Genomic DNA, 113760 nt, shown 5'->3' with positions numbered 1-113760 from the left:
GCCAGAAAGATCGACTCGGTGATCTCGAGCTCGAGCCGCATCGGCGACAGGCCGGATTGCGCCAGGGCCGAGATCACGACCTGGACCAGGTTGCGGCTGCGGAATTGCGCCGGCGACAGGTTGACCGCGACCTTGACGTCGACAGGCCATTTCACCGCCTCGGCGCAGGCCTCGCGCAGCACCCATTCGCCGAGCTGGGTGATCAGGCCGATGTCTTCGGCGACCGGAATGAATTCCGCCGGCGAGATCATGCCCTTGTCGGGATGACGCCAGCGCAACAGCGACTCGAAGCCGGAGATGCGGTCGGAGGCGATCGACACCAGCGGCTGATAATGCAGCTCGAACTCGCCATTGGCGAACGCCCGGCGCAGATCGAGCTCCATGTCGCGGCGCTTCTGCGCCTGCAGGTCCATCTCGCGCTCGAAGAAATGATGCACGCCGCCGCCGTCGGACTTCGCCCGGTACAGCGCCATGTCGGCGTTGCGCATCAACTGCTCCGACGTGACGCCGTCACCGGGCGACAGCGCGATGCCGATGCTGGCGCCGATCACCATCTCCTGCCCGTCGATCTCATAGGGCGACTTCAGCATGTCGATCAGCAGGCTCGCGCAGGCACTGGCTTCGTTCGGCGACACGTCCGCGGCCAGGATGACGGCGAACTCGTCGCCGCCGAGCCGGGCCGCGAGATTGGCGCCGCGGACCGCGGTGGTCAGGCGCTCGGCGACCTCTTTCAACAGGCGATCACCCGAGGGATGCCCGAAGGAATCGTTGATGTTCTTGAACAGGTCGAGGTCGATGTAGAGCACGCCGACCCGTTTTCCGCCGGCCTGCTCGAGCGCCTGCCTCAAGCGCTCCTGGAAATATTCGCGGTTCGGCAGATCGGTGAGCCCGTCATGGTGCGCCATGTGGGCGATGCGTGCCTCGGCCTTGCGCCGCTCGGTGATGTCGACCACCGCGACCAGATAGCCGTCGCGATCATTGAATGCGACGCGGCGGCCGAAGGTGAGCACCTCGATCTCGCTGCCGTCGGCGCGCAAATGCCGCCAGTTGCGCGAGGAGTGATAGGTGTCGCCGATGCGTTCGAGGGCTTCGGCGTGACTGTCCCACTCGTCCTGCGGCCAGATCTCGTGCAGCTTCATGCGCAGGAAAGTCGCGCGGCTGTAGCCGTAATGCTGGACCGCGGCGTCGTTGACGCTGAGAAACTCCTTGCTCCCGGCGTCGAACACCCACATCGGCATCGGGTTGTTGTCGAACAGCAGGCGGAACGAGGCGTCGCGTCGCTTCAAGGCGGTGACGTCGGAGATCGTCAGCGAGACCACATCGGCGAAGGCCGTCGCACTGAGGCGGAGATGGCGGTCATCATGCTCGATCTCGAGCTGTTCGCCGCGGCCGCCGGAAACGGTCCGGAGCAGGAATTCCATGATGTCGGGCGATGCCAGCAGCGTGCCGCCCTCGCTGATCCGGCGCCACAACAGGCTCGCGCCTGCAGCCTTCAGCAGCACGCCCGCGCTCTTGTTATGGTGCACGATCTGGAGATCGAACGGCTTGCCGCCGGCATCGCGCAGTGTCGCCAGCGAGATCACGGCATCGTCGGTCGCGGAGAAGATCGCATCGAGCAGATTGTATTGCGCGCCGCGCTCGTTGACATAGGCGCCGACCAGCGTGGCGCCCCAGCGCGAGGCGGTCGGCAGCGCCAGCACATCATAGGTCCGGACCATGCCGTCGCGCACGCAATGCGCGCTTGCCTGGTGCGGCTGTCCGTTTGCCAGCGCGTTCGCCGCCGCTTCGGACAAGGCCGTGGCGCAATCCGGCGAGAGCTCGGCGACCGGGATGTCCCAGCGCTCCTCGCCGAGCCACTTCTGCACGTAACGGCCGCTGCGCGACAGTTCGAGCGCACCGTCGTTCTTCAACAGCGCGATGTGGTCGGCGAGCCGCCCGAGGCTACCGAGCATCACGTCCTCGTAGCGCGGCAGCCGCTCACCCGGCTTCAACGCCGCACGCCATTTGCGCTGAAGCACCGGGATGTCGTCGAACATTTCGGCGGCCGGTTTTCCCGGCATCGTCTTCGCGGCAGTCATCGCAGTCCCCAACGCACTTTCCCGGCGCATCCAATGCAGATGCACTTAATGGCATGTAAAGAGCGCGCGGGCGCGGGTTCCATTCGGCGATTATGACAGTTTTAAGTCGGGTGTTGGTTAGTAGCCGTTAGAGACTATGACGGTTGTGTTTTGCGCACAGGCGGTGACCGCACTCTCACTGTCGTCCTGGCGAAAGCCAGGACCCATAGCCACCGAACTTCGTTATTGCGAACGCTGGTGGCCACGCTGAACTCTGACAACGCTGACCGGGGTAATGGGTCCTGGCTTTCGCCAGGACGACGTTGGGGAGGCGGTGTGCTCACCTCTCGCAATGACGGAGTGTGAGCGAGAGCGGACTCTTTCAATTCGCATTGTCATTCACAGACACACCTTCGCATCCTCGCGGCATTTTTCGCCCGAGCTTTGCTTCCGTCGTCTCACCCCCACATGAAAGAGGGCGCAGGGAAGGCCGGGAGCCGGCTGGCACCCGCGGTCCACTGTGCGAAGTTGCAGTAAAAAAATCTGCACAGCGGCATACAGGTGAAGCCAGGACATCCCGGCCTTCCCTGCGCAGTGGTTTTACGGCTTATGTCGTGATCTCCCCGGGGAGCGATGCACTATTGCCCCCGTCGCCGTGCGGATGATCGATGCGCGGGCCCGGTCGGGCCGCAACATCACCGCAAGACTTGACGCACAGACCCCGGGCGTCAGGACCACACGATTTTGCCGTACGCTGATGGCACCGGTCGTGTGCGCGAGGTCTTTGCTCACGGTCTCCCGCCCTGCAAACCCGTTCGCGCCAACGCCATCTGCGTCCACCGCCGCCCGGCCCGCGTTCGTGACGATCGCGATACGCCCCTCTTCCTTGGGCCGGAGTGCGCGCACTATCCGTCAATTCCGAATTTCGGTAAAGCGGAATGTTTTCGCAGTGGCGGATTGACCGATGGTTTGGGTGTTTTGCCCGACAGGCAACGCAAGGGATTGATGCGTAGGGTGGGTTAGCCGAAGGCGTAACCCACCCATTCTCTCGCCGCGGAGACCAAAGAGGTGGATTACGCTTCGCTAATCCACCCTACGAAGCTTCACCCCGCCAGCTTCTCAATCACTAGGTCCAGCAGCGCGCGCAGGCGGGCCAGGCGCTTGAGGTCGCGGTGATAGCCGACATAGGTGTCGCGGCCCGGCGGCGACGTGCCGATGTCGAGCGCGACCAGCCTTCGGTCGCGGTCGCCGAGCGGGCGCGGCAGCACGGCCAATCCGCCGCCGCTCGCGCAGAGCTCGGCCTGCGCCTGCCTGTTGTTGCTGCGCGAGGCGACCTCCGCGTTGGGCAGGGTGCGCTTCAGCCAGACCGCGTCCGGCATGTCGGCGAATTCGGCATTCATGGTAACGACGCGAACGCCGCGCCCGTCGCCGGCGCGTGGCGGCTTGCCGCCCTTCCTGCCATAGAGCGCGTAGGAAATATGGAGCAGCTTTCGCGAGATCACCTCGGGCTCGCTGAATGGCTTGATGCGGAAGACGAGATCGGCCTCGCGGCGCGGCAGGCTGTAGAGGCGCGCATCGGTCAGGAGTTCGACGGTCACTTTGGGGTGGCGTTTGCCGAAGGCGGCGATCACCGGCGACAGCATCACTGTCCCGAACCAGTCCGACGACGACAGGCGCAACAGGCCGTCCAGTTGCGTCTCCGCGCCGGAGGCGTGACGCTCCAGCGCGAGCGCCTCTTCCTCGATCCGCTCGGCGTGGCGCAGCACGGCGGTGCCCTCGTCGGTGAGGACGAAACCGTCGGCGGTGCGCTGGAACAGCGTCTGTCCCAAAGCCTGTTCGAGCGCGCGAAGCCGCCGGCCCATGGTCGGCTGGGTCTGGCCAATCTTGCGCGCGGCAGCCCCAAGCGTGCCCTCGCGCGCAATCGCCAGGAAGATGCGCAGATCGCTCCAGTCCATCGGACGCCCTCATACAAAAATGCACGATCATCGTACATTGTCGTTTCTTTCCATGCAAAAATTCATGGGCATATTGGAGGGCGACAACGGAGCAGAACTATCATGACCGAACAGTCGACCATGCGCGCAGCGATCCTCGAGACCCACAACGCGACGCTACGCATCTCGCAGATCTCCGTGCCGGATATCGGCCCCGGTGAGGTGCTGGTGCGGGTCCGCGCGAGCGGCGTCAATCCGCTCGATACCAAGATCCACGCCGGCGCAGCCGCGCACGCCCGCCATCCGCTCCCTGCGATCCTCGGCCTCGATCTCAGCGGCGTGGTCGAGGAGACCGGATGCGCGGTGACGCGATTCAAGGAGGGCGACGAGGTCTATGGCATGACAGGCGGCGTCGGCGGCGTGCCGGGATCGCTGGCCGAATTCGCCGCGGTCGATGCCGATTTGCTGGCGCTCAAGCCTGCCAATCTCAGCATGCGCGAGGCCGCTGCCCTGCCCCTGATCTTCATCACCGCCTGGGAAGGCCTGATCGACCGCGCGTCGCTGGAAGCCGGCCAGAACGTGCTAATCCATGGCGGGGCCGGCGGCGTCGGCCATGTCGCGATCCAGATCGCGCGTGCCTTCGGCGCAAACGTGTTCGCAACGGGGTCAGTGGCGCAGCGCGCGACGGTCGAGGCGCTCGGTGCCGTCTTCATCGACCGCGACACTGCAATCGAGACTTACGTGGCAGAGCATACAGGTGGCCGCGGCTTCGACATCGTCTACGACACCGTCGGCGGCAAGGTGCTCGATGCATCCTTCGCGGCGGTGCGCCGCTTCGGCCATGTCGTGAGCGCGCTCGGCTGGGGCACGCATGCGCTCGCGCCGCTGTCCTTCCGTGCCGCCAGCTATTCCGGCGTGTTCACGCTGCTGCCGTTGCTGACCGGAGCAGGCCGCGCGCATCACGGAGAGATCATGAACGAGGCGACGCGTCTGGTCGAGACCGGCAAGCTCGTGCCGATGCTCGATGCAAGGCGGTTCACGCTGGAGAATGTGGGCGATGCCTATGCGCTGATCCGCGATCACAGCGCGAAGGGCAAGCTGGTGGTGGATGTCTGAGATGGAGCCTGTAGCCCGGATGAGCGAAAGCGGCATCCGAGGTTCTATCCGTGCAGATACTGCGGTCCCGGGTATCGCTGCGCTCACCCGGGCTACGAAGCTGCGCGGGCGGCTAGTCCTCGCTCGACGCCGCAAACGGGTTGCGCAGATAGGCCTGCGACAGCAGGAAAAACAACGCGCGCTCGCCATGATATTTGGCGGCAGGCCGGGTGCGCTCGAACCCGTCGGCAAAGATCTTGCCGGACTGGTCGCACACCTGCCACCGCCAACCGAACCGTTTGCGCCTGGTAAGGATCACTTCGAACATGCCGACGGGCTTGGTCCCTGCTCCTCCGTCTCGCAGGCGCATGAGCCTGCTTCCGGCGTCCCCCATTGGACGGATGCCCGACATATAACGCAGCAGGATGGAAAGAGAATAAAATTGATTATCGGAATAACGTATCTTCCACCGGCGATGACGACGTCGCAACATCCGTGGAATAAGCCAACGCGACCGGTGTTAATCGACCTTCCAATGCAGCTTGGTAGCGCTCGCACGCGTATTCAAACCGGAACACAAGACGCAAGGTCCGGTAAGCAAACGCTCACCGGGCCCGCATGCAACATGTGTCAGCGGCCAACCCGCGCCTGGAGATGGGCGGGATAGCGATCACCTTGCACCGCCACCCTGGCCAGCACTCCTGCAATCGCGGCGAGATCGGTCTCGGACAACGTTACCACCGCCGCGCCAAGGTTCTCCTCGAGCCGGTGCAGCTTGGTGGTGCCGGGAATCGGCACGATCCACCGCTTTTGCGCCAGCAGCCAGGCGAGCGCGATCTGTGCCGGCGTCGCCTGCTTCGCCGCGGCGATCTCGCCGAGCAGTTCGACCAGCGTCTGGTTGGCCTTTCGTGCGCTGGATGAGAAGCGCGGTACGATATTGCGGAAGTCGCTCTTGTCGAAGGTCGTGCTTTCGCTGATCGCGCCGGTCAGAAAGCCTTTGCCGAGCGGACTGAAAGGAACGAAGCCGATGCCGAGCTCTTCCAGAACAGGCAGGATTTCCTGCTCCGGCTCGCGCCACCACAGCGAATATTCGCTTTGCAGTGCGGTGACGGGCTGCACCGCATGGGCGCGGCGGATGGTTTGCGCGCCCGCCTCCGACATGCCGAAGTGCAGGACCTTACCCTCGCGAATCAAATCCTTCACCGCGCCGGCGGTGTCCTCGACCGGCACGTCGGGATCGACGCGGTGCTGATAGAACAGATCGATGCGGTCGGTCCTGAGCCGCTTCAAGGCAGCCTCGGCCACCGCCTTGACGTTGGCGGGCCGGCTGTCGAGCCCGGCCTCGACCTTGCCGCCGCTGAAGCCGAACTTGGTGGCGACGACGACCTTGTCGCGGAACGGCGCCAGCGCCTCGCCGAGCAATTCCTCATTGGCGAAAGGGCCGTAGGCCTCGGCGGTGTCGAAGAAGGTGACGCCGCGCTCGAAGGCAGTCCTGATCAGTGTGACCGCCTGTGACGTCTCGGTCGCCGGACCATAGCCGTAGCTCAATCCCATGCAGCCGAGGCCGAGGGCCGAGACTTCGAGACCACTCTTGCCCAGTTTGCGCGTTTGCATCGTCAGCTCTCCTTCATCGTCTTCGGCCTCCGAATTTAGGCCGCGCGCGAGCCTGCGATTAGGTGATAAAAGCGGCATGTACTCATGATCCGGATTCATGAATGGCCCGCACCAACGTCAACGACCTCCTCGCCTTCCTCGCCGTCGCGCGCGAGCGCAGCTTCACCCGCGCTGCAGCCCAGCTCGGGTTGTCGCAATCGGCGCTCAGCCACACCGTGCGCGGCCTCGAGGAGCGGCTGGGCTTGAGGCTCCTCACCCGCACCACCCGCAGCGTCGCGCCGACAGAGGCCGGCGAACGCCTGCTGCGCAATATCGGGCCGCGCTTTGCCGAGATCGATGCGGAGCTGTCGGCGCTGACCGCGCTGCGCGAGACGCCGGCCGGCACCGTGCGCATCACCACCGGCGAGCATGCGGCGCAGACCATCCTGTGGCCGGCGCTGGCGAAGCTGCTGCCGCGCTATCCTGACATCAAGGTCGAGCTCGTCGTCGACTATGGCCTCACCGACATCGTCGCCGAGCGTTACGATGCCGGCGTGCGGCTCGGCGAGCAGGTCGCCAAGGACATGATCGCGGTGCGGATCGGCCCGGAGATGCGCATGGCGGTGGTAGGCTCGCCGGCCTATTTCGCCGCACGGGCCAAGCCGAAGCAGCCGCAGGATCTGACCGAGCATAGTTGCATCAACCTTCGCCTGCCCACCTATGGCGGGATCTACGCCTGGGAGTTCGAGAAGCGCGGCCGAGCCATGAAGGTGCGCGTCGACGGCCAGCTCGTGTTCAACACCGGCCTCTTGCGGATGAACGCCGTGCTGGCGGGGCTCGGTCTTGCCTATGTCCCGGAGGACATCGTGAAGCGCGAGATCGCCGACGGACGATTGATCCGCGTGCTCGCCGACTGGTGCGCGCCGTTCGCCGGCTACCACCTCTATTACCCGAGCCGGCGGCAGCCGACGCCGGCGTTTGCGGTGCTGGTGGAGGCGTTGAGGTATCGGAAATGAGAAGGTCTCGTGCCCCGGACGCAGCGCAGCGCCTCTTCGGCGGTGCGCTGCAGAGCCGGGGGCCATCCATCGAGATATACGCTGCGGCCTTCTGGGTCCCGGCTCAGCGGTGCATCACTCCGTGCTGCACCGCGTCCGGGACACGAGACTACCGCGCCACCACTTCCACTTCGCCGTCGACGCCGTTCACGACGTTGAAGCCGCGCTCGTAGACCTTGCCTTCGTTCTTGGCGATGGCGCGGTATTCACCTTCGGACAGCACGACGCGCGGGAAGGCGCCGATCGATTCCTTGATGACGTCGCCGCCGGGGGTCAGCACCGACCAGGCGGTGTTGGCGAGCGCCTCGCCGCCCCGGTCGCTGACGAGCTTGAGCGTGATGACGGCGGCGCGATGGGTGATGGTGACGTCGGTGAGCTTGCCGGCCTGGACGCGGATGTCCGAGCGCACCACCGAATTGGCATCGCCATAATTGGAGACGATGTAGTAGGTGCCCTCCGGGATCAGCACGACGTCGCCGGCGGCGACGTTGGGCACCAGCGAGGCGCGCTCGCCGGATTCGAACTGGCTGCCCTTGTAGATCGCGAACGAGATCTGGTTCTGCGGAATGCGGCTGGTGCCGACGCGGCCTTCGATGCGTAAGCCCCCGGCCGGCAGCACGAAGGATTCGCGGTCGGTCTCGGCCTTCAGGCTGACGGTGCGCACTGCGCTGACGAGGCCGAAGGCGACGTGGACGACGTAATTGCCGGGCGGCAGCACGATGTTCGGCGTGGCGCTGCGGTCCTCGCGGATCAGCTTGAAGGTGCCGTTCTCGTCGGGACGATCGGCAAACACGCGCCAGACCAGGCCGCTGGTGATCGCAGGAGAATCCTTGCCATATTTCGCGGTCAGCGACAGCACGCCCTGTCCGGGTACCGCCGCATTGAGCGGCGCGGCCGACGGCACCGTCGTGACCGCGGGCGGCGGCATGCTGGGCGTCACAGGCTGGGTCAGGGTCGGCGGCAGGCTCGGAGGACCGATGCCCGGGCCGGAGGGCGGCGCCAGGCTGACGGCACCGCCGGGATCGGGCACCGAGGCCGGGGGCACCGGCGGCGGGCGATCGGAGAAAAGCTGCGCCTGCGCAGCGTTTTGGCCTGCTGCCACGAGGCAGACGGCAAGGATCAGCGCCGGCAGCAGGCTGCCGCCGCGCCGCCATCCGATGATGCCGTCACCCCCGCGTGTCATGTTCCCTGCTTTTCACCGAAAACGCGGCAAATTCAAGCCTCGGATATCCCAGGAAATACGGCTTCATGCGATCTATGGAACCCGACTGACGCCTGCGTGATTAGACTTAAGGCAACCGCCCCTCGCCATACTCCTGCCCAGCGCCTTTACCAAAGCGGCATAAACCATGCTTTGCCCCTGATATGGCGGAGCGCAAGTGGGGTGCCTAGTCTGGCGGTGGGTGGCCCCAGCGTAGGAGAGTTTTAGTGCTGGAGATCTTGAAGGGCCGCAGCTCGAACGGCTCCAACGGCGAGAAGGCCGGCGAAAAAGTCGGCGAGAAAGTCGGCTTGGGCAGCATCCGCCGGCCAGTCATTGGCCTCGCACTCGGCGGCGGCGCGGCGCGCGGCTTTGCCCATATCGGGATCCTGAGGACCCTGATTGCCAACGGCATCGTACCCGACGTCGTGGTCGGCACCTCGATCGGCGCCGTGGTCGGCGGCCTCCATGCGGCCGGCCGGCTCGATACGTTCGAAGAGTGGGGGCGCAGCCTGCAGGGCATGCGCAACATCCTCGGCTATCTCGACATCCGCCTCAACGGCTCCGGCCTGATCGGCGGCGATAAGCTGGCAACCCGGCTCGAGAAGGCGGTCGGCCAGACCCTGATCGAGGACCTGCCCATCAAGTTCGCCGCTGTTGCGACCGAGGTCCGCACCGGCCACGAGATCTGGCTGACGCGCGGCCGCATGGTCGACGCGATGCGGGCGTCCTACGCCCTGCCCGGCATCTTCTCACCGGTCCTGATCGGCGACCGCTGGCTGGTCGACGGCACGCTGGTCAATCCGGTGCCGGTCTCGGCCGCCCGCGCGCTCGGCGCCGAAATCGTCATCGCCGCAAATCTTTCCAGCGACATCTTCACCCATTCCACGACGATCCATGCGCACGGCGCGGCGCCCGCCCCGGTCGCCTCCGAGGCCGAGGCGACGACGACCAAGCGGCGCTTTCCGCGCCTGTTCTCGCCCGAGAAGACCGTGAAGCGCGAGTTCTTCGGCGGCGGCGGACGGCCCGGCATCTCCTCGGTGATGGTCGATGCCTTCAACATCATGCAGGACCGCATCACCCGCGCGCGCCTTGCCGGCGATCCGCCCGACATGTTGATCACGCCGCGGGTCGGCCACTTCGGCTGGTTCGACTTCCACCGCTCCGAGGACCTGATCGCGCATGGCACGCGCGCCGCCGAGCGCGCGCTGCAATCGATCCAGGAGGCGATCGAAGTGCTCGCGCCGGCGCCCGCGGGCCACGCGCCCAAAGCAGACGAATAAGGCGGACCCGCGTGAGGTCCGTCAGGCCGTCTTGATGTAGTCGCGCAGGGCTTCCTGCTCGGTCTCGTATTCGCGGACACGCCATTTGACGATGTCGCCGATCGAGATCAGGCCGACCACCTTGCCGTTGTCGAGCACGGGCAGATGGCGGAACTTGCCGGTCGTCATCGTCTCCATGAGCTCGGCGACCGTGTCGGTCTCCTTGCAGGTGACGACCTTGCGGGTCATGACCTCCGAGACCGGCTCCTCCAGCACGCCGGCGCCGCGATCGCCGAGCACGCGCACGATGTCGCGCTCGGACAGGATGCCTTCCAGCCGGCTCTGGTTCATCACCAGCACCGCGCCGATCTTCTTCTCACCGAGCAGCTTGATCGCGGCCGACAGCTTGACGTCGGGCTCGACGCTCATGATCTGGTGGCCCTTGGTGTTGAGAATGGAACGTACCGTCATTGCCGCCTCCCTGAATCGAAGCCGTCCGCCTTTGGCGGTCCGGACTTGTTCGCGAGTCTTCAACTAACAGTTTCGGCGCGGGTTTCACGCTCGCGCGCTTGTCGAAGCGTTGCCTCTAGGGGCTTGTCGCTTCGGAACATTCTTCCAGCGAATGATGGATGAATTCGGGCCGGGCCGCAAGCACAGCTTCAAATACGGTCGGAAACGTCCTGCGATGACGCATCCGCAGCATCGCTTCGCACGCGCGGCACGGGATCGAACAGCGCGAACAGCAACAGGCCGGCGAAGAAACCGCCGATATGTGCCTGCCAGGCAACGCTGGTGGTCTCGGCATCGATGCCGATCGCGCCGACGCCGAAGATGATGTTGACGCCGAACCACACTGCGAGGAAGGCGACCACCCGCCCGTCGCGCAGCGCACGCGACAGCGGCAGCGCAGGAACTTTTGCGGCGGTATCGGCATCCGATCGGCTGAACGACAGGAAGCTGCCGCGAGCGAAAGCAAAGCGGATCGCGGCTGCCATCGCGCCCGACACCGACGCCGAGGCGCCGATCATCGGCGCCACCGCATGCTCATGGGTGACGAGATGGGCGAGCGCGCCGGCCGCCGCCGTCACCGCCATGAAGACGAAGAACCTGATCGCGCCGAAGCGCCGCGCCAGCGCGCTGCCGAACGGCAGCAGCCACAGCACATTGAAGCCGAGATGGGTCAGATTGGCGTGCAGCAGCGAATAGGTGACGAAGCTCCAGACTTTGGCGCCGGCGCCACCGGGGATCTGCAGATTGAGCAGCGAGGCATCGTAGCGCTTCGGGATGAAGCCGAAGACGTCGATGGTCCAGTTTTCGAGCTCCGGCGGCAGCAGCACCCGCAGATGGATCAGCGCCAGCAGGGCGATATAGGCGGTCAGCGCCGCCGGCAGCGTCAGGATCGGCTCGCGCGGAGCCTCCTCGTGGACGGCCGGCACGTCCGGCGACGAATCTTGCGGGGAATCCAAGGCAGCTTCGCTTTCAGGCGCGATCGGAGCGACAGGCTTGGAGATAGTCGCCTTTGCCGGCCTTGCGCAAGTGCGCAAAAGGAAAAGGCAGGGCCCTGGGAAAGCCCTGCCTGTCCGTGTCGGCCTTCCGATGCCCTGGGGAATGAAGGTGTATCCCCACCCCTCCCCGGCCCGTGGCCAAACTGTTTGACGCCCTGTGTACAGGCCCCGCCGAGAACCTGGAGAAAAGTGGCGAGGCTTGCGACCGCGGTCACCATAGCAGGGCCGCGCGAGGCGCGAAGCGCATAGTTAATTTAACGTTAACAACGCAAAGACCGCTTCAACGGGCCTGAAAAGGCCCCCGCGGCATGGACGCTGCAAATCCCCTCCTGCACAACAACAGAAGGGATCGTGGGTGCACTGAAGCGGGACAGATCTGTCCCGCGAGGTTGCGCCCCCGGGGTTAGCGTCAGTCATGAAACATCCGTCGAGCCGCGCGTTCTTCGCATATTGGGACAAGAAGCGCGGTACTGCGCGGGCCCCTGACCGGGCCGACATCGATCCGGCCGCGGTCCGCGGCCTGCTCGGCGACATCTTCGTGCTGTCCTGCGAGCCCAGTCTCGGCTTCCCCTTCCGCGTTGCCGGCACCCGCGTCTGCGCACTGGCCGGGATCGACCTCAAGGACAAGAGCTTCGCGGCGCTGTTCACGGCGGCGAGCCGCAGCGAGATCGAGGAGATCGCGACCATCGTCGCCGACGAGACGCTCGGTGCGATCGCCGGCGTCACCGCCGCGCGCGAGGACGGCAGCAAGGCGCATCTCGAGCTCCTGCTGCTGCCCTTCAACGCGCGCCCGCATACGCCGGTGAGCGTCACCGGCGTGCTCGCGCCCTTCGACGACGAATGCGGCACGCTTTCAGCCTTCACCCTCACCTCCTGGCGCTACCTGCACCAGCCGGAGAAGCTGCTGCCGCGCGCGATCCGCAAACTTCAGATCGCACGCGGGCTGATGGTCTATGAGGGGCTGCGCTAGGACCTGCTCTCGCGTCAGACGCGCAGCTTTGCATACAGCCGGTCCGATCTTCGAAGGCTTGATCGAGATCAAACGCATTCGCGCACCGGCTTGCCAATACGTCAGAGGAACCTTAGCTTTTAAGACGAGTTTATTCGTTTGCCGTGGCAAGCGGCAGCGCAGCTCGATTGGTGAAGATGCGTCTGCCGGGCGTCCGTCCAGGGACAATTCCCGTGATGGAGCACGCGACTAGAGTTGGCAATCGGTTGTTAGCTGCGTTACCGCCGGCCGATTTCGCGTTGCTTGCACCTTATTTGCGAAAAGTAGAGCTCCAGCACGACGCAGTCCTGGTTCGATCGGGCGACAAGATCGATCACCTCTCCTTTCCCTGCAGCGGCGCGGTCGCCCTCATCATGGAGTTGCCGAACGGACAGACGGCGGCAACTGCCGTGATCGGCAACGACGGCGCTGTCGGACTCATGACGGCGCTCGGCCCGATCCGATCACCCATGACCGCGGTCGTCCGCGTGGCCGGAACGGCGCTGCAGATCTCACCCGCACGATTTCACATTGCGCTCGAACGCAGTCCCGCCATTGCAAACTCGGTTCAGCTGCTCACCAGGACGCTGCTGACGCAATTCCAGCACGTCGCAGCTTGCAACGCCCTGCATTCGGTCGAGGCGCGCCTCGCCCGCTGGCTGCTGCACATCCACGACCGGACGGACGGCGGTGACCTGCTGCCCTTGACGCAGGAGACGCTGTCGGAATTGCTCGGCGTCCGGCGCACCACGGTCACGCACGTGGTGAGCGCGTTGCGCGCGTCACGGGCGATCAAGTCCAACCGGCGCGGCCAGCTCGAGATCGACAGGCACCGGCTCGAGGTCATCGCCTGTGAGTGCTACAAGGTGATGAGCCGCAGGATCGATCGGATCGTTTCGCAGGATGCGCCGAGGCTCCTTCACGCCGCGCCGGCGCCGATTGGCTGCCTGCCCCCGGATCCGCCCTTCGCCAAGACCGACTCGTAGACCCACGCCTCTTTGGCGAACCATTCATGCGTCGCGGCGCACATCCGGCAATAGGTGCGCGAAAAGAACACCGCACTGCATCGAAACCTCTCGCCATCCATCTCGATGCCCGTCGGAATAGCGTTTCCCGTTTCCGGGCACTTGATCATCACCATACCCATCGTGATTTCCTCCAGCTTGGCGTCACCTCGACAGTGAGGGCGGCCGCAATCGGCTGGACGGCTTCTCTTCTTGCGGAGACGCTCGTCCAGCCGATCCGCGCGGCCAAACGCTTCGATTCAAGCAGCGCTACGCAATACCCGGTTCAAGCTCTGCTTGATCGGCTCGGCCGTTTCGGTCGCGGCCTTCTGGGCGAGATCCCAGAGTTCGCGATTCTGAGCCGAAGTCGCTTCAAAGGTCTTGCGGCTGTGGGCGGAGGAGAGGTTGACGAGATCGGTAAATGACCTCGCATCGACAAGCTGGGAAATGAAGTCCAGCGTGGAGGTCGTGTTGGCGTGGGATAGTTCGATGAGCCTGATGCCATAGTCGGCGGCACGCTTGGCATTGGTCGAATAGGCATCGCAAAGAGCTGCGGTGACTTCCTCCGAAGTCGCCCTCACTTTCGCAAAATTCGCCTGGGCCCGCGTGGCGCCCTGCTCGGCGAAACTGCCGAACATCGTCTGCATGTTGAAGAACGGTACGTCGAACTGGAGCTTTGCGCTTCCGTTGGCCCCCACGTCTTGCGGGGCTGCATTCGTCTCGACTTTCACATTGGCATCACTCACGGGCTTTCATCCTTTCAAGCGAAACTAGATCACGGATTGAAGACTCCCCGGGCGTCGCGGTGCATGCCGCACCAGGACACCGATACTGCTACTTTCAACGCGGTGGGATTGTTGCTGCGGATAACCGGCCCCGTCCCCCTTGCAGAGCCAAATATGAACGAGGAGAGTGGCCAGTTCGGTTCGCTTTCAGACTCTCAGCCGAAATTAATTCAATTTCCTGCGACGAAGCGGCCCAGACCGAGTTCCGCATCTCTGAAGTTGCCGCAATCGCATGCGCCAACTTGAGATCAGCGCACTTGGCTAGGGCGGTTGCGCGAGGCGTCGTATTCCTGCGGGCGGCATAGACCGGAGTGAGTGAGACGGAATAGTCCGACATGAGCAAGCCGCACTGGCGTCCCGCGCGCGCCTCCGACCTGCCCGCGATCAGCGCGATCGCGGCGCGTATCCATCCCGACCTTCCGGAACGACCCGAGGTGTTCGCGGAAAAGATGCGGCTCTATCCCGATGGCTGCCGCGCGCTCATTGCGGACGACGAGATCGTTGGTTACGGCCTCGCGCATCCCTGGAAGCAGCACCGGATCCCGCCGCTTGATGTTTTCCTCGAACGTCTCCCCGACGATGCGGATTGCATCTATGTGCACGACGTCGCGGTGCTGCCCGATTTCCGCGGCGGCGCGTCGCGCGCTTATGTTGCCGATATCGAGAAGCTGGCGCATGCGTCAGGCATCGCGTCGCTCGCGCTGGTCTCGGTCTATGCCACGCGGCCGCTGTGGGAGCGGTCCGGCTTTCGACCGGTACCTGCGGATGCGCAATTGCGTGCCAAGCTCGCATCCTACGGCAATGGCGCGACCTACATGCTCCGCGACCTCGCCGCGACGTAACGTCCCAGCCGGTCAATCCCGGCTCACGCGGGCGTGAAGCCGCGCGCTCGAACCGCTTTCGGCCAGGTCCCGTCGAAGAACTGCGCGGGCCGTTCCGGTCTCGCCGAACCGAGACTGGAGAATGTCCATGAAACTCACATTGACGAAAGTTGCCTTGATTGCATTCGCTGCCACGGCTGCGTTCACCTCGACCAGCGCCAACGCGGCGCAGTATCGCACCTATGGCTGCGACACCGCCTTCTTCGAAGGCTGCGGCATCCTGATCGAGACGCCGACCCCCGGCGGCGCACGACGCACCGTTCCCCTGACCCACGATACCTCGCCGACCTATATGAAGCAGACCGATCCGCGCTACAGCTCGTCGATGCGTGATGCTGGCGGTGGTGGCGGCGGTGGTGGTGGTGGTGGCGGTGGCGGCGGCCGCTGAACTCACACAGGCTTTTCAGATGATGCCGCCGGCGCAATCCGGCGGCATCATTGCTGTCTAATTGTCTGGCGTCGCTCAGCCGCGACGCTTCTTCTTTGATTTCTTTCCTGGCGCACCCTTGACCGGCCACGGCGTGACCGACGGCTCTGCATGGCCCGGCTTGCTCTTGTGCCGCTTCTTCTTTCCGAAGGACGGCGGATCGTCGAATTTCGGCCTGCGTTCGCCGTGCCCCTTGTCCCGCGGCTTGAATCCCGTCTCGCGCGGTCGATCGTCGCGACGTTCACGATGTTCGCTGTTACCGCTCTCACGCTGAGATGCGTGGTACCGCTCCTCCGAGGGCTCGTGCCGCTGCGGCGCCTCCGCCATCGGCTCGATGCGGATGCTGTCCTCCTTGTCCGGACGCTTGATCTTCGCGGCAAAAGACTCCGCGACCCGCTCGGAAATCTCGAACTCGGTGGTGGTGTCCATGATCTTGATGGCACCGATGTCGCGCTTGTCGATGCCGCCGCGGCGGCAGATCATCGGCAGCAGCCAGCGCGCTTCCGCATTCTTGCGCCGCCCGATCGCGGCGCGGAACCAGACGCTGCCCTCCGCCATGACGTGCTTCGAGGACGTTTTTCCGGACTTCGATCGAGGCTTGGCGGGACGATCGTCGCCGCCTTCAAACCTGTCGCGGCCGCGATCGTCGCGCGGCCGGCCGGTCCGCTCGCCGGGATCGATGATGTCTTCGGGTGACGGCAGCCGCGCGCGATAGAGCCGCGCGAGCGCGGCGGCGATGTCCTCGGCCGACCGCTCGGCCAACAAGGCTTGCGCCAAGGCCAGGTCGTCGGACGTCGTCTCCTCGGTGAACAGCACGTCCTTCATGCGCTCGTGATCGAGCTTGCGGATTTCATCCGCCTGCGGCGCCGTGCCCCAGTCCGCATCGATGCCCGAGAGGTTCAGCAACAGTTCCGCACGCCGCCGCCGCGCGGGCGGCACCAAGAGGACGCTCGTTCCCTTCCGGCCCGCACGCCCGGTGCGGCCCGAGCGGTGCTGCATGACCTCGGCGTCGTTGGGCAGATCAGCATGGATGACGAGGTCGAGGCTCGGCAGATCGATGCCGCGGGCGGCAACGTCGGTCGCGACGCAGACGCGGGCGCGCCCGTCGCGCAGCGACTGCAGCGCCAGGGTCCGCTCGTTCTGCGTCAGTTCGCCCGACAGGGCGACCACGGCAAAGCCGCGCTCCAGAAGCGCTGCCTGCAAATGCCTGACGGCATCGCGCGTGCTGCAGAACACCAGCGCGCTCGGCGCTTCGTAGAAGCGGAGCACGTTGACGACGGCATGCTCGACGTCGGCGGGCGCGATGCGGATGGCGCGATACTCGATATCGGCATGACCGCCCTCGTCGCCGGCGACCTCGATCCGGAAGGCATCGCGCTGATACTGCCGCGCCAGCGCGACGATCCCGCGCGGAAACGTTGCCGAGAACAGCAACGTGCGGCGCGTCTCCGGCGTGGTCTCGAGGATGAATTCCATGTCCTCGCGAAAGCCGAGATTGAGCATCTCGTCGGCCTCGTCGAGCACGACGGCGGCGAGTTCGGAGATATCGAGACGGCCGCGCCGCAGATGATCGCACAGCCGTCCGGGCGTGCCGACGACGATGTGCGCGCCGGCGGCCAGCTCGCGCTGCTCGCGCCGCGGATCCATGCCGCCGACACAGGAGACGACGCGCCCGCCTGCATGCCCGTACAGCCAGGCCAGCTCGCGCTGAACCTGAAGTGCGAGCTCGCGGGTCGGCGCGACGATCAAGGCGAGCGGGGCGGCCGCGGGCCCGAAGTGCTCGGCGTCATCAAGCAGATTCTTGGCGATGGCCAATCCATAAGCAACGGTCTTGCCGGAACCGGTCTGGGCCGACACCAGCAGGTCGCGGCTGGTGGCTTCATGGGCGAGCACGGCGAGCTGGACGGGCGTCAGTGAATCATAGTTCCGCTCGGCCAAAGCTCGGGCGAGCGGCGGGGTCAGGGCCGGAAGAGACACGGGATGGAGAACCTTGGTTAATTCAGGCGCGGAACGATGAAACCGGCGGACCTGAGCTGGCGGGCGCGGCAACGGGCCTGGCCGCACGCTGGCGATGTGATTGGAGGCTCTTTACGCCAAGTACCGCCAAATCACCATGCCTTTGATGCATGGCTTTCCGGAGAGAGCCGCGCCTGAAGGTTGCAGCGGATTTTTGCAGCCACCTCCATTAGCCTGAGCCCCACCGGATGTGATGGGAATGACCGCGTGACGTCCTCCGTCAAACGCAGCTGTGGCGACTGCACACTCTGCTGCAAGGTGATGGCCATCGAGGCGCTGGCCAAGCCCGCGAACACCTGGTGCCGGCATTGCAAACCCGGCCGCGGCTGCGCGACCTACTCTGCGCGGCCGGGTGAATGCGAGGACTTCGCCTGCCTGTGGCTGGCGAGCGATCTCCTCGACGAACGATGGAAGCCCAACCGGTCAAAACTCGTCCTGACCACCTCGGAGGACGGCATCGAAGTCCGCTGCGACCCGGGCTCTCCCAACGCCTGGCGCGGGGAGCCCTACGCCGGCGACATCCGCGCATGGGCGGCGGAGGGCGAGCGCAACGACATGACGGTGGTCGTGATCGCTGGTCAGCGCCTGATCCTCATCACGCCGGATCGCGAGTTCGATCTCGGGATCGTGGGGCCGGACGAACGGATCGTGCGGGAGGTCGAGGGCACCAAGGTGGTTGGCGCGAGGGTGGTGAAAGATAGCCAGATTAGCGATGGCTAGTTGGTGAACGTGCCATTGGCTGATGCTAGATATGTCCAGCGACCTGGCAGCTTAAGTTCAGGCGAAATAAAAGGGAGCACAACGATGCGATTGGCAGTCATTTCCGACATCCACGGCAACCTTGTCGCGCTGGAGGCGGTGCTGGCCGACATCAAGGCACGGGGCGTCGATCGCACTCTCAACCTCGGGGATTGCGTCACCAGCCCGTTGTGGCCGAAAGAGACTTTCGAAGCCCTGCAATCGCTGTCGTTGCCGACCGTGCGCGGAAACCATGATCGCTGGATCGAGGAATTTCCGGACGACAAGCTCTCGCCGGCAGGTCTGTTTGCGCGCAACGCGTTGACTGCGGAGCAGCGGCGCACCCTCCACAGCCTGCCCTCCCAACTGCGACTGGACGATGGCATCCTGGCCTGCCATGGCACGCCCGAGAGCGATACGACGTGCTTGCTGGAGGAATCGCTCGACGACGGCCGCTTTGTGCCGGCACGCCGCGACGTGCTGGAGGCACGCCTGGCGAGCGAGCCGGCGGCGCGCGTGGTGCTGTGTGGCCATAGCCACCGCCAGGCCGTCATTCACGGGCCGCGCGAGTGCTTGGTCCTTAATCCGGGGAGCGTCGGATGCCCGGTCTTCGCGGACATTCCCTTTGCCGCAAAACTGGAACACCGCTCGCCTCACGCCCGCTACGCGATCCTCACCAAGGGAAAAAGGGGCTGGCAGGTCGAACTCCTGGCACTCGAATACGACTGGGAGGCCGCCTCGGCGCGCGCGCTCGCCAACAACCGCCCTGAATGGGCACAGGCCATGTTGTCCGGATACGTCAAATAGAAGCTGGCTGCTCTGCTGAACGAATGCGGCCTTGTCGCGCCCTGCACTCGCCCCCAAATCGTACCCCACGAGAGAGCAACGGGGAAAAACATGGCCGACAGCATATCGCTTGCCGACAAGCTCGCGACCTTTGGGGATTATTGGTCGCCGCGCACGATCACGACCTTCAACGATTGCGACGTGATGGTGGTGAAGGTGAAGGGCGAGTTCACCTGGCACAAGCACGATGACACCGACGATTTCTTTCTGGTCCTGAAGGGCAGTCTCGACATCGAACTGCGGGATCGCACGGTGACGCTCGGCCCGGGCGAAGTCTACGTCGTTCCCCGGGGTGTCGAGCATCGCCCGGTGGCGCGCGAGGAGGTCCATCTCATGCTGATCGAGCCGACTGGCACGCCGAACACGGGCGATAAGGCGACCGCCGCTGCGCGTAAGCTCGCATAGAGGGCAACGCGGTTGGCTCTGGCCTAGTCCCTCGAGGTCGCCAGCCTGCTGAACCTACCGATCAGCTTGGCTCTTGCCCGCGCAACAGTGTCCTTGGCCGCGTGGGCCAGGGCCCGAATGGCCCGCCAGGCTTCGGTTGCCTGCAGCCACGCTTTCATCTCGGCGAACTTACCATAGGTCCAGGCAAACGCCGGAATCCGCATCAGCTTGTCCCGCGTGAGATGGAAAAGGCGCTCCACCAGCACAAGCTTGAGCAGCTCGCCGATGATAAAAGTCACCGCACCGCTAACGACCTGACCGGTTGCAGCGAGGTAGGCTGCGACCGGCTTGATCGGCTCCAAAATGATGACGGGCACGGAAAACAGGGCGAGCGATGGATAAGGCGGAAGCGCCCTGATCCAGGCGCGCAACCGCCTGAACTCGAAATACCGCCCGATCCAGCGGGCGATCGGCCTTGCCACGGCCATGAAGACCGCATCCACCAGGAAGTAGATCGCAGCCAGGATGTAAGTGACGGGTTTCAGGATTCGCTTCACGATACCTCTCCCGCGAACTGAAAGCCGGAACTGGGACTTAAGTTTCACCTCGACGTGAATAACTTGCGGATTCCTGGTGGAACTTTTTGGGCCATCGCCCGCCTCTGCCGCGGTTCAGATCTCGGCATAGACCTCCAGAAGATTGCCGTCAGGGTCGCGAAAGAACAACGTGCGATGTCCGAAGGGCTGGTCCGTCGGCGGCGAGAGCAACGCCACGCCCTGCCGCACGAGCTCGTCGGCACATTGATCGACCTCGGCCGCGGAGACCTTGAAGGCCAGTTGAAGCGAGGCGCTGCCCGCCGGGGTCGGCGCATCGGAAGCGGTCCGGCTCGGTTTTGCCAGAGCCAGCGTGTTGTTGCCCAAGCCGTATTCGATCCAGTTCGGCGAGAGCTCGCGCGAGAGCGGAAAGGCGAGCACGTCCTCATAGAAGCGCCGCATCGCGGCCATGTCGCGCACGAAGATCACGGTGTAGTCGATCGCGCGGATGGCACCGAAGGGTGAGCGGGGACTGCTTGGCCTCTCGTCCATCACGGCTAGTCCACCAGCTCCGGCCACGGCACGATGGTCGACTTCACCGTCTTCATCGCCATCGCATCCTTCACCGCCTGCGCGACGCCCTCTTCCGTGAAAGGATAGATCGTCTGCATCTTCAGCCAGGGATATTTGTCACGCGTGCGGTAGAGCATGTCGACGCCGAGCGGCAGATCGTTGCCGGTAAAGCCCCAGGATCCCAGCACGTTGAGATCCTTGGTGCAGATGCGGTGCCAGGACGTATCGATCGAGCCGGCGTCGGTGAACTGGCCCATCTCGACATAGGTGCCGCCGTCGCGCAGCATCTCGATGCCTTCGGGGCCGGCCGTGGGATGACCCGAGCAATCCATCACGAGGTCGGCGCCGAAGCCGCCGACGATTTTCCGCACGCGATCGATGCGCTCCTGAGGCGACTTCAGCTCCTCGATGTTGACGGTCGCCTCCGCACCGAACTCGCGCGCGAGCTTGAGCCGCGGCTCCTCCGGCGCGCCGACACAGACGACGCGCGCGGCCCCCATCTCCTTTGCGGCCGCGACCGCGAGAATGCCGATCGGGCCCGAGCCCTGGATCACGACCGTGTCGCCCCAGGAAAAACCACCGGCACGGGTCGCACGGTTGAAGGCGCGGATGCAGGAGGTCAGCGGCTCGGACAGTGCCCCCAGCCGCAGCGACATGTCGTCGGGCAGCTTGTAGATCTTGGTGCCCGGCAGCATCTCGAGATCGACATAGACATATTCGGCCCAGCCGCCCCACATGTGCGGCGCCTTGTCGAAGCCGAGATAGCGGCCGTAATAGACCGGCGTCAGGCACTTGTTCGCCGTCTGCGGATAGTGAATGCAGTAGTAGCAGCGCCCGCACGGCATCAGCGGCGGGATCATCACCTTGGAGCCGACGGTCAGCGGCTTGCTCATAAAATCCTCGGAAAACTCCTCGCCGCATTCGACGATGACACCGCCGAGCTCGTGGCCGAGCGTGAATGGCCAGGGCAGCGGCTTCGGCCAGTGTCCTTTGAGGATGTGCAGATCGGTGCCACAGACCCCGCAGGCGCCGACCTTGATCAGCGCGGCCTTGCGGCCGACCTTCGGCCACGGCACGGTGCGGATGACGGGCTCCGAGCCCGGTCCTGCGTGGGTGCAGACGCGGATCTGTTGCATGGCTGTTTCCTCGGTGCCCGTCTGTTATGATTGATGGGTGCGGGCTGAAGACAAGCGTATGTGAGATGCGCGATCGTGCCAAGCGGGCAGTCTCGTAGCCCGCAAGAGCGATGCGATATGCGGGGGCGGCGGTCCCGGATATTGCGGAGCCTGTCATCGGGCGGCGCCTTGCGCCGACCCGTTGGCTCATCCGGGCTACAAGGAGCGCTACGCTGATGCTGCGCGACTATCGAGCTGACGATGCGGAGGCGATCGTGCGTGTCGCGTTGGCGGCGTTCGCAGAGTTCGAGCAGCATTATTCCGACTGGCCGCTGTTCATGACCCACGTCGCGAAGATGCCGGAGCTTGCCAAGACCGGCGAGATCATCGTTGCCGAAGACGGCGACCAGGTCGTTGGCGCCGTCGTGTATGTCGGCGCGCAAGCGCCGAAGCCGGCGTTCTTCGACCCGGCCTGGCCGGTCATTCGCATGCTGGTGGTCGATCCTTCCGCGCGCGGCAAGGGCATCGGCCGACAATTGACCGAAGAATGCCTGCGCCGCGCCGAGCGCGACCAATCGCCGGCCATCGCCCTCCACACGACGCCGATCATGACGGTCGCGTTGCCGATGTATCTGCGGATGGGATTTGTGAGGATTGGCGAGGCGCCGGATATTTTGGGCGTGCCGTATGCGGTCTACGTGAAGTCGCTGGCGTAAGAGCAGGTTCGTAGCCCGCATGAGCGAAGCGACATGCGGGAACACTGTCCCGGATATCGCTAGCGCTCATCCGGGCTACGTAACCTGCCTGCGACAACCACCGCCGTCATCCTGAGGTGCTCCCCTTGCGATGCTTAGCATCGCAAGGGGAGCCTCGAAGGATGGGCAACGGCGCTTGCGGCCCATCCTTCGAGGCGCGCAAGAGCGCGCACCTCAGGATGACGGTGGAGCTTGTGGCAGCACTGCATGGCTGGTGTCCAAGCACACCCAAGTGTCTTGAGCACGGGCCAGCGAACGTGTAACTCCCCAAGAGTCCTTTCCAGGTGCCCGCTTGAACCCCCTTCCCCAAAATCCCATGGTCGCGTCCGGCTCGTTCGCGGCGATGAGGTCCGTGCCGTATCGTCTCCAGTTCACGGCCTACGTGCTGGCGATGATGGCGGACAATATCGAGCATGTGATCAGCTATTGGGTGGTGTTCCAGAAATTCCATTCGCCGACGCTGGGCGGGTTTGCCGTGCTGTCGCACTGGCTGCCGTTCCTGCTGTTCTCGGTCGCCGTCGGCGGGCTCGCCGACCGGTTCGATCCGCGCCGGATCATCCAGTGCGGCATGCTGCTGTTCATCGTCGCTTCCGCCGGATGGGGCTTCTTCTTCCTCACCGACACCATCCAGATGTGGCACGCGATGCTGCTGCTGGTGATCCATGGCTGCGCCGGCGTGCTGTGGCAGACGCCGAACCAGCTGCTGCTCTACGACCTCGTCGGCCCCGCGGACCTTCCGAGCGCGGTGCGGCTGAACGCGATGGCCCGCTATCTGGGCATTCTGGTCGGACCTGCAGTGGGCGGCGTCATCATGCTGACGCTCGGCCCCTCGCACGGCATCATCTTCAACACGCTGTTCTATCTGCCGATGCTGCTCTGGCTGTTCTGGGCGCCGGTGCGGGACAAGAGCCTGGCTGCGCGACGCTTCGCCGTGCGCGGCCTTGCCGACATCGTGCTCACCATCCGCGCCATCGGCACGCAGCCGGTGCTGACGGCGATGACGTGGCTCGCCGGCCTCACCTCGTTCATGATCGGCAACGCCTATCACGCCCAGATGCCGGGCTTTGCCGGCGATCTCGGCCATGGCGATCCCGGCGTCTCCTACAGCGTGCTGCTCGCGGCGGATGCCGCCGGCGCGCTGCTCGCCGGCATCGCGCTGGAATCCTGGGGGCGGCTGAAAGGCACGCCGCGCACCGCGATCATGCTCGCGATGCTCTGGAGCGTTGCACTGCTCGGCTTCGCCGCAATGCGGATCTATCCGGTCGCGATCGTGCTGCTGTTCTTCGCGGGCTTCTTCGAGCTGTCGTTCAACACCATGGCGCAGGCCCTGGTGCAGCTGAACGCACCGCATGACATCCGCGGCCGCGTCGTCGGTCTCTACAACATGGCCGGCCTCGGCATGCGGGCGTTCAGCGGCATCACGGTCGGCGTGTTCGGCGCGGCGATCGGCATCCACTGGTCGCTCGGGCTGTCGGCCGCGGTGCTGCTGGCGCTGCTGTGCCTGCTCTATGGGCGCGCGACGAGGAAGGCGGCCGGTTGACTCTGGTCCCTCCCCACCGCACCCTCGATTGAGGGCCTGGGGGAGTTGAGGCATTGCGCAATCGCTGGGGCATTCTTGCGATCCTGTTCGTCGTGCGCCTCACCATTGCGTTCCAGTTCCAGAGCGTGGCTGCAGTCGCGCCGCTACTGCAGCAGACCTTCGACGTCGGCCTTGCCGATATCGGCATCCTGATCGGGCTCTATTTCACGCCGGGCGTCGTGCTGGCACTGCCGGGCGGCGCGATCGGCCGGGCTCTTGGCGACAAGGCGACCACCGTCGCCGCGCTGCTGCTGATGACGGCGGGCAGCCTCGTCATGGCCGCCACCGACGTCTGGGGCTGGCAGATGGCGGGCCGGCTCGCGTCCGGCGCCGGCGGCGTGCTGCTGACGGTGCAGCTCACCAAGATGGCCGCCGACTGGTTCGCGGGGAAGGAGATCGCGACCGCGATGGCGATCTTCGTCAATTCCTGGCCGGCCGGCGTTGCGATCTCGCTGCTGGTCCTGCCGGCGATCGGCACAACCTACGGCGCGGGCGCCGTGTTCCTGTCCGTGGGCGCACTGACCGCGATCGGCATTGTGCTGATCACGTTCTACCAGCCGCCGCCGGGAGCCAGCGTCGGCGCGACCGGCTCGGGCCGGCTCGATCCCCTCGCCCTGCTGGCGGTGATCGTCGCCGGCGTGATCTGGGGCCTCTATAATGTCGGCTTCGCCATGATCTTCTCGTTCGGCCCGACGCTATTGGCCGAGCGCGGCTGGAGCATCGCCGCGGCAGGCTCGGCAATCAGCGTCGTGATGTGGCTGTCGGTGATCTCGGTTCCGGCAGGCGGCTTTCTCGCCGATCGCTTCAAGCGACCCTTTATATTGGTGATCGCAGCCAGCCTCCTGGTGGCCCTGCTGCTGGCCTGGCTGCCGCGATCGGACTGGGTGATCACGATCCTGGTCCTGATCGGCCTGATCGGCGGCCATCCGGCCGGCCCGATCATGAGTCTTGCCGCCCGCGTGCTCGCCCCGGAAACGCGAGCGGTCGGGATGGGCGTATTCTACACGCTGTTCTATGCCGCGATGATGCTGGGGCCGGCGCTGGCCGGGCGGCTCGCCAAATCGGCCGGGACCGCGGCGGTCGCGCTCGACCTCGGCGCGGTTGCCGTGCTGGCCTGCCCGCCCCTGATGTGGCTGTTCGAACGCATTGTGTCTGTCCGTAACCAGCGCGCCCGATCCTAACGCGGCATTAACCCTATGCACCTTAGGGTCGTCCCGGACTCCGCCCGGGCGGGGGTCGGGTGTTGAAAATGGCGTTGGCGAACAAAAAATTTCTTCCGGCCGCCGAGGAACGTCGGCGTTTCCAGCGGGTCAAGGTGCACCTGCTCGGCCGCTACATGCTGCCGGACCGCCGTGAATTCCCCTGCCAGGTGATCAACATGTCGCCGGGCGGCCTCGCTCTGCTCGCCCCCGGCATCGGCAATGTCGGCGACCGCGTGGTCGCCTATCTCGACCATATCGGCCGCGTCGAGGGCAAGATCACCCGCATCATCGACAATGGCTTTGCCATGACGATCGGGGCGACGCCCAGGAAACGCGACAAGCTCGCGGCACAGCTCACCTGGCTCGCCAACCGCGACATCCTCAATCTGCCGGAGGATCGCCGCCACGACCGTATCGTGCCGCGCAACCCGATCGCGGTGCTGACGCTCGAGGACGGCACCAAGATGACCTGCCGCATCATCGACCTCTCGCTCTCGGGCGCGGCCATTGCCGCCGAGAACCGCCCGCCGCTGAAATCGATCGTCCTGCTCGGCCGCGTCCAGGGCCGCGTGGTCCGAAACCTCGAAGACGGCTTCGCGCTCGAGTTCATGCACGAGCAGCCGGCGGAGACTCTCGAAGAGAGCGTTACCGCGCGGTAAAGCGAAAGCCCGCCAAAACCACTGGTTTTCCAGCCCTGAAGGCGGCCTCCGCGACCCGGACGCCGCCTTTTTCATGCGTTGTGACCGCCCTGGCGCGGGTTAACGCGAGGCCGCCTGCGCGCCGAAACGGCGGTTCCGCCAGCGTTTCCGGGTTAATCGATAAAGTTTGAATCAATTGCAGTAATCTCCAATTTTACGCGAATTCTATTCAAGTATAGATCGAATTCGCCGCGCGTTTTACTTGCATTCGTCTCGACTTGACTTGGTCGACTTAGCGGCAACTCAAAAGCTCCGTGCGAAATGTGGTCCCAACAAGAAACGGGGGCCGCAATGTTTGATTTCAGGGGACAGGGGAAGGGTTTGGCGATCGCCGCCATGCTCTTCGGGATCAGCGCGACAGTGCAGGCCGGCGAAGGCCGTCTGCTCTACGCGAGCCTCGGCGACACCACGCGTGCGCCGATCGGCTGGGTCGAGTTCTGTGCGGACAATGCCGCGCAGTGCCAGGGCGGGCCGACGCAGCCGCGCGACATCGTGATGTCGCAGACCGCGTGGCGCGACCTCGTCAAGGTCAATCGCTGGGTCAACGAGACCGTCAAGCCTTTGACCGACCAGGAGCACTGGGGCGTGATCGAGAAGTGGTCGCTGCCGTCGGACGGTTACGGCGACTGTGAAGATTATGTGCTGTTGAAGCGCAAGATGCTGATGGATGCCGGCTGGCCCCGCGAGGCCCTGCTCATCACCGTCGTGCGCGACAAGAAGGGCGAAGGGCACGCGGTGCTGACGGTGAAGACCGACAAGGGCGAGTTCGTTCTCGACAATCAGAACGAGAACGTCGTTGCCTGGACGGAGACCGGCTACCGCTTCGTCAAGCGCCAGTCGCAGAGCGATCCCAACGTCTGGGTCTCGCTCGGCGATACCAGGCCGGCGGTCTCCACCGCCAGCGCGAAGGATCAGTAGGAACGAGACAACGAGTTACGCGACCCGGTCACATCCCCACCCCTCCCCGTCCCAGACCGGTTCGCGCGCGGCCAGCCATCCCCCAATGGCTGGCCGCAACTTTTTTGAGGGCACGCGATCAGCCGTGCGACGACCAGGGCACGCGCGCGGCGGTGAAATCCCGCCAGCTGTCCTGCAAGGACTGCTGCACGCCGATCGATGCACGCGCCTGCCAGCCGGCGATCGCGGCCGCGGCGATGGCACTGTCGCGATCTTCGGCGCCGAGCCCGTCGAGCAATGAGGCCGTCACCGCCATGTCGTTGAAGGCGCCGAGCTCCTCCTGCAGGCCGGCGAGCCTGCGGGCGAATTTTCGCGCGGACTTGCGATCGGAAAACAGCGGCAACAGAAACTCGCCGAGATAGCGCAGACGCTTGGCCGCGAGCCGCACCCGGTGCACCTCGTCGACCCCGAGCGACTTGAAGCGGCGGCCGCGCTTGAGCAGCTTGGCGTGCTGCTCCGACAGGACGCGCTGGGCGAAATTGACCGCCGGCTCGGCGAGCCGGCCGAGATATTCCGGCGCGACGTCGTTGCGCCAGCCGCGCGTCTCGATCCAGCCGCCGAGACTGATCAGGAAGACGGCGCAGCGGCGATCATCGAGCGCAAGGTGCGCCTTGCGATAGGCCTCCGACTGACGCTGCGCTGCGACCCGCCCGAGCGCATCGAAGCCCGCGACCGAAGGACAAGCCTTTGCGATCGCCGGCAAGGTGTCGAGCTGGAACACGTCCCAGTCGCGCGCAGCGGACAGTCCTTGCGCCAGCCATTTGGCTTCCGACCGCAGCGCATCGAGATTGCTGAGCGCGCCGGCCGATCGCATCAGGTCGAGCGCCGATCGCAGCCGGCGCAGCGAGACGCGCAGCTGATGCACGCCTTCCGGATTGCGGCCGTCTTCCGCCGCCGGCAGCGATTGCAACAGATGGAGGAAGCAGGAACGCAGGATCGTCGCGAAGGCCTCGTCGAGCGTGACGGAGGGATCGAGCCGAAGCTTGCCCGGCCGGCGCGCCGACGGCGCCTTGTCGGCGGCAAGGTCGAAGCCGCGCGCGGACTTGCTGCGGATCGACGGCTTCACCGCGCCATGCTCCGCAAGCCGCAGCGCGATCTCGTAGATCGCGCTCGCGCTGCCGCCCTTGAGTTCCAGTTCGATCTCGCTCACCGGCAGCGACCGGTCGCCGGCCGTCAGCTCGCCCTGGTCGAAGGCGATCTCGACCGTGCCGGATGGCAGCTCGACGATGCGCGTGTGCCGATGGATATCGGCCGTGAAGACCGCTTCGAGCGGCTGCGTTTCGAGCTGCTCGCGAAGCTTCTCCGGAATGAAGGGCATCGCCAGAGCGGGATCGGGCGCAAGCGATGGCACGCTCGCCTCCCATTCGCCGCGTCGCAGCGGATCGTCGGCGGCATCGGTCTTCACGGTCTGGACGAAGCGCGCGCCGCTCTGGCGTATGCGCAAGCTCAGCCCGGCGCGCCGAAGTCCCCACTCGGGCGTGTCGTAATAGACGGACTTGAGACGTTTGCGCGCGCCCTTGTTGCGTGCGTTCGCCGCGATGACGGGCGCAGCGCTGAAATGCGCCATGCGATCGGCATCGACGAGAAGCTTGAGCTCGATTTCGCCGGCCGGACGCGCCGCAACGTTCGACTGGGTCGGCTCCGGTGCAGGCGTTGCGTCTTGCGATGGCGTCTGATCAATCACAGCGCCCTCGACAATCGCAGGTTCCGCGCCGGACTCGGCTGCGTCACGTTGCCTGAGGAAGCCGGCGATGACTTGCGTTCGCTTACCGTCCTTTGGGACAGGATTCCCGTCCGGCACGCTCATGGTTTTGCGAGCCGGCGTAGCGTCTGATTTTAACATTTCCGGTGACATGACAGTTCTATGACAGAGCGCCAGCATATAACCGGTGCGGCTCGCGAGGAATAGTCACGTTACGTCGCGGCCCATCATGATCCACATGCACATGCCGCACGGCAGATATCGACGAGGATTGTCATAATTCGCCGAGCGCGACGAATTAAATTGCCGCGACGCGTAGTGAGTGATCGAATTGATAGCGAATCTTTCGGCTCTCGAAAGCGAGATGAACGCGTCAGCGAGATTGACTCATGCTAGCCGAGAAATTCTTTCTGGTTCTGGAGACGCTTAGAAGTCACGCCGCCGATGACGGCCCCGGGATTGTGACAAGCCCTGTTGCGACAAGCCCTGCGCGGTCTTCCACCGTCCAGGAAATCGCAAAGGATACGCTGCGCAAAGGGCTGGTTCCCGACGATCGGGACTAGAAGCGGTCCAATTTCGCAGATCGGACCAATGCGCGTCAGCGCGCGAACCTGTTCTTGTAGATCTTGCCGGCCTTCATGATCACGACGAAATTCTTCGCGGGATCTTCGACGAGGGCGATGTTCTCAAGCGGATTACCGTCGACGAGCAAGAGATCGGCCAGCGCGCCCTCCTCCACCACGCCGAGCTTGCCGGGATAGGGATTGCGCAGGCCCGACAGGCTCAGCAACTCGACATTGGCCGACGTTGCCATCGCCAGCGCTTCGGCCGGCGTGTACCAGCGCGTCAGCGCGGCCAGCATTGAGCCTTGCCTGTCCGCCAGCGCCTTCGAGAACAGCACGTCGGTTCCGAACGCAGTCTTGATCTTGTACTTCTTCGCCAGCGCGTAGACGCGATCCGTACCGGCAACCACCTGCCGCATCTTGTCCTGCTCCGACGGTCCCAGAGCGGCGGCACCTGAGAGATCGAGGAACGGCTGTGTGCTGAGCCAGACGCCCTTCTCCGCGATCAGCTTCGCACTCGCCTCGTCCATGAGGTGGCCATGCTCGATGCACCTCACACCGGCCGCGATCGACCGCTGGATTGCCACCGGCGTATAGGCGTGCGTGACAACGTAAGTCCCCCAATTGTCGGCGGCTTCGACTGCCGCGCGCAGCTCGGGCTCGGTGAAGGTGGAGACATCGAGCGGGCTGAAGGGCGAGGCGACGCCGCCGCCCGCCGTGAGCTTGACCTGCGAGGCACCCTGCATGAGCTGCTCGCGCGCGCGAACGCGCACCTCGTCCGGACTGTCGGCGACCATGCTGCCTCCGACCAGTTCCATGCGGCTGAGCATGCCGCCGATCGTTCGCGGCAGATCGGTGAGCTGCCGGAAGTCGCCATGGCCGCTGGTGATGGTGATGATGGCACCGGAGGGATAGATGCGCGGACCGGCGACGAGGTCCTCGTCAATGGCCCGCTTGAGGCCGAAACTGGGCCCGCCCATGTCCCGCACCGTGGTGAAGCCGCGCATCAGCGTCGCCGTCGCCTCACTGCCGGCGAGCAGATTGTTGTAGCCGACGTCGCCAAGAGCTGCGGCCGGCGTAGGACGGACCAGCATCGCGTGCCAATGCGCATCGATCAGCCCCGGCATCAGCACGCGCCCGCCGCCGTCGATAACCTCGGCGGTGGCCGTGACGTCTGCCGTTGAAATCTTCTCGATGACGCCGTTTCTGACGAGGACGCTGGATGGCGCCGAGAGCGCGCTGCCCTTGCCGTCGAAGATCCGCACATTGCGGAACAGGACCGCGGCCTCCTGGGCCCGCGCGGATGACAGGCTTGCGAGCACCATTGCAATGCCGCCAAGCAATGCAGCGACCGCGAAGACTTTGGCCGACATCCTCAAACCCGACATATCAGCCTTCCGTACGGTTCAGGCTACGCGAGGGGTGATGGCAGGCACGCAACGTCTGGCCCCAGTTGACGCCGACGTTTAGCTTCCGTCAACTTACAACCATGGCGGCAATATGCAGCTCTGCCACCTCCCTTGATGAGGGATCGGCTCGTCCGACGGCAATTGTATCAAAGCAAATGAAATCAAGGAGGTCGCCGTGACGTCAGGCCGCGGGCGCTCAGGCGCCCAGCACGTCCGCCAGCCGCAGCTCGTCGGCGGCGGGGTCCTTCAGGAACAGCTCAGCCTCGATCTCGTTCAGATGCGACAGCATCTGCGCACGGGCGACCTCTCTGTCGCGCTTGCGGATCGCGGTGACGATGCCGGCGTGGTGGTCGGTGCCGCAGGCCGGCGTGTCGTGGCGGCGATAGAGCAGGATGATGAGAGAGGAGCGCGCAATCAGCTCCTTGAGGAAACCGAGATAGATGCTGTGGCCGCTCATCTCGGCAACGAGCCGATGAAACTCGCCGGAGAGCCGGACCGAGGCGCGCGCGTCGCCGCGCAATTCCGCTTCGCGCTCCTCGGCAAGATGCTGGCCGAGGCGATCGAGCCAGGTCGGTGAGACCGCGTCGATCGCATGGTCGACGATGGTGGGCTCGATCAGGCGGCGCGCCTCGAACACCTCGCGAGCATCGGCGGGCGTCGGGCGCGCGACGAAGGCGCCGCGATTCTTCTCGATATTGACGATGCCCTCATGCGCGAGCTGCTGCAGCGCGGTACGCACCAGCGTACGGCTCGCACCATAGATCTCGCCGATCTCGTCCTCGCCGAGCTTGGTGCCCGGCAGCAGACGATGCTCGAGGATCGCAGCTGTCACGCCCTCCCTGATACGGCTGACGCGATCGCTCGCGTCTGGCGCATCGGGTTTTTGGCGGGTCTTGGCGGCCATGGGTGTGAGGCTCGATCGGCGAACGTTCGGCCTCGAATGTTAGTCGACGAGCTGTATCCAATCACAGGCGAAACTTTATACAATCTTCGCCCGTTTTGTGTGCAGGTGACTGCACAGGCGGCGGACGGCCCGAATACGCCGGATTCGATCTAACGATCTGACTCCGCTGCACAGTTTTGAGATTTTGCCGAGCGACGGCTGTTGGCACGGACCTTGCGGAGAGAGGCGGAAGCATCGCCCTCCTCGGACACGCCATGGCCACTCCCGCCGCTCTCGAACTGGTCGCCGTCACCAAGCGCTACGACACGACGTTGGCGGTCGACACCGTCAACCTGAAGATCCCGGCCGGGACCTATTGCTGCCTGCTCGGCCCCTCCGGCTGCGGCAAGACCTCGACCCTGCGCATGATCGCCGGCCACGAGGCGGTCAGCGAGGGTGACATCGTCCTCGGCGCGCAGAACGTCACCGATCTGCCGCCGGCCGAGCGCGGCACCGCGATGATGTTCCAGTCCTACGCCCTGTTTCCGCATCTCAGCGTGATCGACAATGTCGCCTTTGCCCTGAAGATGCGCGGCATCGACAAGCCGACCCGCCACAAGCGCGCCAGCGAACTGCTCGAGCTCGTCGCCATGAGCCCGTATGCGGGCCGCCTGCCGGCGCAGCTCTCGGGCGGCCAGCAGCAGCGCGTCGCGCTGGCACGCGCGCTGATCACCGAGCCGCAGATCCTGCTGCTCGACGAGCCGCTCTCGGCGCTCGATCCGTTCCTGCGAGTGAAGATGCGCGGCGAATTGAAGCGGCTGCAGCGCGAGCTCGGCATCAGCTTCATCCAGGTCACCCACGGCCAGGAAGAGGCGATGGCGCTCGCCGACCACATCGTGGTGATGAACCACGGCAAGATCGAGCAGCAGGGCTCGGCCCGCGACATCTTCCATCATCCCCGCACCGAATTCGTGGCGCGCTTCATCGGCGGCCACAACGTCCTCAGCGACGCCGGCAACCTCATCGCCGTGCGCGCCGATCAGCTCGGCATCGTGCCGTTCGCCGACGGCGCGTTCGGCGCGCCGGCGCTGCTGACCCAGACCGAGTACCAGGGCTCCTACATCGCCGTCTCGCTCACGCTCGACGACGGCACCGCCCTGTTCTCCCACGTTCCGGAAGCCACCTTCGACGTTCACCCGTTCCGTCCGGGCGACCGCGTGCTGGCGACCTGGGATCCCGCCAAGGCGCAGCGCCTGCAATAGCGCCGATCGATCACTGGAATGCGCAACAGAGGAGTGACTGATATGACCGAGACCACCAGGACGAAAGGCGTCAGCCGCCGCACGCTGCTCAAGGGCACCGCGGGTCTTGCCGGCCTTGCCGCCGGCTCCGGCGCCATCACCGGCTTTCCCTATGTGAAGTCGGCCGATGCGAAGGTGCTGCGCTATCTCGGCACCGCCGTGAACGAAGGCGATGACATCTCCAAGCAGTGCCTGAAGGACACCGGCATCAAGATCGAATACATCACCGCGACCACCGACGACGTCACCAAGCGCGTGATGACCCAGCCGAACTCCTTCGACGTGCTGGACACCGAATATTTCTCGCTGAAGAAGCTGGTGCCGTCGGGCAACATCCTTGCCCTCGACGCCAAGAAGATCAAGGAATTCGACAACATCACGCCGGTCTTCACCAAGGGCGAGACGCCAGGCGGCAAGAAGATCGGCAACCAGGGCACTGCGCCCTGGAAGGTGCTCTATCTCGAAGGCAAGGACTCCAAGAAGTTCGCGACCTCGGCCACCGAGTTCGTCACGCTGATCCCGACCGTCTACAACGCCGACACGCTCGGCATCCGCCCCGACATCATCAAGCGCCCGATCAGCTCCTGGGCGGAGCTGCTCAACCCCGAATTCAAGGGCAAGGCCTCGATCCTCAACATCCCTTCGATCGGCATCATGGATGCCGCGATGGTCGTGGAAGCCACCGGCAAGTACAAATATGCCGACAAGGGCAACATGACCAAGGAAGAGATCGATCTCACCATGAAGGTGATGACGGAAGCCAAGAAGGCCGGCCAGTTCCGCGCCTTCTGGAAAGACTTCAACGAGAGCGTCAACCTGATGGCCTCGGGTGAAACCGTGATCCAGTCGATGTGGTCGCCGGCGGTGACGAAGGTGCGCTCGATGGGCATCCCCTGCACCTTCCAGCCGCTCAAGGAAGGCTACCGCTCCTGGGCGTCGGGCTTCTGCGTCTCCAAGGGCGTGTCGGGTGCCAAGCTCGAATGGGCCTATGAGTTCGTGAACTGGTTCCTGTCCGGCTATGCCGGCGCCTATCTCAACCGCCAGGGCTACTACTCCGCCGTGCTCTCCACCGCGAAGGCGCACATGGAGCCCTATGAGTGGGCCTACTGGATGGAAGGCAAGCCGGCAGAGAAGGACATCAAGGCGCCCGACGGCTCGCTGCTGGAGAAGGCCGGCGCGGTGCGCGACGGCGGCTCCTACGAGGACCGTATGGGCGGCGTCGCCTGCTGGAACGCCGTGATGGACGAGAACGACTACATGGTCCGCAAGTGGAACGAGTTCATCGCGGCCTAAATTGATGGACACGTCAGAGGACATCCTGCATCAGGCATCCCCGGATCTCGTCCGGGGATCGGAGACGAAGCGCGCCGCGAAAGCGGCGCGCCTGTCGCCCTCCCTCATCTCCTGGCTCCAGGCCGGGCCGATGATGCTGGTGTTCCTCGCCTTCTTCCTGATCCCGCTGGTGTTCGTCGTCATCGTGTCCTTCTGGGACTACAACGAATACCAGCTGCTGCCGGCCTTCTCCGGCCGCGGCTACACCGACACGTTCGAAGGCTGCATCGCGCAGCTCCCCGACCTCTGCACCATCGCCAAGACCTATCTGAAGACGCTGAAGCTGTGCTTCCTGGTCTGGGTCATCACGCTGTTCATCGGCTTCTGGGTCGCCTACTTCCTCGCCTTCCACGTCAAGTCCAAGACCTGGCAGATGGGACTGTCGCTGCTCTGCACGATCCCGTTCTGGACCTCCAACGTGATCCGCATGATCGCCTGGATCCCCCTGCTCGGGCGCAACGGCCTCGTCAATTCCGGCCTGGTCAAGACAGGGCTGATCAACCATCCTCTGGAATGGCTGCTGTTCTCCGAATTCTCCGTGGTGCTGGCGCTGGTCCACCTCTTCACCTTCTTCATGGTGGTGCCGATCTTCAACTCGATGGTGCGCATCGACAAGTCGCTGATCGAGGCCGCCTATGACGCGGGCGCCACGGGCTTCCAGACCCTCGTCAACGTCATCATTCCGCTGGCCAAGCCCGGCATCGTGATCGGCTCGATCTTCGTCATCACCATCGTGATGGGCGACTTCATCACCATCGGCGTGATGGGCGGCCAGCAGATCGCAGCTGCCGGCAAGATCATCGAGACGCGGGTCAACGCGCTGCAATTCCCGGCAGCGGCAGCGAACGCCGTGATCCTGCTCGTCATCACCTTCCTGATCATCACCATGATGTCGCGCATCGTCGACATCAAGAAGGAGCTCTGAGCATGAAGGAAGGACGCCCGCGCTCTTTCTACGTGCTCGCGGTCTTCTTCGCGGCCTACACGCTGTTCCTCTACGGCCCGATGATCGCGATCTACGTGTTGTCGTTCCAGGGCCCGCAAGGCGGCCTCACCTTCCCGATGAACGGCGTGTCGACCTTCTGGATCGCAAAACTGTTCCAGGGCACCGGCATCGTCGATCTCGGCGCAGCCTTCCGCCGCTCGCTGCTTCTCGGCATCATCGTGATGATCGTCACGGTCGTGCTGTCGGTCGCCGCCGGCATGGCCTTCCGCCGAAAATTCAAGGCGCAGAGCATCCTGTTCTATTCGGCGATCGCGAGCCTGATCGTGCCCTCGATCATCACCTCGCTCGGCATCTCCCTGGAATTCCGCATCATCGACGATCTGATCAAGGCGCACTGGAACGAGAATTTCGAGACCTCGATGGGCCTGCTCACCTCCGGGCTCGGCGCGCACCTGACCTGGACGCTGCCGTTCGGACTCTTGATCATGTTCGCGATCTTCAATCGCTTCGACCCGCGCCTCGAGGAAGCCGCGCGCGATCTCGGCGCGACGCCGTGGCAGACCTTCCGTCACGTCGTGCTGCCGATCATCCTGCCCTCAGTGATCGGTATCGGCCTGTTCGGCTTCACGCTGTCCTGGGACGAGCTTGCCCGCTCCAGCCAGGCGATCGGCGCGGTGAACACGTTGCCGCTGGACCTCCAGGGCCTCACCACCACCGTAACCAACCCCGACATCTATGCGCTCGGCACCGTGATCTCGGCGGTCTCGTTCACGGTGATCACGCTTGCGCTCGGCACCATCCACGTGCTCAACAAGCGGCAGGCGGCCAAAGGCTCGGACGCCGGCAAAGGGCTTGTCTGATCGCGATGCGGCTTCACGTCGTCAATCCCAACACCACGGCGTCGATGACGGCGAAGATCGCCGCTGCGGCACGCAGCGTTGCCCTGCCCGACACCGTGATCGATGCGCGCCAGCCCGCGATGGGCCCGGTCTCGATCGAGGGTTTCTACGACGAGGCTTTTGCGGTCCCCGGCATGCTCGGCTGCATCCGCGACGCCGACCGCGACGGCGCGGATGCGCACATCATCGCCTGCTTCGACGACACCGGCTTGGATGCCGCGCGCGCCGCCGCGAAAGCGCCTGTCATCGGCATCGGCGAGGCCGGCTTCCACATGGCGAGCCTGATCGCCGCGCGCTTTGCCGTGGTGACGACGCTCGGTGTCTCCATCGTGCCGATCGAGCACAATCTGAAGAAGTACGGCCTCGCCGAGCGCTGCGCCCGCGTGCGCGCCGCCGAGGTCCCGGTGCTCGCGCTCGAGGAGCGCAACACCGACGCGCTCGGCAAGATCTCGGCGGAGATCAGCGCCGCCATCCGTGACGATCGCGCCGAGGCCATCGTGCTCGGCTGCGCCGGCATGGCCGATCTCGCCACTGAACTTGCCGCAACCCACGGCCTGCCCGTGGTCGACGGCGTCGCCGCCGCGGTGACCTTGGCGGAGTCGCTGGTGCGGCTGGGGCTGAAGACGTCGCGGCTCGGCCCCTATGCGGCACCGCGGCCGAAGACCTATTCCGGGCCGCTTTCGCCGTTTCAGCCCTGAAGCTGGCCATCTGGCCCTGCCTCCAGGGGGTAAAGCCAAGCGCCGGCTGCTTTTTTGGCCGCCAGCCTCTTTTTGGTCCCAATTGTTGCCGAATAGTAACACTTTCGGGACATCCCGGTCGCCGCCTCAGGCTGCCGGTCTTCGCCACTCACCAAGTTTCAATTTGGGTTTTGTCAGCGATGATCGATCTCGTGGAGGACACACGGTCCACCCCCCTGTTTCGCCTCGGCGCCCAGCCCATCGCGCTGACCGCCGCCGTCCTTTTCTTGCTGATCGCCGGCGTCACTTCGATCGCGATCTGGCGCGCCTATAACGGCTCTGCGCCGGAGACCGACCGGGTGGCGGCGTCGCGGCAGCTGCAGGCCCGCACTGCCCAGGCCTCCGAGCAGCTGGTCGAGAAGACCAAGGGGCTGGAGGCGACCCAGCAGGAATCGATCGACCAGCTCCAGGTCGTGCAGGACCAGCTCCAGACCGTGAAGCGGCTGCTCGCAGCCCAACAGGCCGATACCAAGCGCCTGTCGGAGCAGGTGGCGAGCCTGAATGAATCCATCGACGGCTTGCGCCAGTCCTTCGCCAGCGCCCGCGCCACCGAGGCCGAGACGCCCTCGGTTACCCGCAGGAAACCGGCTCGCTACCGCGTCCATGCCAGCTCGCGCAAGCGCTCGCGCGGCTGAACTGGCCTTTCGCCGGCGGCTTTAATTTCTCGACTTGTGAACTGGATCACATTCGCCCGTATGATTCCGCGCGATGCTGGCCCCTACCGGATGGCGTGAGCCGATTTCAATATCCGGGGCTGGCAAGGTCGTTGACGGTATACTGCGTCAACGGCCTTGTTTTTTAGCGGGCCGGCAGGTCTTCCCGCCTCATTCGTCTTCCCGCCTATTCGCAAACGTCGACACGACGGTATCGCCATCCCGAAGGTGTCATCACGCGCTTGCGGACGACGTAGCAGCCGCCGTAACCACCATCGTCATAGCCGGTACCATAATAGTAGGGATTGCCGTAATAGGGGGAGCCATAGCCGTAATAGGCGCCATAATAGCCGGCGCCGGCGAGACCTGCCCCGATCGCGACGCCTGGCCAGAAGCCGCCGCCATGCCAATGGCCGCCATGGCCCCAGCCACCGCCGCCATGGCCCCAACCGCCACCACCGTGACCGCCATGACCACCCGCCTGGGCGGCCTGCGGCGCCGACAGCCCGACCGCCGCGACGGCCAGCGCCGCCATCATCGTCTTACGTAACATCACTCGATCCTCCGCGTGGACACGCTCCACGCTTCAAAGCGGGATCAAGCTAGCCGCGTCAGGGCAATCCGGACAGCCACACTGTCTCACTTCCGCGCGAGCATCAGCAGCCGCGACAGATGCTCTTCATCTTCTTGTCGAGCTGCCGGTTCTCGCTGTTGACGGTGGCGTCGGCGGCTGCACCGGCGCCGGAGCCGATGGTCACTCCGGAGCCCGGGCCCGAGGATTGCGCCGTACCCAGGCTGTTGGTGCCGGGCGGCGGCGCCGGCGCGTTGGCGACACCTCCGGTCGGCCCCGACGAACTGCCGGTCGATCCGGCAGCGCCGCCGGTCGCTTGCGCAAAGGATACGGCCGGCATCGCCGCGAGGGCGAAGATCAGGACCAACGTCTTCATTGAAGCGTTTGCGCGCGGTGGGGCCATTGGAATGCTCCTTTATCCGTCAACGGTCCCGACCAGGACCCGTTCCGGAACCAATGCCGTCACATCGGCTTGACAGCGAGGAGGCCAAATCACGATGACCGATCGCGATCCCTTTGCAGAGGGCGAGCGCGCCGCGCGCGAACGCATCCCAGCCGAAGCCAATCCATATTCAGACGGCAGCGACGAGCATGCGCTCTGGGCCGCTGGTCACGAGCGTGTTGCAGGCGCGATCGAAGCGCGCGAATCCGAGGGAGGCTGAGCTCAGCCGATCCGCTTCAAGCCCTTCTTGAAGCGCGGGCCGTTGGCGACGTAGAACTTCGCCGCGCTTCCCATTCTCTGCACCTGCGCGTCGTCGAGCGTGCGGATCACGCGTGCGGGCGAGCCGATGATCAGCGAGCGCTCGGCAAACTCCTTGCCCTCGGTGATGACGGAACCGGCGCCGACGATGCTGTTGCGGCCGATCTTCGCGCCGTTCATCACGATCGAGCCCATACCGATCAGCGCGCCCTCCTCGATGGTGCAGCCGTGCAGAATGACGTTGTGGCCGACGGTGCAGTTCCTGCCGATGACGAGCGGAAAGCCGAGATCGGTGTGGCAGGTCGAGCCGTCCTGCACGTTGGCGCCCTCGCCGATCTCGATCCACTCATTGTCGCCACGCAACACCGCGCCGAACCAGACGCTCGCCCCCGGCTTCAGGCGCACCCGGCCGATCACGGTCGCGGTCTCCGCGATGAAATAGTTGCCGTCCGCGGGAAGTTCGGGCGCCTGCCCGTCGAGCTCGTAGATCGCCATCAAGGTCTCCTGTCGGGTTGACCCAGCCATAGCGAAACGGCGGCCCCGACGCAAAGGGCCGCGGGAGGCTTACAAGGCCCGCCTCAGGTCAGGACGCCGGCGGCGCGCAGCGTCATCAGGAAGAAGGTGCCGCTCATCATGCTCCAGAAGCCGGCGATGACGGTCGCCATCATCACGAACTCGACGCGGCGGCTTTCCATCTGCATGCCGCGCAGCGTGTTGCGCATGATGATGAAGGGCGCCGCGAACACCAGGAACGGCACTGCCGCGAAGGTCTTCGGCGCCACGCCGTCCTGCAACAGGCCGAAGCCCGCGGGCCGCTGCGCGAACGCCTGGTATCCGTTCACGAGGGCGCCGGCGAGCGCGAAACCGATGCAGATCGAGAAGAAGGAATTGAGAGCTTCAGGTGTCATCGGAAACTGTCCGCACTTACGCAACGCCGGAGCCTTCCTGTGACAAATCGTGCTGGTTAACGCTACATTATCCTTAAGAGAAGGTTAACGGCGCCGGCCAGCCCGCGCAGGGCCCTCCTCCTTCCCCGCGGCCGGCAAGGCCTAAGCGAATTCGCCGCCGCATGGCATATTCGCCGCTGATTCGTCGGCCACCGGCCGACTTCGGGTCTTTACGCGCGCTCATCTCATGACGATGTTTTCGGCAGTTCCTCTCAGGTCCTCCAGGACGCGCACCCGGGCGCATGTCGTCCCGATCGTGCTCGGCGGCGCTGCCGCGCTGGGTGCGGTGGCGCTGGTCGCCTATCTGCTGTGGCCGACCTGGGGAGCCGGCGGCGCCAACGCCCCGGACAAGCTGCCGGTGAGCATCGGCGGCACGCTGTTCAACCTGCCGACGACTGCGATCCGGATGAAGATCCAGCGGCACACCGGGCCGCAAGAGCGCATCGATCTCGATTTCCTCTATCCCTCGCTGGAGGTGCCCGGCGCACCCAGGCACGTCACCGCCGACACGGTGGAGACGGCGGTGCAATCGATCGACCGCATCTTCCTGTCGATCGCCGCCCATCACGATGCGCTCTCGCCCGAGCAGCGAACGACCACGATCTATCCGCGCTATCTCGACCAGGCCGCGACCCAGCCCGAGGACGGGCTGACGATGCGGATGTTCCGCGCCGACACGCCATACGGCAGCGAGGACCTCTATTCCGCGGCAAGCCCCGCGCTGGCCGCGCGCTGCACGCGCGATGCGGCGACCCCCGGCATGTGCCTCTCCGAGCGCCGTGTCGGCGGCGCCGACCTCACCTTCCGCTTTCCACGCAGCTGGCTGTCGCAATGGCGCGAGGTGGCGGAGGCGATGGAGAAGCTGACGGCGCAATTGCGCGGGCCGAAGGGCTGAGCGCGGCCACTTTGCCACCACCGCGAGATCGGCTTGCGCGGATGGACTGGAGGTCCGCGACAAAAAAGTCGAAAACAACCCCATGCACAGTAGCCAGGGGCCTGACACGATTTCGTATTTTTCGAAGTCAACTTGACCCGTCGGGCAAAACAGGGGCACGATGTCATCATCGGGGCGATCGGGTCGGGTCAATCCACCTACGACGCAGCTGCGCGGACCGAAGGGGTGAGCGGGGCGTCAGCCGGCCTGAACCTCATACTCGGGAATGGCGACAAACAGGCAAATTGTCCGGGGTTGCCGATGTCGACATTGAGGGTGCTTCTGCTGGCTCTGGCTGTCGCCTTGTCCGCGCTGGCGGCGCTGGTCTTCTGGTTGGCGACGACACCCGCCGCGGCCGACGATGTTTATGCATGTGGAAAGGCATCTGGCGAAGAGGCAATAGCCGCGTGCACACGAGCGATCGATTCCGGTCAATACAGCGGTCGTCAGCTTGCCGCCCTCTTCAACAATCGTTGCTCCGAGTGGAACGGAAAGCAGGAGAGCGACAGGGCCATTGCAGATTGCAACCAGGCCATCGGGCTCGACCCGAACTACGCATTGGCGTTCTTCAACCACGGCAACGCCTATTTTAATAGGGGCCAATACGACCGCGCCATCGAGGATTATGACCAATCGATCCGGCTCAATCCGAACTACGCACACGCGTTCAACAACCGCGGCAACACCTATGACAACATAGGCCAACGGGATCACGCCATCGAGGACTACAGCCAGGCGATCCGGCTCAATCCGAAACAGGCAGACGCGTTCTACAACCGCGGCACCGTCTATGACGCCGCAGGCGAACACGACCGCGCCATCGAGGATTTCGACCAGGCGATCCGGCTCAATCCGAACCGCGCGCATGTGTTCTATAACCGCGGCATCGCCTACAAAAGCAAAGGCCAATACGACCACGCCATCGAGGATTACAGCCAGGCGATCCGCCTTAATCCGAATTACGTAAACGCGTTCAACAACCGCGGCAACGCCTATGGCGCCAAATGCGAATTCGACCGCGCCATCGAAGATTTCAACCAGGCGATCCGGCTTGATCCGGACCACTTCGAATCGTTCAACAACCGCGGCGCCGCCTATAACGCCAAAGGCGAATTCGACCGCGCCATCGAGGATTTGAACCAGGTGATCCGGCTCAATCCAAACTACGCAATCGCATTCTATAACCGCGGCATATCATGGGAACGGAAGAACGATCTGCAACGCGCGTTGGCGGATCTCAAACGGTTCTCCGAATTGGCCCCATCCGATCCGGATGGTCAAAAGGCAATTGAGCGCGTCACGAAGACGGTGAGCGGTCTGTGACCCTGCTTTTGACGCGCCGTCTCGCTTGCACGACATGGACCGGCTGATAGGCTCGTCGCCGACACATCAAGCGCGGTGACCGACGTGACAGATGCGGCGGATAATCTTCCACCTGGCGCCCAACTGTTGGGGCGCGAATGGCTTGGCTTTGACGAGAGCGGTCATGCGCTGATCCGCTTCCAGGCGCAGCCCGCGTTCACCAACAGGCATGGCACGATCCAGGGCGGATTTCTGGCGGCGATGCTGGACTCCGCCACCGGCATTTGCGCGCTGGCTGCGCTAGGTCCCGATCAGACCGTGGTCACCAAGAGCCTCGACACTCGTTTCCTGAAACCCGCGGCGGTCGGGCCGATCACCGCACGGGCACGTGTCATCGAGCGAACCGATCGAGACATCGTCGTGCAAGCCGACCTCGTCGATGCCGCCGAGGTGACCGTCGCCGACGCGACTGCGCGGCTACGCATTCTCGCGAAGAAATAGGTCTCGAAGCCGCAGGCGCAACCTGTGGCAACAGCACAGCGACCGCGCTTCCGGACGAAAGGCCCCTCCAAAGGCCGGGGGCAAAAACGCCACTGCCGTGAAGCAGGAGGCTGCTGACAGCATGCTGTCAGCAGTGGGGCGATACTGCTCCACGGAAGCACTGAAACATTCAGAAGGAGCTGGGTTTATGAAGTTCGCCTCAATACGTCTGATCGCTCGCGACATCAAAGCCGTGGTGGGCTTCTACGAAGAGGTAACAGGCAAGAGGGCCGATTGGCTCGCGCCGGTCTTCGCTGAGATCGTGACTCCGACAGCCGCAGTCGCCGTCGGAAGCGCGGAGACTGTCGCCCTCTTCAAGGAAGGAAGCGCCGAACCCGCCGCCAACCGTACGGCAATCATCGAATTTCAAGTGACGGACGTTGATGCCGAGTTTGCACGATTGAAGGGCCAGGTCGAAGTCGTTCACGAACCGAAGAATTTGCCGTGGGGCAATCGAGCAGTTCAATTCCGTGACCCCGAGGGCACGCTGGTTAGCCTGTATACTCCCGTTACCGACGCTGCCAAACAGCGGTTTGGATCTCGATAAACCTATGGAGGGACCGCCCACAGCAAGATCCCGCGGCGGCTGATTGCCGAGATTCTGCAATGTCGGGGCCTGGTTTGGCGGTCTTTGAAGATTGGGGTAAACGAGGACGCCGTTTCTAATGACGGGCGCCGGTACATTCTGTCCACATTCTGCGCACGAGCATCGGTTGCAATCAGAACGGCGCCGAGCACCAAGGGTGCACCTGAGAGATCGCTCTGCTAAACATGCGGGGCAATCCTCAAAATAATCGACTTTAAGTGGAGCACGCCCGTTGGAGATTGTGCAAGGCCGCCGCTTCGCTCCAAACACCATAACGGCTCATTTCAAGGTGTAGCCGAGATGGCCCTGATATCTGGTTGTCTGGCTGGAATAACTACCGGTCGCCGTCCATTTCGAGTGAGCGCTTATCGCAATCGGATCAGCCGAGTACGGAAATCGCCAGTCTATTGGTCTGCATCCGCGCACGGTGATGCACCGCCGTGGATGAGGACCGCTTTGGGTCAAAGGCTGCCTTGGCCAGCTTGCATGGCCCTGTTCGGGTCACCTTCAGGAAGCAGACCTCGCGGCGCACTGAGCCAGCGTCAGCCATGGGCCAAAACGCGAAGAACTCAGGCTGAGCAAATCTAGTCCGCTCTGCCCCACTATGCGGACGTCGATGAAGCTTATCGGGACTTCGCTGATGGGCCAAAAGAGGTCATCGCGGCAGCGTGATAATGAGCTCGGTAAACACACCCAGCTCGCTCTCGACATCGAGGGTTCCGCCGTGTTGTTTGACAATGATGTCATGGGTCATCGACAGACCGAGCCCCGTGCCTTCGCCAGCTGGCTTGGTAGTAAAGAAGGGATTGAACATTTTTTCCTTCACCTCGACCGGAATCCCGGTGCCGTTGTCGCGGATGCGAATTTCGACCTTGTCGTCAAGGTTGTTCGTGGTCGCGCTCAGCACAGGCTCAAAGGTCTCGTCTCCCGCCTCGGACTTGCGCCTGGTCGCGGCATAGAAGCCGTTGGAGATCACGTTGAGCAGCGCGCGCGTGATCTCCTGCGGATATGCCTCGATTTCGCCCGCGTCGGGGTCGAGGTCCTGCGTGAGCGTGATGTTGAAGTCGGACTTCTCTGCGCGCGCGCCATGGTAGGCTAGATTAAGACTCTCCTGGACCAGGGCATTGATGTCGGCGAGGCGGCGCTCGCCCGGTCCCTCGCGTGAGTGCAGCAGCATGTTCTTGACGATGGAATCGGCCCGCTTGCCGTGCTGCACGACCTTTTCGAGGTTGCTCTTCAAAAGCGCCGTCAGCTCATCGACTTCGGTGCGGATCTTGTCGGCGAGTTCGGCGGGCTTGAGGGCCTCGTTCAACTCCTCGGTCAACTCCGCTGAAAGGGCTGCGAAATTATTGACGAAGTTGAGCGGGTTCTTGATCTCGTGCGCAATGCCCGCGGTGAGCTGGCCGAGCGAGGCAAGCTTTTCGGTCTGCACCAGGCGGTCCTGTGCGGTGCGGAGGTCGTCGAGGGATTGCGAGAGATCGTCGGTTCGCTGCCGCAGCTCCTTGAGCAGTCGTGTGTTTTCGATGGCGATCACCGCTTGTGCCGCAAAATGTTCCAGCAACTCGACCTGCTTGTCGCTGAACTCTTGCACTTCCTTGCGGTAGACAGCAAAGCCACCGACAAGCTCGTTCTCCTTGAGCATCGGCACAATCAGAACGGTGCGGGCTGCGGCGACCTTGTAGATCAGATCGTCGGGATGCTCTGTGGCGATATCGGCAATGTGAACCAGCGCCTTGGTCTCGACGAGGCGCCCCAGCGAAGGCGCCCCATCAAACGGCGCGATGAAGTGTGGCGGCGTTTCCTGGTCGGGCGCGTACAATTGCGGCACGTTTTGCGCGGCCATTCGCGCCACCCGCCGCAACCTGTCGCCTTCGTATAGGAGCAGCGTCCCAAAACTGGCACGGCAGATGCGCACGGCATTTTCCAGCATGGCCTCGAACACCGGCCCAAGTCCGCCAGGCGAACTGGATATGACTTGTAGCACTTCCGACGTCGCGGTTTGCCGCTCCAGCGCTTCCCTCGTTTCATTGAACAATCGCGCGTTCTCGATCGCAATCACCGCCTGGTCGGCGAAGGTCTGTAGCAATTGCACGTGATGGTCGGCGAATGAACCGGTCTCGACTCGCGTCACGGTGATCAAGCCGATAGGCACCCCATTGCTCATCAACGGCGTGAACAACATGCTGCGAAAGCCGCGCAATCGCGCCAAATCCCTGGCCAGTATGTTTGGCGAGGATTCGGTATCGACAATCTGCATTGGTTTGCCATCACGCAGCAACTCGACGGGCGCCGAAGACGTTGTGAGATGCCGCGGGAACGAAGCTCGCAATGCTTCGTCAGCGACCGGATTGGTCGGCGTGAACGCCTCTAGGTGTTGCATGCCGTCGATATAGCGAAACACTGCCGTAGAGAAACCGCCAATCAGTCTGTTGGCGCTGATCGCAATCGCCTCGAATACCGGCTGCACATCGTCAGGCGAACTTGCGATGACCTTCAATATTTGGGCCGTCGCCGCCTGCTGCTCGCGGGCCTCCTTCAGATCTTTGCTCGGACCGGCGACCGAACGACGATTCGCTCGGCTTGCCGCTGGCGCAATGCGGCGCTTGCTCTTGGTGGTCTTGCGGCCCTTGCGGGTCTTCGCCTGGCTCGTCTTGCCGCCCGTTCTTGATGGCCGCGCCATATCCGCCCCCAAAGGGTCAAGAAGGGTATCTTATCGGTCCAAACCATCATTCAGGAAGGGCCGGGATAGCCTGAATCGCATGTCACCGGGCCGGGCTGATATCCGAGAAGGGTCAAAGGCGAAGAACTCAACGTGAGCAAATCTGGTCCGCTGCCACCCGCTAAGCGGATGTCGCCACTTCGCGTTCGGGCCATGAGCTGACATGGATGGCGACGCAAAGCCGTAGTAGGCTTCGTTCTCGCAAGCTCAGCACGGGACGGAATTTGTTCGCGAGATCGGAATGATCCCATGAAACGCCGCGTCGTCATCGCCCTGATCGGCGGAGTTATGTCCGCGCTTTGGCTGCCGCGGGCGAGAGCGGCCGGCAAGGTCTATCGGATCGTCTTCGTCGTTCCGACCGGCCAATATCTCGACGCCAAAGAGGGGGATGCCTGGAAAGGTCTTGTAACTGCCTTTCTGCAAGGTCTGCGAGAGTTTGGCTACGTGGACGGCAAGAACATGAAGTTCGAATTTTACTCGGCCGAGGGGAAATTTGGACAAATCGATGAAATCGCGGCACGGGTCCTTGAGACTTCGCCCGACGTTATCCTGGCTGGCGGAGGCGGCGCCAACGAGGTCGCGCACGCCTTCCAACGGTTGACGCGAACTGTGCCCATCGTCATGGCCAACAGCTCCGATCCGGCCGCACAGGGTCTCGTGGCCAGTCTCGCTCATCCCGGTGCCAACATCACAGGCTTCTCAGGCAACACGGGACCGGAGTTTGAAGCAAAGAGATTGCAGTTGCTGCGCGAGGTCGCACCGAATGCGATCCGCGTGGCCTACCTGGGGCTGAAGCTCGATTGGGAAAGTCCGGCCGCAATTGGCGTGCGCAGTGCAGCGGAGAGACTCGGTATCACGTTGCTTCATGCCGAGCACACGCCGTCGAACTACGAAGATGCATTCGGGCTGATAACCCGCGAACAATTGCAGGGACTGTTCGTGGCGCGCAATCCCTGGAATTTCTCCAACCGGCGCGGCATTACAGGATTTGCAAGGGATCGACGAATGCCGGCGGTGTACCCAACGCGGGAGTTTGCCGAGGTCGCCGGTTTGATCTGCTACGGGCCGAGCCTTTCCGATCTTTACCGGCGCGCCGCAGGCCACGTTGACAGGATATTGAAAGGCGCCAAACCCGCCGAACTGCCGGTCGAACAGCCTACCAAGTTCGAATTGGTAATCAATTCCAGGACAGCGGGCGAGCTGGGGCTGAACATTCCGGCTGCGTTGCTCGCACTCGCCGACGAGGTGCTCGACTGAGCGAGCTGGCGGTGATCCGACTTCGGCTTTGGTCACAAGCGGTAAGACTCAGATCGAGCATATGATTTCTGCTTCGACCCAAAACCCGACATCTGCGCGTTAATCGGCACACTTCCTAGTCCCGGCCCTTCTGCGCCCGATACAGGCTCGGCGTCGTTCCGACCGCCTTGCGGAAGGCGCGGTTGAAATTGGCCTGCGATGAAAATCCCGCGGCATAGGCGATGTCGACCAGCGGGCGATCGCTGGTGGACAGGAGCCGCTTGGCGAGATCGAGGCGCTGACGGCTGACATATTCATGCGGCGCGCTACCTGTCGCGGCCTTGAAGCTGCGCGAGAAATGCGCCGGGCTCATGCACGCCACCGACGCCAGATCCTTGACCGTGACATCGCGCTCGACGGATGCGTCGATGAACTCGGTCACGCGCGACAGCCGTTTGGCGTCGAGCGGTTTCTGGACGGCGTAGGACTGCTTCAGCCGGACTGACGTCGCCGCATAGCTGTGCACCAGATGAGCCGACAGGGCCCGTCCCAGGCTTTCGACCAAAAGGCGGCCGGTGGAGGTTTCCTGTTCGAGTTCGGCGAGGATCCGAGTGGCCACATGCTCGATGAACATGTCCTGATCGATGGCCTCGTAGCGGATCGACATTCCCGACGGATCGATGTCGAGATCCCTGAGCATGGTGTCGTCGAACGGCTGTCCGGGAAGAAAGAGATGCAGGCATTCCTGCATCTGGTTCTCGACGCGGATGAAATCCTCGCGGATGCCGGCCGGACAGAGCCACACGGTGCCCCTTCTGCCGAACGTGCGCTGCCGCATGCCTGCGCCTTCCCGGTCTACGACCGAGCTGCCGCGCAGCAGGATTGCGATCTCGGTGTCGCGCGGCAACTGCGGCGGCAGATCGCCCGGCTCGTGGCTCCAGCGCTCGGCAAGGAGGTGCGACCACCGCCGGTCATTGGAGGTCTGAAGCATTCTGCCGGTAACATATTTATCGACAGAGTTGCCAAGCATACCCATCGTCAATCTCCGCCAGATAGCGCGATGTGGGTAAAAAGGTATTGCCGGGTCCAGCAATTAGCATGCCAGACATCCGGCCGGCCGTCCACGGGCCGAGAGCAGTCCGGGACAACAACACCGCACATTTTGAAAAGCCAGACCGCAGCCCCCCGCCGCATCCTCGGCCGTCTTGAATCGGGAAGCGGAGAGACCCATGGCCCGGACCACGGTAATAGGCGCGTGCCCCCACGATTGCCCGGACACCTGCTCCATCCTGACCACGGTCGAGGATGGCAAGGCGATTGCCGTCCGCGGCAATCCCGACCATCCGTTCACGCGTGGACGGCTCTGCGTGAAGGTCAACAACTATGAGGAGCGGGTCTACAGCGACAAGCGCGTTCTCCATCCGCTGAAGCGGGTCGGCCCGAAAGGCTCCAGGCAGTTTCAACGGATCTCCTGGGACGAAGCGCTCGAGACCATCGCATCGCGCTGGAAATCCGTGATCGCCGAGCACGGCGCGCAGGCGATCCTGCCCTACAGCTATCTGGGCACGCAGGGCATCATCAACGGGCTCAACGTCGGCGATCCCCTCTTCAACAAGCTCGGCGCGACGGTGCTCGAGCGCACCTTCTGCGATTCCGCCTCGTGCACGGCCTACATGATGACGATCGGGCATACGCCCGGTGTCGACCCCGAGAGCTTCGTGCATTCGAAATACATCATCCTGTGGGCCTGCAACACGCTGAGCACGAACTCGCATCACTGGCCGTTCATCGAGCAGGCAAAGAAGGCCGGCGCCAAGCTCGTGGTGATCGATCCCGTCCGCACCCGCACCGCGCGGCTCGCCGACTGGCACATTCCGATCCGGCCCGGCACCGATGCTGCGCTGGCGCTGGCGATGATTCACGTCATCATCAAGGAGAATCTGGTCGATCGCGACTACGTCGACAAATACACCGTCGGCTACGACGAGCTGGCCGAACGGGCGTCGCGCTACACACCCGAATTCGCATCGCAGGAAACCGGCATTCCCGTGGACGACATCGTCAAGCTGGCGCGGGAATATGCCACGACCCCACCGGCGGTCGTGCGCATCGGCGTGGCGGTCGAGCGGCATGCCGGCGGCGGCCAGACCGTGCGCGCGATCGCATGTCTGCCGGGACTGATCGGCGCCTGGAAGCATGTCGGCGGCGGGCTGCTCCAGCTGCCGATCTGGGCATTCCCGGTCAGATGGGACGTGCTGATGCGTCCCGATCTCCAGCCCGAGACGATGCGCGTGCTCAATTCCTGGCGCCTTGGAGCGGCGCTGACCGGCGAGCTCGGCTTCGATCCGCCGATCAAGGCGCTGTTCGTCTACAACGCCAATCCGATGGCGATGGTGACCGAACAGGGCAAGCTCGAGGAGGGACTTGCGCGCGAGGACCTCTTCACCGTCGTCAGCGAGCACTTCCTGACCGACACCGCCAGATTTGCCGACATCGTTCTGCCCGCGACCACCCAGCTCGAGCAGAAGGACATCATGTTCTCCTGGGGACATCTTTATCTGTCCTACAACAACCAGGCGATCGAACCGCTCGGCGAAGCCGTCTCCAACACCGAGCTGTTCCGTCGCCTCGCGCGCGCAATGGGAGTCACGGATCCGTCGTTCTTCCGCAGCGACGACGAGATCATCGAGACCTCGCTCGACTGGACGAGCCCGGTGCTCGCCGGCATCACGCTCGACGACGTCAAGGCGAAGGGCTATGCGCGCCTCAACATGCCAGCGCCCGCCGACTGGGCGCCGCATCGCGAAGGCAATTTCCCGACGGCGTCCGGAAAGTGCGAGTTCAAGTCGACGATCGCCGGCGGCGGCAATTTCGTGGTGCCGCTGTTCCGCCAGGGCTACAACGGCGACCAGGACGGCGCGCCGGTCGATCCCCTGCCCCACTACATTCCGCCGAACGAGAATGCGCGCACGGCGCCCGCGCTCGCAACGCGATACCCGCTCAGCCTGATCTCGCCGAAGAGCCACGCCTTCCTGAATTCCAACTACGGCAACCTGCCGGCGCAGACCGCGCAGGCCGGCGAGGAGCAGGCCGTGCTGCTCAACCCGGACGATGCGGCCAAGCGCGGGATCGTCGCAGGCGCACCGATCCGCGTGTTCAACGATCGCGGCTCGTTCGAAGCGTTCGCCACCGTCTCGCCCGACATCATGCCGGGCGTCGTGGTGGCACCGTCCGGCTACTGGCAGCGGTCCAACCGCAGAGGCGCGACGGTTCACGTGCTGACGCCGCCCGCCTTCGCCGACCTCGGCCGCGCGCCGACATTCTCCGACATCCTCGTTCAGGTCAGCGGAGCCTGACGATGACATATGTAGTCACCGACAATTGCCGCGGCTGCCGATACACCGAATGCGTCACGGTCTGCCCGGTGGAGTGTTTTCACGTCGACGACGCCATGACCTATATCGATCCGGAAAACTGCATCGACTGCGGCGGCTGCGCACCGGCCTGCCCTGTCGGCGCGATCGAGCCGGATTATCGCCTGGCCGCGGACAAGAAGTATTGGATCGACGTCAATCGGAAACGTGCGGCTGAGACTCCCGTCATCAGCGCACGTCTGGCGCCGCTGCCGGGCGCCGACGCGCGCAAGCTGGCGCTGGGCCGATGACGGCTTCTGCTGCGAGCGAATTCCGCATCGCCGTCGTCGGCAGCGGACCGAGCGGCTTCTACACCGCCGAGGCCCTGTTGCGCTCGGGCGCGCCCGTGACCGTCGACATGTTCGAACGGCTCCCCGTGCCTTACGGACTGGTGCGGTTCGGCGTTGCCCCCGACCATCCGAAGCTCAAGCAGGTCACCGTCGCCTTCGACAGGATCGCGAAAGCGCCTGGCTTTCGTTTCATCGGCGGCGTCAGAGTCGGAGACGATGTCACCGTCGACGAGCTCCGCGAGGCCTATGATGCTGTCGTGCTTGCAACGGGCGCCGAACTGAGCCGGCCTCTCGGCATTCCGGGCGAAGCTCTGCCCGGGAGCCACAGCGCAGGTGATTTCGTCGCGTGGTACAACGGTCACCCGGAATTCCGCGACCTCCAGTTCGATCTCGACCATGAGGCTGCGATCGTCATCGGTCATGGCAATGTCGCGCTCGACGTCGCACGCATTCTCGCCAAGACAGCCGACGAGCTGCGCCAGACCGACATCGCGCGCCACGCGCTCGAGGTTCTGGCGGAGAGCCGGATTCGCGAAATCTACGTCATCGGCCGCGGCGGGCCGGCGCAGGCGAAATTCAGCGCGAAGGAATTGCGCGACTTCCTCGAACTCGGCGCATGCGGCACGGCTGTCGACGGCCGCGACGTCGCGCCGGACGAATTCGAACCGCAGAACCCCGCAGATCCGGAGCTGATCGAAAAGCTGTCGCTGTTGCGCGGCTTCTCGCAGCATGCCGTGACCAAGCCGCGGCGCTGTCTCGTTCGCTTTGGCCTGTCGCCCGTCGCGATCTGGGGTCGCGGCCGGGTCGAAACGGTCTCATTCAGGCAGCGGTCAGGCGCCGTCGAGGACATCGCTTGCGGCCTCGTCTTCAGCAGCGTCGGCCGACGAACGACGCCTGTCGCCGGTGTTCCCTACGATGACGATCGCGGCGTCCATGCCAACATGGATGGACGTGTCGCGAACGATGGTTCGGTGATCGAGGGGCTCTATGTCTGCGGATGGAGCAAGCGTGGGCCGAGCGGCACGATCGGCACCAATCGCGGCTGCGGGATCGCCACCGCAGAGGCCGTCCTGGCCGATCTCGTCCACCGGCGGACGCGTTCGGACACGCCCGAGGCATTGCTTTCGCGCGTGGTCGGCCGCGTCGCACGAATCGTGAGCTATCCGGACTGGATGACGATCGATGCGGCCGAGAAATGCAGGGGAGCACCGCTCGGCAAGCCGCGGGAGAAATTCGTCACGATCCCCGACATGCTCGCAGCGGTGGGCGCGTGACCCCGAACGGGGTCACAGCACCGGACAGCGCTTGTGTCTATTCCTGATCGACGAGATCGTCCTCGAGGATCGCCATCTGGAACTGGAACGAGCGATCGTCGTCCTCGTCGTCGACGAAGAGCACGCCGATGAATTCCTCGCCGATATAGACCTCGGCGGAATCATCCTTCTTCGGCCGCGGCACGACGCGGATCTTGGGATTGCCGAATACGCGCTTCAGATACGCGTCCAGCTTTCTGACTTCTTTGACGTCCACGGCAAGTCTCCGATCGAAAATGGTCGGCGGGTTTTAGGACGAGACGCGACGAACCGCCAGCATGAATTGCCAAAGAATTTTGGGGACGAAAGGGCCGGAGAATCCGGCCCTTGTTACGAGCTTAGAGCCCCATCGCGTTGATCATCTGATCCATGGTGCGCGACGGCTCGGCGCAGCCGGCTTCGCCGACGATCTTGGCCGGCACGCCCGCGACCGTGACGTTGTGCGGCACCGGCTTGACCACGACCGAGCCCGCCGCGATGCGCGCGCAATGGCCGATCTCGATGTTGCCGAGAATTTTTGCACCGGCGCCGATCAGCACGCCATGGCGGATCTTGGGATGACGATCCTCGTTCTCCTTGCCGGTGCCGCCGAGCGTGACGCCATGCAGGATCGAGACGTCGTCCTCGATGACAGCCGTCTCGCCGCAGACGAAGCCGGTGGCGTGATCGAGGAAGATGCCGCGGCCGATGCGCGCGGCCGGATTGATGTCGGTCTGGAACACCGCGGAGGCGCGGCTCTGGAGATAATACGCAAAGTCCTTGCGGCCCTTCAGATAGAGCCAGTGCGCCAGGCGGTGGGTCTGGATCGCGTGAAAGCCCTTGAAGTAGAGCAAGGGATCGATGAAGCGCGAGGTCGCGGGGTCGCGGTCGTAGACGGCGACGAGATCGGCGCGGAAGGCGTTGCCGAGATCGGGATCGTCGCGCAGCGCCTCGTCATAGGTCTGGCGCACGAGATCGCCCGACAGCGCGGAGTGATCGAGCCGGTCGGCGAGACGATGGATCACCGAATCCTCGAGACGGCTGTGATGGAGCACCGTCGAATAGATGAAGGTCGCAAGCTCGGGCTCGCGATGGACGATGTCCTCCGCTTCGCCCCGGATCCGGTCCCAGATCGGATCGAGCGAGGCGAGCTTTCCTCCCGGATTGACCTGATGCACTGCCATGGGATTTGCTCTTTCGAATGGGCTCGTTTTGCGGGCTCTATAGCACAGTCTAGACGACAAAGTCCTGACCGGCTTGCCTGAGAGTGAACAGCACCTTGCCCCGCGAAAGCATGCCAACGCCTTGAAACACAACGATATATTCTGGCGCCCCCAGGCGACAAGGTTGGCTCAAAGTGGTCAGGGTTTTGCCAAATTCAAGCCGGGACGCGTCAAACTATTGGTGAATTCTCTCCCAAGCCTTATTGCGGGCATGGTCCCGGCGACGACGGAGCGGTTTTGAGCATCACCACCGATCAATTGCGCGTAGGCGCCACAGGGTCGCTTTGGCTGCGGCTGGCGGCCGTCTTCCTGCCCCTCCTGATGATCGCGCCGGCGTTCTGGAACGGCTATCCGCTGTTGCAATGGGATACCGGCGGCTATCTGGCGCGCTGGTACGAAGGCTATCTCGTCCCCAGCCGGTCCACCGTGTTCGGCCTCTATCTGCACTATGGCGAAAGCTTCGGCTTCTGGATCAACCTCGCGGTCCAGTCGCTGGCCGCGCTCTGGCTGTTGCAGCTGAGCCTGCGCGTGCTCGGCCTGATGCAGACGTCCCGCTTCGTCGCGATCAGCCTGCTCCTGATCGCGTCGACCGCGCTACCCTGGCTCGCCAGCATGCTGCTCACGGACATCTTCGCCGGGCTCTCGATCCTGTCGCTGTTCCTGCTGGTCATCGGCGGGCAACGGACGTCAACGCTCGAAAAGATCTCGCTGTTCGGCTTCACCGCCTTTGCCGCCGCAACCCACAGCGCCACGCTCGGCGTGCTGCTCGGCCTCTGCGTCGCCGGCTGGATGGCGCGGCCGTTCGTGGGCCGCAAGCTTCCGCGCGCAGGACTGGCGCAGGCGAGCCTGACCATCGTCTTAGGCAGCCTGATGCTGGTCTCTGCGAACCACGCGCTGTCGGGGAAATGGGCGTGGACGCCCGGCGGCTACGGCGTTGCCTTCGGCCGCATGATGCAGGACGGCATCGTCACGCGCTTCCTCAACGACCATTGCCCGCGCGAAAACTTCAAGCTCTGTCCCTACCGCAACCAATTGCCGGCGACCGCCGACGAGTTCCTGTGGGGCAAGAGCATGTTCAACACGCTCGGCCGTTTCGAAGGCATGAACGACGAGATGAGCTACATCGTCGTGCATTCGCTCGCCGACTATCCGGCCTGGCAGGCCGGCGCGGCGTTGCGGGCGATGGGACAGCAATTGCTGCACGTGGCGACCGGCGAAGGCGCCAATGGCTGGATTCCGCACACCTATGGCATCATCGAGCGCTACATTCCCGCGCAGGTCGCTCCGATGCGCGCCGCGCGCCAGCAGCACTGGGGCGTCGATTTCGACTACGTCAACTGGCTGCATGTCCCCGTCGCGCTGGCCTCGATGCTGGCGCTGGTCGCGCTGCTCGGGCATGCGCTCGCGAACCGCCGGCTCGACGATCTGACGCTGCTGGCGGCGACGGTGACGTTGGCGCTGCTCGGCAACGCCTTCATCTGCGCCGTCATCTCCGGCCCGCACGACCGCTACGGCGCGCGGATGGCGTGGGTGGCGACTTTCGTGGTGTTGATGGCGCTATCCCGCGCGTTCGGTGACGGCGAGCCGGCCGACAAGATTTCAGCCGCGGCGTGACAGGAAGTCGAGCACGCCGGTCTTGTAGACCTTGTCGCCGACCGCGCGCATGTGGTCGCGACCCGGAATATCGAGCACTTCCGAACCCGGAATGATGGCGCCGAGCGCGCTGGCGGAGCCCGCGACATCGTCGGTCGAGCCGACCGCGATCAGCACGGGCACGTCGATCCGCGCGGCCTCGTGCTTCGTCATGAGATCGCGCGTGCCGCGCAGGCACGCGGCGAGCGCCTTGCGGTCGGACCGGGTCTGATCGGCGAACGCGCGAAACGTGCGTCCGACGGGGTCTGAGACGTCGTCGAGCGAGGGCGCTTCCAGCGCCTTCGCCACATTCTCCCCGGGGCCGGTGCCCTCGATCAGCCCGCCGATGCCGATGCCGCCCAGGATCGCCGAGCGCAGGCGCTGCGGCTCGTTGAGTCCGAGCCAGGCCGTCATCCGTCCGCCCATGGAATAGCCCATGATATCGGCCTGCGGGATGGCGAGATGGTCCATCAGCGCCAGCACGTCGCCGGCCATGGTCGGAATCGAATATTGCGCGGGCTCATAGAGCTTTGCGCTTTCGCCATGGCCGCGATTATCGAGCGCGATGACCCGGCGGCCGTTCTTGCGCAGCTCCGAGACCCAGGTCGGATAGACCCAGTTCACGTTCTTGCTGGAGGCAAAGCCGTGCACCAGGATGATCGGATCGCCCTCGCCTTCGTCGAGATAGGCAATTTCAACGGCGCCGTTGTGAAAGCTCGGCATCATCAGTTCCGCGGTCTTGAGGGGGGGACGAGCGATCTTAGAGCATGATCCGGAAAAGTGTGCAGCGGTTTTTCCTCGCGGCAAACGCGGAACGCGCTTGCGCGGAGATCATGCCCAAACAATAGCCCAGGCGCGTCGACGAATGACCTCAATCTCGTCGCGCTTTAGGCCTTAAGGGCCGCATCCGCCAGAGCGGCTTCGGCGGCGATCCGGGCACGGTGCAGCCGCCGCGCACGTTTCCGATCGCACCAAGCCTGGGTCAGGCGCTCGGTGGTGGCCTTGATCGAGGACAACAGGCCGAACAGCGTCAAGACGGCGCCGAACAGCCACATCGCCAGATCGAACACGCCGCCGACGAGCAGCAGCGCGCCGCGCCCGAGCAGCTTCATGATCGCGCGGGTCTTGCTGCCTTGCGCTTCGGCCAGCCGCGCCGCGCGCGCGACGTCCTTCGGGCCTTCGGCGATCCGCAGCGTATCCATGGCACCGCGAGTGCCGGTCCTCTCGGCCACGCGCGTCACGTCCTTCCCGAGCCGCACCAGCGCACCGGCCTTCTCGGCCCGGAACGCTGCCTTGATCGCGCTGACGGTTTCGCCCGGGCGGAACACGGAACCCTTGGCGACCGCGTTCCGAAGCATCGGGGTGTCCACGATCTCGCGTGCGGAACGGCCTGCCCATGCAGCTAATCCTTCGCCGAGCCGTCCGACCTTCCGCGCATCCTTCACCAGCGTCAGCCCGGCCCGCACTGGCGCTGCGCCGCCGACAGAGATGTAGGTTGCCGCCGTCACCGCAAGGCCCGCGGTCGCAAGGCCCAGCACCAGGCGGTCGGTCTCCTCGCCCATCGCCAGATGCTTGCCCTCGCGCACGACGTCCCTGACGTCGCCGATCACGAAGAGGTCGCCGGCAACGGTTCCGGACAGGCTCGCGACGTCGTCGGCATTGCCGGTGACGAGGCCGGTGGCGAAACGTTTTGCGAAATGCGAGGTGGAGTTCTCCGCCTTGACCGCATCGCTGACGCGACTGAGCAGGTCGTCCGGAAGCGCGATGTTGCGGTCACGCGCCAGCGCCACGAAACTGTCGGCGAGATCGGCATCGCCGGATGCGAGCGCGGCCTCGATGTTGTCCTGGACCAGCTGGTCGTTCTGCCGCAGCAGCGCGTCGAGCCTGAGCTCGGAGAGCAGGTGCGGATCGTCCTGGGCGGCGAGGATCGCGCCAGCGTCACGGGCGTGCGGCGCTACCTGCGCGAGCAGAAGGCTGCACGCCGCAATACCGGTCAACGCTGTGCTGATTCGCAGCCATTTCATGCGGAAAAGCCCGGAGGGTCCTGGATCGCCTGCGCCCTTTGATTCGTCTTTCGTCTCAAATTGCGCGCGTCCCCAGACATAGTATGCCAAAATTGCGACACAACGTCCCCGACGAAAGAAGGGCTTCTCTCAGGCGGCAAGATTGTGTCGAATTTGCATGAGCAAATGAGCATGGGGCAATTGCGGCGCTTTCGGTTCCGCTGGACTAGCAATCATCTGCACCCGCCTTTATGGTCCGCGGCGCCTCAAAGATGCCGCGTCAGTTTTTGATTGTGTCTGCCGCCATTGCCACTCCAGGATGAACTACGATGTCCGACCATGTCGTCCCGCACTTCCATAACGATGCCGGTGTCCCCGTCATCGAGATCGGCTCGCAAGAGTTCATGTGCGTTGGCGCCAACCCTCCGTTCGATCATCCGCACGTCTTTCTCGACCTCGGCAACGATAACGAGATCATCTGTCCTTACTGCTCGACGCTGTACCGGTTCGCAGCCGACCTGAAGGCCGGCGAAGCGCGGCCGCCGGAATGCGTCCTCAAGGACAAGGTGGCCTGACCGCGTCCATCGGTCAGGGGTGGCGCTCACACGAACGATTGTCATCGCCGGTGCCGGCATCGGTGGACTGACGGCCGCGCTTGCGCTGGCCGCCCGCGGCTTCCGCATCGTCGTGCTGGAAAAGGCCGAGCGTCTCGAGGAAGTCGGCGCCGGCCTGCAGCTGTCCCCCAATGCCAGCCGCGTGCTGGTCGAGCTCGGCCTCACTGAGCGCCTCAAGCTGCGCGCCGTCGTCCCCGAGGCGGTCTCGATCATGAGCGCGCGGGCCGGTGGCGAGCTGCTGCGCATGCCGCTCGGCGAAGCCGCTTCGCTGCGCGCCGGCGCCCCCTATTGGGTGGTGCACCGTGCCGATCTGCAATCCGCGCTCGCCGGCGCGGTCTCCGACCATCCCGATATCGACCTGAAGTTAGGGGCAACCTTCGAGGACGTCGCGCCTCATGCCAAGGGACTGACCGTCGTCCACCGCAGCGGCACGATCCGCCGCAGCGATCTCGCCAGCGCCCTGATCGGCGCCGACGGTATCTGGTCGACGGTACGCCAGCATCTGTTTCCCGAGGTGCAGCCGCGTTTCTCCGGGCTGATCGCCTGGCGCGGCACGATCGATGCCACGCAGCTGCCGAAGGACTACGCCGCCCGGCGGGTGCAGCTCTGGATGGGGGCGAACGCCCATCTCGTCGCCTATCCGATCGCAGGCGGACGCCAGATCAACGTGGTCGCGGTGCTGCCAGGCACCTGGAACAGGCCGGGCTGGAGCACGCCCGGCGATCCGCGCGAGGTGATGGATGCGTTTGCCGCACCGCGCTGGCCGCCGGCGGCGCGGATGATGCTCGCCGCGGTCGACAGCTGGCGGAAATGGGCGCTGTTCGGCGTGCCCGACGGCTGCCCCTGGAGCAAAGGCGCGGTCGCGCTGCTCGGCGACGCCGTCCATGCGATGCTGCCCTTCGCCGCGCAAGGCGCCGGCATGGCGATCGAGGATGCCGCCGTGCTCGCGCGGCTCGTGAGCCCAGAGGCGGCCGAGAGCACTGCGGGCATCACCGCCGCGCTGAAGCAATATGCCCGTATGCGCGAGGGCCGCGTGCGGCGGGTGCAACGGACCGCGCGACAGCAGGGCCGCATCTATCATCTCGGCGGCCCGCTCGCGATCGCGCGCGATGTTGCGATCCGCGCCCTCGGCCCGGACCGCATGCTGGCGCGGCAGGACTGGATCTACGGCTGGCGGCCCTGAAGGTGCGTGCAGTCGAGCCGGCTCAGCGCGCGGCGCTGCCGGGTCTCGTCGGAGCCGGCTTGATCTCGGGCCGCTGTGGGGTCGAGGCCTGCGGTTTTGCATCGGGCGGCGTCTCCCGGCACCTGTTGCGGCGCCAGGCGTCTTCGACGAGCTGCGCCTGCCCGCGCACCGCGACGTAGTCGTTGCGATAGGCGAGCTCGGACACGACGGCCCCGCCGGCCCCGGTCTGCGCCTTATCCATCAGTCTCTGCAAATCGGTCGTGCGACCGGCGAGCGCCTTGCGCTCGCTCTCGAGCTGCTTGCAATCGTACAGATCGTACCTGGCGGGATCGGCAAAGGCCGGCGCGACCGTCTCGCTGATGCCGGCGCAGCCGGCCAGGGTCGCGCCGCCCGCGAGCAGCACGAGAAGCGCGCCGCAGAAGCGCAGGGAAGCGGAAAGCGAAGCAGCCATGCCGGATGAATAGTCCCCGTGGATTGAGAATGCCTAAAGCAGCAACAGATGTCCGGATTGAGGCTTTGCCTTGTGCGCCCGGCTCGCTTAAGGAAGAACACCCGCCGGGCCGCAAAACGCCAATTCCAGACGGCCGCAGGTGGACTTAAGTGTTTGATCTCGTTGGATCAAGCGGGCATGGCGGAATTGGTAGACGCAAGGGACTTAAAATCCCTCGGTGCGCAAGCGCTGTGCCGGTTCGACCCCGGCTGCCCGCACCATCAGAGCTGACGGCAACGCCTAGCGCAATGTTGCCCCTGCTTGAGGTTCCTACATTCATTGCCTGAGGTACCGCGCTTGACAGTCACGGCCCAGGCGAACGACGGCTCCTACCCAAATTGCGATTATACGTTCAAGAAAAGAGGCTGTAGAGCTTGCCGACGGTGTAAAGAAATATGTTCAAAAGGAAAGCTGTACGGAATGCGTTCGCAAAGTCTGCCTTTCGATCATTGAAAAGCAGCAGCACCGCCGAAAGCACGATCCAGAAGAGCGGCACAGCAAAAGCAGAAATCACGTTTTGCAGGCCCAGGGCTAGTGCGGTAACGATCGCTGGTCCATTGAACGTAAACTTATATAGACCAACAGCGGCGAAGAATGAGGTAGCGCCAAGAATTCCCGCGAGTGCTCTCTTCGCGGCGCTAGCGGGCTTACCCACAACGCCGAGCGGCAGGAAGAAGTCATACTGGATGGCGGCCTTAAATGCCTCCCATGCCGCTCCAGTCCACGTTTGAGTTGTGGGGGAGGATTTGTCAGCGATCGCCTGTTGTCTCTCCGGATTCTGCGGTGCTGCCAGCTGGCTCTCATTCGAGATGGCGATAGGCGGTCCTCCGGCGAGTGAAGCGTGATACAGGGGCACCGCAACGAAAGCCGTCGACTGTGTTGCAGCCGGCACCGCTTGCCCCCGTCTCGCGCGAAGTATCGTTAACACTCCGACCGCAACGACTGCCAAACCGACCAGCATAAGCGGCGGCGGAGGGTCCTGCGAAGTCGCGGTCCCATGGGGCATCAAGAGCATGGTTGCCCCTAATGCAATCAAGACTATGCCAGCAAATATATTCATGTCTATTCGCCCCCCGCTGCGAATATCGGGAAATACACCATGCTCAAACCTCTTATCAACGTCTGGTAGTGCAATTTCTAGGGGGGACTGAGCCCAACAAGCCGGCGCGGGCAACCATTCGTTTACCAACCCGCCCCTCTCCTTGCGGAACCCGCCGGATACAACCGGCCTTTACTCGACCTTAGACCGTCCTCCCCTAAATCGAACCACGTCTGCCGGCCGTCGCCGCGGATGTCAGGGCAAACGCCAAGGCCTGCAGCGCCGGCTTCGATGGTGAGAGTTTTCATGGACGCGCGCGAGAATTGGTCCCGGTCAGGGATTGGCGGGGCGCCCACGGCGCTCGGACGCTACCTGCACGGGCGTGAGATCTACCTTGTCCTGATCGCATTCCTGTCGGTGTTCTACATTTCGAACGGGCCGGTCCAGCTCAGCCATTATGACCTCGGCTGGCACATCGCCGCCGGAGACCTCATCAGGGAGCGCGGCGAGATCCCGTTTCAGGATCCATGGGCGTTCACGCTCGCAGACAAGCGCTGGTACAATCTGTCGTGGCTCTGGGACGTGATTGCCAGCGTGCTTTATCAGCACACCGGCCTTGCCGGGATCGTCCTGATGGTCGTCGCCTGCGGCGCGGTCATCGTCGGATATCTCACCTCATGCGGCTTGCGCAGCGGTGCGTCGGTCCCGGCGGTTTGCATCACCGTCTTCGCCGCGTGCCTGCTCTACCCCTGCTACGAGGCGGCGCCCAACACGTATCTGGCGGCATCGCCGAATATCGCGACCATGCTGTTCGCGGTGATCTTCTACGGGGAATGCCTGCAGCGGCGCAGATGGTTCCTGTTGCCGGCGATGATGGTGCTGTGGGTCAATCTGCATGGCGGCTTCATGCTCGCCTTTCCGATCATCGGCGTCTTCGCCGGCGTCGCCTTGCTTCGACGCGACTGGACCAACTTCAGGAATTATTGCCTCGCGGGCATCGGATGCTTCGCCGCGATCTTCGTCAATCCGCTGGGATGGCACATCTACGACGGCGTGATGGCGACGCTCGGCCATTTCATCCAGGCCAATATCGGCGAGTGGCGTCCCTACTTCCACAACATGGAGCTGCCCGGAAGCATTCCCGCCATCGCCTATGCCTTGACCTTCATTGCGCTCGAGCTGCGCTACCGAAACTCGAGACCCATTCCGGTGGAGCCGCGCCTCTTGGCATGGCTGTTCCTGTTCCTGGGCCTCTACCAGTTCAGGTACATCGCCTTCTTCTTCATCTTCTCGGCGGTCCCGATGGCGCTGCATGTCGACCGCCTGCTGCCCGAGCGCCTGGCGAGGCTCGACATCCGCGGCGCGATGCTGGCGGCGGGGATCATCGGTGTCTTCGTGCTGCCGCTCAGCTTCCTGCAGGTGCGACCGGCGCTGGCGCTGCCGGAGATGCTCTCGGATGAGGATGCCAACTATCTGCTCGCGCATTCCACGCATTCGCGCGTGCTGAACCACTGGAATTCCGGCGGGCTGCTGATCTTCCGCACCCACGGCTCCGTGCCCCTGTTCGTGGACGGCCGTGCCGCGACCGCCTATCCGGACGAGCTGCTCCGCGACTATCTCAAGCTGGTGCGCTGGGATATCGACGAGGCCGCCTGGGACACGGTGATCAAGACATACAAGATCGATGCGGTGCTCTGGGTCAGAGCACATGACGAGCTGCGGCAGTTCCTCGTCGGCCAGAGGGGCTGGAGAGAAGACTACACCGGCGCCTATATGAGCCTCTACACCGCGCCGCCGGCCTCCTCGCCCGAGGGCGCGAACGCGGCCGCGTCGAGATAGGATCACGTCCGCTGCGGTTGATGCGCAAGCAGGATCCAGAAGCAGATCAGCGCCAGCGTGAGCTGGCCGTACCCGCCCATGAACGCGGTAACCGAGGCTGACGCCAGGATCGGAATGGCGACCGCAACCGCGAGCGCGGCGACCATCATCACCGCAGGCAGGTCGACGACAAGGACGGCCGCGTAGAGCGCCACCTGGAAGAAGGTGTACTCCTTCGGTCTGGGCGTGCAGAGATAGAGTGCGTACATCGCAAGCACGGTGATGCGCATCGCCGCGCCCGGATGATCCATCAGCCAGTCGTCGAGCACCTGAAGCAGCGAGGCCTTGCCGGTGCGCCCCTGTGGCCTGACCATGCGCCACACCGAGACTGCGAACGGCGCGAGCACGAGCGTGATCGCGATGAGCCCATAGAGGCCGACGACGAACAGCTTGCTGCCGGCAAGTCCAATTTGGCCTGCAAGTGTCGAGGCAATCAGCAGCAGCGACGGATTGACCTCGCTTGCGGGCGAATGCTGTCCGGGAATCTGGCCGGTGATCGCGCTGAGCCAGCTCCGCGACAGATCCGGATAGAACGTCAGCGAAACCAGGATCGGCAGGCCGAACATGCCCGCCGCCACCGCGATCAGAAGCAGCTTGCGACGTCTCGGCTGCGGCAGGAAATAGAGCGCTGCGAGGATCGGCAGGAACACCAGCTTGAAGGCGGTGACGAGGCCGAGCACGGCCGCACCGGCGAGCTGCGGCACGAGGCTCGCGTCCCGCTGCTCCCCGGATTGCACGGGACGCAGCAACAATGCGAGCGACGCCGCCGTCAGCAGGCCGCTCAGGATCTCGAAATTACCGGTCGCAACCACCCAGTCGAAGCCGAGGAAACCACCGAGCACGATGACGGCCCGCAGCACGGCGTCTTGCCAGCGCCGTTTGGTCGTGCTGGGGCCGGGCAGCAGCAGCGCGCAGATCACCGCGAGGACAAGATAGATCGGCTTGTAATGGGCGACGAGAAAATCGCCGGTGCAGAGCGGCCGAAAGGCGTCGAGGGTCACCGGAAGGTACGGGTAAGAAAGCTTCGTATCCTTCAGGTTCTTGACGAAATAGGGATCGAGCCCCTGGAGGTGAGCGTCCACCGCGGCGCAATTGATCCGCACGTCCCAGCCAAAGGTATTCTCCGCGGCGAGGTCGACGGTGACGGACATGGCGACAAGCGCCGCCGCAAGCAGGATCAACCAGGTCAGCCAGCGGCTTCCCGACGCGTTCGCGGCCAGAGATCCAGCATCTGCGGACGAGGCGAGGCTCGTCATGAACGCGCGTCCTGCGTCTCAAGACGCATCGGCTCCGCGCGAAAATCGAGCAGCAGGATCCAGAAGCACAGCAGCGCGACGATGAGGAGGACAAAGCCGCCCTCCACCGTGTGCCCCGTGATCGAGACCAGGCCGGGAGCGAGGAAGCCGACGGTGAGCATGGCGGCGAGCGCCAAGGCCGGAAGGTCGGCGATGAGAACCGCGGCATAGACCGCGAGCTCGAAGAAGGCATATTCCTTGAGGCGCGGCGAGCTGACATAGAGCGCAAACATCGCGAGCACGGTGATGCGCGCGGCCACGTGGGGATGGTCGATCAGCCAGCGGTCGAGCCGCGTCAAAAGCGATCCCCCTGCCCGAACCGGTCCGCTGCCGACCGCGCGCAGGACGGATAGCACGAACGGCACGAGCACGAGCGCGAGTGCTGCGAGCGCATAGGTCGCGAACATCGCCGGCTTGCTGTCGCCGAGGCCGACCTGCTCCAGGAGGCTGCGCGCCAGCAGCAGCAGCGACGGATTGGTTTCCATGAGCTCGACGGCATGCTGATCGGGGATCTGCTTCGTTAGCACACCCACCCAGCTCGCGAACAGGTCGCCGTAGAACAGCTTCGAGATCAGGATCGGCAATGCGAAGCCGAACGCGGCCACCGCGATCAGCGCCAGCTTGCGCGCGCGCGGCAGCGGCAGGAAATAGAGCGCGGCGATCACGGGACAGAACACCAGCTTGAACGAGGTCACGAGACCTAGCAGCGCGGCGCCGCCGGCGCGCAAGGCGAAGCCGCGATCCTCAGCGGCGGATGCCGTCGGGCGAAGCAGGAGCCTCAGCGCGACCGCGGTCAGCAGGCCGCCCAGGATGGCGAAATTCCCGGACGCCCAGACCCATTCGAAGCCGATGAACGCGCCGAACACGCAGAGCAGCCTGAGCGCAACGTCGCGCGGGGTAGCTCGCGTCCGGCCAAGCCCCGGCAGGAGCAGGCCGCAGAGCACGCCGAGCACGAGATAGACGCCCATGTGATGAGCGACGAGGACGCCGCCGGCGCACACGGGGCGAAACACATCGAGCGTCACAGGCAGATAGGGGTAGGAGAACCTGGTGCCCTTCAGGTTCTTGACGAAGTAGGGATCGAGCCCATTGGCATAGGCATCGACCGCGGCGCAATTGACGCGAACGTCCCAGCCGTAATTCAGGGGAAGCGTGCCGTCGCTGACGAGATTGCCGAGCACCAGCAGCGCCGTCAGCCCGATCAGCCAGGCAAGCCAGGTGTTTCGCCGTGCCGTCATGTCGACCGAGGGGCCCAACCATCGTGCTACGTCGGACACTGCGAAATACCTTGTCTTGCCGGGTTCCGGGGCGCCTGCCGCAGCACGCCGTCAGGCCACAATGGACAGGATGAGTTTCGGATTCATCTCCCCGGTGCGCCGTCCGCGATCTTATGGTGAATGGCTGGTTGCCGGCGCGCGGCTGGGACGGCGGGAGTGACGGGCTACCTCACCAACTCGTGTCCGCCCCGCCCCTGCCTGACAGCCATCCCGAAACATGGGTTGTGCGTCGCAGCATGGACGTTAGAAAAAGCCCTGAATTTCAGAGGTGAGCTTCTTGTCCGACGTCAATGCCGACGATTGGGTGTCCTCGGGACACCGGCCCATGGGTTTTCCCGAATTTGTCATCGTGATCGCGTCCATCATGGCGCTGAATCCGCTCGCGATGGATATGATGCTGCCGGCGCTGCCCAATATCGGGGCGGCATTCAAGATTCCCGTCGCCAATCACCTCCAGCTGGTGCTGTCGACCTTCCTGATCGGCTTCGGCGTCGGCCAGTTCGTCATGGGCCCGTTGTCGGACCGATTCGGCCGCCGTCCGGTGCTGCTCGGCGGCATGGCGGTCTATGCGGTCGCGAGCGTGCTGGCGGTCGCCGCGCCCTCGTTCGAGACGCTGCTGCTGGCGCGCGCGCTGCAGGGGCTCGGCACCTCGGCAACGCGCGTGATCGCGACCTCGATCGTGCGCGACTGCTATGTCGGCCGCCGCATGGCGAGCGTGATGTCGCTGGCGATGATGGTATTCATCGCGGTGCCCGTGATCGCGCCGTCATTCGGACAGGCGGTGCTGCTGGTGACGGCCTGGCGCGGCATCTTCGTCGTGCTGATGCTCTACGGCCTGCTCGCGCTCGCATGGTGCGTGCTGCGGCTGCCTGAAACGCTTCCCGAATCGGAGCGCCGGTCGCTGGCGCCCGCCGACGTGCTCTCGGCCTTCCGCCAGACCGTGACCAACCGCCAGACCATCGGCTACGCGACGGCTGCCGGCAGCGTCATCGGCGCCCTCTTCGCCTACGTGTTCTGCGCCCAGCAGGTCTTCACCGGCGTCTACCATCTCGGTCACTACTTTCCGCTCGCCTTCGCCGCGATCGCGGCCGGCACGGCTGTGGCCGGATTCCTCAATTCGCAGCTGGTCGGACGGCTCGGCATGCGCGTGATCTCGCACGGCGCGCTGACGCTCTACACCGTGGTGGCGGGCGTGATGCTGCTGACGGAGATCCTCGGCGTGCTGCCGCTCGCGTTGTTCATGGTGCTCTCGGCGCTGATGATGTTCTCGTTCGGCATGATGGTCGCCAACTTCACTGCGCTCGCCATGGAGCCGCAGGGCCACATCGCCGGTACCGCGTCGTCGCTCTACGGCTCGATCACGACCCTGATCGGCATCGTGGTCGGCATGGCGATCGGCCAGAGCTTCGACGGCACGCTGCTGCCGTTCTCGGTCGGCTTCTTCCTGTCGACGCTGGCTGCGCTCGGAATCGTTCTGGTGGTGGAGAAGGGACGGCTGTTCAAGCCGCATCATCGTCCCGTGACGTGAGGAACTTCCCCGCCGCCTCCATGTTGTCCTGCAGCAATCGAGAGGATGGCGAGATGGAACCAAAGAAGAAGCCGGATCAGCCCGCGTGGAAAGTGGAGCAACCCGCTCCACAGCCAGGGCATTCCGAGGAACGGCCGGACACAAGTCTGCCATTCGCGAGTGAAGGGCTCGAGCAGGTGCGCGACAGCCACTGCTAGAGGCGGATCAAAGAAGTATTGCGCCATGGAAAACGGCGCCGCGGAGACCCGCGGCGCCGTTTTTTTTTCGGATGCAGGCGACAGCCTATTCCGACTTGTCGATGTTCCAGAACACCGGAGTCGCCGGGCCGTCGATCACACCCGTAAGCGACTTCCGCCACGCGCTCGGCGCCTGATATTGACCCAGCGGCATGTAAAGCACCTGGTCATAGGCTTCCTTCTGGATCTCGGTCGCGATCTTCTTGCGATCCTCCGCCGAGCTCGCGCGAACGAAGGCGTCCTTGAGTTGCTCGATCTTGGCGTCCTCCGCCCAGCCGAACCAGCCGCCCTTCCTGCCCTGGCCGCCGACGGCGACGTTGGAGATCGGGTTGTCCACGTCGGCGCTGACCCAGTTGGTGATGAACATGTTCCAGCCGCCCTCCTTCGGGGGCTTTTGGCTGGCGCGCCGGCTCACCACCGTCTGCCAGTCGGTCGCCTGCAGGTCGACCTTGAAGCCGGCTTCGCGCAGCTGCTGAGCCACCACGATCGGTTGAGCCTTCAGCAGCAGCACGTCGCCCGGCGCCATCAGCACGACCGGGGTCCCGTCGTAACCGGACTCGGCGAGCGCCTTCCTGGCCGCAGCCATGTCGCCGCCCTTCGCGAGGGTCTCGCCGCCAATGTCCGTCGCGAACGGCGTGTCGCAAATGAAGGCCGCAGCACAAGTCTTGTAGTATTTGGGGTTGCCGATCAGCGCATCGAGCACGTCCTTCTGCTTGATCGCCAGGAATGCGGCGCGGCGGACCTTGACGTTGTCGAACGGCGGATGAAGGAAGTTCATCCGCGCGCCCGTCTGGAATCCGAACTTGTTCAGGATCTCGATCTTGAGCTCCTTGTCGGCTTCGATGGCGGGCAACATTTCGATGGCGGGATATTCCATGAAATCGACGTCACCCGACTGCAGCGCGTTCAACGCCGTCTGCGAGTCCGGCATCGTAAGCCATTCGACGCGGTCGACCTTCACCACCTTGCCGCCGGTGGTCCAGTTCGCCGGCTCCTTGCGCGGCACATAGTCGGTGTTCTTGACGTAGACCGACTTCACCCCGGGCTGGAATTCACCCTGCACGAACTTGAACGGGCCGGAGCCGATCTGCTCGGGGATCTGCTTGTCCACCGGCGTTTCGGCAAGACGCTTCGGCATCATGAAAGCGACCCGCGAGGACGGCTTGCCGATCGATTCCAGCACGAGCGCGTACGGCTCCTTCAGCTTCAGCGTGATGGTCTTTGGGTCGGTCGCCTCGATGCTCGCGGTGAACAGCATCATCTGCTGCCCCATCCCGTCGACTTGAGCCCAGCGCTTCAGGGAGGCGACGCAATCTTCCGCGGTGACGGGCGTGCCGTCATGCCACTTCAGGCCGTCGCGGAGCGTGAAGGTGTAGGTCAGCTTGTCGTCGGAGATCTTCCAATCCGCCATCTGCGGCTGGCTCTTGAAGTTCGAATCCGTCGCGATCAGCGTGTCGTAGACCATGTAGCCATGGTCGCGCGAGATATAGGCGCTGGTGAAGATCGGATCGAGGATGCGCAGATCCGAATGCATCACGGCGGTGATGGTCTTGCCCGCGGCAAGAGCTGGCGATGCCAGTGCCGAAAGTGCCACGACCGAAAGTGCAAGTTTGGAGGCGAAGGCAAGACGTCCCCGGCGCATCATTTCGAACATCGAAGTTCTCCTGGCAGTTCTGTTGGCAGTCTTCTTGGTAGTGCTCTTGGCAGTTCTCCCGGCAAGCGGCGCCGCTGATGACAGCGGCGCCGCGCGATGGTCGAGAAGGCGCGATGGCGCGCCTTCCCCTTACTCGGACTTGTCGACGTTCCAGAACAGCGGCGTCGCCGGGCCGTCGAGCACGCCGGTGAGCGATTTGCGCCAGCCGCTCGGCAGCAGGTACTGCCCGAGCGGGATGTAGATCACCTGCTCGTAGGCTTCCTTCTGGATGTCGGCTGCGATCTTCTTCTGCTCGTCGATCGAGGGCGCGCGGACGAAGGCGTCCTTGAGCTGCTCGATCTTGGCGTCTTCCGCCCAGCCGAACCAGCCCTTCTTGCCCTGGCCGCCGATCGAGAGATTGGCGATCGGGTTGGCGACGTCGGCCGCGACCCAGTTGGTGAAGAACATGTTCCAGCCGCCTTCCTTCGGCGGCTTCTGGCTGGCGCGGCGGCTCACCACCGTCTGCCAGTCGGTCGCCTGCAGGTCGACCTTGAAGCCGGCCTCGCGCAGCAGCTGGGCGGCCACGATCGGCTGCGCCTTCAGCGTCGTGACGTCGCCAGGCGCCATCACCACGACCGGGGTGCCGTCATAGCCGGACTCGGCAAGCGCCTTCTTGGCTTCCGCCATGCCGTTGCCCTTGACCAGGGTTTCGGCGCCGACATCGGTCGCCAGCGGCGTGTCGCAGATGAAGAACGCGCCGCAGATCTTCTGGTACTTGGCGTTGCCGACGAGCGCGTCGAGAACGTCCTTCTGGTTCATCGCCAGCAGGGCCGCGCGGCGCACCTTCACGTTGTCGAACGGCGGATAGAGGAAGTTCATGCGGCCGAGGGTCTGGAAACCGAACTTGTTGGAGACCTCGATCGTGAGCTCCTTGTTCGCTTCCAGCACCGGCAGCATGTCGTAGGGCAGGTTTTCCATGAAGTCGATGTCGCCCGACTGCAGCGCATTCACCGCGGTCTGCGAGTCCGGCATCGTGATCCACTCGACGCGGTCGACCTTCACCACCTTGCCGCCGGAGGTCCAGCTCGCCGGCTCCTTGCGCGGCACGTAATCGGTGTTCTTGACGTAGACCGCCTTCACGCCCGGCTGGAATTCACCCTGCACGAACTTGAAGGGGCCCGAGCCGATCTGCTCGGGAATCTGCTTGTCCGGCGGCACCTCGGCGAGACGCTTCGGCATCATGAAGGCGACGCGCGAGGACGGCTTGCCGATGGAGTCGAGGACGAGGCCGTAGGGCTCCTTCAGCTTCAGCGTGATGGTCTTGGCGTCGGTCGCCTCGATGCTCGCCGTGAAGTCCATGAGCTTCTGGCCCATGCCGTCGACCGCGGCCCAGCGCTTGAGCGAGGCGACGCAGTCTTCCGCCGTCACGGGCGCGCCGTCATGCCATTTCAGGCCGTCGCGCAGCGTGAAGGTGTAGGTCAGCTTGTCATCGGAGATCTTCCAGTCCGCCATCTGCGGCTGGATCTTGAAATTCGAATCGGGGGCCACCAGCGTGTCGTAGACCATGTAGCCATGGTCACGCGTGATGTAGGCCGTGGTGAAGATCGGGTCGATGATGCGAAGGTCGGAATGCATCACGGCGGTAAGGGTCTTGCCGGCCGCAAGCACTGGCGAGGCCAGCGCCGTTGAAAGCGCGACGACCGACAGCGCAAGTTTGGAGGCGAGCGCGCGAGGCCCCCGGCGCATGAAGTTGGACATAAAAAGTTTCTCCTGACGTGAAACTGTTCAAAGGCAGGTTATTGGTTGAGCATCCGGTTCGTTCCTTGGGCGAACTAACCTCATGCAATGCCTTTATCTTTTCGAGACTTGCAGACAGTGTTGAGCGCGTCAATCCGGTTTCGTCGCAAGCCCTCGCGGCGCGCGCACGGGCTCCACAAAGATCGGTTTAGCTCTACAACGCTCTCCGCTTGTCCTGCCGCGCGCCGATGCAATGCGCGTTCCATCTTTCGCAGCTTGAGAGACATTGAGATGAATCCAGCCAATCTTCCCTTCGATTCCGAGGCCATGCTCGAGGGCCTGCGCACCTGGGTGGAATGCGAAAGCCCGACCTGGGACGCGAACGCGGTGAACCGCATGCTCGATATCGCGGCGCGGGACATGGCGATCATGGGTGCGACGATCGAACGCATCGCCGGCCGCCAGGGTTTCGGCGGCGTGATCCGCGCGCGCTTTCCGCATCCGAAACAGGGCGAGCCGGGCATCCTGATCGCCGGCCACATGGATACCGTCCACCCGGTCGGCACCATCGAGAAGCTGAAATGGCGGCGCGAGGGCAGCAAGTGTTACGGCCCCGGCATCTACGACATGAAGGGCGGCAATTATCTCTCGCTGGAAGCGATCCGCCAGCTGGCGCGCGCCTCGTTCACGACACCGCTGCCGATCACCGTGCTGTTCACGCCCGACGAAGAGGTCGGCACGCCTTCGACCCGGGACATCATCGAGGCGGAAGCCGCGCGCAATAAATACGTGCTGGTGCCCGAGCCCGGCCGCGCCGACAACGGCGTCACCACCGGACGTTACGCCATCGCACGCTTCAATCTCGAGGCGACGGGACGGCCGAGCCACGCCGGCGCGACGCTGTCGGCGGGACGTTCGGCGATCCGCGAAATGGCGCGGCAGATTCTCGCGATCGACGCGATGACGACGGAGGACTGCACCTTCTCGGTCGGCGTCGTGCATGGCGGCCAGTGGGTGAACTGCGTTGCTACGACCGCCACCGGCGAGGCGCTGTCGATGGCCAAACGCCAGGCCGATCTCGACCGCGGTGTCGAAAAGATGCTGGCACTCTCGGGCACCAACAACGACGTGACCTTCAAGGTGACACGCGGCGTGACGCGGCCGGTCTGGGAGCCGGATGCCGGCACAATGGCGCTGTATGAGAAGGCGCGCGGCATCGCCAAATCCCTTGGCGCGGAATTACCGCATGCGAGCTCCGGCGGAGGCTCCGACGGCAACTTCACCGGCGCCATGGGCATCCCGACTCTCGACGGCCTCGGCGTGCGCGGCGGCAATGGCCACACGCTGGAGGAGTTCATCGAGGTCGATAGCCTCGTCGAACGCGGGCGCTTGATGGCGGGATTGCTGGCGACGCTGGAATAAATTGAATCAACCTTGCACTGCACAATGCGTTGGCAGTCGCGGTCTAAATTTAGCCTTGTCTAAAAATGAGGCGTATCGTACTGCTCGATTGTCCACGCGACGATGCGGGAGAGATCGCAACGAAGGTATTCAGCTTTCGTTGCGACGCCGACGGAGCAACCGCCCCGGAAACTCTCAGGCAAAAGGACTGTATCGTCAGGACGATCTGGAGAGAGGCGGCGCGATTTCAGGCAATCGTGGCGTCCACCGAAGGGGATAGTCCGTTGCGTGATCCGCAGCGGATCAAGCTCTCAGGTAACCGTGACAGATGGGGCGCCGCCAACGGCCTTTGGCCGGCGGCCGACCTATCCTAACTCACGGGAGCCCCGAACCTGCCATGACCCATATCGCCATCATTGGCGCCGGCATCACCGGCGTGACGACTGCCTATGCCCTGCTCGAACGCGGCTACAAGGTAACGGTGCTCGACAAGCACCGTTATGCCGCGATGGAGACATCGTTCGCCAACGGCGGACAGCTGTCCGCCAGCAATGCCGAAGTGTGGAACAGCACCGCGACGATCCTCAAAGGCCTGCGCTGGATGTTCCGGCGCGACGCGCCGCTGCTGATGAACCCGCGGCCAAACTGGCACAAATATTCGTGGATGAGCGAGTTCGTCGCCAACATCGGCAACTACCGCGCCAACACCATCGAGACCACGCGGCTTGCGATCAAAGCCCGCAAGCATCTGTTCGAGATCGCAACGCGCGAAGGCATCGACTTCGATCTCGAGCGCCGCGGCATCCTTCACATCTATCACGACAAGGCGGGTTTCGAATCCGGCCTGCGCGTCAACGCGCTGCTGCAGGAAGGCGGCCTCGATCGCCGTCCAGTGACGCCGGAGGAGATCCGCGCGATCGAGCCGACGCTGCGCAAGGCGTATTATGGCGGCTTCTACACGCCGTCGGATGCGACCGGCGATATCCACAAGTTCACCCGCGGGCTGGCGGACGCCTGCAAGCGGCGTGGCGCGACCTTCATCCATGAAGCCGATATCGATTCAATCGCGCGCGCCGGCAGCGGCTTCGTGCTCGGCTGGGCCGATCTTGCTGCAAGCGATGCCCTCGCCTCCGCACGCGGCATGCTGAAGGCGGACGGGGTCGTGGTCTGCGCCGGCGTCGCCAGCCGCCACTTCGCCGCCCTCCTCGACGATCGCATCAACGTCTACCCCGTGAAGGGCTACTCGATCACCGTGCAGCTCGACACCGCCGAGAGTCGCAACGCGACGCCGACCGTCAGCCTGCTCGACGAAGCCGCCAAGATCGTCACCAGCCGGCTCGGTGCCGATCGTTTACGTGTGGCCGGCACGGCCGAGTTCAACGACTTCAATCGCGACATCCGCGCCGACCGCGTGCAGCCGCTGGTCGACTGGGTGCGCAGCAACTTCCCCGCCATCGAAACATCGCGCGTCGTGCCCTGGGCCGGGCTGCGCCCGATGATGCCGAACATGATGCCGGTGGTGCGCGCAGGAAGGATGCCGGGCGTGTTCTTCAACACCGGTCACGGCCATCTCGGCTGGACCCTGTCGGCCGCGACCGCGCAGATGATCGCTGGGACCATCGACGGCTGGCGCGGGCTCAATGCGCCGCCGACCGTGCCTTCACTGGGGGTTGAGCGTGAGCTGCATCATGCATCCTGAGTGGTTTGGACCGGACGCGGGGCGGCCTCTTGCGACCGCCCTGCCCTTGGCACACAATTTGCCCCGAAAAGTCGGCATCTCCGGCCGGCTTTCCAGCCCGAGTGACAGGCGCGCATGATAGACACGATCGAATCCACGGACGCCCCAGGGCCCCACAAGTTCCGCAGCCGGAGATAGGTGCATGCTAGGTTATCTCATTCGCCGCGTTCTGGCCGCGGTGCCCGTGATGGGCGTCGTCGCGCTGTTCGTGTTCCTGCTGTTGCGGCTAACGCCGGGCGATCCCGCCGCAATCCTCGCCGGCGACAACGCGACGCCGGAACGGCTCGAGCGCATCCGCGAATCGCTCGGCCTCAACGAGCCGCTGATCGTGCAGTTCATCACATGGGTGAACAAGCTGCTGCATGGCGACCTCGGAACCTCGCTGATCTCCAACCTGCCGGTCATGAAGATGATCGGCCAGCGCGTCGAGCCGTCGATCTCGATCGCGCTGTGCACCATCATCCTCGCCGTCATCGTCGCAGTTCCCTTAGGCGTGATCGCCGCGTGGAAGCACGGCACCTGGATCGACCGTTTCGTGATGGGCCTGTCGGTCCTCGGCTTCTCGGTGCCGGTGTTCGTGGTCGGTTATGTCCTGATCGAGGTCTTCGCGATCGACCTGCGCTGGGTGCCGGTGCAGGGCTTCCGGAGCATCTTCAACGGCTTCGGTCCGTTCTTCGAGCGCATGATCCTGCCGACCTGCGCCCTGTCCTTCATCTACATCGCGCTGATCGCGCGCATGACGCGCGCGGCGATGCTCGACGTGCTCGGCGAAGATTACGTGCGAACGGCGCGTGCGAAAGGCATCAACGAGGTTGCCGTGATGATGCGGCATGCGCTGCGCAACGCCGCCGTGCCCGTGATCACCGTGGTCGGCACCGGCTTTGCGCTGCTGATCTCCGGCGTCGTCGTCACCGAGAGCGTGTTCAACATCCCCGGCATCGGGCGCCTCACCGTGGATGCGGTGCTGGCGCGCGACTATCCGGTGATCCAGGCCATGATCCTGCTGACGTCGCTGATCTACGTCGTCGTCAATCTCCTCATCGACGTCGCCTACACCCTGCTCGATCCCCGGATCCGGTACTGAGGCAAGGACAAGAACAATATGTCAGTCGATACCCTTCCCCAGTCGTCCATTCCGATCACGTCGCCGCTGCGGCCGCGCTTCGGCTTCCTCACCTCGACGCCGATCATCGCCACGGCAACAGTCTTGCTCGCGCTAATCGTGGTGATCTCGATCCTCGCGCCGCTGATCGCGCCGCATGATCCGATCCAGCTTGCGCCGTCGCAGCGATTGAAACCGGCCTCGGCGCAATTCCTGCTCGGCACCGACGCCTACGGACGCGACCTCCTGTCGCGCGTGGTCTATGGCGGCCGCATCTCGCTGCTGATCGGCATCGGCTCGGCGATCCTGTCGATCGTCATCGGCCTTTCGATCGGCCTCGTCTCCGGCTTCTTCAAGCTGGTCGATTCCGTGATGATGCGCATCATGGACGGCCTGATGGCGATGCCGAGCATCCTGCTCGCCATCGCCGTGGTGTCGCTCTCCGGCGCCAGCCTCTGGACCGTGCTGATCGCGATCACGATCCCTGAGATTCCGCGCGTGGCGCGCCTGGTCCGCTCGGTCGTGCTGTCGGCACGCGAGGAGCCTTACGTCGAGGCCGCGATCTCGGTCGGCTCCAGCCTGCCGAAGATCATGTGGCGCCATCTGATGCCGAACACGATCGCGCCGCTGATCGTCCAGGGCACCTATGTCTGCGCCTCCGCGATCCTCACCGAGGCGATCCTCTCCTTCCTCGGCGCCGGCATCTCGCCGGAGACGCCGACCTGGGGCAACATCATGGCCGAGGGCCGCCAGTACTTCCAGATCAAGCCCTCGCTGATCTTCTGGCCGGGCCTTTTGCTCTCGATCGCCATCCTCAGCATCAACCTGATCGGCGACGCCGCCCGTGACGCCCTCGACCCCCGCATGAAGCAGCGGGAGGGGAAGTGATGCGAGTGGCACTGTCATTCCGGGGCGCGCCCCTTGGCGCGAGCCCGGAATCCATTTCAACGCCTGGACTGACGCCCGATGGATTCCGGGCTCGCGCTGCGCGCGCCCCGGAATGACGAGAGAGTTCGCATGACCAACCCTGTTCTCGACATCAACAACCTCGTCGTCTCCGTCGGCAAGAAGCCGAAGGGCGCCAACATCATCGACGGCATCTCGATCCAGGTGCGCGAACGCGAGACGCTGTGCCTCGTCGGCGAAAGCGGCTCGGGCAAGTCGGTGACCTCGCTCACCACGATGGGCCTGTTGCCGAAGGGCACGCTGGTGCCGACCTCCGGCAGCGTCAAGCTGGTCGGCGAAGAGCTGCTCACCGCGACCGACCGCCGCCTGCGCCAGCTCCGCGCGACGCAGATGGCGATGATCTTCCAGGAGCCGATGACCGCGCTCAATCCGGTGGTGCCGGTCGGCCGCCAGATCGACGAGGTGCTGCGCGCCCACACCAAGCTCGACGCGAGGGCGCGCAAGAAGCGCATCCTCGACATGATGGAGCAGGTCCGCCTGCCCCAGGTCGAGCGCATCTTCGCCTCCTACCCGCACCGCCTCTCCGGCGGCCAGCGCCAGCGCATCATGATCGCGATGGCGCTGGTGCTGGAGCCGAAGCTGCTGATCGCGGACGAGCCGACCACCGCGCTCGACGTCACCACGCAGAAGCAGATCCTGACCCTGATCCGCGACCTCCAGCGCGATCACGGCACGGCCGTGCTGTTCATCACCCACGACATGGGCGTGGTGGCCGAGATCGCCGACCGCGTCGCGGTGATGCGGCAGGGCCGCCTGGTCGAGACCGGTCCGCTCGAGACCGTGCTGCGCAATCCGACCATGGAATACACCCGCAACCTGCTGGCGTCGGTGCCGAGCCTGGTGCCGCGGCCGCCGCGCGAGGAGAGCCGCGAGCCCGTGGTGCTCGAGGCCAACGACCTCAGCAAGGTCTACAAGGAGCGCGCGTTCTTCGGCAAAGGCCGCGAGGTCGTCGCCGCCGACAAGGTCACGCTCACCCTGCGCAAGGGCCGCACGCTCGGCATCGTCGGCGAGAGCGGCTCGGGCAAGTCGACGGTGGCGCGCTGCATCGTCCGCCTGATCGATCCGACCTCGGGCGGCGTGCGCCTTGCCGGCCGCGAGATTTCCGACATCTCGCGCCGCCTGCTGCAGCCGCACCGGCAGAAGATCCAGATCGTGTTCCAGGATCCCTACCGCTCGCTCAATCCGCGCGTCAGCGTCGGCGAGAGCATCGCGGAAGGCCCGATCAATTACGGCGTCTCGCATGCCGACGCGATGAAGCGCGCCCGCGAGCTGCTCGAGCTGGTTGGGCTGCCGGCCGATGCAGTGTCGCGCTATCCGCACCAGTTCTCCGGCGGCCAGCGCCAGCGCATTGCCATCGCCCGCGCCCTCGCGCTCGATCCGGACGTGCTGGTCGCGGACGAAGCGGTCTCCGCGCTCGACGTCTCGGTGCAGGCGCAGGTGCTGGAACTGCTCGACGAGATCCAGAAGCGGCTCGGCATCGCCATCCTGTTCATCACCCACGATTTGCGCGTCGCAGCCCAGATCTGCGACGAGGTCGTGGTGATGCAGCACGGCCGCGTCGTCGAGCAGGGCCCCGCCGCCGAAGTGCTGACGCATCCGAAGGAGGCCTACACCAGGGCGCTGCTGGATGCCGCGCCGGGACGCAACTGGGACTTTGCGAACTTCCGGCCGGTGGCGGAGGGCGTGGCGGCCACCGCGTGATGTCTATCCGCGCGTGATGGAGTGGTGTGGAGCGCTATTGCCTCCGCACCGTCGTCCCGGCGAGGGGCCGGGACCCATACCGCGTGATTTATCGATCGCGGGTGGCGCTAGTCCCGAACGACCAATCTTCGCCAAACTTCTCCCTGGGGTTATGGGTCCCGGCCTTCGCCGGGACGACATCGAGGGTGTGGTTGGCGGAGCAGCTCACAACGCCCACCGCCCCGCAGCATTCCCAAAACGTCTTGACCCTATGCACGGCGCGATTGCTTCCCGCCTTGCTCTCCTCGCAAAGCCGGGGCTAACGTCGCGCACTCTTGATTGACCGGACTGGGTTGAATGACACGTATCGCCGTCGGCGGCTTCCTGCACGAGACCAACACTTTCGCGCCGACAAAGGCGACCTTTGCCGACTTCCAGCATGGCGGCGGCTGGCCGGCGATGACTGAAGGTGCCGACGTCTTGAAGGTGATGCGCCGCATCAATGTCGGCCTCGCCGGTTTCGTCGACAGTGCCGAGGCGAATGGCTGGGAACTCATTCCGACCATTGCCTGCGGTGCGAGCCCGTCGGCGCATGTCACCAAGGATGCCTTCGAGCGCATCGTGAAGGTCATGATCGATGGCATCGCCGCCGCGGGCCCGATCGATGCGGTCTATCTCGACTTGCACGGTGCGATGGTGACCGAGCATCTCGACGACGGCGAAGGCGAGATTTTGGCACGTGTGCGCCGCGTCATCGGCAAGGATGTTCCGCTGGTCGCAAGCCTCGACCTCCACGCCAACGTCACGCCTGCAATGATGGAGCATGCGGACGCGCTGATCGCCTACCGCACCTATCCGCATGTCGACATGGCCGACACCGGCCGCGCCTGCGCGAAGCATCTCGCGCTGCTGCTGAAGACCAGGCAGCGCCTTGCAAAGTCGTTCCGCCAATTGCCGTTCCTGATCGCGATCAGCTGGCAATGCACCAACGACTTTCCCACCAAGGGCATCTACGAGAAGCTCGCTGCTCTCGAGAACGATGCTGTTCCCACCCTCTCCTTCGCGCCCGGCTTCCCCGCCGCCGATTTCCGCGACTGCGGGCCGAGCGTGTTCGCCTATGGCAAGACGCAAGAAGAGGCCGACCGTGCGGCCGATGCCATCGTCAGGCTGATCGAAAGCCACGAGAACGATTTCGACGGCAAGATCTGGCTGCCCGACGATGGCGTGCGCCATGCGATGGAACTCTCGAAGAGCGCGAGCAAGCCGATCATCATCGCCGACACCCAGGACAATCCCGGCGCCGGCGGCGATTCCGATACCACCGGCATGCTGCGCGCGCTGGTGCGCAACAAGGCCAGCGCCGCGACCGGCGCCATCTACGATCCGGAGTCGGCGAAGGCCGCGCACGAAGCCGGCGTCGGCGCCACCGTGACGCTGTCGCTCGGCGGCAAGTCCGGCATTCCCGGCGACGAGCCCTATCGCGAGACGTTTGTGGTCGAAACACTCTCCGACGGCCGCTTCATCGCGTCCGGTCCTTACTACGGCGGCCGCGAGATGGAGATGGGGCCCTCCGCAGCCTTGCGTATCGGCGACGTCCGCGTCGTCGTCTCCTCGCACAAGGCGCAGCTCGCCGACCAGGCGATGTACCGCTATGTCGGCATCGAGCCGACGCAGGAGAAGATTCTGGTCAACAAGAGCTCGGTGCACTTCCGCGCCGATTTCGAGCCGATCGCGGAAAAGCTGATGATCTGCGCCGCCCCCGGCGCGATGCCGGCCGATACCGCGTCTCTCCCCTGGACGCGCCTGCGTCCGGGCATCCGCATCAAGCCGAACGGCCCCGTTTTCAACCCTCCTTCACGCTAACCGGACAGGAACCATGCCCACCATCGACCGCATCGACGGCTATGCCGACGAACTCACCGCTATCAGGCGCGACCTCCACGCCCATCCCGAGATCGGCTTCGAGGAAGTACGCACTTCCGGCATCGTCGCCGACAAGCTGAAGAGCTGGGGCATCGAGGTGCATCGCGGTCTCGGCGGCACCGGCGTGATCGGCGTCATCAAGGGCAAGGGTTCGAGCGGCAAGCGCATTGGCCTCCGCGCCGACATGGATGCGTTGCCGATGGAAGAGAACACCAATCTGAAGTGGAGCTCGAAGATCCCCGGCCGCTTCCACGGCTGCGGCCATGACGGCCACACCACCATGCTGCTCGGCACCGCGCGCTATCTCGCCGAGACCCGGAACTTCGACGGCACCGTGCATCTGATCTTCCAGCCGGCCGAGGAAGGCCTCGGCGGCGCCCGCGCCATGATCAAGGACGGCCTGTTCGAGAAGTTTCCCTGCGACGAGCTCTACGGCCTGCACAACGCGCCCGACCTCAATCACGGTGAGATCGCGATCCTGCCCGGTCCGGCCATGGCCAGCGCCGATTTCTTCGATCTCCGCATCACGGGCTACGGCGCGCATGGCGCGATGCCCGAGCGCTCCAAGGATGCGGTGATCATCGCAACCACGCTGGCGCAGGCGATCCAGACCATCGTCAGCCGCAACGTCGAGCCGCTGCAGGCCGCGGTGGTGTCGATCACCCAGATCCACGCCGGCTCCGCCTACAACGTCATTCCCGGCGACGCGCATCTGTGCGGCACCATCCGCACCTTCTCGAAGGAAGTTCGCACCCTGGTCAGCGAACGCATCCGCACCATCTGCGCCGGCATCGCAAGCGCCTACCAGTGCGTGATCGACGTCGACATCCGTGACACCTTCAACGTGCTGATCAACCAGGTCGAACAGTCCAAGGTGGTCGAGGACGTCGCGCGCACGATCGTCGACCCCGCCAACGTGATCACCCGCGCCCAGCCGAAGATGGGCAGCGAGGATTTCGCCGACATGCTGGAGACCATTCCCGGCGCCTATTTCTGGGTCGGCCATGACGGCTCGGTGCCGGTGCACAATCCCGGCTTCGTGCTCGACGACAAGATCCTGCCGATCGGCGCCAGCATGTTCGCTCGGATCATCGAAACGCGCATGCCGGTGGGCTAGCAATGCAGAAAAAGAGCGCCGAGGAGACGGTCACCTCGCTGCACGATCTGTCCGCGGTCGACCTGATCGCGGGCTATCGCGCCAAGCAATTCTCGCCGAGCGAGGTGCTGGAGGACGTGCTCGCGCATGTCGCGGCGTGGGAACCGCACCTCAAGGCGCTCTATGCATTCGATCCCGACAGCGCGCGCGAGGCCGCCAAGGCCTCGACCGCGCGCTGGAGCGGGGGCGAGCCGTCAGGCGCGCTCGACGGCGTGCCTGTCACGGTGAAGGACAACATCGCGACCAAGGGCGTGCCGGTGCCGCTGGGCGCGGCCAGCGTCAAGCTCGTGCCGGCCGAGAAGGACGCTCCGCCCGCCGCGCGGCTGCGCGAAGCCGGCGCGGTCATCTTCGCCAAGACCACCATGCCCGATTACGGCATGCTGTCCTCCGGGCTCTCCTCTTTCCACGCGCTCGCACGCAATCCCTGGGATCTCGCCAAGAACCCCGGCGGCTCCAGCGCGGGCGCCGGCGCCGCTGCGGCGGCTGGTTATGGCCCGCTGCACCTCGGCACCGATATCGGTGGCTCGGTCCGTCTGCCTGCGGGCTGGTGCGGCCTCGTCGGCCTGAAGCCGAGTTTTGGCCGCGTGCCGATCGATCCCGTCTATGTCGGTCGCGTAGCGGGTCCCATGACCCGCACCGTCGACGATTGCGCGCTGATGATGAGCGCGATCGCAAAGCCCGACCGGCGCGACGGCATGAGCCTGCCCGCCGAGCCACTCAACTGGAAGGGACTGGAAAAGTCCCCGCGAAAACTGCGCATCGGCCTGATGCTCGATCCCGGCTGCGGCCTGGCGCTGGAGAAGCCGGTGCGCGACGTCGCGGTGAAGGCCGCGAAAGCGTTTGAATCCGCAGGTAGCGTCGTGACGGAAGTCGACGGCATCCTCACCCGCGAGATGCTCGACGGCCTCGACAATTTCTGGCGCGCGCGGATGTGGGACGATCTGTCCAAGCTGACGCCGGCCGAACAGGCAAAGGTGCTGCCCTATATCTTCAAATGGGGCGAGTCCGGCGCGAAGCTCTCGGGTGTCGACGTCATCCGGGGCTTCAACCAGACCATGGCGATCCGCGCGGCCGCGTCAAAGCTGTTCTGCGAGCTCGACTATGTGATCTCGCCGACCGCACCCAACGTCAACTATCCCGCAGACTGGGCCTCGCCCACCAACGATCCCATGAAGCCGTTCGAGCACATCGCCTATACCGTGCCGTGGAATATGTCGGAGAATCCGGCCGTCTCGATCAATGGCGGCTTCGACGCCAAGGGTTTTCCCATCGGCGTGCAGATCGTCGGCCGCCGCTTCGACGATATCGGCGTGCTCGGCATGGCCAAGGCGTTTGAGGGCCTGCGCGGCGCGCAGCGGCCCTGGCCCAAGCCGCCGGCGAAGTAGCTTGAATTCAGTCATTCCGGGTTGCGCCCTCTTGGCGCAAGCCCGGAATCCATTCATCGGCACTACTGGTACGGAAAGATGGATTCCGGGCTCGCGCTTCGCGCGCCCCGGAATGACGTGCTAGAGAGACCGACAAAGAGACAGGGAAGGAAACCACCATGGCGTATGAGACGATCAAATACGAGGTCGCCGAACAGATCCTCACCATCACGCTGAACCGGCCCGACAAGCTCAACGCCTTCAATGCGCAGATGCAAGCCGAGCTGATCGCCGCGTTCGACGCCGCCGACAAGGACGACAATGTCCGCGCCATCATCGTCACCGGCGCGGGCCGCGGCTTTTGCGCGGGCGCAGATCTTTCTTCCGGTGCCGACACGTTCGATCGCGATGCGCGGCGCGGGCCGGTCAACCGCTTCGCCGACGGCAAGGTCGATTACAGCGATCCGCAGGTGCGCGACGGCGGCGGCCAGGTGACGTTGCGCATCTTCAAATGCCTCAAGCCCGTCATCGCCGCGGTGAACGGCCCTGCGGTCGGCATCGGCGTCACCATGCAGCTCGCGATGGACATCCGCATCGCCTCGGATGCCGCGCGCTTCGGCTTCGTGTTCTCCCAGCGCGGCATCGTGCCCGAGGCCGCCTCGAGCTGGTTCCTGCCGCGCATCGTCGGTATCTCGCAGGCGCTGGAATGGTGCTATTCGGGCCGCGTTTTCCCGGCGCAGGAAGCGCTGGCGGGGCGTCTCGTCAGCAAGGTCGTCGCGCCCGATGATCTCTTGCCGACCGCACGTGCCCTCGCGAAGGAATTCGCCGCCAAGACCGCGCCGGTGTCGGTGGCGCTGATCCGCCAGATGATGTGGCGCATGATGGGCGCCGACGATCCCATGGAAGCCCACAAGGTCGACAGCCGCGGCATCTACGCCCGCGGCCGCTCCGACGACGTCAAGGAAGGCGTGGTGTCGTTCCTGGAGAAGCGGCCTGCGCAGTTCAAGAACAAGGTATCGACAGACATGCCGGACTATTTCCCATGGTGGACGGAGCGGGAATACAAGTGACGCTCTCGTAGGGTGGGCAAAGCGAAGCGTGCCCACCATTCTTGCTTTGCTTCCCGATGGATGGTGGGCACGGCGCAAGAGCGCCTTTGCCCACCCTACGGCACCGCGACTACGGCACCGTCACTCCATCACCAGCGCCACGCGCCCGATCGCCTTGCGGTCGATCAATAGCCGCATCGCCTTGGCGTAATCCTCCAGCGGCAGGCGGTGCGAGACGTTGGGGCGCAGCTTGCCCTCCTCCGCCCATTGCAAGAGCGCCTTCAGGCGCACCTCGCCGAGCGCGGGGTTCTTGCGCACCGCTTCGCCGGCGCGCACGCCGAGCACGCTGGCGCCCTTGATCAGCAAGAGATTGGTCTTGGCCGAACCGATGCCGCCGGTAAAACCGATCACCAATAGCCGCGCGCCCCAGGCGATGCAGCGCATCGAGTCCTCGAACACTTGGCCACCGACGGGATCGAACACGACATCCGCGCCGCGCCCATCGGTGATGCGCTTGACGGCATCACGAAACGGCTCGCGGTCGTAGCGCACGAGATGATCGGCGCCGCGCGACTTCGCGATCGCGAGCTTTTCGTCGCTGGACGCCGTTGCGATCACGGTCGCGCCCAGCATCTTGCCGATCTCGACGGCGGCAAGGCCGACGCCGCCGCCGGCGCCGTGCACCAGCAGTACCTCGCCCGGCTCGACCCGGCCGCGATCGATCAGCGCGTGATAGGCGGTGCCGTGGCCGGCGAGATAGGTCGCGGCCTCCGCGTAGTCGAACGTGGACGGCTTAGGGGTGAGCTGCGACGGCGTCACGACGGCTTCATCGGTAAAGGCGCCATGGCGCATCTTGACGATGACCTTGTCGCCGACGGCAACGCCCCTCGCCTCCGCGCCCAATTCGGTGACGTCACCGGCAGCCTCCATGCCGGGCGTGAACGGCAGCTCGGGCTTGAGCTGATATTCACCGGCGGCCATCAGCACATCAGGGAAATTCAAGCCAGCGGCGCGAATGGCAACACGAACCTCGCCCGGCTTCAGGGCGCGCGACGGAAATTCCTCCAGCCGGAGTGTCTCGGGCGCACCGAGCGCGCGGCAGACGACAGCGCGCACCATCAGGCCGCGCTCGCCTTGCTGCGCGCAAGTGCCTCGCGGATCAACGGCAGGCGGTCGTTGCCGAAATACATGTCGGTCTTGCCCACGAAGATCGTCGGCGAGCCGAAGCCGCCGCGCGCCACGACTTCTTCGGTGTTGGCCTTGAGCTGGTCCTTGATGCCCTGCTCGGAGATACCGGCAAAGAACTTCTGCTCGTCGATTCCGACCTTCCTGCAGATCCCGGCAAGCACCGCATCCTGCGAGATGTCCTTGTCCTCGCCCCAATAGGTCTCGAACACGGCGGTCGCGAACGGCACCATGTCCTTTCCAAGCCAGATACAGCCGCGCATGGCCTTGACGCTGTTCACCGGAAACACCGTCGGCGGCATCTTGATCGACAGGCCGGCTGAGCGGGCCCAGTCCGCGAGATCCTTCTTCATGTAGCGTGCCTTCAACGGCACCGGCGTCTCGCGCTGCGCATAGACGCTCGGATTAACCGTGTTGAAGATGCCGCCGACCAGGATCGGCCGCCAGGTGATCTCCGCCCCGAGCTCCTTTGCCAGCGGCTGGATGTTGTGGAAGGCGAGATAGGTCCAGGGGCTGGAACAGTCGAAGAAGAATTCGATCATGGCGTTTCCTTTACTGACGGACCTCATCCTGAGGAGGCCGCGTAGCGGCCGTCTCGAAGGATGGCCACGGGTGACAGTCGGGCCTTCATGGTTCGAGACGCGCCTGCGGCGCTCCTCACCATGAGGAACGGGCACTACTTCCTTCCCAACACTTCCTTCGCACGCTGGCCGAACATGATCTTGCGTGATTCCTCGTCGAACGGCTCTTTCACGAATTTTCCGATCGCGAGCCCCGCCTGCACCTGCGGCCGCGCACGCACCTCGGCGTACCAGCGCTTGACGTTCGGATAGTCGTCGAGCGTAAAGCCTTGCGCCTTGTGGGTCATGGTCCAGGGGAAACAGGCGATATCAGCAATGGAATAGTCCCCGGCGACATAGGCGCCGGTCTTGTCGAGCTGCCGGTCGAGCACGCCATAGAGCCGCGCCGCCTCGTCGCGATAGCGCTCGATCGCGTAGGGAATCTTCTCGGCCGCATAGAGCGCGAAATGACCGTGCTGGCCGAGCATGGGCCCGAGGCCCGCCATCTGCCACATCACCCACTGGATCGTGGTGGAGCGCCCGCGCAGATCCGTCGGCAACAGGCGGCCGGTCTTCTCCGCCAGATAAATCAGGATCGCGCCGGTCTCGAACGCCGAGAACGGCGCGCCGCCGTCGGCGGGCTCATGATCGACGATCGCGGGAATGCGGTTGTTTGGACTGATCGCCAAGAACTCAGGATTGAACTGCTCGCCGGCGCGGATGTTGACGGGCTTCACGGTGTAGGAAAGCCCGAGTTCCTCCAGCATGATCGAGATTTTCCAGCCATTCGGCGTCGGCGCGTAATAGAGGTCGATCATGACCTGTCCATTGGCCTTTCCATTGGCGCTCCCTGTCGCCGCCGCTGGAATAGAGGGCGACTTTCGTTGTTCTGTACCTCGACGTTAGGACATGGCAGGAAGGGGCGCAACAGAACCTGCCGGGAGGGCCGCCATGCTGTTTCCAACCACGATCGCCGGCTCCCTGCCGAAGCCGGAATGGCTCGCCGAGCCCAACATGCTCTGGGCGCCCTGGAAGTCCGGAGGCGACGAGCTGCTCCGCGCCAAGCGTGACGCGACGCTGATCTGGCTGAAGGTCCAGGAGGACGCCGGCATCGACATCGTCACCGAGGGCGAGCAGGCCCGCCAGCATTTCGTGCACGGCTTCCTGGAGAAGATCGAGGGCATCGATTTCGCCCACAAGGTCGAGATGGGCATCCGCAAGGACCGCTACAAGGCGATGGTGCCGCAGGTGGTCGCGCCGCTCCGGCTGAAAGGACGCGTCCATGACTTCGAGGCGCGCGTCGCGCGCACGCATACGAAGAAGAAGCTGAAATTCACCCTGCCCGGCCCGATGACCATCATCGACACCATCGCCGACCGCTACTATGGCGATCGCGTCAAGATGGCCTTTGCCTTCGCCGAGTTGCTCAACGAGGAAGCCAAGGCGTTGCAGGCCGACGGCGTCGATCTCGTGCAGTTCGACGAGCCCGCCTTCAACGTCTACATGGACGAGGTCAACGACTGGGGTATCAAGGCGCTGGAGCGCGCGGCAGAGGGCCTCACCTGCACCACCGCCGTGCACATCTGCTACGGCTACGGCATCAAGGCCAACACCGACTGGAAGGAGACGCTCGGCAGCCAGTGGCGGCAATACGAGCAGATTTTTCCGGCGATCGATGCGAGCCCGATCCAGCAGGTCGCGATCGAGTGCCGCAATTCGAAGGTGCCGCTGGACCTGCTCGCGCTGCTGAAGACCAAGATCGTGCAGGCCGGCGTCATCGACGTCGCCAGCGATACGGTCGAGACCGCCGAGGACGTCGTCAAGGTGATCGACGCGGTGTCGAAATTCGTCCCCAAGAGCAACATCATCGCCACCACCAATTGCGGCATGGCGCCGATGCGGCGCGAGATCGCCGAAGCCAAGCTGATGGCGCTCGGCGCGGGCGCCGCGCTGGCGCGCGAGAGGCTGGGATGATGGCGGTGCGCATCGCCTGCATCGTCGCCGTGCTGGCGGGCGCCGCGTTGCCGGCACGCGCGGAGGACCGCTCGGTGCTCGTCAATTGCAAAGCCGTGGTCGAACGGGCGTCGAAGGATGCGCATGGCGCAAGCGAAGCCGAGCTGACCCGCTGCCGCCAGGTGATCCGGGAATGGGCGCTGCGCGATGCGCGAATGATCGTCGACGAAGAAGGCAAGCCGCTGCGCTAGCCGCGCGCCGTCGGATGCAGCACCGGTTGATATCCGGCGATGATCGCACGCAGCGTGGACGGCGGCGTCAGCAGCATCGGACGATCGAGGACGCGCGCATGCGGGGCGTAGCCCGCGAACGACCATAGTAGCGCCCTGCCCTGCGTCACCAGAAAGCTCTCGTCACCTTGCTGCACCATTGCGCCGTCGGGCAATTGCGCGAGCGGCATCGGCAATTCATGCAGCCGTTTCTTGCCGCGATCGAGCCGCTCGCGATGCAGGACGGCATCCATCGCCTTCGCGCTGATGCCGCTCACGCCATTGCCCTTCTCCCACGCCGCGCGAAAACGCCTGGCATCGTCGCGCCGGCAGAAGAAGCAGGGCCGGTGTCCCGCCGCAAAGGCGGCGGCTTCATCGAGGAAGAACAGCTCGGTCCAGCTGCGACGCGCCATCACCGACCGCCGCCAGCCGCGGAATTCGCACAGGCAGGTGATCCAGGCCGGCGTCGACCAGCGCTTGTTCAGAAGCGTCTTGGTCGCGGGATCGTGGATGATGCCGCGGTTGCCGGTAAACATGCCGCGATGCGGCGTCGCGATGATCTCGCCGGTTGGTGTGACGCGGTTTTGCAGGGACATGGTGCGAGTTCACTCCCTCTCCCCGTTCTTACGGAGAGAGGGTTGGGGTGAGGGGCTGCCTCCACAAATAAGGTGAGAGACGGACTCGCGGAAGCTCCCCCTCACCCGGATTGCATCTCCGATGCAATCCGACCTCTCCCCGCAAGCGGGGCGAGGTGAACAAAGATCACGCCGCCCCGTCGCGCAGCGGCGGGTGGTAGGACAGCGCGGTGTCCCAGGGGAAGAAGATCCAGGTATCCTGCGAGACCTCGGTGATGAAGGTGTCGACCAGCGGGCGTCCCATCGGCTTGGCATAGACGGTAGCGAAATGCGCATCCGGCAGCATCTCGCGCACCAGCTTGCCGGTCTTGCCGGTGTCGACGAGGTCGTCGACGATCAGGAGGCCCTTGCCGGTACCGTTGCCGAGCTTCATGGCAGCCTCGGAGATGCCCTTGAGAACCTGCAGCTCGCCCTGCTTGTTGTGGTCGTAGCTGGCGATGCAGACCGTATCGATCACGCGCACGCCGAGCTCGCGCGCGACGATCGCGGCCGGCACCAGGCCGCCGCGGGTGATCGCGATCACCGCATGGAACGGGCCGACCTCGTTGAGCCGCCAGGTCAGCGCCCGGCAATCCCGGTGGAACTGGTCCCACGAGACCGGAAATGCCTTGCCCGCCCGCTCCTGCGCGCTCAGTTCCGGTGCTTCACCAGCCATTGTCGTCTCCTGCTTCGTCTGCCGGCAAACACTCTGCTAGCGGGTGATGTTCAATCCCGCCAGCATTTCCTTCACCGCCCCCATCGCCGCCGCCAGCTTCTCCGGGTCGCGCGAGCGCACGACGAGGTTGGTGTTCGGCTTCTGCTCCTCGTCCATGAAGGGATAGCTGCCGATGATGGTGTCGGGATGGGCGGCCGCGATCGCCCGCAGCGGGCTGCCGATGTCACCCTCACGGGCGTTGGCGCGAACCGATTCGGAGAGCATGCGCACGCCGGATTTCAGCTTGGGCGAGACGATGTCCATCATCGCCTGCATGATCGAGGGCACGCCCGCCATCACGATGACATTGCCGATCTTGAAGCCGGGGGCGAGGATGGTCGCGCTCTGAATCAGCTCGGCGCCGTCGGGGATGCGGGCCATGCGCAGGCGGGCCTCGTTGAGGTCCTGCTCGCTCCAGCGCTCGCGGAAGCGAGCGACCACCTCCGGATGATGATCGATGCCGACGCCGAAGGCCTTGGCAACGCTGTCGGCGGTGATGTCGTCATGGGTCGGCCCGATGCCGCCGGTGGTGAAGACGTAGGTGTAGCGATGCCGCAGTGCATCCAACGCAGCGATGATGTCGGGCTCGTCGTCGGAGACGACCCGCACTTCCTTCAGGTCGATGCCGATATTGGTCAGGTATTCGGCGATGAAGCCGATATTCTTGTCCTTGGTCCGGCCGGACAGGATTTCATCCCCGATGACCAGAATGCCTGCCGTGACGATCTCGCTCATAAACTCTGTCCCTCACCTGTGGCCCGACTTTGCCGAGGTAACGCGTTGAAGTCACGCGGTTTTGCTGCCGAAATAAGCAGTCCTCAGCCATTTTTTCAGGCAAGCCGCCGGTCGTCCCCGGTAAATCCTGCCAGTCCATGCTTATCGCGCTGGCCCGGCCCTTGCTACCACATGAAAGTCATGCACTCTTGCCGCATGGCCAGGGAGACAAGTCGGGATCTATGGCAGTCGCGTTTGATGAAATGAATATTCCCGGCGGGGACCTTCGCCCCGCCTATCAGGAGCTGGCACGCTGGCTCAAGGAGACGCCTCCCGAGGCGCTCGAATATCGCCGCCAGGAAGCCGAGCTCCTGTTTCGCCGGATCGGCATCACCTTCGCGGTCTATGGCGATTCCGAATCCACCGAGCGCCTGATCCCGTTCGACGTGATCCCCAGAATCATGTCCGGCAAGGAATGGGCGCTGCTGGAGAAGGGCCTGAAGCAGCGCGTGCGCGCACTCAACATGTTCCTGCGCGACATCTATCACGGCCGCGAGGTCCTCCGCGCCGAGATCGTGCCCGACGATCTTATCTTCCAGAACCCGGTCTTCCGCCCCGAGATGAATGGCCAGCAGGTGCCGCACGACGTCTACGTGCACATCGCGGGCATCGACATCGTCCGGGTCGACGCCGAGGACTTCATCGTGCTGGAGGACAATGCGCGCACGCCCTCGGGCGTGTCCTACATGCTGGAAAACCGCGAGATCATGATGCGGCTGTTTCCGGACCTGTTCGCCCGCCACAGGGTGGCGCCGGTCGAGCGCTATCCGGACGAGCTGCTCGCGGCCTTGCGCTCGGTCGCGCCGCAAAGCGCCTCGGGCGAGCCGACGGTCGCCCTGCTCACGCCAGGTGTCTATAACTCCGCCTATTACGAGCACTCGTTCCTGGCCGACAAGCTTGGTATCGAGCTGGTCGAGGGCCGCGACCTCATCGTCAAGAACAACGAAGTGTTCATGCGGACAACCGAGGGCGTGAAGCGGGTCGACGTGATCTACCGCCGCGTCGACGACGACTTCCTCGATCCCCTCACCTTCCGTCCCGATTCCGTGCTCGGTGTGCCCGGACTGATGTCGGCCTATGCGGCCGGCAACATCACGCTCGCCAATGCCGTCGGCACCGGCATCGCCGACGACAAGGCGATCTACTCCTACATGCCTGATATCGTGAAATTCTATCTCGGCGAGGAGCCGATCCTGAAGAACGTGCCGACTTGGCGCTGCCGCGAGCCGAAGGACCTCGCTTACGTGCTGGACAATCTGAGCGAGCTCGTCGTCAAGGAAGTGCACGGCTCCGGCGGCTACGGCATGCTGATCGGCCCCGCAGCGACGAAAGCGACCATCGAAGCCTTCCGCGAAAAGCTCAAGCGCGAGCCGGAAGGTTTTATCGCCCAGCCGACGCTGGCGCTCTCGACCTGTCCGACCTGCACCGCAAGCGGCCTTGCCCCGCGCCACGTCGACCTTCGCCCCTTCGTCCTCACCGGCAGCAAGAGCACCACGATCGTGCCGGGCGGCCTCACCCGCGTCGCGCTGAAGGAAGGCTCCCTGGTGGTCAATTCGAGCCAGGGCGGCGGCACCAAAGACACCTGGATTCTGGACGAGTAGAGAGATGCTGTCGCGTACCGCCGAAAACCTCTACTGGCTCGCCCGCTACGTCGAACGGGCCGAATATCTCGCGCGCACCATCGATGCGACGCTGCGCGTCACCGCGCTTCCTGCCGCCTATATCGGCAAGACCAATGAATGGGACTCGGCGCTGCTCACCGCCGGTGTCGCCGCGAGCTTCTATCAGACCTATGAGGAAGCCAACGAGCACAACGTCGTCGAATATCTGTCCTTCTCGCCGAACAACCCCTCCTCGATCCGGAACTGCATCGAGGCGGCGCGGCTGAACTCGCGCTCGGTGCGCACCGCGCTCACCAGCGAGATGTGGGACACCATCAACTCGGCCTGGATCGAGCTCCAGGCGGTCTGGAGCAAGGGCACCTCGACGCGCGAGGACCTCGCAAAATTCCTGCGCTTCGTGCAGGAGACCTCGCTGCGCTTCGACGGCTCGGCCTACCGGACCATGCTGCGCAACGACGCCTACTGGTTCTCGCGCATGGGCGTGCACCTCGAGCGCGCCGACAACACCGCCCGCATCCTCGACGTGAAGTACCATGTACTGCTCCCCGAGGAAGAGCATGTCGGCGGCCCGCTCGACTTCTATCAGTGGAGCTCGATCCTGCGCTCGGTCTCGGCGCTGACGGCCTATCACTGGGTCTATCGCGAGACGCTGAAGCCGTGGCTGATCGCGGATCTCCTGATCCTCAACGACACGCTGCCGCGCTCGCTCGCCAGCTGCTACGGCAATCTCGTGCGCAATCTCGACCAGATCGGCGTCGCCTATGGCCGCCAGGGCCCGGCCCAGCGCCACGCCCGCGGCATCCGCAACCGGCTGGAACACAGCAATATGAACGACATTTTCCAGCATGGCGTGCATGAATTCATTCAGGAATTCATCGCCGACAATTCCAGACTGGGCGAAATCATCACGAAGCAGTATTTGATCTGATACACGCCGTCATTCCGGGGCGCCCAAAGGGCGAACCCGGAATCTCGAGATTCCGGGCTCGGTGCTGCGCACCGCCCCGGAATGACGCCAGAACAATGGTCCACCATGCGCCTGCGAATCCAGCACACCACGACCTATCGCTACGAGCCGCCGGCCACCAGCGTGATCCAGATTCTGCGCATGACGCCGTGCAGCCATGACGGACAGTATGTGGCGGAGTGGCAGATCGACGTCTCCACGGACACCAAGCTCGACACCCATGAGGACGCCTTCGGCAACGTCACCCATGTGCTGTCCTGCGGTCCCGTAGGCGACATCAAGATCACCGCCGAAGGGCTGATCGAGACCCACGACACCGGCGGCGTGCTGCGCGGCGCCGACGAGCGCTTTCCGGCCGGCATGTTCTTGCGTCCCACCGATCTCACCACCGTCAATCCGGCGATGGCGGCCGTCGCACGGCAGCTCCGCAGCGAGGCCGAGAGCGACACGCTCGGCTTCCTGCACGCGCTGATGAGCGAGATCAGCGACCACATGACCTTCGACGAGGACCCCACCAACAGCGGCACCTCGGCGGCGGAAGCGTTCACGCTCAAGCGCGGCGTCTGCCAGGACTATGCGCACATCTTCATCGCCTGCGCCCGCACCGGCGGCGTGCCCGCGCGCTTCGTCTCCGGCCACTTTTTGCGCTCCGACGGCACGGTGCACCAGGATGCCGGCCACGCCTGGGCGGAGGCGTATGTCCCCGATCTCGGCTGGGTCGGCTTCGATCCCGCGAACTGCATCTGCACCACCGATGCCCATGTGCGTGTCGCCATCGGGCTCGACTATCTCGGCGCCGCCCCCGTGCGCGGCACCCGCTATGGCGGCGGGGCGGAGACGCTGACGGTCGCGGTCAAGGTCGAGCAGGCCGGCCGCGGCGGACAATCGCAGTCGCAGTCCCAGCGGCAGGGCTAGCGACGTTACAGCCGTAACCGACGACCGCCGCGCTGAAACCGCGCCGTAGCACGGTCCATCCAATTCTTGTTGCGATCCGTTTCCGCAACAGAGGTTGAGACAGATGCGGCTTCAAGAAAGACTCAGCGATCACTTCGCACTGCGCCATCCCCACAAGGCCATGCTTGTGGGCATCCAGGAGCTGGCTCCCGAGATCAAGGCGCGCGCCGCCGAGATCGAAGCTGCACGCCGCATCCCGCCCGACCTCGTGGAACGGCTGCGATCGATCGGGATCTTTCGCATGTTCGTCCCGCGGAGCCACGGCGGACTGGAGCTCGATTTTCCTGATGGCCTGGAGGTCGTCAAGGCACTGACCCGTCTCGACGGCTCCGTCGGCTGGACCACGATCGTCGCCGGCGTCGGCAGCCTGTTCGCTGCGGCGGCACGCCCTGAACTGTATCAGCAAATGTATCAGGACGGTCCTGACGTCGCGATCTGCGGCTCGTCCCAGCCGGCAGGCACGGCGGAGCGCGTGTCGGGCGGCTATCGCGTCAAGGGCCGCTGGCCGTTCGCCAGCTCCTGCATGCATGCCGACTGGATCGGCGGATTCTGCATCGTCACCGAGAATGGCAAGCCGGTCCCCGGCCCGCACGGCAAGCCTCAAATTGGCGCCGTCGCCTTGCCGGCGCGCGAATGGGACCTCGAGGATACCTGGCACGCGGCCGGGCTCAAGGGCACCGGCAGCCATCACATCGCGCTACGGGAGAGGCTGGTTCCCGAAACCAATGTCTTCGATCTCGAGACTCCCCCTCGCATGTCCGGTCCGCTCTATCAGGTATTGCGGCAATGGCTGCCAGTGGCGCATGGCGCATTCTCGGTGGGTCTTGCCGAAGGCGTGGTCGATGACCTGCTCGCGCTGGCACACACCGGGCGGCAGCAATTATATGCGGCCGTCCCGATGCGGGAATCCGAGACCTTCCAGTACGAGCTCGGCCGGATTTCCGCGAGCCTTAGGGCCGCGCAGGCCATTCACGAGGTCCAGGTCGCGAGCCACTGGCGGCGTGCGCTGGCCGGCACGCTGAACGACGAAGATCTCATCATCGAGGGCGCTCAATCTGCGACCTGGCTCGCCACGACCTGCGTCGGCATCGCGGATGCCTGCTTTGCGCTGGCCGGAAGCAGTGCGGTCTACGACAGCTCGCCGCTGCAGCGGCGCCTGCGCGACCTTCACGTCGCAGCCCAGCACGCCCACGCCCAGCAGAGGCAATATGTCGACGTCGGCAGGCTGGCCTTGCGCCGCTCGGCTGAGGATGCCGCCTGAACGTATCAGCCGTGCTACGCTCGCGGGATCAAACCCGACCCCGCGAGGCCCTCATGGCAACTGTAAAACTGCTTTCGGACGACGAGCTCTCCACCGAAGCGCGCGCCGTTTTCGACGACATCCGCAAGGTGCGGCAATCGGATTTCGTCAACAATTTCTGGCGCGCGCTGGCGCATGATCCGAAGACGCTGCGGCGGACCTGGGAAAGCCTCAAGGAGGTGATGGCGCCAGGGGCGCTCGATCCCAAGGTCAAGGAAATGCTCTATGTCGCGGTCTCGATCGCGCATGGTTGCAGCTATTGCATCCATTCGCACACCGCGAGCGCCCGGGCCAAGGGCATGACCGCGGCCGAATATGGCGAGCTGCTTGCCATCGTCGGCATGGCCGCGGAGACGAACCGGCTGGTCACCGCGCTCGGCGTCCCCGTCGACGCGGCCTTTCTCGTCGACGCCGCGGATTGAGGCGGGCAGCGGTAGGGCTTCCCCGTCATTCCGGGGCGCGACCAAGTCGCGAGCCAGGAATGACAGCCTTCCCCCGCGGGAATCGGGGGTTTCATGCCTCCCTGAAATTCGCTAGTAATTCCGCGCAAACGCGTTCGGGGACTGGAAATGACCTATTGCTGCGGAATCCTGGTTCGGGACGGTCTGGTGATGATCGCCGATACCCGCACCAATGCCGGTCTCGACAACGTCTCGACCTTCCGCAAGCTGCATATCTTCTCCAAGCCCGGCGACCGCATCATGGCGATCGCCAGCGCCGGCAACCTCGCCATCAGCCAGTCGGTGCTGTCGACGCTGACCGAGGGCCTCGAAGACCCCAACACGGGCGAGATCGAGACGCTGATGAACGCGCCGACCATGTTCCAGGCCGCCCAGCGCATCGGCCGGGCGATCCGGGCCGTGCATGCGACCGAAGGGCCCGCGCTGAAGTCCGAGGACGTCTCCTTCGACGTCTCCTTCCTGTTCGGCGGCCAGATCAAGGGCGCGCGCATGCGCCTGTTCATGGTCTACACCGCCGGCAATTTCATCGAATGCACCACCGACACGCCCTACCTGCAGATCGGCGAACACAAATACGGCAAGCCGGTGCTCGACCGCGCCATGCATTACGACGTCGAGCTCTACGAGGCGCTGAAGACCGGCCTGATCTCGATGGACTCGACCATGCGGTCCAATCTCGGCGTCGGCCTGCCGATCGACGTGCTGGTGGTGCGCACGGACGCCTGCGAGGCCGATCTCAATCACCGCATCGAGGCGGGCGAGCCCTATTTCCACGATCTGCGCTCGCGCTGGTCGGCGGCGCTGCGCGCGGCGCACCAGAACATCCCGCGGCCGCCCTACAAGAACGAAAAAGAACCCAAAACCTGACAGCTCAAGAGAAAAGGCAGGAAACGATGAGTGACCCGAAAAAGATCGCAGTGGTGACGGGCGCCGGCACCGGTGTCGGGCGCGCGGCGTCGCTGGCGCTGATGAACGCCGGCTTCACCGTGGTGCTGGTCGGGCGCCGCATGGAAATGCTCGAGGAGACCGCGAAGCTCGGCTCCGCGGGCAAGAGCCTGTGCGTCACCGCCGACATGACCAAGCCGGACTCGATTGCCGCGCTGTTCGACAAGGTGAAGGCGACCTATGGCCGCCTCGACGTGCTCTTCAACAATGCCGGCATGGGCGCGCCCGCCGTGAACTTCGAGGACCTCAGTCTCGAGCAGTGGCAGGCGGTGGTGAACACCAACCTCACCGGCCCGTTCCTGTGCACCCAGCACGCCTTCCGGATCATGAAGGACCAGACCCCGCGCGGCGGCCGCATCATCAACAACGGCTCGATCTCGGCGCATGCGCCGCGGCCGTTCTCGGCGGCCTACACCTCGACCAAGCACGCCATCACCGGCCTCACCAAGGCCAGCAATCTCGACGGCCGCATGTATGACATCGCGGTCGGCCAGGTCGACATCGGCAATGCCGCGACCCCGATGACCGATCGTATGGTCAACGGCCCCGGCGTGCTGCAGCCCGACGGCACCACCAAGCACGAGCCGCGCATGGACGCCAAGGCGGTCGGCGACGCCGTCGCCTACATGGCCGGCCTGCCGCTCGATGCCAACGTGCTGACCATGACGGTGATGGCCACCAAGATGCCGTTCGTCGGACGGGGCTGAACAAAAAACTGCGAAAACAACCCCATGCACAGTAGGCGGCATGGGGTTGTGGCCTGCCTTCGTCCAGCAGGGTGACGTCGGCTAAATCCCCGAGCTGCCTCCACAATCGTCATTGCGAGCGCAGCGAAGCAATCCAGGCGCCTCCGCGGTGAGATTCTGGATTGCTTCGTCGCAAGAGCTCCTCGCAATGACGGGGAGCGAGTGTGCCCTACTCCAGGCTCTCCACCTGCCGCAGGCTCGGAAACAGCTTCATCCAGAGCAGCGCCACCGCCACGGTGCAGACGCCGCCGAGCACGGCGGCAGGCATGGCGCCGAACAGGGCGGCGGTGAGGCCGCTCTCGAACTGGCCGAGCTGGTTGGAGGCGTTGATGAACAGGAAATTCACCGCGCCGACCCGGCCGCGCATCTCGTCGGGCGTCGACAGCTGCACCAGCGAGAAGCGGATCACGACGCTGATCGTGTCGGCCGCGCCGAGGATCGCGAGCGACAGCACCGACAGCCACATCCAGGACGACAGCGCGAACACGATCGTGGCGAGGCCGAACACGATCACCGCCTGGAACATGCGCAGGCCGACATGCCGCGAGATGGCGTGGCGCGCCAGCACCATGGTCATCAGCAGCGCGCCGACCGCGGGCGCGGCACGCAGCACGCCGAGCCCCACCGGGCCGGTCTGCAGGATGTCGCGGGCGTAGATCGGCAACAGCGCGGTGACGCCGCCGAACAGCACGGCGAACAGGTCGAGCGAGATGGTGCCGAGAATCGCGGGATTGCTGCGGATGAAACGGACCCCGGCAAAGATATTGTCCGCCTCGTCCATGTCCTTGGCGACGGCCTGCGGCCGCGGCCGGATGAAGCCGGTCAGGATCATCCCAAGAATCCAGAACAGCAGCATCACGGCGTAGGCAAGATGCGGCGCGATCGCGTAGGCGAAACCGCCGAGCGCAGGACCGGTGATGGTCGCGACCTGCCCCGCACCGCTCGCGACCGCCGTGGCGCGCTGGAGCGATCCCTGCGGCGCGATCAGCGGCAGCAGCGCCGCGGTGGTCGGGCTCTCGAACGCGCCGGCGATGCCGAGCACGAAGGTCGCAATGAAGATCTGCACCTCGCTGACCGCGCCGAGATAGGTGATGGTTGCGAGATAGAGCGCGGTCGCGGCTTCCACGAGCTGGCAGAGCTGGACCACGCGCTTGCGTTCGAAGCGATCGGCGGCGTGGCCGGCGACGAACACCAGCAGCGCCGTCGGCAGGAACTGCACGAGGCCGACCATGCCGAGGTCGAACGCCGAGCCGGTGAGGTCGTAGATCTGCCAGCCGATCGCGACCGCGGCGATCTGGCTGGAGAAGCGCGACAGGCTGCGCGAGAGCAGGAAGTACAGGAAGGCGCGGTGGGCGAGGAGCGCGCCGGCGCTGACCGGCGGGTTTGCGGATCTTGGCTGCTCTGGCATCGCCTCTTCGGTCACCTCGGACTGTCCGGCTCTTGATCTGATGGGCCTCCGCGTGGCTGAGACGGGTCCGGTTGTCAACAATGGGACACTTCCGTGGCCGGTCGGCATTGCCTTTGCAACGCACGCGCGGCCATAATCATTGGGGGTTTTGGGGACATCATGCTTCGGCTGCAATCGGCACTCGGCGTTTTCGCATTGCTGTTGATCGCCTTCGCGCTGGCGGAGAATCGCCGCGCGGTGTCGCTGCGCCAGGCGGTGATCGGCCTTGTCGCGACCTTCGCCACCGCAGTCGTACTGCTGAAGCTGCCGGTCGTCGCCCATGCCTTCGGCGCCATCAACGACGCGGTCGGCGCGATCTCGGCGGCCTCGCGCGCCGGCTCCGCCTTCGTGTTCGGCTATATCGGCGGCGGCACCCTGCCCTTCGACCTGAAGGTGCCCGGCGCCGACTTCATCCTGGCATTCCAGGCGCTACCGATCGTACTGGTCATGAGCGTGCTGACGACGCTGCTGTTCTATTGGCGGGTGCTGCCGCCGATCGTGCGCGGCATGGCCTGGCTGCTGGAGCGAACGCTCGGCGTCGGCGGCGCGGTCGGGCTGTCGACCGCCGCCAACATCTTCCTCGGCATGGTGGAGGCGCCGCTGTTCGTGCGGCCCTATCTGGCGCAGATGACGCGCAGCGAATTGTTTCTGGTCATGACCGGCGGCATGGCCGGCATCGCCGGCACCGTGCTGGTGCTCTATGCGACGCTGCTGGCGCCGCTCATTCCCGATGCGGCCGCGCATTTCGTCATCGCCTCCGTGCTGGGCGCGCCGGCCGCGATCCTCGTCAGCCTGATCATGGTGCCCGAGACCTCCGACAAGCGCACCGGCGGTGCGCTGGAGGATCCCGAGATGGAGGTCGCCAGCACGATGGACGCGATCGTGAAAGGCACGACCGCGGGGCTCGAGCTGCTGCTCAACATCGTCGCCATGCTGCTGGTGCTGGTGGCGCTGGTCTATCTCGTCAACGCCATCCTCGGCCTCTTGCCTAACGTCGGCGGCGCCGCGATCTCGCTGCAGCGCCTGCTCGGCCTCGTCATGGCGCCGGTGTGCTGGCTGATGGGATTGCCGTGGGATCAGGCCGTGACCGCCGGCAGCCTGATGGGCACCAAGACCGTGCTCAACGAATTGATCGCCTATGTCGACTTCTCGAAACTGCCACCCGATACGCTGGATCCGCGCTCGCGCCTGATCATGCTCTACGCGATGTGCGGCTTCGCCAATTTCGCCAGCCTCGGCATCATGATCGGCGGCCTGGGGGTGATGGCGCCGGAGCGGCGCGAGGAGATCAACGCGCTCGGGCTGAAGTCGATCGTATCGGGCACGCTGACGACGTGCTTGATGGGGGCGGTGGTGGGGGTGCTGGCGTGACGCCGTAGCCCGGATGGAGCGTAGCGCAATCCGGGACAGCGTCACCGCCGGATACAGCGGCCCCGGATTGCGCTTCGCTCCATCCGGGCTACAAGGCCCGGTCATTGCGAGCGAGCCTCTAGGCCTTCAACTCCACCGTCCTAAACTCCGCCGGCAGGATCACCTCCAGTAGCTCGACGTCGTCCGAATAATCCAGGATCATGTGCTTGATCTTCGGCGGCTGGGTCCAGGCGCTGCCTTGCTTCATCAAGGTCTCGCCCTGGCCGTCCATATAGGTCTTCACCCAGCCCTTGAGCACATAGACCATCTGGAACTCGACGTCGTGGAAGTGCAGCTTCGAGACCTCCGCCGGATCGCAGGGGCCTTGCAGGCGGATCACATGCGCCTGCGCCAGGCCATGGGTCGCATCGGCGATGCCGAGGTCGCGATACTTCGCGTAGGCGCGCAGGCCGTCGGCCTTGAAGTCTTCCTCGCGATGATGGCTGATCGCGATGCGCTGCCTGGGACGTGCGGGCTTCTTCGGTGCGGTGGTGCGGCCCTTTGCCTTCACCGCCTTGCGCGCCGAGGATCGCGCCGCTGCCTTGGTGCCACTCCGCTTCTTCACTGCGGTCTTCGATGCGGGTCTTGATGCCTTTTGCCTGGCCATTGTCTGCCTCCCTGATCTGAGCCGCTCCCGCCGGACGGGGACAACCCGACGGCAGACTAGCCAGTCCTGGACTGGGCAGCAATTGCGGGCTTGGGCCAGCAAGCGCGACGCCCCGTCGCTCGTAGCTTGCCCGAAGCTGTCGTGGCAAACGGCCGTCGTCTCGTATTCGTTCCCTCGCCGATTTAGTCTCGCCGGGAGATTCTGGGGGATTGATTCATGAGCAACAGCGTAGGTCAGCGTGCATTTCACAATGCGCGGCTTCAAAAGCGACAGAAGGCCGAAGTGCTGCCATTGCTCGGGCTGGCCCTCCAGTTGCAGAAGCAAGGGCTTCTCGCCGAGGCCCGGGCTGGCTATCGCCAGGTCCTGCAGCTCGCGCCCAACCAGTTCATCGCGCTGCATATGCTCGGCAGTTTGGAGTCAGACGCCAAGAACTATCAGGAAGCCGAAATTCTGCTGAGCCGGGCAGTCGCCGTGGATCCGCAATCTGCCGATGCTCACATGAGCCGGGGCGTCGCGCTGAACAAGCTCCGACGTCACGATGAGGCCTGCGAGAGCTATCGAAAGGCCCTCGCCTTGCGCCCCAACTTCGCCGTAGCCCTGTCCAATCTCGGCAATGCGAGCGTGAATCTCGATCTTCAGCAAGCGCTCGAGTGCTACGACAAGGCGCTCGCAATCGACGGAAATCTTGCCGAAGCCCACAACGGTCGGGGTTGGGTGCTCTGCCGTCTGCGCAATTATGACGAGGCCATCGCAAGCCTGAACCGCGCGCTGTCGATCAAGTTCGACTATGCCTCGGCGCTGGCGAACCGCGCCATCGCATTGCAGGAGCTTCTGCGATTTGACGAAGCCATGGCGGATTGCAATCGGGCAATCGCCCTGGCGCCCGACGACATGAACGGCTGGCTCGGGCGCGCCTGTGTCTGGCTCCAGATCCAGCAAGTGGCCGAAGCATTGCACGATAGCGAGAAAGCTATCGCGCTCGATCCCGATGCCGTTCAAGCTCACCTGATCCGGGGCGTTTGTCTCTCCACGCTTGGGCAGGTCGACGAGGCCCTGGCCAGTTACGACAGAGCGCTCGAGATCGAGCCTGACTTCCCGGGCGCGATCTCCAACAAGATATTCACGCTCGATTTCGCGGCGGATGCCAGCGTCGAGCAGCATCAGCAGGCGCGGCAGGTCTGGTGGGAGCGGATCGGCAAGACGTTCGCTTCAGAAGCGGCGGGAACGTACGACAACAGCCGCGATCCGGATCGCCCGCTGGTGCTCGGCTATGTCTCGTCGGACTTCAACGCGCATTCGGCCGCGTTCATATTCAAGCCGGTCCTGCAGTACCATGACCGGGCACAGTTTGAGGTCGTGTGCTACTCCTGTTCGTCGAAAGTGGATCCGGCGACCGACGAATTTCGAAAGATCGCCGATCGCTGGCGCGACGCCTCGCAATGGAGCGACGATCGCCTCGCCGCCGAGATCCGCGCCGATGGCATCGATATCCTGATCGATCTGTCCGGCCACACCAAAGGAAACCGCCTCAGCGTGTTTGCGCGCAAGCCGGCGCCGATCCAGGCCCATGGCTGGGGCCACGGCACCGGCACCGGGCTGCCGACGATCGACTATCTGTTCTCGGACCCGGTCGCGATCCCTGCCGCGGTCCGGCATCTGTTTGCGGAAACCGTCGTCGATCTGCCCTGCTTCGTGACGCTGGAACCGCTGCCGATGGAGCTTGCGGGGACGTCAACGCCGGCGATCACGAACGGCTTCGTCACATTCGGCGTCTTCAACCGCATCAGCAAGATTTCAGACCAGGCCGCGCAGGCTTGGTCCCGGATTCTCGAGCGGGTGCCGGGGTCGCGACTGCTGATCAAGGATGTTGCGCTGGACGATCAAATGGTCCGCGATAATCTGCTGGCACGGCTTGCAGCTTGCGGCGTGCCGGCCGAACGCGTCGAACTGCTCGGCACCACCTTGCGGGTCGATCATCTGGCTGCGTTCAATCGCGTCGATATTGCCCTCGACCCGTTCCCGCAGAATGGCGGCGTCAGCACATTGGAAGCCTTGCAGATGGGCGTGCCCGTGGTGGCGAAACTCGGGAACAGTCTGCCCAGCCGCGCCGCCGGCTCCATCCTCTCCGCGATTGGCCTGCCGGACTGGGTCACGGATAGCGAGGAGGCCTATATCGACATCGCGGTGAGCCGTGCGGCTGAGCTCGACGACCTCGACAAGTTGCGCAGCGAGCTGCCCGGACAGGTCAGGGCAGCGCCCGCCTGCAACCCGGTCGCCTACGCGCAAGCGGTGGACGAGGCCTATCGCGCGATGTGGAAGCGCTATTGCAGCAGCGACGCCTGATTGCCCCTCAGGCAGCGGTCACGCTGCAAGCGCGTTCGTAGGGTGGGCAAAGCGACTTGTCCGCCGTAGCTCGAAGAGCGAAGGCGGAAGCGTGCCCACCATTGTCAGATGTCGCGGGAGATGGTGGGCACGGCGCGCAAGAGCGCGCCTTTGCCCACCCTACGAGAGCGCGCCTTGAATCAATGCAGCCGGAATACGCCGTCGACGGCGCGCAGCTCGGCCGGCTTGATCAGCTTGGAATGCGCGACGGTGACCGAGAACAGCGGACCGTCGAGCTTCTCCTGCCAGAAGGCCAGGAAGTCGGTCAGCGCGGGAAATTTCGGAAACATGTCGTAGTTCTGCCAGACATAGGTCTGGAGCAGCGAGGGATGATCCGGCATCCGGTAGAGAATTTGTGCCGTCGTCAGCCCGTAGCCCAGCATCTGTTTCCGGAAGTCCTCGGAAACGCCCCCAACCCGCAGTCCCATGCCAACCTCCTTTGCAGGAGCGCATTCAGGGGGCGGCTTTCCGGTACGCTGCTTACGAGCCACCCGGTGGAGATGCGCTCACATGAGAGAAATGTGACGCAAACTGACAACCCATCTCAAGCCCAAAAGTTTAACAAGCTGTTGAAATTCAATGCGTTAGCAGCAGAGAGAACTCCGTGCTAATACGGCCCCCACGGGGCCTCGAAGAGGCCTCCGAGGCTGGTTAACGATGGGAAAGAGATTCTGGCAGTCCACGCTTCCGGGTGCCGATTTTTCTGCTAGAAGCCCTTGCCCCCGCAAAATTCCTGTCCTATTTCAGCCTCGCCTGTGCTAGCACTCGCGGGCACAGACTGCTAACGCCCAAAAATTCCCATATCGTGCAACTACTTAGGAGGACTGCATGAAATTCCGTCCGCTTCACGACCGCGTCGTGGTCAAGCGTATCGACGCAGAAGAGAAGACCGCTGGCGGCATCATCATTCCCGACACTGCCAAGGAAAAGCCCTCCCAGGGTGAAGTCGTCGCCGTTGGCCCGGGTGGCCGCGACGAAGCCGGCAAGCTGATCCCGATCGACCTGAAGGTCGGCGACCGCGTGCTGTTCGGCAAGTGGTCCGGCACCGAGGTCAAGATCGACGGCGTCGATCTCCTGATCATGAAGGAAAGCGACATCATGGGCGTCCTCGACGTCCCCGCTTCCAAGAAGAAGGCGGCCTAAGAGCCCCCTCTCTCCCTCCAGTCAAACATCATCCAAGGAAAATTCCAGATGGCAGCCAAAGAAGTCAAATTCTCGGTTGAAGCGCGCGACAAGATGCTGCGCGGCGTCGACGTTCTCGCCAACGCGGTGAAGGTTACGCTCGGTCCGAAGGGCCGCAACGTCGTGCTCGACAAGTCGTTCGGCGCTCCCCGCATCACCAAGGACGGCGTCACCGTCGCCAAGGAGATCGAGCTCGACGACAAGTTCGAGAACATGGGCGCCCAGATGGTGCGCGAAGTCGCCTCCAAGTCCGCTGACGCGGCCGGCGACGGCACCACCACCGCCACCGTGCTCGCCCAGGCGATCGTGAAGGAAGGCGCCAAGTCGGTTGCCGCCGGCATGAACCCGATGGACCTCAAGCGCGGTATCGACCTCGCGGTCGAAGCCGTCGTGGCCGACCTCGAGAAGAACTCGAAGAAGGTCACCTCGAACGAGGAGATCGCCCAGGTCGGCACCATCTCGGCCAACGGCGACCAGGAGATCGGCAAGTTCCTCTCCGACGCCATGAAGAAGGTCGGCAACGAGGGTGTCATCACCGTCGAGGAAGCCAAGTCGCTCGAGACCGAGCTCGACGTCGTCGAGGGCATGCAGTTCGACCGCGGCTACATCTCGCCCTACTTCGTCACCAACGCCGACAAGATGCGCGTTGAGATGGACGACGCCTACATCCTCATCAACGAGAAGAAGCTCTCCTCGCTGAACGAGCTGCTGCCGCTGCTCGAGGCCGTGGTGCAGACCGGCAAGCCGCTGGTCATCGTCGCCGAGGACGTCGAAGGCGAAGCCCTCGCGACCCTGGTCGTGAACCGCCTGCGCGGCGGCCTGAAGGTCGCGGCCGTCAAGGCTCCGGGCTTCGGCGATCGCCGCAAGGCCATGCTGCAGGACATCGCGATCCTGACCGGCGGCCAGGCGATCTCGGAAGACCTCGGCATCAAGCTCGAGAACGTCACGCTCAACATGCTCGGTCGCGCCAAGAAGGTGATGATCGACAAGGAGAACACCACGATCGTCAACGGCGCCGGCAAGAAGGCCGACATCGAGGCGCGCGTGGCCCAGATCAAGGCGCAGATCGAGGAGACCACCTCGGACTACGACCGTGAGAAGCTCCAGGAGCGTCTCGCCAAGCTCGCGGGCGGCGTCGCGGTGATCCGCGTCGGCGGCGCGACCGAGGTCGAGGTGAAGGAGCGCAAGGATCGCGTTGATGACGCGATGCATGCGACCCGCGCGGCTGTGGAAGAAGGCATCGTTCCGGGCGGCGGCGTCGCCCTGCTCCGTGCCTCCGAGCAGCTCAAGGGCCTGCGCACCAAGAACGACGACCAGAAGACCGGCGTCGAGATCGTGCGCAAGGCGCTGTCGGCTCCCGCTCGCCAGATCGCGATCAACGCCGGTGAAGACGGCTCGGTGATCGTCGGCAAGATCCTGGAGAACAAGGCCTACAATTACGGCTTCGACTCCCAGACCGGCGAATATGCCGACCTCGTCAAGAAGGGCATCATCGACCCGACCAAGGTGGTCCGCACCGCGATCCAGAACGCTGCCTCGGTGGCCGCGCTCCTGATCACCACGGAAGCCATGGTCGCCGAGCTGCCCAAGAAGGGCGGCGCCGGCCCCGCGATGCCCCCGGGCGGCGGCATGGGCGGCATGGACTTCTAAGTCCGGCCTCTCAGGCACGATACGAAATGCGAAACCCCGGCAGCGATGCCGGGGTTTTTTGACTCTACACGCATAGGTCGCATCCCCTTTCGTCCCGGGGCAACGCGAAGCGCCTCCGGAACGACGTAGACCGCGGCTCGGTCGTCGCAAGATGCAATCAAAACGGGTTGGCGATCGAGCGTTCGCGGGATACCCTCCGCGCATGCCGACGAACAAGACATTCCGGCTTGTTCTCATCAAGCCGTCGCATTACGACAGTGATGGCTACGTAATCCGTTGGTGGCGGGGGGGCCTGCCTTCCAATTCCTTGGCGTGCCTTCATGGCATCGCGCTCGATTGCCGCGAGCGTCAGGTTCTCGGCGCAGATTTCGACATCGACCTTGAAGCGATCGACGAGACCAACCGGAGAGTGCGGGTTGAAGAGCTGGCGCGCTCGATCAAGACGGCCAATGCCGGTATGGTGATGCTGGTCGGCGTACAGTCCAACCAGTTTCCACGAGCGATTGATATCGCACGACAATTTCGAAGCCGGGGTATCCAGGTCGCGGTCGGGGGCTTCCATGTCTCGGGGACGCTGGCCATGTTGCCGGATTGCGACCCTGACGTTCGCAAGATCATGGATCTGGGTGTGTCGGTGTTTGCCGGGGAGGCTGAAGGACGTCTTGAGCACGTCCTGCAGGATGCCGTCGCCGGGCGGCTTCAGCCACAGTACAATTTCCTCGATGACCTTCCGCATCTCGAAGGTCAGTCGTTACCAATCATTCCCCAAGAGCAGATCAAGCGGGTAATGGGTCGCACCACGAGTTTCGACGCCGGCCGTGGCTGCCCCTTCCAGTGCTCGTTCTGCACGATCATCAACGTGCAAGGCCGCAAGTCTCGGCGCCGGACTGCCGACGACATCGAGGCCCTGATCCGCGCCAATGTCGCGCAGGGCATTCATGCCTTCTTCATCACCGATGACAATTTCGCCCGCAACAAGGACTGGGAGGTGTTGCTCGACCGCATCATCGCGCTTCGCGAGAGCGAAGGATGGCAGCTGAGCTTCACGATCCAGGTCGACACCCTCTGCCACAAGCTGCCGAACTTCGTCGAGAAATGCGCAAAAGCAGGCGTACGAAGGTGCTTCATCGGCCTGGAAAACATCAATCCGGACAGTCTGCTCGGCGCCAAGAAGCGCCAGAACAAGATCACGGATTACCGCGAGATGATGCTAGCCTGGAAGCAGGCCAAAATCGTCACCGTCGGCGGCTATATCCTCGGTTTCCCGAACGACACGCCGGCGTCGATCATCCGTGACATCAAGATCATCCAGGACGAGCTGCCGATCGACATGCTGGAGTTCTTCTTCCTGACGCCGCTGCCCGGATCGGAGGATCACAAGACGCTATACACCAAGGGCGTCACGATGGATCCGGACCTCAACAAGTACGATCTGGACCATGTCACGGTCGCGCACACGACGATGTCGCAGGCCGAATGGGAACACGCCTACGCGACGGCCTGGGCCACCTACTACAGCTGGGCGCATGTCGAAACGATCATGCGGCGGGCCGCGGCAACCGGCAACAGCGTCAACAGGATCAAGACCTTCGTTCTCTATTTCAGGGGCTACCATCCGATCGAGCATGTCCACCCGCTCGAGGGCGGTGTGCTCCGTCTGAAAAGCCGGCGTGAGCGCCGTCCACATCTGCCGACGGAGCCGGCGTGGCTGTTCTATCCTCGCTTCGTTGCGGAAACGGCGACCAAGGCAGCTCGCTGGGCGACGCTCGCAATCCGTCTCGAGCGCCTTGCGCGCAAGGTCAAGCGCGATCCGCATCGGCTCGCCTATACCGACAAGGCGCTGACGGCTTCGACCGATCAAACCGAGAGCCTCGAATTGTTCAAGACGCGGTCGAGCCAGGCCTTCCTCGATCAGCGCCGACACATCGAGGAAGCGCAGAGGCGGAAGATCCCCGTCTCGTGAGGTGCGCCGTCGCGCCTCACTGCACCTTCCCCAGCCGCTCCATGTGCGGATCGCCGTTTTCGTCGAGCGACCAGAAGATCCGTGTCACCTTGCCGACCAGATTGTCCATCGGCACGAAACCGAACGCCGACATCATGCGGCTGTCGGTGGAGTTGTCGCGGTTGTCGCCGAGCACGAAGAAATGTCCTGGCGGCACCGTGTAGACGCTGGTGTTGTCGAGGAAGCCATTGTCGACGCAGTCGTAGGTCACATAGCTCGCGCCGCTCGGCAGCGTCTCACGCCAGCGTTTGGCCTTCGCCTCGTCATCGCCGCCGCAGGCCGCACCGGCGAACACCTCCTTCAGCGCCACGCGCGTCACCGCGCGGTCGTTGAGGAAGAGCTGACCTCCCCGCATCTGGACGCGATCGCCGGGCAGGCCGACCACGCGCTTGACGTAGTCGACCGAGATGTCCTTCGGCGTGCGAAACACGACGATGTCGCCGTATTCGGGGGCGGCGGCGAGGATGCGGCCCGAGATCCAGGACGGCGCGAAGGGGAAGGAATAGCGGCCATAGCCGTAGGCATATTTGGCGGCGAAGACGTAGTCGCCGACGACCAGCGTCGGCGTCATCGAACCGGACGGGATGTTGAACGGCTGATACAGGAAGAAGCGAACCAGGAACGGCGGCGACCACAGCACCGGGATCAGCAGGATCAGGACGACGATCGCCTTCCATTCGCTGGATCGCGCCGCGGGGCGGATCGTTTGCTCAAGAGTGGTCATGCGCCTGCCCGATCAAGATCGTCATCGTGAGAATACGCAACCTGCGCGCGCGTGCAATCCCCAGCGAACTTCAATTGGTCGCACGAGCCCGCCCGCGCGTTCACCTCGCCTTCCGCCATGGCGCATTGGCCTCCCAATCGCCCGCCATGATCGAGCCATACGGGATCACCTCGTCGATCACCTCGCCGAGACCGTATCTGCCGATCTGGGACCGTACCGACGCAGCATTCTTGTAAGCCTCCGGCAGCTCCGAGGGATCAGGTCTGCCGCGGTAGAAGCGAGCATCGATCCCCACCGGTAGCTGCGGCTTGTTGGCGCGCAGGAAGGCCTTGCGCCTCACGTTGCGCCCGGCGCCGTGCGGTGCGAAGCCGAGCGCCGACTTGTTGTCCGCATGCTTCAGGATCAGCACGGGCTCCGCCATGTTGAGCGGCACGATGGTGCGTCCCTCGTCATCCCTGGAGAAGCCCGACCAGTTCGGGGTGGCTCCCTTGCCATGATAAAAGAGGCCGTCCGCCTTGCGGAAGACGAAGTTGTGCTCGTTCCAGAAGCGATCGGCGATCGCGTTACCGAGTCTTGCGGCGGCGAGATCGTGGATCGCGATGTGGTTGGCCTTCGTCCAGCGGCGCACGATCTGCAAGGCCTCCCAATAGGCCCGGCCGTCTTCGCTCGACGCCTTGATCCATGCATTGTGCTCCGGGACCTTTGGCGCGTGGATCGCGGCGTGCTTTCTGGCGACCGCCATTCCGCGCTTGTAGACCTGGGCACCGAGACCGCGAGAGCCGTGATGCGTCACCAGCGCCACCTGCCCCGTCGACTTGAGATGTCCGACAAAGGCAAAGTGATTGCCGTCTCCCTGGGTGGCGAAGTGACCGATCGCAAACCTCTCGAGTCCCCTCAGGAAGGGATTGCCGTCGAACTCTGACATCACCTCATCAGGCGGTACGTGGATTCGGCTACGGCCCCCCGGACCGAAATGCGTCGCGTCCTGAACGGCGTCAAGCACGCGCCTCGGATCATCCCTGCGGCCAAAAACGGTGATCGCGACCGAGCAGCAAATGTCCGACGAATGAAATCCGGGATGGATGGCATCGTCGCATGCGACGACGGCGCCGACCGGAATCGTTCCAGGCGCGGCGCCGGACGGGCACGCATCGGGCATCACCGCGCCGGCCACGACGGTCGGCACGCGCATCAAGGCATCCATGTGCCGGGCGACCGCTGCGATGTTCGCGCGCTCCTGTTCGTTCTCCGCATCGACCAGCATCGCGAACGGAATGCCATTCGTCCGCATCAGCGTCTCGATCGGCTGCAAGGCCTGGAGGGCGATGAAAATCGAATCGTCATCGGCCCCGCCCGCACGCATGGCGTTGGCGGTCTCCAATGCCGCCTTGAACCAACGGCCGGGCTTGAATCCCCAGGCGATCAGCGTGGTGCCGTCGATCATCGCTCCGGTCCTTTCGTGTTCATTCGGCGAAGGGCCGCCCGTGGGCGGCCCTTCTGTTCATGCGCTCTCGGGCGCCTTCAGGCGCACGAGCCGGGTCAAGAGGGCATCAAGGCCCTCACCATTGCCGGCATGGAGGTCGATGCGGCCGACCTTCTCGACCAGCCGCTCCAGCGACTCCAGCTCCTTGAGCCGCAGCAGCAGCGGGTTCTCCTCCATCAGGCGGGCGGTGTTCAGGAGCGAACGCGTCGCCGCGGTCTCCTCCTGCCGGCGGATCAGGTTCGCCTTCGCGACCCGCTCCGCCTCCACCACCTTGTTCACCAGCTCGCGGATCTCGCCAGGCAGGATCACGTCCTTGACGCCGAGCTCGGTCACTTCCACACCGGACTCCGCGACGCGTGCGCGCACATAGTCGCGCAGCTCCGCATCCAGTGCCGCCTTCGCAGACAGCACCTCGTCCAGCGTCCGGCCGGCGACCGCCTCGCGGATCGCGAACTGCACCAGCCGGTACAGCCACGCATCCACGTCGGGCACGGTCGCAACGGTGCGCTCGGGATCGACCACCTTACGGAACGCCGTCAGCGTCACCCGCAGCGCGATGCGATCCTTGGTCAGCATCTCCTGCGCGGTGATCTCGACCGCCTGGGGCCGCAGGTCGAGGCGCTTCACCTCGATCTTGCGGCCGACGGTCCAGAAGGCGTGCCGGCCGGGCGCGAGCCGCTCCACGAGCCGGCCCTCGACGTAGAGCAAGCCCGCCTCGTGGTTCTCGACCACCGTCTCCGATGTCACGGCCGAACGGTTGCGCTCGATCATGGCCAGGTGCCGCGCGCTGACCTTGGGATCAGCGGACACATCGATGCGCTCGACATCGATGCTCGTTGCGACCTTCCAGTAGACGCGCACCTGCCAGGGCGTCATCAGATGCACGGGCCGGCCGTCGAGGCTGACGATTGCGATCTCGTCCGCCCTGGTCTCGACCGCCTCGAACAGCTCGTCGGCAAGATCGGGCCGTGCGGCCTTCAGCACGGCGTAGCGCTCCGCAGAAAACTCGCTGCGGACCACGTCGAGCACCTCGGCCTTCAGCTCGTGCAGGGGATCGAACAGCCGATGCTTGCCGGGCGCGAGCACGCGCACGAGCTGCCCATTGCGCGTCAGCAACGCACGCTCGCCATCCTTCACCGTCACGTTCAGCATCAGCAAGTGCCAAGTCATGGCACGCCTCCTTCGTTTGCGCCCGGCCGGATGCCGGGCGACAGGTTTCGTTTGCAAAGGATTTGAGGACGCGGGACGACGCTTCCCATGACATCGGCGGACCGGGGCTTGAGCTTGCATGACGACGGGCGCACGCGCGCGATCGCGCGACGCGTGTCGCGCGGTCATGCGGAGCCACCCGGCATCGGCGCAAGCGGTATCTACCCGCGGCGCAAAGCCGGTCTCACAGTGTCGTTGTTCGGACGAAAGCCTTTTGGGCAATGCGGCCGGACGGCGACTGAAGCGCGCGTCCGGTCCCCTTCAGAGGTATCAGCTTTTCAGGCTGAAACGGAGCGCTGGAGCGGGATTCGAACCCGCGACAGGATGAGTCACAATCATCTGCTCTACCAAACTGAGCTATCCTTTGTGCAAGAGACCGGAATCGAACCGATGCCTTCGGGTGTTCAGCCCGACGCTCTCCATGAGCTACGTCCTGCGTTTCTCCTTCATTCGGCGGAACACGAAACCGGAGACCGGCTCGCGCCAGTCGGGATCTCAGAGAGCCCGAACCCATGGCCTAGCGAAGGACGGCGCTAATAGACCAGGCGCGCTCGGGTTGCAAGAGGCAGGTTCAAGATTTTTCGTCGCAGCTTGCGCGCTGTGATGCGATCGTCACACCGCGACATCGCGTCAACTACGCGACATCTCCTGAAAACACGCCCTCACCCAGTCGATCGTCACACGCGCTGCGGCGTCGCGCTTGAGATGGTTCTGCACCAGCAGCCAGACGTCGCGCCGCTTCGGCAGCAGCGTGGCGCGCAGGCGGCGATCGCCGAGCAGATCCGCGCAAACATACTCCGGCAACACGCCGGCGGCCTGATGCGCGCGGATCAGGTTACGGATGACGCGAACGTTGTCGGTGACGCAGCGCGCGCGGGCTTTCTTCGTGCGCAGGAATTGCATCTCGGGAATGGTCCCGAGCTCATCCGGATAGGCGCACAGCATCGGCTCGCCCTCGGTCGCAACCGGCTCGAAGAAATAGAGCTTGACGTCACCGAGCTTCGAGATCGCGAAATCGCCCTTGTCGGGCTTGCGCAGGCGGATGGCGAGATCGGCCTCCCAACGCGAGAATTTGACGTTCTCGCTCGAGGTGAGGAATTGCAGCGTCAGGCCGGGATTGGCACGCAGGAAGTCGCTTGCGCGCGGCGACAGCACCTCCTCGGCGACCGTGTTGGTGGAGGCGATGCGCAGGCGTCCTACCGGACCTTCCAGGCTCTCGCTGAGGCGACCGATCTCGGAGGCATGTGCGGCCATCGCCTCGACATGCGCCAGCACCGCCTCGCAACTCCGCGTCGGCCTGCGGACGCCGTCGGCGGCCTCGAACAAACGCAAACCGAGCGCACGCTCGATGCGCGACAGCCTGCGCCCGACCGTCGTCTCGTCGATGCGCAGCCGCGCGCTGGCGCCCGCGTAGGTGCCCTCGTCCCTGACGGCAGCGATGATGCGCAGATCGTCCCAGTTCATTGCGCGAGGTTATACCGGCCGGCAGGAGCCTGCAATATCGCAGCCACCCGCTGCAATATCCCTGCATATCGGCAGGCCTTCCCGGCGCTATGTTCGTTCAGCCTTTTGCCCCGGAGATTTCCAAGACCATGACGACCGCAAAAACCCTGCTGCAGCTCGCCGGCGCCGATCTCAACCCGCCGCGTCTTGCCGACGCTGCGCTGGTGCTGATCGATATCCAGAACGAATATCTCGCAGGTCCTCTCGCTTTGCCCGACGCAAGACCCGCGATCGCGCGGGCGGCTGCTCTCCTGGCACGGGCTCGCGAGAGCGGGGCCGCGATCATCCACATTGCCCATCGCGGCAAGGCCGGCAGTCTGTTCGATCGCGACGCTGAGCGCGGCGCCATCGTCGCCGAGCTGAGCCCTCGTGCCGGCGAGCTGGTCATCGAGAAGGAGTTGCCGAATGCCTTCGCCGGCACCGATTTGCGGGCGCGCCTTGCCGCAACCGACAGGAAGAACATCGTGCTGGCCGGCTTCATGACGCATATGTGCATCAGCTCCACGGCGCGAGCCGCGCTCGACCTCGGCTTTCGCACGACCATCGACGCCGATTCCTGCGCCACGCGCGACCTGCCGGACGGCCGCGGCGGCACGCTGGACGCCCGGACCATCCACGAGGTTGCGCTCGCCGAGCTATCCGACCGCTTCGCCATCATCGCGCGCGGCGATGCACTGAAATAACGGAGCAACGCGATGCTGCAACTCTATTTCTCACCGATGGCCTGCTCGCTTGCGAGCCGCATCGCGCTGATGGAAGCAGGCCTCGATGCGCGCTATCACCTGGTGCATCTCCGGACCAAGATGGTCGCGGCCGACGACAGCGACTTTCGCGGCATCTCGCCGAAGGGTGCAGTGCCGGTCCTCGTGCTGGAAAACGGCGAGCGGCTGACCGAATGCGCGGCGGTGCTGCAATACATCGCCGAGGCAAAGCCCGAGTCCGGCCTTGCACCGCGCTTCGGCGATCCCGATCGCTATCGCCTGCAGGAATGGCTGAGCTTCATCGGCGCCGAGATCCACAAGGCGTTCCTGTTTCCGACCTTCTGGTACAAGGACGACGGCTCGCTCGCCAAGCCGCGGGCACGGATCCCGCAGACCTTGTCGGTGCCGGCGGCGCATCTTGCCGACCGCGAATTCCTCGTCGGCAACGGCTTCACCGTCGCGGATGCCCATCTCACCTGGGCCCTGCTGCTGCTCCGTCCCGCGGGAATCGATATTAGGCAGTGGCCGTCGTTGTCGGCCTATCTCGAACGCATGCAGGCGCGGCCAGCGGTGCGAGAGGCGATCGCGACCGAGTTGGCCCTGCGCAAGACGATGGAGGTGAGCCCGGCGTGACAGGTCGCTGGCACAGGCGATAGCGATTGGGCTAGATCTTGCGACCGACTGGCATTGCACGGGAACAAGATCATGACATCGCACGACACGACGAGGATATTGGCCGGCAAGGTCGCGCTGGTGACCGGCGCCGGACGCGGGCTCGGCCGCGCCTTCGCGGAGAAGCTCGCCGCGCTCGGCGCCGACGTCGCCATCCACGGCATGCGCGAGAACGGACCGGCGGAATATGGCGAGGGCACCACCCTCACGGCGGTGGCCGCAGACATCGGCCGGCAATTCGGCGTCCGCAGCCAGCGCGTGCTGGGCGACCTCACCAAGGGCGAGGACATCGCGCGCGTGATTGCGGAGACGGAAGGCGCGCTCGGCCCGATCGACATCCTCGTGCACAATGCGGGCGGCGACATCGCAGCCGCCGGAGGCAAGCCCGATCCGAACGACGCGGTGAACATCAAGGAGGCCGATGTACGCGCGGTGCTGGAGCGCAATCTGCTCTCGACCATTCTGACCTGCCAGGCCGTCGCGCGCGGCATGATGCAGCGGCGGCGCGGGCGCATCGTCACGCTCGGCTCGGTCGCCGCATTCAAGGGGCGCACCCAGGGCTCGATCTATGCGGTGTCGAAGGCGGGCGTCACGCACTACACGCGATGCCTGGCCGATCAGCTCCGCCCCTACGACATCGCCGTCAATTGCATCGCGCCTGGCGATACCCGCACCGGCCGTTTCCTCGGCACGCGCGCGGTAGACCCTGGCAGGATGGTCGAGACCGGCACGCTCGACCGGATCGCAACCGTCGACGAGGTCGCCCGGGTCGTCGAATTCTTCGCCGGCCCCATGGGCGCGTTCGTCTCCGGCCAGGTGCTGCGGATCGACGGCGGCGGACAGTGCTGGCCGGGCTGACACGTCGCGCAAAAAGAAAGGGCCGCTGCGAGCGGCCCTTTGGATCAACCGGTATCAGCGAAGATCAGTCCACCCGCGCCAGCACCGCAAGCTTGCGGATGCCCTTGTTGCGGTAGGCGTCGAGGAACGCGTAGTAATCCTTGAACGACACGCAGCCGTTGGAGTCGCCGTTCGGTCCGAGCATGAAGGTGTGCGCGAGCAGGCCGTCGCGGCCGTAGATCGCGCTCTCGCCGCCAATCGGGGTCAGGCGCAGCGCTGGCACGCCGTGGAACAGCGCCTCGCGCGGCTTCAGCGTGTAGATGTGCGGCGGCGTCACGCCGCGCATGCGGATCTTCGAGGAGCGCGGATCGTCGAGATTGGAGCCGAGGCCGGAATGCGCCTCGAGCCTGGTGCCGTCGGGCAGATACACCATCTTGGCGGTGATGTCGTAGACCGCGGTGTCGCGCTCATAGGGCGGCGCGCCGCCGAGCATCGGGTTCATCTCCTTCGGCGCGATGGACGCGGTCACGCTGGCATCGGCCGAGGCGTAGGCGAGCAGTCCGCCGGAGGGCTCACGCTTGCCCCAGAGCTTGTCCACCATCGA

Annotated in this window: 106 protein-coding genes, 3 tRNA genes and 2 riboswitches (2 of these 111 cut by a window edge); of the genes, 62 read left to right on the top strand and 47 right to left on the bottom strand. The window is 64.6% G+C overall.

The window, feature by feature from the left end:
- Positions 1-2078, bottom strand: the 5' portion of a protein-coding gene (locus XH79_RS34180) for a putative bifunctional diguanylate cyclase/phosphodiesterase (RefSeq protein WP_271584529.1). It extends 385 nt beyond the left edge of the window; only the first 2078 of its 2463 coding nucleotides appear in the window; its start codon is at positions 2076-2078; its stop codon lies beyond the left edge, outside the window.
- Between the two features lie 1082 nt (positions 2079-3160).
- Positions 3161-4012, bottom strand: a complete 852-nt coding sequence (locus XH79_RS34175) for a LysR family transcriptional regulator (RefSeq protein WP_212341381.1) — start codon at positions 4010-4012, stop codon at positions 3161-3163.
- A 102-nt stretch (positions 4013-4114) separates the two neighbouring features.
- Here XH79_RS34175 and XH79_RS34170 point away from each other — a divergent pair, with 102 nt between their 5' ends.
- Positions 4115-5107 carry a zinc-dependent alcohol dehydrogenase family protein gene (locus tag XH79_RS34170; RefSeq protein WP_333938919.1) on the top strand — a complete coding sequence of 331 codons (993 nt, stop codon included), beginning with the start codon at positions 4115-4117 and terminating at the stop codon, positions 5105-5107.
- A gap of 112 nt (positions 5108-5219) precedes the next feature.
- Here XH79_RS34170 and XH79_RS34165 read toward each other — a convergent pair whose 3' ends face one another.
- Together XH79_RS34165 and XH79_RS34160 are read right to left on the bottom strand one after the other, a co-directional pair.
- A complete protein-coding gene (locus XH79_RS34165) occupies positions 5220-5414 on the bottom strand; it encodes a hypothetical protein (protein ID WP_130369487.1) in 195 nt (64 codons plus the stop codon).
- 302 nt (positions 5415-5716) lie between these two features.
- Entirely contained in the window at positions 5717-6700 is a 984-nt protein-coding gene (locus tag XH79_RS34160; RefSeq protein WP_271584528.1) for an aldo/keto reductase, read from the bottom strand.
- Between the two features lie 101 nt (positions 6701-6801).
- On the opposite strand from XH79_RS34160, the gene XH79_RS34155 reads away from it, so the two are divergent.
- A complete protein-coding gene (locus tag XH79_RS34155; RefSeq protein ID WP_271584527.1) occupies positions 6802-7695 on the top strand; it encodes a LysR family transcriptional regulator in 894 nt (297 codons plus the stop codon).
- 148 nt (positions 7696-7843) lie between these two features.
- Here the strand turns inward: XH79_RS34155 and XH79_RS34150 are convergent, their stop codons facing one another.
- Positions 7844-8917, bottom strand: coding sequence for a hypothetical protein (locus XH79_RS34150; protein WP_271584526.1), 1074 nt, complete (start codon positions 8915-8917; stop codon positions 7844-7846).
- 245 nt (positions 8918-9162) lie between these two features.
- On the opposite strand from XH79_RS34150, the gene XH79_RS34145 reads away from it, so the two are divergent.
- Positions 9163-10215, top strand: coding sequence for a patatin-like phospholipase family protein (locus tag XH79_RS34145; RefSeq protein ID WP_271584525.1), 1053 nt, complete (start codon positions 9163-9165; stop codon positions 10213-10215).
- A 21-nt stretch (positions 10216-10236) separates the two neighbouring features.
- Here XH79_RS34145 and XH79_RS34140 read toward each other — a convergent pair whose 3' ends face one another.
- Both XH79_RS34140 and XH79_RS34135 read right to left on the bottom strand, forming a co-directional pair.
- On the bottom strand, positions 10237-10665 hold the full coding sequence (locus XH79_RS34140; RefSeq protein ID WP_018647115.1) for a CBS domain-containing protein: 429 nt from the start codon (positions 10663-10665) through the stop codon (positions 10237-10239).
- A 188-nt stretch (positions 10666-10853) separates the two neighbouring features.
- On the bottom strand, positions 10854-11660 hold the full coding sequence (locus XH79_RS34135; RefSeq protein ID WP_271584524.1) for a rhomboid family intramembrane serine protease: 807 nt from the start codon (positions 11658-11660) through the stop codon (positions 10854-10856).
- Positions 11661-12114: 454 nt separating this feature from the next.
- Between XH79_RS34135 and XH79_RS34130 the strand changes: the two genes are divergently transcribed.
- The gene (locus XH79_RS34130) at positions 12115-12669 is read left to right on the top strand and encodes a PAS domain-containing protein (protein ID WP_212341371.1); all 555 of its coding nucleotides are present in this window, start codon (positions 12115-12117) and stop codon (positions 12667-12669) included.
- 176 nt (positions 12670-12845) lie between these two features.
- On the top strand, positions 12846-13673 hold the full coding sequence (locus tag XH79_RS34125) for a Crp/Fnr family transcriptional regulator (protein WP_333938926.1): 828 nt from the start codon (positions 12846-12848) through the stop codon (positions 13671-13673).
- Between the two features lie 278 nt (positions 13674-13951).
- Here the strand turns inward: XH79_RS34125 and XH79_RS34115 are convergent, their stop codons facing one another.
- Entirely contained in the window at positions 13952-14437 is a 486-nt protein-coding gene (locus XH79_RS34115) for a phasin (RefSeq protein WP_271584522.1), read from the bottom strand.
- A gap of 374 nt (positions 14438-14811) precedes the next feature.
- Here XH79_RS34115 and XH79_RS34110 point away from each other — a divergent pair, with 374 nt between their 5' ends.
- Positions 14812-15318 carry a GNAT family N-acetyltransferase gene (locus tag XH79_RS34110; protein WP_271584521.1) on the top strand — a complete coding sequence of 169 codons (507 nt, stop codon included), beginning with the start codon at positions 14812-14814 and terminating at the stop codon, positions 15316-15318.
- A gap of 127 nt (positions 15319-15445) precedes the next feature.
- The gene (locus tag XH79_RS34105) at positions 15446-15745 is read left to right on the top strand and encodes a hypothetical protein (protein WP_212341367.1); all 300 of its coding nucleotides are present in this window, start codon (positions 15446-15448) and stop codon (positions 15743-15745) included.
- A gap of 75 nt (positions 15746-15820) precedes the next feature.
- Here XH79_RS34105 and XH79_RS34100 read toward each other — a convergent pair whose 3' ends face one another.
- Positions 15821-17761, bottom strand: coding sequence for a DEAD/DEAH box helicase (locus tag XH79_RS34100; RefSeq protein ID WP_271584520.1), 1941 nt, complete (start codon positions 17759-17761; stop codon positions 15821-15823).
- Between the two features lie 246 nt (positions 17762-18007).
- On the opposite strand from XH79_RS34100, the gene XH79_RS34095 reads away from it, so the two are divergent.
- From XH79_RS34095 to XH79_RS34085, 3 genes are all read left to right on the top strand, one after another.
- Positions 18008-18520, top strand: a complete 513-nt coding sequence (locus tag XH79_RS34095; protein ID WP_271584519.1) for a hypothetical protein — start codon at positions 18008-18010, stop codon at positions 18518-18520.
- Between the two features lie 84 nt (positions 18521-18604).
- Positions 18605-19345 carry a metallophosphoesterase family protein gene (locus XH79_RS34090; protein ID WP_271584518.1) on the top strand — a complete coding sequence of 247 codons (741 nt, stop codon included), beginning with the start codon at positions 18605-18607 and terminating at the stop codon, positions 19343-19345.
- 90 nt (positions 19346-19435) lie between these two features.
- Complete coding sequence (locus XH79_RS34085; protein ID WP_271584517.1) at positions 19436-19789, top strand: cupin domain-containing protein; 354 nt, start codon at positions 19436-19438, stop codon at positions 19787-19789.
- Between the two features lie 23 nt (positions 19790-19812).
- Here XH79_RS34085 and XH79_RS34080 read toward each other — a convergent pair whose 3' ends face one another.
- The 3 genes from XH79_RS34080 to XH79_RS34070 all read right to left on the bottom strand — a co-directional run bounded on the left by XH79_RS34080 (position 19813) and on the right by XH79_RS34070 (position 22010).
- Positions 19813-20325, bottom strand: a complete 513-nt coding sequence (locus XH79_RS34080) for a hypothetical protein (RefSeq protein ID WP_271584516.1) — start codon at positions 20323-20325, stop codon at positions 19813-19815.
- A gap of 114 nt (positions 20326-20439) precedes the next feature.
- Positions 20440-20853, bottom strand: coding sequence for a VOC family protein (locus XH79_RS34075; RefSeq protein ID WP_271584515.1), 414 nt, complete (start codon positions 20851-20853; stop codon positions 20440-20442).
- A gap of 5 nt (positions 20854-20858) precedes the next feature.
- Positions 20859-22010: a zinc-binding dehydrogenase gene (locus tag XH79_RS34070; RefSeq protein ID WP_271584514.1), complete on the bottom strand. Its 1152-nt coding sequence runs from the start codon at positions 22008-22010 to the stop codon at positions 20859-20861.
- Between the two features lie 215 nt (positions 22011-22225).
- On the opposite strand from XH79_RS34070, the gene XH79_RS34065 reads away from it, so the two are divergent.
- The 5 genes from XH79_RS34065 to XH79_RS34045 all read left to right on the top strand — a co-directional run bounded on the left by XH79_RS34065 (position 22226) and on the right by XH79_RS34045 (position 27141).
- Positions 22226-22705, top strand: a complete 480-nt coding sequence (locus XH79_RS34065; protein ID WP_212341358.1) for a GNAT family N-acetyltransferase — start codon at positions 22226-22228, stop codon at positions 22703-22705.
- Positions 22706-23060: 355 nt separating this feature from the next.
- Entirely contained in the window at positions 23061-24284 is a 1224-nt protein-coding gene (locus XH79_RS34060; RefSeq protein WP_212341552.1) for an MFS transporter, read from the top strand.
- Between the two features lie 53 nt (positions 24285-24337).
- A complete protein-coding gene (locus XH79_RS34055) occupies positions 24338-25504 on the top strand; it encodes an MFS transporter (RefSeq protein WP_271584513.1) in 1167 nt (388 codons plus the stop codon).
- Positions 25505-25572: 68 nt separating this feature from the next.
- Positions 25573-26184: a PilZ domain-containing protein gene (locus XH79_RS34050; protein ID WP_080134316.1), complete on the top strand. Its 612-nt coding sequence runs from the start codon at positions 25573-25575 to the stop codon at positions 26182-26184.
- 330 nt (positions 26185-26514) lie between these two features.
- Complete coding sequence (locus XH79_RS34045; protein WP_212341352.1) at positions 26515-27141, top strand: transglutaminase-like cysteine peptidase; 627 nt, start codon at positions 26515-26517, stop codon at positions 27139-27141.
- Positions 27142-27259: 118 nt separating this feature from the next.
- On the opposite strand, the gene XH79_RS34040 is transcribed toward XH79_RS34045, so the two are convergent.
- The 3 genes from XH79_RS34040 to XH79_RS34030 form a co-directional block, all read right to left on the bottom strand.
- Positions 27260-29023: a CYTH and CHAD domain-containing protein gene (locus XH79_RS34040; RefSeq protein ID WP_271584512.1), complete on the bottom strand. Its 1764-nt coding sequence runs from the start codon at positions 29021-29023 to the stop codon at positions 27260-27262.
- 457 nt (positions 29024-29480) lie between these two features.
- Positions 29481-30833: an amidohydrolase family protein gene (locus XH79_RS34035; RefSeq protein ID WP_442869995.1), complete on the bottom strand. Its 1353-nt coding sequence runs from the start codon at positions 30831-30833 to the stop codon at positions 29481-29483.
- 217 nt (positions 30834-31050) lie between these two features.
- A complete protein-coding gene (locus tag XH79_RS34030) occupies positions 31051-31758 on the bottom strand; it encodes a GntR family transcriptional regulator (RefSeq protein WP_212341350.1) in 708 nt (235 codons plus the stop codon).
- 254 nt (positions 31759-32012) lie between these two features.
- Between XH79_RS34030 and XH79_RS34025 the strand changes: the two genes are divergently transcribed.
- From XH79_RS34025 to XH79_RS34000, 6 genes are all read left to right on the top strand, one after another.
- Positions 32013-32999 (top strand): ABC transporter ATP-binding protein, encoded by a 987-nt coding sequence (locus tag XH79_RS34025; RefSeq protein ID WP_271584511.1) that lies wholly within the window; start codon positions 32013-32015, stop codon positions 32997-32999.
- Positions 33000-33041: 42 nt separating this feature from the next.
- On the top strand, positions 33042-34331 hold the full coding sequence (locus XH79_RS34020) for an ABC transporter substrate-binding protein (protein ID WP_211403896.1): 1290 nt from the start codon (positions 33042-33044) through the stop codon (positions 34329-34331).
- A gap of 4 nt (positions 34332-34335) precedes the next feature.
- A complete protein-coding gene (locus XH79_RS34015; protein WP_271584510.1) occupies positions 34336-35295 on the top strand; it encodes an ABC transporter permease in 960 nt (319 codons plus the stop codon).
- A gap of 2 nt (positions 35296-35297) precedes the next feature.
- Positions 35298-36176, top strand: coding sequence for an ABC transporter permease (locus XH79_RS34010; protein WP_271584509.1), 879 nt, complete (start codon positions 35298-35300; stop codon positions 36174-36176).
- Positions 36177-36181: 5 nt separating this feature from the next.
- Positions 36182-36913 (top strand): aspartate/glutamate racemase family protein, encoded by a 732-nt coding sequence (locus tag XH79_RS34005; protein WP_271584508.1) that lies wholly within the window; start codon positions 36182-36184, stop codon positions 36911-36913.
- 179 nt (positions 36914-37092) lie between these two features.
- Positions 37093-37587 carry a hypothetical protein gene (locus tag XH79_RS34000; protein ID WP_271584507.1) on the top strand — a complete coding sequence of 165 codons (495 nt, stop codon included), beginning with the start codon at positions 37093-37095 and terminating at the stop codon, positions 37585-37587.
- A 205-nt stretch (positions 37588-37792) separates the two neighbouring features.
- On the opposite strand, the gene XH79_RS33995 is transcribed toward XH79_RS34000, so the two are convergent.
- Positions 37793-38158, bottom strand: coding sequence for a hypothetical protein (locus tag XH79_RS33995; protein ID WP_212341339.1), 366 nt, complete (start codon positions 38156-38158; stop codon positions 37793-37795).
- A 103-nt stretch (positions 38159-38261) separates the two neighbouring features.
- Positions 38262-38579, bottom strand: coding sequence for a hypothetical protein (locus XH79_RS33990; protein ID WP_271584506.1), 318 nt, complete (start codon positions 38577-38579; stop codon positions 38262-38264).
- 94 nt (positions 38580-38673) lie between these two features.
- Here XH79_RS33990 and XH79_RS33985 point away from each other — a divergent pair, with 94 nt between their 5' ends.
- On the top strand, positions 38674-38838 hold the full coding sequence (locus XH79_RS33985; protein WP_212341337.1) for a hypothetical protein: 165 nt from the start codon (positions 38674-38676) through the stop codon (positions 38836-38838).
- A gap of 2 nt (positions 38839-38840) precedes the next feature.
- On the opposite strand, the gene XH79_RS33980 is transcribed toward XH79_RS33985, so the two are convergent.
- Together XH79_RS33980 and XH79_RS33975 are read right to left on the bottom strand one after the other, a co-directional pair.
- On the bottom strand, positions 38841-39371 hold the full coding sequence (locus XH79_RS33980) for a gamma carbonic anhydrase family protein (RefSeq protein WP_018647061.1): 531 nt from the start codon (positions 39369-39371) through the stop codon (positions 38841-38843).
- A gap of 83 nt (positions 39372-39454) precedes the next feature.
- The gene (locus XH79_RS33975; protein ID WP_271584505.1) at positions 39455-39784 is read right to left on the bottom strand and encodes a DUF6949 family protein; all 330 of its coding nucleotides are present in this window, start codon (positions 39782-39784) and stop codon (positions 39455-39457) included.
- Between the two features lie 226 nt (positions 39785-40010).
- Here XH79_RS33975 and XH79_RS33970 point away from each other — a divergent pair, with 226 nt between their 5' ends.
- From XH79_RS33970 to XH79_RS33955, 4 genes are all read left to right on the top strand, one after another.
- Complete coding sequence (locus XH79_RS33970) at positions 40011-40718, top strand: hypothetical protein (protein ID WP_271584504.1); 708 nt, start codon at positions 40011-40013, stop codon at positions 40716-40718.
- A 132-nt stretch (positions 40719-40850) separates the two neighbouring features.
- Positions 40851-42080, top strand: coding sequence for a tetratricopeptide repeat protein (locus XH79_RS33965; RefSeq protein WP_271584503.1), 1230 nt, complete (start codon positions 40851-40853; stop codon positions 42078-42080).
- 84 nt (positions 42081-42164) lie between these two features.
- A complete protein-coding gene (locus XH79_RS33960; protein WP_271584502.1) occupies positions 42165-42560 on the top strand; it encodes a PaaI family thioesterase in 396 nt (131 codons plus the stop codon).
- Positions 42561-42747: 187 nt separating this feature from the next.
- Complete coding sequence (locus XH79_RS33955; protein WP_018647056.1) at positions 42748-43146, top strand: VOC family protein; 399 nt, start codon at positions 42748-42750, stop codon at positions 43144-43146.
- Positions 43147-43840: 694 nt separating this feature from the next.
- Here XH79_RS33955 and XH79_RS33950 read toward each other — a convergent pair.
- Entirely contained in the window at positions 43841-45865 is a 2025-nt protein-coding gene (locus XH79_RS33950; RefSeq protein WP_271584501.1) for a GAF domain-containing protein, read from the bottom strand.
- 288 nt (positions 45866-46153) lie between these two features.
- On the opposite strand from XH79_RS33950, the gene XH79_RS33945 reads away from it, so the two are divergent.
- Entirely contained in the window at positions 46154-47161 is a 1008-nt protein-coding gene (locus tag XH79_RS33945; protein ID WP_271584500.1) for an ABC transporter substrate-binding protein, read from the top strand.
- Between the two features lie 115 nt (positions 47162-47276).
- Here the strand turns inward: XH79_RS33945 and XH79_RS33940 are convergent, their stop codons facing one another.
- Positions 47277-48176 carry an AraC family transcriptional regulator gene (locus tag XH79_RS33940; protein ID WP_271584499.1) on the bottom strand — a complete coding sequence of 300 codons (900 nt, stop codon included), beginning with the start codon at positions 48174-48176 and terminating at the stop codon, positions 47277-47279.
- A 193-nt stretch (positions 48177-48369) separates the two neighbouring features.
- Here XH79_RS33940 and XH79_RS33935 point away from each other — a divergent pair, with 193 nt between their 5' ends.
- Genes XH79_RS33935 through XH79_RS33925 form a run of 3 tightly spaced genes read left to right on the top strand, consistent with a single transcriptional unit; the run spans position 48370 to position 52117 of the window.
- Entirely contained in the window at positions 48370-50496 is a 2127-nt protein-coding gene (locus XH79_RS33935) for a molybdopterin-containing oxidoreductase family protein (protein WP_271584498.1), read from the top strand.
- A gap of 2 nt (positions 50497-50498) precedes the next feature.
- Positions 50499-50804: a ferredoxin family protein gene (locus XH79_RS33930; protein WP_212343280.1), complete on the top strand. Its 306-nt coding sequence runs from the start codon at positions 50499-50501 to the stop codon at positions 50802-50804.
- Positions 50801-52117, top strand: a complete 1317-nt coding sequence (locus XH79_RS33925; RefSeq protein WP_271584496.1) for an FAD-dependent oxidoreductase — start codon at positions 50801-50803, stop codon at positions 52115-52117. The genes XH79_RS33930 and XH79_RS33925 overlap by 4 nt, the downstream gene beginning before the upstream one ends.
- Before the next feature lie 37 nt (positions 52118-52154).
- Here XH79_RS33925 and XH79_RS33920 read toward each other — a convergent pair whose 3' ends face one another.
- The gene (locus tag XH79_RS33920; RefSeq protein WP_007602550.1) at positions 52155-52373 is read right to left on the bottom strand and encodes a DUF3126 family protein; all 219 of its coding nucleotides are present in this window, start codon (positions 52371-52373) and stop codon (positions 52155-52157) included.
- Positions 52374-52494: 121 nt separating this feature from the next.
- Entirely contained in the window at positions 52495-53319 is an 825-nt protein-coding gene (gene cysE / locus XH79_RS33915) for a serine O-acetyltransferase (RefSeq protein ID WP_183240541.1), read from the bottom strand.
- Positions 53320-53595: 276 nt separating this feature from the next.
- On the opposite strand from cysE, the gene XH79_RS33910 reads away from it, so the two are divergent.
- A complete protein-coding gene (locus tag XH79_RS33910; RefSeq protein WP_271584495.1) occupies positions 53596-54972 on the top strand; it encodes a hypothetical protein in 1377 nt (458 codons plus the stop codon).
- Here XH79_RS33910 and XH79_RS33905 read toward each other — a convergent pair.
- Together XH79_RS33905 and XH79_RS33900 are read right to left on the bottom strand one after the other, a co-directional pair.
- Entirely contained in the window at positions 54958-55713 is a 756-nt protein-coding gene (locus XH79_RS33905) for an alpha/beta fold hydrolase (protein ID WP_271584752.1), read from the bottom strand. The genes XH79_RS33910 and XH79_RS33905 overlap by 15 nt on opposite strands.
- A 164-nt stretch (positions 55714-55877) precedes the next feature.
- Entirely contained in the window at positions 55878-57014 is a 1137-nt protein-coding gene (locus XH79_RS33900; protein WP_271584494.1) for a hypothetical protein, read from the bottom strand.
- A gap of 308 nt (positions 57015-57322) precedes the next feature.
- On the opposite strand from XH79_RS33900, the gene XH79_RS33895 reads away from it, so the two are divergent.
- Both XH79_RS33895 and XH79_RS33890 read left to right on the top strand, forming a co-directional pair.
- Entirely contained in the window at positions 57323-57568 is a 246-nt protein-coding gene (locus tag XH79_RS33895) for a zinc-finger domain-containing protein (protein WP_007602543.1), read from the top strand.
- Between the two features lie 19 nt (positions 57569-57587).
- Positions 57588-58790 (top strand): FAD-dependent monooxygenase, encoded by a 1203-nt coding sequence (locus XH79_RS33890; RefSeq protein WP_212343275.1) that lies wholly within the window; start codon positions 57588-57590, stop codon positions 58788-58790.
- A 22-nt stretch (positions 58791-58812) separates the two neighbouring features.
- On the opposite strand, the gene XH79_RS33885 is transcribed toward XH79_RS33890, so the two are convergent.
- Positions 58813-59241, bottom strand: coding sequence for a twin-arginine translocation pathway signal (locus XH79_RS33885; RefSeq protein WP_271584493.1), 429 nt, complete (start codon positions 59239-59241; stop codon positions 58813-58815).
- A 171-nt stretch (positions 59242-59412) separates the two neighbouring features.
- Here XH79_RS33885 and XH79_RS33880 point away from each other — a divergent pair.
- Positions 59413-59501, top strand: a tRNA-Leu gene (locus tag XH79_RS33880).
- 131 nt (positions 59502-59632) lie between these two features.
- Here the strand turns inward: XH79_RS33880 and XH79_RS33875 are convergent.
- Entirely contained in the window at positions 59633-60340 is a 708-nt protein-coding gene (locus XH79_RS33875; protein WP_212343273.1) for a hypothetical protein, read from the bottom strand.
- A 285-nt stretch (positions 60341-60625) separates the two neighbouring features.
- Between XH79_RS33875 and XH79_RS33870 the strand changes: the two genes are divergently transcribed.
- On the top strand, positions 60626-62158 hold the full coding sequence (locus XH79_RS33870; protein WP_271584492.1) for a hypothetical protein: 1533 nt from the start codon (positions 60626-60628) through the stop codon (positions 62156-62158).
- A gap of 2 nt (positions 62159-62160) precedes the next feature.
- Here the strand turns inward: XH79_RS33870 and XH79_RS33865 are convergent, their stop codons facing one another.
- Positions 62161-63453 (bottom strand): hypothetical protein, encoded by a 1293-nt coding sequence (locus tag XH79_RS33865; RefSeq protein ID WP_271584491.1) that lies wholly within the window; start codon positions 63451-63453, stop codon positions 62161-62163.
- Complete coding sequence (locus XH79_RS33860; protein WP_271584490.1) at positions 63450-64769, bottom strand: hypothetical protein; 1320 nt, start codon at positions 64767-64769, stop codon at positions 63450-63452. Before XH79_RS33860 ends, XH79_RS33865 begins: the two co-directional genes overlap by 4 nt.
- Positions 64770-65046: 277 nt before the next feature.
- On the opposite strand from XH79_RS33860, the gene XH79_RS33855 reads away from it, so the two are divergent.
- On the top strand, positions 65047-66297 hold the full coding sequence (locus XH79_RS33855; protein WP_271584489.1) for a multidrug effflux MFS transporter: 1251 nt from the start codon (positions 65047-65049) through the stop codon (positions 66295-66297).
- 282 nt (positions 66298-66579) lie between these two features.
- Here the strand turns inward: XH79_RS33855 and XH79_RS33850 are convergent, their stop codons facing one another.
- Positions 66580-68187, bottom strand: a complete 1608-nt coding sequence (locus tag XH79_RS33850; protein WP_271584488.1) for an ABC transporter substrate-binding protein — start codon at positions 68185-68187, stop codon at positions 66580-66582.
- 129 nt (positions 68188-68316) lie between these two features.
- Positions 68317-69924, bottom strand: coding sequence for an ABC transporter substrate-binding protein (locus XH79_RS33845; protein WP_271584487.1), 1608 nt, complete (start codon positions 69922-69924; stop codon positions 68317-68319).
- Between the two features lie 270 nt (positions 69925-70194).
- Here XH79_RS33845 and XH79_RS33840 point away from each other — a divergent pair, with 270 nt between their 5' ends.
- The 9 genes from XH79_RS33840 to XH79_RS33800 all read left to right on the top strand — a co-directional run bounded on the left by XH79_RS33840 (position 70195) and on the right by XH79_RS33800 (position 82303).
- Positions 70195-71325, top strand: a complete 1131-nt coding sequence (locus XH79_RS33840; RefSeq protein ID WP_271584486.1) for a M20/M25/M40 family metallo-hydrolase — start codon at positions 70195-70197, stop codon at positions 71323-71325.
- A gap of 95 nt (positions 71326-71420) precedes the next feature.
- Positions 71421-71525, top strand: a riboswitch (glycine riboswitch).
- 3 nt (positions 71526-71528) lie between these two features.
- Positions 71529-71634: riboswitch (glycine riboswitch) on the top strand.
- 67 nt (positions 71635-71701) lie between these two features.
- A complete protein-coding gene (locus tag XH79_RS33835) occupies positions 71702-73003 on the top strand; it encodes a D-amino acid dehydrogenase (protein WP_271584485.1) in 1302 nt (433 codons plus the stop codon).
- Positions 73004-73184: 181 nt separating this feature from the next.
- Positions 73185-74126, top strand: a complete 942-nt coding sequence (locus tag XH79_RS33830) for an ABC transporter permease (RefSeq protein WP_271584484.1) — start codon at positions 73185-73187, stop codon at positions 74124-74126.
- 18 nt (positions 74127-74144) lie between these two features.
- On the top strand, positions 74145-75032 hold the full coding sequence (locus tag XH79_RS33825) for an ABC transporter permease (protein WP_271584483.1): 888 nt from the start codon (positions 74145-74147) through the stop codon (positions 75030-75032).
- 129 nt (positions 75033-75161) lie between these two features.
- Positions 75162-76811: an ABC transporter ATP-binding protein gene (locus XH79_RS33820; RefSeq protein WP_271584482.1), complete on the top strand. Its 1650-nt coding sequence runs from the start codon at positions 75162-75164 to the stop codon at positions 76809-76811.
- Between the two features lie 336 nt (positions 76812-77147).
- Entirely contained in the window at positions 77148-78653 is a 1506-nt protein-coding gene (locus tag XH79_RS33815) for a M81 family metallopeptidase (protein WP_212343263.1), read from the top strand.
- A gap of 13 nt (positions 78654-78666) precedes the next feature.
- Positions 78667-79830 carry a M20 aminoacylase family protein gene (locus XH79_RS33810; protein WP_212343262.1) on the top strand — a complete coding sequence of 388 codons (1164 nt, stop codon included), beginning with the start codon at positions 78667-78669 and terminating at the stop codon, positions 79828-79830.
- Positions 79831-79832: 2 nt separating this feature from the next.
- Entirely contained in the window at positions 79833-81254 is a 1422-nt protein-coding gene (locus XH79_RS33805) for an amidase (protein WP_212343261.1), read from the top strand.
- A gap of 158 nt (positions 81255-81412) precedes the next feature.
- Positions 81413-82303 (top strand): crotonase/enoyl-CoA hydratase family protein, encoded by an 891-nt coding sequence (locus tag XH79_RS33800; protein ID WP_271584481.1) that lies wholly within the window; start codon positions 81413-81415, stop codon positions 82301-82303.
- Between the two features lie 120 nt (positions 82304-82423).
- Here XH79_RS33800 and XH79_RS33795 read toward each other — a convergent pair whose 3' ends face one another.
- The 3 genes from XH79_RS33795 to XH79_RS33785 all read right to left on the bottom strand — a co-directional run bounded on the left by XH79_RS33795 (position 82424) and on the right by XH79_RS33785 (position 84845).
- A complete protein-coding gene (locus XH79_RS33795; protein WP_271584480.1) occupies positions 82424-83401 on the bottom strand; it encodes an NADPH:quinone oxidoreductase family protein in 978 nt (325 codons plus the stop codon).
- Positions 83401-84009 carry a 2-hydroxychromene-2-carboxylate isomerase gene (locus XH79_RS33790; protein ID WP_212343258.1) on the bottom strand — a complete coding sequence of 203 codons (609 nt, stop codon included), beginning with the start codon at positions 84007-84009 and terminating at the stop codon, positions 83401-83403. The genes XH79_RS33795 and XH79_RS33790 overlap by 1 nt, the downstream gene beginning before the upstream one ends.
- 134 nt (positions 84010-84143) lie before the next feature.
- Positions 84144-84845 carry a glutathione S-transferase N-terminal domain-containing protein gene (locus tag XH79_RS33785; RefSeq protein WP_271584479.1) on the bottom strand — a complete coding sequence of 234 codons (702 nt, stop codon included), beginning with the start codon at positions 84843-84845 and terminating at the stop codon, positions 84144-84146.
- 133 nt (positions 84846-84978) lie between these two features.
- On the opposite strand from XH79_RS33785, the gene XH79_RS33780 reads away from it, so the two are divergent.
- On the top strand, positions 84979-86001 hold the full coding sequence (locus tag XH79_RS33780; RefSeq protein WP_271584478.1) for a methionine synthase: 1023 nt from the start codon (positions 84979-84981) through the stop codon (positions 85999-86001).
- Positions 85998-86231, top strand: a complete 234-nt coding sequence (locus XH79_RS33775) for a hypothetical protein (RefSeq protein WP_271584477.1) — start codon at positions 85998-86000, stop codon at positions 86229-86231. Before XH79_RS33780 ends, XH79_RS33775 begins: the two co-directional genes overlap by 4 nt.
- On the opposite strand, the gene XH79_RS33770 is transcribed toward XH79_RS33775, so the two are convergent.
- The 3 genes from XH79_RS33770 to XH79_RS33760 all read right to left on the bottom strand — a co-directional run bounded on the left by XH79_RS33770 (position 86228) and on the right by XH79_RS33760 (position 88313).
- Positions 86228-86845, bottom strand: coding sequence for a hypothetical protein (locus tag XH79_RS33770; RefSeq protein WP_271584476.1), 618 nt, complete (start codon positions 86843-86845; stop codon positions 86228-86230). The two genes, XH79_RS33775 and XH79_RS33770, sit on opposite strands and share 4 nt — an antisense overlap.
- Positions 86846-87011: 166 nt before the next feature.
- Entirely contained in the window at positions 87012-87539 is a 528-nt protein-coding gene (gene gpt, locus XH79_RS33765) for a xanthine phosphoribosyltransferase (RefSeq protein WP_212343254.1), read from the bottom strand.
- Positions 87540-87575: 36 nt separating this feature from the next.
- Positions 87576-88313, bottom strand: a complete 738-nt coding sequence (locus XH79_RS33760) for a competence/damage-inducible protein A (protein WP_212343253.1) — start codon at positions 88311-88313, stop codon at positions 87576-87578.
- A 221-nt stretch (positions 88314-88534) separates the two neighbouring features.
- Here XH79_RS33760 and XH79_RS33755 point away from each other — a divergent pair, with 221 nt between their 5' ends.
- From XH79_RS33755 to XH79_RS33725, 7 genes are all read left to right on the top strand, one after another.
- Positions 88535-89953, top strand: coding sequence for a circularly permuted type 2 ATP-grasp protein (locus XH79_RS33755; protein ID WP_212343252.1), 1419 nt, complete (start codon positions 88535-88537; stop codon positions 89951-89953).
- A 4-nt stretch (positions 89954-89957) separates the two neighbouring features.
- Complete coding sequence (locus tag XH79_RS33750; RefSeq protein ID WP_080134268.1) at positions 89958-90902, top strand: alpha-E domain-containing protein; 945 nt, start codon at positions 89958-89960, stop codon at positions 90900-90902.
- Between the two features lie 105 nt (positions 90903-91007).
- On the top strand, positions 91008-91856 hold the full coding sequence (locus tag XH79_RS33745; protein WP_271584475.1) for a transglutaminase family protein: 849 nt from the start codon (positions 91008-91010) through the stop codon (positions 91854-91856).
- 103 nt (positions 91857-91959) lie between these two features.
- The gene (locus XH79_RS33740) at positions 91960-93156 is read left to right on the top strand and encodes an acyl-CoA dehydrogenase family protein (RefSeq protein ID WP_271584474.1); all 1197 of its coding nucleotides are present in this window, start codon (positions 91960-91962) and stop codon (positions 93154-93156) included.
- Between the two features lie 53 nt (positions 93157-93209).
- Positions 93210-93617, top strand: a complete 408-nt coding sequence (locus XH79_RS33735) for a carboxymuconolactone decarboxylase family protein (RefSeq protein WP_271584473.1) — start codon at positions 93210-93212, stop codon at positions 93615-93617.
- 147 nt (positions 93618-93764) lie between these two features.
- On the top strand, positions 93765-94523 hold the full coding sequence (locus XH79_RS33730) for a proteasome-type protease (RefSeq protein ID WP_057740901.1): 759 nt from the start codon (positions 93765-93767) through the stop codon (positions 94521-94523).
- A gap of 26 nt (positions 94524-94549) precedes the next feature.
- Positions 94550-95308, top strand: coding sequence for an SDR family oxidoreductase (locus tag XH79_RS33725; protein ID WP_271584472.1), 759 nt, complete (start codon positions 94550-94552; stop codon positions 95306-95308).
- 208 nt (positions 95309-95516) lie between these two features.
- Here the strand turns inward: XH79_RS33725 and XH79_RS33720 are convergent, their stop codons facing one another.
- On the bottom strand, positions 95517-96755 hold the full coding sequence (locus XH79_RS33720; RefSeq protein WP_271584471.1) for an MFS transporter: 1239 nt from the start codon (positions 96753-96755) through the stop codon (positions 95517-95519).
- Between the two features lie 159 nt (positions 96756-96914).
- Here XH79_RS33720 and XH79_RS33715 point away from each other — a divergent pair, with 159 nt between their 5' ends.
- Positions 96915-98165 (top strand): NupC/NupG family nucleoside CNT transporter, encoded by a 1251-nt coding sequence (locus XH79_RS33715; RefSeq protein WP_271584470.1) that lies wholly within the window; start codon positions 96915-96917, stop codon positions 98163-98165.
- Between the two features lie 118 nt (positions 98166-98283).
- Here the strand turns inward: XH79_RS33715 and XH79_RS33710 are convergent, their stop codons facing one another.
- Positions 98284-98811 (bottom strand): cupin domain-containing protein, encoded by a 528-nt coding sequence (locus tag XH79_RS33710; protein WP_271584469.1) that lies wholly within the window; start codon positions 98809-98811, stop codon positions 98284-98286.
- 216 nt (positions 98812-99027) lie between these two features.
- Between XH79_RS33710 and XH79_RS33705 the strand changes: the two genes are divergently transcribed.
- A complete protein-coding gene (locus XH79_RS33705; protein WP_271584468.1) occupies positions 99028-101154 on the top strand; it encodes an O-linked N-acetylglucosamine transferase, SPINDLY family protein in 2127 nt (708 codons plus the stop codon).
- A 179-nt stretch (positions 101155-101333) separates the two neighbouring features.
- On the opposite strand, the gene XH79_RS33700 is transcribed toward XH79_RS33705, so the two are convergent.
- Positions 101334-101621: an usg protein gene (locus XH79_RS33700; protein WP_018648592.1), complete on the bottom strand. Its 288-nt coding sequence runs from the start codon at positions 101619-101621 to the stop codon at positions 101334-101336.
- 400 nt (positions 101622-102021) lie between these two features.
- Between XH79_RS33700 and XH79_RS33695 the strand changes: the two genes are divergently transcribed.
- The 3 genes from XH79_RS33695 (at position 102022) to XH79_RS33680 (ending at position 105988) form a co-directional block, all read left to right on the top strand.
- Positions 102022-102336 carry a co-chaperone GroES gene (locus XH79_RS33695; protein WP_014494241.1) on the top strand — a complete coding sequence of 105 codons (315 nt, stop codon included), beginning with the start codon at positions 102022-102024 and terminating at the stop codon, positions 102334-102336.
- 48 nt (positions 102337-102384) lie between these two features.
- Positions 102385-104025, top strand: a complete 1641-nt coding sequence (groL, locus tag XH79_RS33690) for a chaperonin GroEL (RefSeq protein WP_212343243.1) — start codon at positions 102385-102387, stop codon at positions 104023-104025.
- Between the two features lie 202 nt (positions 104026-104227).
- Positions 104228-105988 carry a B12-binding domain-containing radical SAM protein gene (locus tag XH79_RS33680; protein ID WP_442869992.1) on the top strand — a complete coding sequence of 587 codons (1761 nt, stop codon included), beginning with the start codon at positions 104228-104230 and terminating at the stop codon, positions 105986-105988.
- 16 nt (positions 105989-106004) lie between these two features.
- Here XH79_RS33680 and lepB read toward each other — a convergent pair whose 3' ends face one another.
- The 6 genes from lepB to XH79_RS33650 all read right to left on the bottom strand — a co-directional run bounded on the left by lepB (position 106005) and on the right by XH79_RS33650 (position 110907).
- Entirely contained in the window at positions 106005-106751 is a 747-nt protein-coding gene (lepB, locus tag XH79_RS33675) for a signal peptidase I (protein ID WP_271584466.1), read from the bottom strand.
- Between the two features lie 100 nt (positions 106752-106851).
- Entirely contained in the window at positions 106852-108195 is a 1344-nt protein-coding gene (locus XH79_RS33670; protein WP_271584465.1) for an RtcB family protein, read from the bottom strand.
- 57 nt (positions 108196-108252) lie between these two features.
- On the bottom strand, positions 108253-109404 hold the full coding sequence (locus tag XH79_RS33665; RefSeq protein WP_271584464.1) for a slipin family protein: 1152 nt from the start codon (positions 109402-109404) through the stop codon (positions 108253-108255).
- Between the two features lie 336 nt (positions 109405-109740).
- Positions 109741-109806 (bottom strand) — tRNA-His (locus tag XH79_RS33660).
- Between the two features lie 4 nt (positions 109807-109810).
- A tRNA-Phe gene (locus XH79_RS33655) sits at positions 109811-109880 on the bottom strand.
- Positions 109881-110073: 193 nt separating this feature from the next.
- A complete protein-coding gene (locus XH79_RS33650; protein WP_271584463.1) occupies positions 110074-110907 on the bottom strand; it encodes a LysR family transcriptional regulator in 834 nt (277 codons plus the stop codon).
- Between the two features lie 128 nt (positions 110908-111035).
- Here XH79_RS33650 and XH79_RS33645 point away from each other — a divergent pair, with 128 nt between their 5' ends.
- From XH79_RS33645 to XH79_RS33635, 3 genes are all read left to right on the top strand, one after another.
- Positions 111036-111629 carry a cysteine hydrolase family protein gene (locus tag XH79_RS33645; RefSeq protein WP_271584462.1) on the top strand — a complete coding sequence of 198 codons (594 nt, stop codon included), beginning with the start codon at positions 111036-111038 and terminating at the stop codon, positions 111627-111629.
- Positions 111630-111641: 12 nt separating this feature from the next.
- Positions 111642-112280, top strand: a complete 639-nt coding sequence (locus XH79_RS33640) for a glutathione binding-like protein (RefSeq protein WP_271584461.1) — start codon at positions 111642-111644, stop codon at positions 112278-112280.
- 72 nt (positions 112281-112352) lie between these two features.
- Positions 112353-113177 (top strand): SDR family NAD(P)-dependent oxidoreductase, encoded by an 825-nt coding sequence (locus XH79_RS33635; RefSeq protein ID WP_271584460.1) that lies wholly within the window; start codon positions 112353-112355, stop codon positions 113175-113177.
- A gap of 64 nt (positions 113178-113241) precedes the next feature.
- Here XH79_RS33635 and XH79_RS33630 read toward each other — a convergent pair whose 3' ends face one another.
- Positions 113242-113760: the 3' portion of a DUF2778 domain-containing protein gene (locus XH79_RS33630; RefSeq protein ID WP_271584459.1), read on the bottom strand. 573 nt of this gene lie beyond the right edge of the window; 519 of the gene's 1092 nt are visible here — the last part of the coding sequence; its start codon lies off the right edge, out of view; its stop codon occupies positions 113242-113244.

The organism is Bradyrhizobium sp. CCBAU 45389 (genome assembly GCF_028128625.1).
Classification (GTDB): Bacteria; Pseudomonadota; Alphaproteobacteria; order Rhizobiales; family Xanthobacteraceae; genus Bradyrhizobium; species Bradyrhizobium liaoningense_B.
This window is presented reverse-complemented; position numbering and strand designations above follow the sequence as displayed.

Bases quoted from the DNA above. Each gene is read 5' to 3' on its own strand.
- XH79_RS34175 (WP_212341381.1), bottom strand. From the start codon at position 4,012: ATGGACTGGAGCGATCTGCGCATCTTCCTGGCGATTGCGCGCGAGGGC.
- XH79_RS34170 (WP_333938919.1), top strand. From the start codon at position 4,115: ATGACCGAACAGTCGACCATGCGCGCAGCGATCCTCGAGACCCACAAC.
- XH79_RS34165 (WP_130369487.1), bottom strand. From the start codon at position 5,414: ATGTTCGAAGTGATCCTTACCAGGCGCAAACGGTTCGGTTGGCGGTGG.
- XH79_RS34160 (WP_271584528.1), bottom strand. From the start codon at position 6,700: ATGCAAACGCGCAAACTGGGCAAGAGTGGTCTCGAAGTCTCGGCCCTC.
- XH79_RS34155 (WP_271584527.1), top strand. From the start codon at position 6,802: ATGGCCCGCACCAACGTCAACGACCTCCTCGCCTTCCTCGCCGTCGCG.
- XH79_RS34150 (WP_271584526.1), bottom strand. From the start codon at position 8,917: ATGACACGCGGGGGTGACGGCATCATCGGATGGCGGCGCGGCGGCAGC.
- XH79_RS34140 (WP_018647115.1), bottom strand. From the start codon at position 10,665: ATGACGGTACGTTCCATTCTCAACACCAAGGGCCACCAGATCATGAGC.
- XH79_RS34130 (WP_212341371.1), top strand. From the start codon at position 12,115: ATGAAACATCCGTCGAGCCGCGCGTTCTTCGCATATTGGGACAAGAAG.
- XH79_RS34125 (WP_333938926.1), top strand. From the start codon at position 12,846: ATGCGTCTGCCGGGCGTCCGTCCAGGGACAATTCCCGTGATGGAGCAC.
- XH79_RS34110 (WP_271584521.1), top strand. From the start codon at position 14,812: ATGAGCAAGCCGCACTGGCGTCCCGCGCGCGCCTCCGACCTGCCCGCG.
- XH79_RS34105 (WP_212341367.1), top strand. From the start codon at position 15,446: ATGAAACTCACATTGACGAAAGTTGCCTTGATTGCATTCGCTGCCACG.
- XH79_RS34090 (WP_271584518.1), top strand. From the start codon at position 18,605: ATGCGATTGGCAGTCATTTCCGACATCCACGGCAACCTTGTCGCGCTG.
- XH79_RS34085 (WP_271584517.1), top strand. From the start codon at position 19,436: ATGGCCGACAGCATATCGCTTGCCGACAAGCTCGCGACCTTTGGGGAT.
- XH79_RS34075 (WP_271584515.1), bottom strand. From the start codon at position 20,853: ATGGACGAGAGGCCAAGCAGTCCCCGCTCACCCTTCGGTGCCATCCGC.
- XH79_RS34070 (WP_271584514.1), bottom strand. From the start codon at position 22,010: ATGCAACAGATCCGCGTCTGCACCCACGCAGGACCGGGCTCGGAGCCC.
- XH79_RS34065 (WP_212341358.1), top strand. From the start codon at position 22,226: ATGCTGCGCGACTATCGAGCTGACGATGCGGAGGCGATCGTGCGTGTC.
- XH79_RS34060 (WP_212341552.1), top strand. From the start codon at position 23,061: ATGGTCGCGTCCGGCTCGTTCGCGGCGATGAGGTCCGTGCCGTATCGT.
- XH79_RS34050 (WP_080134316.1), top strand. From the start codon at position 25,573: ATGGCGTTGGCGAACAAAAAATTTCTTCCGGCCGCCGAGGAACGTCGG.
- XH79_RS34045 (WP_212341352.1), top strand. From the start codon at position 26,515: ATGTTTGATTTCAGGGGACAGGGGAAGGGTTTGGCGATCGCCGCCATG.
- XH79_RS34040 (WP_271584512.1), bottom strand. From the start codon at position 29,023: ATGTTAAAATCAGACGCTACGCCGGCTCGCAAAACCATGAGCGTGCCG.
- XH79_RS34035 (WP_442869995.1), bottom strand. From the start codon at position 30,833: ATGTCGGGTTTGAGGATGTCGGCCAAAGTCTTCGCGGTCGCTGCATTG.
- XH79_RS34030 (WP_212341350.1), bottom strand. From the start codon at position 31,758: ATGGCCGCCAAGACCCGCCAAAAACCCGATGCGCCAGACGCGAGCGAT.
- XH79_RS34025 (WP_271584511.1), top strand. From the start codon at position 32,013: ATGGCCACTCCCGCCGCTCTCGAACTGGTCGCCGTCACCAAGCGCTAC.
- XH79_RS34020 (WP_211403896.1), top strand. From the start codon at position 33,042: ATGACCGAGACCACCAGGACGAAAGGCGTCAGCCGCCGCACGCTGCTC.
- XH79_RS34015 (WP_271584510.1), top strand. From the start codon at position 34,336: ATGGACACGTCAGAGGACATCCTGCATCAGGCATCCCCGGATCTCGTC.
- XH79_RS34010 (WP_271584509.1), top strand. From the start codon at position 35,298: ATGAAGGAAGGACGCCCGCGCTCTTTCTACGTGCTCGCGGTCTTCTTC.
- XH79_RS34005 (WP_271584508.1), top strand. From the start codon at position 36,182: ATGCGGCTTCACGTCGTCAATCCCAACACCACGGCGTCGATGACGGCG.
- XH79_RS34000 (WP_271584507.1), top strand. From the start codon at position 37,093: ATGATCGATCTCGTGGAGGACACACGGTCCACCCCCCTGTTTCGCCTC.
- XH79_RS33995 (WP_212341339.1), bottom strand. From the start codon at position 38,158: ATGTTACGTAAGACGATGATGGCGGCGCTGGCCGTCGCGGCGGTCGGG.
- XH79_RS33990 (WP_271584506.1), bottom strand. From the start codon at position 38,579: ATGGCCCCACCGCGCGCAAACGCTTCAATGAAGACGTTGGTCCTGATC.
- XH79_RS33985 (WP_212341337.1), top strand. From the start codon at position 38,674: ATGACCGATCGCGATCCCTTTGCAGAGGGCGAGCGCGCCGCGCGCGAA.
- XH79_RS33980 (WP_018647061.1), bottom strand. From the start codon at position 39,371: ATGGCGATCTACGAGCTCGACGGGCAGGCGCCCGAACTTCCCGCGGAC.
- XH79_RS33975 (WP_271584505.1), bottom strand. From the start codon at position 39,784: ATGACACCTGAAGCTCTCAATTCCTTCTTCTCGATCTGCATCGGTTTC.
- XH79_RS33970 (WP_271584504.1), top strand. From the start codon at position 40,011: ATGACGATGTTTTCGGCAGTTCCTCTCAGGTCCTCCAGGACGCGCACC.
- XH79_RS33955 (WP_018647056.1), top strand. From the start codon at position 42,748: ATGAAGTTCGCCTCAATACGTCTGATCGCTCGCGACATCAAAGCCGTG.
- XH79_RS33950 (WP_271584501.1), bottom strand. From the start codon at position 45,865: ATGGCGCGGCCATCAAGAACGGGCGGCAAGACGAGCCAGGCGAAGACC.
- XH79_RS33945 (WP_271584500.1), top strand. From the start codon at position 46,154: ATGAAACGCCGCGTCGTCATCGCCCTGATCGGCGGAGTTATGTCCGCG.
- XH79_RS33940 (WP_271584499.1), bottom strand. From the start codon at position 48,176: ATGGGTATGCTTGGCAACTCTGTCGATAAATATGTTACCGGCAGAATG.
- XH79_RS33935 (WP_271584498.1), top strand. From the start codon at position 48,370: ATGGCCCGGACCACGGTAATAGGCGCGTGCCCCCACGATTGCCCGGAC.
- XH79_RS33930 (WP_212343280.1), top strand. From the start codon at position 50,499: ATGACATATGTAGTCACCGACAATTGCCGCGGCTGCCGATACACCGAA.
- XH79_RS33925 (WP_271584496.1), top strand. From the start codon at position 50,801: ATGACGGCTTCTGCTGCGAGCGAATTCCGCATCGCCGTCGTCGGCAGC.
- cysE (WP_183240541.1), bottom strand. From the start codon at position 53,319: ATGGCAGTGCATCAGGTCAATCCGGGAGGAAAGCTCGCCTCGCTCGAT.
- XH79_RS33905 (WP_271584752.1), bottom strand. From the start codon at position 55,713: ATGCCGAGCTTTCACAACGGCGCCGTTGAAATTGCCTATCTCGACGAA.
- XH79_RS33900 (WP_271584494.1), bottom strand. From the start codon at position 57,014: ATGAAATGGCTGCGAATCAGCACAGCGTTGACCGGTATTGCGGCGTGC.
- XH79_RS33895 (WP_007602543.1), top strand. From the start codon at position 57,323: ATGTCCGACCATGTCGTCCCGCACTTCCATAACGATGCCGGTGTCCCC.
- XH79_RS33885 (WP_271584493.1), bottom strand. From the start codon at position 59,241: ATGGCTGCTTCGCTTTCCGCTTCCCTGCGCTTCTGCGGCGCGCTTCTC.
- XH79_RS33875 (WP_212343273.1), bottom strand. From the start codon at position 60,340: ATGAATATATTTGCTGGCATAGTCTTGATTGCATTAGGGGCAACCATG.
- XH79_RS33870 (WP_271584492.1), top strand. From the start codon at position 60,626: ATGGACGCGCGCGAGAATTGGTCCCGGTCAGGGATTGGCGGGGCGCCC.
- XH79_RS33865 (WP_271584491.1), bottom strand. From the start codon at position 63,453: ATGACGAGCCTCGCCTCGTCCGCAGATGCTGGATCTCTGGCCGCGAAC.
- XH79_RS33850 (WP_271584488.1), bottom strand. From the start codon at position 68,187: ATGTTCGAAATGATGCGCCGGGGACGTCTTGCCTTCGCCTCCAAACTT.
- XH79_RS33845 (WP_271584487.1), bottom strand. From the start codon at position 69,924: ATGTCCAACTTCATGCGCCGGGGGCCTCGCGCGCTCGCCTCCAAACTT.
- XH79_RS33840 (WP_271584486.1), top strand. From the start codon at position 70,195: ATGAATCCAGCCAATCTTCCCTTCGATTCCGAGGCCATGCTCGAGGGC.
- XH79_RS33835 (WP_271584485.1), top strand. From the start codon at position 71,702: ATGACCCATATCGCCATCATTGGCGCCGGCATCACCGGCGTGACGACT.
- XH79_RS33830 (WP_271584484.1), top strand. From the start codon at position 73,185: ATGCTAGGTTATCTCATTCGCCGCGTTCTGGCCGCGGTGCCCGTGATG.
- XH79_RS33825 (WP_271584483.1), top strand. From the start codon at position 74,145: ATGTCAGTCGATACCCTTCCCCAGTCGTCCATTCCGATCACGTCGCCG.
- XH79_RS33820 (WP_271584482.1), top strand. From the start codon at position 75,162: ATGACCAACCCTGTTCTCGACATCAACAACCTCGTCGTCTCCGTCGGC.
- XH79_RS33815 (WP_212343263.1), top strand. From the start codon at position 77,148: ATGACACGTATCGCCGTCGGCGGCTTCCTGCACGAGACCAACACTTTC.
- XH79_RS33810 (WP_212343262.1), top strand. From the start codon at position 78,667: ATGCCCACCATCGACCGCATCGACGGCTATGCCGACGAACTCACCGCT.
- XH79_RS33805 (WP_212343261.1), top strand. From the start codon at position 79,833: ATGCAGAAAAAGAGCGCCGAGGAGACGGTCACCTCGCTGCACGATCTG.
- XH79_RS33800 (WP_271584481.1), top strand. From the start codon at position 81,413: ATGGCGTATGAGACGATCAAATACGAGGTCGCCGAACAGATCCTCACC.
- XH79_RS33795 (WP_271584480.1), bottom strand. From the start codon at position 83,401: ATGGTGCGCGCTGTCGTCTGCCGCGCGCTCGGTGCGCCCGAGACACTC.
- XH79_RS33790 (WP_212343258.1), bottom strand. From the start codon at position 84,009: ATGATCGAATTCTTCTTCGACTGTTCCAGCCCCTGGACCTATCTCGCC.
- XH79_RS33785 (WP_271584479.1), bottom strand. From the start codon at position 84,845: ATGATCGACCTCTATTACGCGCCGACGCCGAATGGCTGGAAAATCTCG.
- XH79_RS33780 (WP_271584478.1), top strand. From the start codon at position 84,979: ATGCTGTTTCCAACCACGATCGCCGGCTCCCTGCCGAAGCCGGAATGG.
- XH79_RS33775 (WP_271584477.1), top strand. From the start codon at position 85,998: ATGATGGCGGTGCGCATCGCCTGCATCGTCGCCGTGCTGGCGGGCGCC.
- XH79_RS33770 (WP_271584476.1), bottom strand. From the start codon at position 86,845: ATGTCCCTGCAAAACCGCGTCACACCAACCGGCGAGATCATCGCGACG.
- gpt (WP_212343254.1), bottom strand. From the start codon at position 87,539: ATGGCTGGTGAAGCACCGGAACTGAGCGCGCAGGAGCGGGCGGGCAAG.
- XH79_RS33760 (WP_212343253.1), bottom strand. From the start codon at position 88,313: ATGAGCGAGATCGTCACGGCAGGCATTCTGGTCATCGGGGATGAAATC.
- XH79_RS33755 (WP_212343252.1), top strand. From the start codon at position 88,535: ATGGCAGTCGCGTTTGATGAAATGAATATTCCCGGCGGGGACCTTCGC.
- XH79_RS33750 (WP_080134268.1), top strand. From the start codon at position 89,958: ATGCTGTCGCGTACCGCCGAAAACCTCTACTGGCTCGCCCGCTACGTC.
- XH79_RS33745 (WP_271584475.1), top strand. From the start codon at position 91,008: ATGCGCCTGCGAATCCAGCACACCACGACCTATCGCTACGAGCCGCCG.
- XH79_RS33740 (WP_271584474.1), top strand. From the start codon at position 91,960: ATGCGGCTTCAAGAAAGACTCAGCGATCACTTCGCACTGCGCCATCCC.
- XH79_RS33735 (WP_271584473.1), top strand. From the start codon at position 93,210: ATGGCAACTGTAAAACTGCTTTCGGACGACGAGCTCTCCACCGAAGCG.
- XH79_RS33730 (WP_057740901.1), top strand. From the start codon at position 93,765: ATGACCTATTGCTGCGGAATCCTGGTTCGGGACGGTCTGGTGATGATC.
- XH79_RS33725 (WP_271584472.1), top strand. From the start codon at position 94,550: ATGAGTGACCCGAAAAAGATCGCAGTGGTGACGGGCGCCGGCACCGGT.
- XH79_RS33720 (WP_271584471.1), bottom strand. From the start codon at position 96,755: ATGCCAGAGCAGCCAAGATCCGCAAACCCGCCGGTCAGCGCCGGCGCG.
- XH79_RS33715 (WP_271584470.1), top strand. From the start codon at position 96,915: ATGCTTCGGCTGCAATCGGCACTCGGCGTTTTCGCATTGCTGTTGATC.
- XH79_RS33710 (WP_271584469.1), bottom strand. From the start codon at position 98,811: ATGGCCAGGCAAAAGGCATCAAGACCCGCATCGAAGACCGCAGTGAAG.
- XH79_RS33705 (WP_271584468.1), top strand. From the start codon at position 99,028: ATGAGCAACAGCGTAGGTCAGCGTGCATTTCACAATGCGCGGCTTCAA.
- XH79_RS33700 (WP_018648592.1), bottom strand. From the start codon at position 101,621: ATGGGACTGCGGGTTGGGGGCGTTTCCGAGGACTTCCGGAAACAGATG.
- XH79_RS33695 (WP_014494241.1), top strand. From the start codon at position 102,022: ATGAAATTCCGTCCGCTTCACGACCGCGTCGTGGTCAAGCGTATCGAC.
- groL (WP_212343243.1), top strand. From the start codon at position 102,385: ATGGCAGCCAAAGAAGTCAAATTCTCGGTTGAAGCGCGCGACAAGATG.
- XH79_RS33680 (WP_442869992.1), top strand. From the start codon at position 104,228: ATGCCGACGAACAAGACATTCCGGCTTGTTCTCATCAAGCCGTCGCAT.
- lepB (WP_271584466.1), bottom strand. From the start codon at position 106,751: ATGACCACTCTTGAGCAAACGATCCGCCCCGCGGCGCGATCCAGCGAA.
- XH79_RS33670 (WP_271584465.1), bottom strand. From the start codon at position 108,195: ATGATCGACGGCACCACGCTGATCGCCTGGGGATTCAAGCCCGGCCGT.
- XH79_RS33665 (WP_271584464.1), bottom strand. From the start codon at position 109,404: ATGACTTGGCACTTGCTGATGCTGAACGTGACGGTGAAGGATGGCGAG.
- XH79_RS33650 (WP_271584463.1), bottom strand. From the start codon at position 110,907: ATGAACTGGGACGATCTGCGCATCATCGCTGCCGTCAGGGACGAGGGC.
- XH79_RS33645 (WP_271584462.1), top strand. From the start codon at position 111,036: ATGACGACCGCAAAAACCCTGCTGCAGCTCGCCGGCGCCGATCTCAAC.
- XH79_RS33640 (WP_271584461.1), top strand. From the start codon at position 111,642: ATGCTGCAACTCTATTTCTCACCGATGGCCTGCTCGCTTGCGAGCCGC.
- XH79_RS33635 (WP_271584460.1), top strand. From the start codon at position 112,353: ATGACATCGCACGACACGACGAGGATATTGGCCGGCAAGGTCGCGCTG.